At 53.1% G+C, this 113744-nt stretch carries 116 protein-coding genes and 1 pseudogene (2 of these 117 only partly in view); 59 read left to right on the forward strand and 58 right to left on the reverse strand.

Translation table 11 applies throughout. The features are described from left to right. The 8 genes from SGBXF1_RS14970 to flhD form a co-directional block, all read right to left on the reverse strand. Window positions 1-266: the 5' portion of a methyl-accepting chemotaxis protein gene (locus tag SGBXF1_RS14970; protein WP_186427080.1), read on the reverse strand. 1360 nt of this gene lie to the left of the window's left edge; only the first 266 of its 1626 coding nucleotides appear in the window; the start codon lies at window positions 264-266; its stop codon lies beyond the left edge, outside the window. Between the two features lie 85 nt (window positions 267-351). Further along, entirely contained in the window at window positions 352-2022 is a 1671-nt protein-coding gene (locus SGBXF1_RS14975; protein ID WP_037418932.1) for a methyl-accepting chemotaxis protein, read from the reverse strand. Between the two features lie 211 nt (window positions 2023-2233). Next, the gene (gene cheW / locus SGBXF1_RS14980; protein ID WP_012145706.1) at window positions 2234-2734 is read right to left on the reverse strand and encodes a chemotaxis protein CheW; all 501 of its coding nucleotides are present in this window, start codon (window positions 2732-2734) and stop codon (window positions 2234-2236) included. A gap of 32 nt (window positions 2735-2766) precedes the next feature. Continuing rightward, complete coding sequence (cheA, locus tag SGBXF1_RS14985) at window positions 2767-4752, reverse strand: chemotaxis protein CheA (RefSeq protein ID WP_130381184.1); 1986 nt, start codon at window positions 4750-4752, stop codon at window positions 2767-2769. Between the two features lie 4 nt (window positions 4753-4756). Next, window positions 4757-5722, reverse strand: a complete 966-nt coding sequence (gene motB, locus SGBXF1_RS14990; RefSeq protein ID WP_061806546.1) for a flagellar motor protein MotB — start codon at window positions 5720-5722, stop codon at window positions 4757-4759. Continuing rightward, window positions 5719-6609: a flagellar motor stator protein MotA gene (motA, locus tag SGBXF1_RS14995; RefSeq protein WP_037418923.1), complete on the reverse strand. Its 891-nt coding sequence runs from the start codon at window positions 6607-6609 to the stop codon at window positions 5719-5721. Before motA ends, motB begins: the two co-directional genes overlap by 4 nt. Window positions 6610-6827: 218 nt before the next feature. Then, entirely contained in the window at window positions 6828-7412 is a 585-nt protein-coding gene (flhC, locus tag SGBXF1_RS15000) for a flagellar transcriptional regulator FlhC (RefSeq protein ID WP_152555880.1), read from the reverse strand. Beyond that, on the reverse strand, window positions 7412-7762 hold the full coding sequence (gene flhD, locus SGBXF1_RS15005; RefSeq protein WP_037418918.1) for a flagellar transcriptional regulator FlhD: 351 nt from the start codon (window positions 7760-7762) through the stop codon (window positions 7412-7414). Before flhD ends, flhC begins: the two co-directional genes overlap by 1 nt. Window positions 7763-9224: 1462 nt before the next feature. On the opposite strand from flhD, the gene ydgT reads away from it, so the two are divergent. From ydgT to SGBXF1_RS15020, 3 genes are all read left to right on the forward strand, one after another. Further along, on the forward strand, window positions 9225-9440 hold the full coding sequence (ydgT, locus tag SGBXF1_RS15010; protein ID WP_012145712.1) for a transcription modulator YdgT: 216 nt from the start codon (window positions 9225-9227) through the stop codon (window positions 9438-9440). A 150-nt stretch (window positions 9441-9590) separates the two neighbouring features. Further along, window positions 9591-10010 carry a universal stress protein UspC gene (uspC, locus tag SGBXF1_RS15015; RefSeq protein WP_186427081.1) on the forward strand — a complete coding sequence of 140 codons (420 nt, stop codon included), beginning with the start codon at window positions 9591-9593 and terminating at the stop codon, window positions 10008-10010. A 77-nt stretch (window positions 10011-10087) separates the two neighbouring features. Next, window positions 10088-11122 (forward strand): NADP-dependent oxidoreductase, encoded by a 1035-nt coding sequence (locus SGBXF1_RS15020; protein ID WP_186427082.1) that lies wholly within the window; start codon window positions 10088-10090, stop codon window positions 11120-11122. Window positions 11123-11164: 42 nt separating this feature from the next. Here SGBXF1_RS15020 and pcp read toward each other — a convergent pair whose 3' ends face one another. Continuing rightward, complete coding sequence (gene pcp, locus SGBXF1_RS15025) at window positions 11165-11812, reverse strand: pyroglutamyl-peptidase I (protein WP_037418910.1); 648 nt, start codon at window positions 11810-11812, stop codon at window positions 11165-11167. 98 nt (window positions 11813-11910) lie between these two features. Between pcp and SGBXF1_RS15030 the strand changes: the two genes are divergently transcribed. Continuing rightward, window positions 11911-12843 carry a LysR family transcriptional regulator gene (locus SGBXF1_RS15030; RefSeq protein WP_186427083.1) on the forward strand — a complete coding sequence of 311 codons (933 nt, stop codon included), beginning with the start codon at window positions 11911-11913 and terminating at the stop codon, window positions 12841-12843. 23 nt (window positions 12844-12866) lie between these two features. On the opposite strand, the gene sbmC is transcribed toward SGBXF1_RS15030, so the two are convergent. The 10 genes from sbmC to SGBXF1_RS15080 all read right to left on the reverse strand — a co-directional run bounded on the left by sbmC (window position 12867) and on the right by SGBXF1_RS15080 (window position 21996). Beyond that, window positions 12867-13337: a DNA gyrase inhibitor SbmC gene (gene sbmC / locus SGBXF1_RS15035; RefSeq protein WP_186427084.1), complete on the reverse strand. Its 471-nt coding sequence runs from the start codon at window positions 13335-13337 to the stop codon at window positions 12867-12869. A gap of 32 nt (window positions 13338-13369) precedes the next feature. Continuing rightward, complete coding sequence (kynA, locus tag SGBXF1_RS15040) at window positions 13370-14212, reverse strand: tryptophan 2,3-dioxygenase (RefSeq protein ID WP_061806550.1); 843 nt, start codon at window positions 14210-14212, stop codon at window positions 13370-13372. A 245-nt stretch (window positions 14213-14457) separates the two neighbouring features. Further along, entirely contained in the window at window positions 14458-14973 is a 516-nt protein-coding gene (locus SGBXF1_RS15045; RefSeq protein WP_037417384.1) for a MaoC family dehydratase, read from the reverse strand. Beyond that, a complete protein-coding gene (locus SGBXF1_RS15050) occupies window positions 14967-15893 on the reverse strand; it encodes an ornithine cyclodeaminase family protein (RefSeq protein ID WP_238320971.1) in 927 nt (308 codons plus the stop codon). The genes SGBXF1_RS15045 and SGBXF1_RS15050 overlap by 7 nt, the downstream gene beginning before the upstream one ends. A 26-nt stretch (window positions 15894-15919) precedes the next feature. Further along, on the reverse strand, window positions 15920-16921 hold the full coding sequence (dmpG, locus tag SGBXF1_RS15055; protein WP_130381196.1) for a 4-hydroxy-2-oxovalerate aldolase: 1002 nt from the start codon (window positions 16919-16921) through the stop codon (window positions 15920-15922). Continuing rightward, entirely contained in the window at window positions 16905-17792 is an 888-nt protein-coding gene (locus tag SGBXF1_RS15060; protein ID WP_061806553.1) for an acetaldehyde dehydrogenase (acetylating), read from the reverse strand. Before SGBXF1_RS15060 ends, dmpG begins: the two co-directional genes overlap by 17 nt. Next, a complete protein-coding gene (locus SGBXF1_RS15065) occupies window positions 17789-18652 on the reverse strand; it encodes an HpcH/HpaI aldolase/citrate lyase family protein (RefSeq protein ID WP_186427086.1) in 864 nt (287 codons plus the stop codon). Before SGBXF1_RS15065 ends, SGBXF1_RS15060 begins: the two co-directional genes overlap by 4 nt. Then, complete coding sequence (locus SGBXF1_RS15070) at window positions 18649-19872, reverse strand: 8-amino-7-oxononanoate synthase family protein (protein WP_186427087.1); 1224 nt, start codon at window positions 19870-19872, stop codon at window positions 18649-18651. The genes SGBXF1_RS15065 and SGBXF1_RS15070 overlap by 4 nt, the downstream gene beginning before the upstream one ends. Further along, complete coding sequence (locus SGBXF1_RS15075) at window positions 19872-20726, reverse strand: cupin-like domain-containing protein (RefSeq protein WP_202819431.1); 855 nt, start codon at window positions 20724-20726, stop codon at window positions 19872-19874. The genes SGBXF1_RS15070 and SGBXF1_RS15075 overlap by 1 nt, the downstream gene beginning before the upstream one ends. A 43-nt stretch (window positions 20727-20769) precedes the next feature. Then, entirely contained in the window at window positions 20770-21996 is a 1227-nt protein-coding gene (locus SGBXF1_RS15080; protein WP_061806556.1) for an MFS transporter, read from the reverse strand. A gap of 598 nt (window positions 21997-22594) precedes the next feature. Here SGBXF1_RS15080 and SGBXF1_RS15085 point away from each other — a divergent pair. Then, window positions 22595-23821 (forward strand): M24 family metallopeptidase, encoded by a 1227-nt coding sequence (locus SGBXF1_RS15085; RefSeq protein WP_186427088.1) that lies wholly within the window; start codon window positions 22595-22597, stop codon window positions 23819-23821. 205 nt (window positions 23822-24026) lie between these two features. After that, window positions 24027-24995 carry a Dyp-type peroxidase gene (locus SGBXF1_RS15090; protein WP_186427089.1) on the forward strand — a complete coding sequence of 323 codons (969 nt, stop codon included), beginning with the start codon at window positions 24027-24029 and terminating at the stop codon, window positions 24993-24995. A gap of 22 nt (window positions 24996-25017) precedes the next feature. Here the strand turns inward: SGBXF1_RS15090 and SGBXF1_RS15095 are convergent, their stop codons facing one another. Beyond that, the gene (locus SGBXF1_RS15095) at window positions 25018-25851 is read right to left on the reverse strand and encodes an IclR family transcriptional regulator domain-containing protein (RefSeq protein WP_037417363.1); all 834 of its coding nucleotides are present in this window, start codon (window positions 25849-25851) and stop codon (window positions 25018-25020) included. 286 nt (window positions 25852-26137) lie between these two features. Between SGBXF1_RS15095 and SGBXF1_RS15100 the strand changes: the two genes are divergently transcribed. From SGBXF1_RS15100 to benD, 11 genes are all read left to right on the forward strand, one after another. Further along, window positions 26138-26824 carry a 3-oxoacid CoA-transferase subunit A gene (locus tag SGBXF1_RS15100; RefSeq protein ID WP_186427090.1) on the forward strand — a complete coding sequence of 229 codons (687 nt, stop codon included), beginning with the start codon at window positions 26138-26140 and terminating at the stop codon, window positions 26822-26824. An 11-nt stretch (window positions 26825-26835) separates the two neighbouring features. Then, complete coding sequence (locus SGBXF1_RS15105) at window positions 26836-27516, forward strand: 3-oxoacid CoA-transferase subunit B (protein ID WP_037417360.1); 681 nt, start codon at window positions 26836-26838, stop codon at window positions 27514-27516. Further along, window positions 27494-28696 (forward strand): 3-oxoadipyl-CoA thiolase, encoded by a 1203-nt coding sequence (gene pcaF / locus SGBXF1_RS15110; protein ID WP_061806560.1) that lies wholly within the window; start codon window positions 27494-27496, stop codon window positions 28694-28696. The genes SGBXF1_RS15105 and pcaF (SGBXF1_RS15110) overlap by 23 nt, the downstream gene beginning before the upstream one ends. A 14-nt stretch (window positions 28697-28710) precedes the next feature. Then, window positions 28711-29472: a 3-oxoadipate enol-lactonase gene (gene pcaD, locus SGBXF1_RS15115; RefSeq protein ID WP_186427091.1), complete on the forward strand. Its 762-nt coding sequence runs from the start codon at window positions 28711-28713 to the stop codon at window positions 29470-29472. A 3-nt stretch (window positions 29473-29475) separates the two neighbouring features. Beyond that, window positions 29476-30591, forward strand: a complete 1116-nt coding sequence (locus tag SGBXF1_RS15120; protein ID WP_186427092.1) for a muconate cycloisomerase family protein — start codon at window positions 29476-29478, stop codon at window positions 30589-30591. 15 nt (window positions 30592-30606) lie between these two features. Next, complete coding sequence (gene catC / locus SGBXF1_RS15125) at window positions 30607-30897, forward strand: muconolactone Delta-isomerase (RefSeq protein ID WP_061806563.1); 291 nt, start codon at window positions 30607-30609, stop codon at window positions 30895-30897. An 82-nt stretch (window positions 30898-30979) separates the two neighbouring features. Then, window positions 30980-31909, forward strand: coding sequence for a catechol 1,2-dioxygenase (gene catA, locus SGBXF1_RS15130; RefSeq protein WP_037417347.1), 930 nt, complete (start codon window positions 30980-30982; stop codon window positions 31907-31909). 98 nt (window positions 31910-32007) lie between these two features. Further along, window positions 32008-33378 carry a Rieske 2Fe-2S domain-containing protein gene (locus SGBXF1_RS15135; protein ID WP_037417345.1) on the forward strand — a complete coding sequence of 457 codons (1371 nt, stop codon included), beginning with the start codon at window positions 32008-32010 and terminating at the stop codon, window positions 33376-33378. Continuing rightward, a complete protein-coding gene (gene benB / locus SGBXF1_RS15140; RefSeq protein WP_186427093.1) occupies window positions 33375-33863 on the forward strand; it encodes a benzoate 1,2-dioxygenase small subunit in 489 nt (162 codons plus the stop codon). Before SGBXF1_RS15135 ends, benB begins: the two co-directional genes overlap by 4 nt. A gap of 18 nt (window positions 33864-33881) precedes the next feature. Continuing rightward, window positions 33882-34898 carry a benzoate 1,2-dioxygenase electron transfer component BenC gene (gene benC, locus SGBXF1_RS15145; RefSeq protein WP_186427094.1) on the forward strand — a complete coding sequence of 339 codons (1017 nt, stop codon included), beginning with the start codon at window positions 33882-33884 and terminating at the stop codon, window positions 34896-34898. Between the two features lie 11 nt (window positions 34899-34909). After that, window positions 34910-35692 (forward strand): benzoate diol dehydrogenase BenD, encoded by a 783-nt coding sequence (gene benD / locus SGBXF1_RS15150; protein WP_186427095.1) that lies wholly within the window; start codon window positions 34910-34912, stop codon window positions 35690-35692. 54 nt (window positions 35693-35746) lie between these two features. Here benD and arsC read toward each other — a convergent pair whose 3' ends face one another. The 3 genes from arsC to SGBXF1_RS15165 all read right to left on the reverse strand — a co-directional run bounded on the left by arsC (window position 35747) and on the right by SGBXF1_RS15165 (window position 37889). Then, the gene (gene arsC / locus SGBXF1_RS15155; RefSeq protein ID WP_186427096.1) at window positions 35747-36178 is read right to left on the reverse strand and encodes a glutaredoxin-dependent arsenate reductase; all 432 of its coding nucleotides are present in this window, start codon (window positions 36176-36178) and stop codon (window positions 35747-35749) included. A 16-nt stretch (window positions 36179-36194) separates the two neighbouring features. After that, a complete protein-coding gene (locus SGBXF1_RS15160; RefSeq protein ID WP_061806569.1) occupies window positions 36195-37484 on the reverse strand; it encodes an arsenic transporter in 1290 nt (429 codons plus the stop codon). A 69-nt stretch (window positions 37485-37553) separates the two neighbouring features. Continuing rightward, window positions 37554-37889: a metalloregulator ArsR/SmtB family transcription factor gene (locus SGBXF1_RS15165; RefSeq protein ID WP_037417332.1), complete on the reverse strand. Its 336-nt coding sequence runs from the start codon at window positions 37887-37889 to the stop codon at window positions 37554-37556. Between the two features lie 229 nt (window positions 37890-38118). Here SGBXF1_RS15165 and SGBXF1_RS15170 point away from each other — a divergent pair, with 229 nt between their 5' ends. Next, the gene (locus SGBXF1_RS15170; protein ID WP_037417329.1) at window positions 38119-38298 is read left to right on the forward strand and encodes a hypothetical protein; all 180 of its coding nucleotides are present in this window, start codon (window positions 38119-38121) and stop codon (window positions 38296-38298) included. Between the two features lie 84 nt (window positions 38299-38382). Here SGBXF1_RS15170 and SGBXF1_RS15175 read toward each other — a convergent pair whose 3' ends face one another. Continuing rightward, window positions 38383-39303, reverse strand: a complete 921-nt coding sequence (locus tag SGBXF1_RS15175; protein WP_130381224.1) for a LysR family transcriptional regulator — start codon at window positions 39301-39303, stop codon at window positions 38383-38385. A 103-nt stretch (window positions 39304-39406) separates the two neighbouring features. Between SGBXF1_RS15175 and SGBXF1_RS15180 the strand changes: the two genes are divergently transcribed. From SGBXF1_RS15180 to SGBXF1_RS15195, 4 genes are all read left to right on the forward strand, one after another. Then, the gene (locus SGBXF1_RS15180; RefSeq protein WP_082797597.1) at window positions 39407-39871 is read left to right on the forward strand and encodes a DMT family transporter; all 465 of its coding nucleotides are present in this window, start codon (window positions 39407-39409) and stop codon (window positions 39869-39871) included. Between the two features lie 5 nt (window positions 39872-39876). Continuing rightward, the gene (locus SGBXF1_RS15185; protein WP_037417323.1) at window positions 39877-40353 is read left to right on the forward strand and encodes a DMT family transporter; all 477 of its coding nucleotides are present in this window, start codon (window positions 39877-39879) and stop codon (window positions 40351-40353) included. 100 nt (window positions 40354-40453) lie between these two features. Beyond that, window positions 40454-41050 carry a hypothetical protein gene (locus tag SGBXF1_RS15190; protein WP_037417320.1) on the forward strand — a complete coding sequence of 199 codons (597 nt, stop codon included), beginning with the start codon at window positions 40454-40456 and terminating at the stop codon, window positions 41048-41050. A 2-nt stretch (window positions 41051-41052) separates the two neighbouring features. Beyond that, window positions 41053-41826, forward strand: coding sequence for a DUF3307 domain-containing protein (locus SGBXF1_RS15195; RefSeq protein ID WP_186427097.1), 774 nt, complete (start codon window positions 41053-41055; stop codon window positions 41824-41826). Window positions 41827-41895: 69 nt separating this feature from the next. On the opposite strand, the gene mgtA is transcribed toward SGBXF1_RS15195, so the two are convergent. Next, window positions 41896-44604, reverse strand: a complete 2709-nt coding sequence (gene mgtA / locus SGBXF1_RS15200) for a magnesium-translocating P-type ATPase (protein WP_186427098.1) — start codon at window positions 44602-44604, stop codon at window positions 41896-41898. A gap of 198 nt (window positions 44605-44802) precedes the next feature. Continuing rightward, entirely contained in the window at window positions 44803-45501 is a 699-nt protein-coding gene (locus SGBXF1_RS15205; protein ID WP_037417310.1) for an MgtC family protein, read from the reverse strand. A 515-nt stretch (window positions 45502-46016) separates the two neighbouring features. On the opposite strand from SGBXF1_RS15205, the gene SGBXF1_RS15210 reads away from it, so the two are divergent. Beyond that, window positions 46017-48200 carry a glycoside hydrolase gene (locus tag SGBXF1_RS15210; protein ID WP_186427099.1) on the forward strand — a complete coding sequence of 728 codons (2184 nt, stop codon included), beginning with the start codon at window positions 46017-46019 and terminating at the stop codon, window positions 48198-48200. A gap of 117 nt (window positions 48201-48317) precedes the next feature. After that, on the forward strand, window positions 48318-49703 hold the full coding sequence (locus tag SGBXF1_RS15215; RefSeq protein ID WP_186428518.1) for a CoA transferase: 1386 nt from the start codon (window positions 48318-48320) through the stop codon (window positions 49701-49703). On the opposite strand, the gene SGBXF1_RS15220 is transcribed toward SGBXF1_RS15215, so the two are convergent. Continuing rightward, on the reverse strand, window positions 49700-50578 hold the full coding sequence (locus SGBXF1_RS15220) for a LysR substrate-binding domain-containing protein (RefSeq protein WP_186427100.1): 879 nt from the start codon (window positions 50576-50578) through the stop codon (window positions 49700-49702). The genes SGBXF1_RS15215 and SGBXF1_RS15220 overlap by 4 nt on opposite strands. A gap of 100 nt (window positions 50579-50678) precedes the next feature. Here SGBXF1_RS15220 and SGBXF1_RS15225 point away from each other — a divergent pair, with 100 nt between their 5' ends. Further along, window positions 50679-52094, forward strand: coding sequence for a pyridoxal phosphate-dependent decarboxylase family protein (locus tag SGBXF1_RS15225; protein ID WP_186427101.1), 1416 nt, complete (start codon window positions 50679-50681; stop codon window positions 52092-52094). Between the two features lie 735 nt (window positions 52095-52829). After that, on the forward strand, window positions 52830-53459 hold the full coding sequence (rcsA, locus tag SGBXF1_RS15230) for a transcriptional regulator RcsA (RefSeq protein WP_061806575.1): 630 nt from the start codon (window positions 52830-52832) through the stop codon (window positions 53457-53459). 234 nt (window positions 53460-53693) lie between these two features. On the opposite strand, the gene dsrB is transcribed toward rcsA, so the two are convergent. The 3 genes from dsrB to SGBXF1_RS15245 all read right to left on the reverse strand — a co-directional run bounded on the left by dsrB (window position 53694) and on the right by SGBXF1_RS15245 (window position 55601). Continuing rightward, window positions 53694-53894: a protein DsrB gene (gene dsrB / locus SGBXF1_RS15235; RefSeq protein ID WP_037417297.1), complete on the reverse strand. Its 201-nt coding sequence runs from the start codon at window positions 53892-53894 to the stop codon at window positions 53694-53696. 343 nt (window positions 53895-54237) lie between these two features. Further along, window positions 54238-54450: a transcription antiterminator/RNA stability regulator CspE gene (cspE, locus tag SGBXF1_RS15240; RefSeq protein WP_004946278.1), complete on the reverse strand. Its 213-nt coding sequence runs from the start codon at window positions 54448-54450 to the stop codon at window positions 54238-54240. Window positions 54451-54734: 284 nt separating this feature from the next. Continuing rightward, window positions 54735-55601, reverse strand: a complete 867-nt coding sequence (locus tag SGBXF1_RS15245) for an ion transporter (RefSeq protein ID WP_186427102.1) — start codon at window positions 55599-55601, stop codon at window positions 54735-54737. Window positions 55602-55752: 151 nt separating this feature from the next. On the opposite strand from SGBXF1_RS15245, the gene SGBXF1_RS15250 reads away from it, so the two are divergent. From SGBXF1_RS15250 to SGBXF1_RS15265, 4 genes are all read left to right on the forward strand, one after another. Continuing rightward, a complete protein-coding gene (locus tag SGBXF1_RS15250; protein WP_037417294.1) occupies window positions 55753-56121 on the forward strand; it encodes a hypothetical protein in 369 nt (122 codons plus the stop codon). Window positions 56122-56370: 249 nt separating this feature from the next. Continuing rightward, complete coding sequence (locus SGBXF1_RS15255) at window positions 56371-56487, forward strand: FeoB-associated Cys-rich membrane protein (RefSeq protein WP_172479785.1); 117 nt, start codon at window positions 56371-56373, stop codon at window positions 56485-56487. A 144-nt stretch (window positions 56488-56631) separates the two neighbouring features. Beyond that, window positions 56632-56841 (forward strand): hypothetical protein, encoded by a 210-nt coding sequence (locus tag SGBXF1_RS15260; RefSeq protein ID WP_061806577.1) that lies wholly within the window; start codon window positions 56632-56634, stop codon window positions 56839-56841. Between the two features lie 157 nt (window positions 56842-56998). Further along, window positions 56999-58006, forward strand: a complete 1008-nt coding sequence (locus SGBXF1_RS15265; protein ID WP_061806578.1) for an NAD(P)H-quinone oxidoreductase — start codon at window positions 56999-57001, stop codon at window positions 58004-58006. 41 nt (window positions 58007-58047) lie between these two features. Here the strand turns inward: SGBXF1_RS15265 and SGBXF1_RS15270 are convergent, their stop codons facing one another. Both SGBXF1_RS15270 and SGBXF1_RS15275 read right to left on the reverse strand, forming a co-directional pair. After that, window positions 58048-59127 (reverse strand): endonuclease/exonuclease/phosphatase family protein, encoded by a 1080-nt coding sequence (locus SGBXF1_RS15270; protein WP_186427103.1) that lies wholly within the window; start codon window positions 59125-59127, stop codon window positions 58048-58050. Window positions 59128-59235: 108 nt separating this feature from the next. Further along, a pseudogene (locus tag SGBXF1_RS15275) lies at window positions 59236-60021 on the reverse strand (SDR family oxidoreductase); the annotation flags it as partial. 149 nt (window positions 60022-60170) lie between these two features. Between SGBXF1_RS15275 and SGBXF1_RS15280 the strand changes: the two are divergent. Then, a complete protein-coding gene (locus SGBXF1_RS15280; protein ID WP_186427104.1) occupies window positions 60171-61103 on the forward strand; it encodes a LysR family transcriptional regulator in 933 nt (310 codons plus the stop codon). A gap of 3 nt (window positions 61104-61106) precedes the next feature. Here the strand turns inward: SGBXF1_RS15280 and SGBXF1_RS15285 are convergent, their stop codons facing one another. The 4 genes from SGBXF1_RS15285 to SGBXF1_RS15300 all read right to left on the reverse strand — a co-directional run bounded on the left by SGBXF1_RS15285 (window position 61107) and on the right by SGBXF1_RS15300 (window position 64081). Then, on the reverse strand, window positions 61107-61493 hold the full coding sequence (locus tag SGBXF1_RS15285; protein WP_037417280.1) for a YidB family protein: 387 nt from the start codon (window positions 61491-61493) through the stop codon (window positions 61107-61109). A gap of 92 nt (window positions 61494-61585) precedes the next feature. Continuing rightward, entirely contained in the window at window positions 61586-61834 is a 249-nt protein-coding gene (locus SGBXF1_RS15290) for a GlsB/YeaQ/YmgE family stress response membrane protein (RefSeq protein WP_037417275.1), read from the reverse strand. 517 nt (window positions 61835-62351) lie between these two features. Further along, complete coding sequence (locus SGBXF1_RS15295; RefSeq protein ID WP_037417273.1) at window positions 62352-63254, reverse strand: LysR family transcriptional regulator; 903 nt, start codon at window positions 63252-63254, stop codon at window positions 62352-62354. A gap of 53 nt (window positions 63255-63307) precedes the next feature. Beyond that, complete coding sequence (locus SGBXF1_RS15300; RefSeq protein ID WP_037417271.1) at window positions 63308-64081, reverse strand: SDR family oxidoreductase; 774 nt, start codon at window positions 64079-64081, stop codon at window positions 63308-63310. 269 nt (window positions 64082-64350) lie between these two features. Between SGBXF1_RS15300 and SGBXF1_RS15305 the strand changes: the two genes are divergently transcribed. Next, a complete protein-coding gene (locus SGBXF1_RS15305) occupies window positions 64351-64767 on the forward strand; it encodes a VOC family protein (protein ID WP_186427105.1) in 417 nt (138 codons plus the stop codon). A gap of 55 nt (window positions 64768-64822) precedes the next feature. Here SGBXF1_RS15305 and SGBXF1_RS15310 read toward each other — a convergent pair whose 3' ends face one another. Beyond that, complete coding sequence (locus SGBXF1_RS15310; RefSeq protein WP_061806582.1) at window positions 64823-65017, reverse strand: hypothetical protein; 195 nt, start codon at window positions 65015-65017, stop codon at window positions 64823-64825. Window positions 65018-65273: 256 nt separating this feature from the next. Here SGBXF1_RS15310 and SGBXF1_RS15315 point away from each other — a divergent pair, with 256 nt between their 5' ends. Continuing rightward, a complete protein-coding gene (locus SGBXF1_RS15315; RefSeq protein WP_037417263.1) occupies window positions 65274-66824 on the forward strand; it encodes a sensor domain-containing diguanylate cyclase in 1551 nt (516 codons plus the stop codon). A gap of 464 nt (window positions 66825-67288) precedes the next feature. Then, complete coding sequence (locus SGBXF1_RS15320) at window positions 67289-68191, forward strand: Kdo hydroxylase KdoO (RefSeq protein WP_037417260.1); 903 nt, start codon at window positions 67289-67291, stop codon at window positions 68189-68191. On the opposite strand, the gene SGBXF1_RS15325 is transcribed toward SGBXF1_RS15320, so the two are convergent. Together SGBXF1_RS15325 and paaZ are read right to left on the reverse strand one after the other, a co-directional pair. Further along, on the reverse strand, window positions 68188-69285 hold the full coding sequence (locus SGBXF1_RS15325; protein ID WP_037417257.1) for an AAA family ATPase: 1098 nt from the start codon (window positions 69283-69285) through the stop codon (window positions 68188-68190). The two genes, SGBXF1_RS15320 and SGBXF1_RS15325, sit on opposite strands and share 4 nt — an antisense overlap. 62 nt (window positions 69286-69347) lie before the next feature. Then, complete coding sequence (paaZ, locus tag SGBXF1_RS15330) at window positions 69348-71420, reverse strand: phenylacetic acid degradation bifunctional protein PaaZ (RefSeq protein WP_186427106.1); 2073 nt, start codon at window positions 71418-71420, stop codon at window positions 69348-69350. A gap of 318 nt (window positions 71421-71738) precedes the next feature. Here paaZ and paaA point away from each other — a divergent pair, with 318 nt between their 5' ends. From paaA to pdxR, 14 genes are all read left to right on the forward strand, one after another. Beyond that, a complete protein-coding gene (gene paaA, locus SGBXF1_RS15335) occupies window positions 71739-72677 on the forward strand; it encodes a 1,2-phenylacetyl-CoA epoxidase subunit PaaA (protein WP_037417250.1) in 939 nt (312 codons plus the stop codon). A gap of 12 nt (window positions 72678-72689) precedes the next feature. Further along, window positions 72690-72977, forward strand: a complete 288-nt coding sequence (gene paaB / locus SGBXF1_RS15340; RefSeq protein ID WP_017893307.1) for a 1,2-phenylacetyl-CoA epoxidase subunit PaaB — start codon at window positions 72690-72692, stop codon at window positions 72975-72977. A gap of 8 nt (window positions 72978-72985) precedes the next feature. Beyond that, complete coding sequence (gene paaC, locus SGBXF1_RS15345; RefSeq protein WP_061806586.1) at window positions 72986-73744, forward strand: 1,2-phenylacetyl-CoA epoxidase subunit PaaC; 759 nt, start codon at window positions 72986-72988, stop codon at window positions 73742-73744. A 9-nt stretch (window positions 73745-73753) separates the two neighbouring features. Next, window positions 73754-74251: a 1,2-phenylacetyl-CoA epoxidase subunit PaaD gene (gene paaD, locus SGBXF1_RS15350; RefSeq protein ID WP_037417244.1), complete on the forward strand. Its 498-nt coding sequence runs from the start codon at window positions 73754-73756 to the stop codon at window positions 74249-74251. 8 nt (window positions 74252-74259) lie between these two features. Further along, window positions 74260-75318 carry a 1,2-phenylacetyl-CoA epoxidase subunit PaaE gene (gene paaE / locus SGBXF1_RS15355; RefSeq protein WP_037417241.1) on the forward strand — a complete coding sequence of 353 codons (1059 nt, stop codon included), beginning with the start codon at window positions 74260-74262 and terminating at the stop codon, window positions 75316-75318. Window positions 75319-75327: 9 nt separating this feature from the next. Continuing rightward, window positions 75328-76101 carry a 2,3-dehydroadipyl-CoA hydratase PaaF gene (gene paaF, locus SGBXF1_RS15360; RefSeq protein ID WP_186427107.1) on the forward strand — a complete coding sequence of 258 codons (774 nt, stop codon included), beginning with the start codon at window positions 75328-75330 and terminating at the stop codon, window positions 76099-76101. A 3-nt stretch (window positions 76102-76104) separates the two neighbouring features. Continuing rightward, entirely contained in the window at window positions 76105-76896 is a 792-nt protein-coding gene (gene paaG / locus SGBXF1_RS15365) for a 2-(1,2-epoxy-1,2-dihydrophenyl)acetyl-CoA isomerase PaaG (RefSeq protein ID WP_037417237.1), read from the forward strand. A gap of 2 nt (window positions 76897-76898) precedes the next feature. Further along, window positions 76899-78416: a 3-hydroxyacyl-CoA dehydrogenase gene (locus SGBXF1_RS15370; RefSeq protein ID WP_186427108.1), complete on the forward strand. Its 1518-nt coding sequence runs from the start codon at window positions 76899-76901 to the stop codon at window positions 78414-78416. After that, entirely contained in the window at window positions 78416-78856 is a 441-nt protein-coding gene (gene paaI, locus SGBXF1_RS15375) for a hydroxyphenylacetyl-CoA thioesterase PaaI (protein WP_037417231.1), read from the forward strand. Before SGBXF1_RS15370 ends, paaI begins: the two co-directional genes overlap by 1 nt. Beyond that, the gene (gene pcaF, locus SGBXF1_RS15380; protein ID WP_061806590.1) at window positions 78853-80058 is read left to right on the forward strand and encodes a 3-oxoadipyl-CoA thiolase; all 1206 of its coding nucleotides are present in this window, start codon (window positions 78853-78855) and stop codon (window positions 80056-80058) included. The genes paaI and pcaF (SGBXF1_RS15380) overlap by 4 nt, the downstream gene beginning before the upstream one ends. Before the next feature lie 15 nt (window positions 80059-80073). Then, window positions 80074-81381: a phenylacetate--CoA ligase PaaK gene (paaK, locus tag SGBXF1_RS15385; RefSeq protein ID WP_186427109.1), complete on the forward strand. Its 1308-nt coding sequence runs from the start codon at window positions 80074-80076 to the stop codon at window positions 81379-81381. Window positions 81382-81459: 78 nt separating this feature from the next. Next, on the forward strand, window positions 81460-82398 hold the full coding sequence (paaX, locus tag SGBXF1_RS15390; RefSeq protein ID WP_186427110.1) for a phenylacetic acid degradation operon negative regulatory protein PaaX: 939 nt from the start codon (window positions 81460-81462) through the stop codon (window positions 82396-82398). Between the two features lie 12 nt (window positions 82399-82410). Next, window positions 82411-83007 (forward strand): phenylacetic acid degradation protein PaaY, encoded by a 597-nt coding sequence (gene paaY, locus SGBXF1_RS15395; protein WP_037417218.1) that lies wholly within the window; start codon window positions 82411-82413, stop codon window positions 83005-83007. Window positions 83008-83088: 81 nt separating this feature from the next. Then, entirely contained in the window at window positions 83089-84573 is a 1485-nt protein-coding gene (pdxR, locus tag SGBXF1_RS15400; protein ID WP_186427111.1) for a MocR-like pyridoxine biosynthesis transcription factor PdxR, read from the forward strand. Between the two features lie 21 nt (window positions 84574-84594). Here pdxR and SGBXF1_RS15405 read toward each other — a convergent pair whose 3' ends face one another. From SGBXF1_RS15405 to SGBXF1_RS15430, 6 genes are all read right to left on the reverse strand, one after another. Then, window positions 84595-85512, reverse strand: coding sequence for a DMT family transporter (locus tag SGBXF1_RS15405; RefSeq protein ID WP_186427112.1), 918 nt, complete (start codon window positions 85510-85512; stop codon window positions 84595-84597). Between the two features lie 95 nt (window positions 85513-85607). Next, on the reverse strand, window positions 85608-87008 hold the full coding sequence (locus tag SGBXF1_RS15410) for an amino acid permease (RefSeq protein WP_061806594.1): 1401 nt from the start codon (window positions 87006-87008) through the stop codon (window positions 85608-85610). Window positions 87009-87026: 18 nt separating this feature from the next. Then, window positions 87027-88214, reverse strand: a complete 1188-nt coding sequence (locus tag SGBXF1_RS15415) for an amino acid aminotransferase (protein WP_186427113.1) — start codon at window positions 88212-88214, stop codon at window positions 87027-87029. Between the two features lie 114 nt (window positions 88215-88328). Next, complete coding sequence (locus SGBXF1_RS15420; protein WP_037417207.1) at window positions 88329-88703, reverse strand: RidA family protein; 375 nt, start codon at window positions 88701-88703, stop codon at window positions 88329-88331. Window positions 88704-88706: 3 nt separating this feature from the next. Further along, complete coding sequence (locus SGBXF1_RS15425; protein ID WP_186427114.1) at window positions 88707-89501, reverse strand: alpha/beta hydrolase; 795 nt, start codon at window positions 89499-89501, stop codon at window positions 88707-88709. Window positions 89502-89659: 158 nt separating this feature from the next. Further along, window positions 89660-90562, reverse strand: coding sequence for a LysR family transcriptional regulator (locus tag SGBXF1_RS15430; RefSeq protein WP_186427115.1), 903 nt, complete (start codon window positions 90560-90562; stop codon window positions 89660-89662). Between the two features lie 98 nt (window positions 90563-90660). Between SGBXF1_RS15430 and SGBXF1_RS15435 the strand changes: the two genes are divergently transcribed. Next, window positions 90661-91278, forward strand: coding sequence for a glutathione S-transferase family protein (locus SGBXF1_RS15435; protein ID WP_061806599.1), 618 nt, complete (start codon window positions 90661-90663; stop codon window positions 91276-91278). A gap of 3 nt (window positions 91279-91281) precedes the next feature. Beyond that, complete coding sequence (locus SGBXF1_RS15440; RefSeq protein WP_186427116.1) at window positions 91282-92196, forward strand: PNPOx family protein; 915 nt, start codon at window positions 91282-91284, stop codon at window positions 92194-92196. Between the two features lie 34 nt (window positions 92197-92230). On the opposite strand, the gene SGBXF1_RS15445 is transcribed toward SGBXF1_RS15440, so the two are convergent. Next, window positions 92231-92443, reverse strand: a complete 213-nt coding sequence (locus SGBXF1_RS15445) for a glycogen synthase (protein WP_037417192.1) — start codon at window positions 92441-92443, stop codon at window positions 92231-92233. Window positions 92444-92660: 217 nt separating this feature from the next. Between SGBXF1_RS15445 and gabD the strand changes: the two genes are divergently transcribed. Next, a complete protein-coding gene (gene gabD, locus SGBXF1_RS15450) occupies window positions 92661-94136 on the forward strand; it encodes an NADP-dependent succinate-semialdehyde dehydrogenase (protein ID WP_061806601.1) in 1476 nt (491 codons plus the stop codon). A gap of 125 nt (window positions 94137-94261) precedes the next feature. Beyond that, window positions 94262-94630 (forward strand): glyoxalase superfamily protein, encoded by a 369-nt coding sequence (locus SGBXF1_RS15455; protein ID WP_061806602.1) that lies wholly within the window; start codon window positions 94262-94264, stop codon window positions 94628-94630. A gap of 21 nt (window positions 94631-94651) precedes the next feature. Here the strand turns inward: SGBXF1_RS15455 and SGBXF1_RS15460 are convergent, their stop codons facing one another. Beyond that, on the reverse strand, window positions 94652-95047 hold the full coding sequence (locus SGBXF1_RS15460; protein WP_037417183.1) for a (R)-mandelonitrile lyase: 396 nt from the start codon (window positions 95045-95047) through the stop codon (window positions 94652-94654). A gap of 248 nt (window positions 95048-95295) precedes the next feature. On the opposite strand from SGBXF1_RS15460, the gene SGBXF1_RS15465 reads away from it, so the two are divergent. Continuing rightward, window positions 95296-96195 carry a LysR family transcriptional regulator gene (locus tag SGBXF1_RS15465; RefSeq protein ID WP_186428519.1) on the forward strand — a complete coding sequence of 300 codons (900 nt, stop codon included), beginning with the start codon at window positions 95296-95298 and terminating at the stop codon, window positions 96193-96195. A 35-nt stretch (window positions 96196-96230) separates the two neighbouring features. Here the strand turns inward: SGBXF1_RS15465 and SGBXF1_RS15470 are convergent, their stop codons facing one another. Next, the gene (locus SGBXF1_RS15470; RefSeq protein WP_186427117.1) at window positions 96231-97220 is read right to left on the reverse strand and encodes an aldo/keto reductase; all 990 of its coding nucleotides are present in this window, start codon (window positions 97218-97220) and stop codon (window positions 96231-96233) included. 477 nt (window positions 97221-97697) lie between these two features. On the opposite strand from SGBXF1_RS15470, the gene SGBXF1_RS15475 reads away from it, so the two are divergent. Next, on the forward strand, window positions 97698-100073 hold the full coding sequence (locus SGBXF1_RS15475) for a glucose/quinate/shikimate family membrane-bound PQQ-dependent dehydrogenase (RefSeq protein WP_061806603.1): 2376 nt from the start codon (window positions 97698-97700) through the stop codon (window positions 100071-100073). Window positions 100074-100156: 83 nt separating this feature from the next. Here the strand turns inward: SGBXF1_RS15475 and SGBXF1_RS15480 are convergent, their stop codons facing one another. The 8 genes from SGBXF1_RS15480 to SGBXF1_RS15515 form a co-directional block, all read right to left on the reverse strand. Continuing rightward, window positions 100157-100960 carry a hypothetical protein gene (locus SGBXF1_RS15480; protein WP_130381274.1) on the reverse strand — a complete coding sequence of 268 codons (804 nt, stop codon included), beginning with the start codon at window positions 100958-100960 and terminating at the stop codon, window positions 100157-100159. A gap of 57 nt (window positions 100961-101017) precedes the next feature. After that, complete coding sequence (locus SGBXF1_RS15485) at window positions 101018-101521, reverse strand: fimbrial protein (protein ID WP_186428520.1); 504 nt, start codon at window positions 101519-101521, stop codon at window positions 101018-101020. A gap of 35 nt (window positions 101522-101556) precedes the next feature. Then, entirely contained in the window at window positions 101557-102042 is a 486-nt protein-coding gene (locus SGBXF1_RS15490; RefSeq protein ID WP_238320973.1) for a fimbrial protein, read from the reverse strand. Between the two features lie 10 nt (window positions 102043-102052). Then, window positions 102053-102724 (reverse strand): fimbrial protein, encoded by a 672-nt coding sequence (locus tag SGBXF1_RS15495; RefSeq protein WP_186427118.1) that lies wholly within the window; start codon window positions 102722-102724, stop codon window positions 102053-102055. Between the two features lie 28 nt (window positions 102725-102752). Beyond that, on the reverse strand, window positions 102753-103502 hold the full coding sequence (locus tag SGBXF1_RS15500; protein WP_186427119.1) for a fimbria/pilus periplasmic chaperone: 750 nt from the start codon (window positions 103500-103502) through the stop codon (window positions 102753-102755). Between the two features lie 54 nt (window positions 103503-103556). Next, the gene (locus SGBXF1_RS15505; protein WP_186427120.1) at window positions 103557-106058 is read right to left on the reverse strand and encodes an outer membrane usher protein; all 2502 of its coding nucleotides are present in this window, start codon (window positions 106056-106058) and stop codon (window positions 103557-103559) included. Window positions 106059-106186: 128 nt separating this feature from the next. Beyond that, window positions 106187-106726 (reverse strand): fimbrial protein, encoded by a 540-nt coding sequence (locus SGBXF1_RS15510; RefSeq protein ID WP_186427121.1) that lies wholly within the window; start codon window positions 106724-106726, stop codon window positions 106187-106189. Between the two features lie 70 nt (window positions 106727-106796). After that, window positions 106797-107321, reverse strand: a complete 525-nt coding sequence (locus tag SGBXF1_RS15515) for a fimbrial protein (RefSeq protein ID WP_037417161.1) — start codon at window positions 107319-107321, stop codon at window positions 106797-106799. Window positions 107322-107721: 400 nt separating this feature from the next. On the opposite strand from SGBXF1_RS15515, the gene SGBXF1_RS15520 reads away from it, so the two are divergent. The 4 genes from SGBXF1_RS15520 (at window position 107722) to SGBXF1_RS15535 (ending at window position 110559) form a co-directional block, all read left to right on the forward strand. Beyond that, window positions 107722-108603 carry a transcriptional regulator gene (locus SGBXF1_RS15520; RefSeq protein WP_186427122.1) on the forward strand — a complete coding sequence of 294 codons (882 nt, stop codon included), beginning with the start codon at window positions 107722-107724 and terminating at the stop codon, window positions 108601-108603. Further along, window positions 108600-109103 (forward strand): FidL-like protein, encoded by a 504-nt coding sequence (locus SGBXF1_RS15525; RefSeq protein ID WP_186427123.1) that lies wholly within the window; start codon window positions 108600-108602, stop codon window positions 109101-109103. Before SGBXF1_RS15520 ends, SGBXF1_RS15525 begins: the two co-directional genes overlap by 4 nt. 348 nt (window positions 109104-109451) lie before the next feature. After that, a complete protein-coding gene (locus SGBXF1_RS15530) occupies window positions 109452-110060 on the forward strand; it encodes a helix-turn-helix transcriptional regulator (RefSeq protein WP_037417157.1) in 609 nt (202 codons plus the stop codon). Window positions 110061-110364: 304 nt separating this feature from the next. Continuing rightward, window positions 110365-110559, forward strand: a complete 195-nt coding sequence (locus SGBXF1_RS15535; RefSeq protein ID WP_037417155.1) for a hypothetical protein — start codon at window positions 110365-110367, stop codon at window positions 110557-110559. 6 nt (window positions 110560-110565) lie between these two features. On the opposite strand, the gene SGBXF1_RS15540 is transcribed toward SGBXF1_RS15535, so the two are convergent. Together SGBXF1_RS15540 and melA are read right to left on the reverse strand one after the other, a co-directional pair. Then, window positions 110566-111822, reverse strand: a complete 1257-nt coding sequence (locus tag SGBXF1_RS15540; RefSeq protein ID WP_037417153.1) for an MFS transporter — start codon at window positions 111820-111822, stop codon at window positions 110566-110568. Window positions 111823-111902: 80 nt separating this feature from the next. After that, window positions 111903-113210, reverse strand: a complete 1308-nt coding sequence (gene melA, locus SGBXF1_RS15545; protein WP_037417150.1) for an alpha-glucosidase/alpha-galactosidase — start codon at window positions 113208-113210, stop codon at window positions 111903-111905. Window positions 113211-113410: 200 nt separating this feature from the next. Between melA and SGBXF1_RS15550 the strand changes: the two genes are divergently transcribed. Next, window positions 113411-113744, forward strand: the 5' end (the start) of a protein-coding gene (locus SGBXF1_RS15550) for an AraC family transcriptional regulator (protein ID WP_037417147.1). 506 nt of this gene lie beyond the right edge of the window; only the first 334 of its 840 coding nucleotides appear in the window; it begins with the start codon at window positions 113411-113413; its stop codon lies beyond the right edge, outside the window.

Consider the following 113744-nt stretch of genomic DNA (forward strand, 5'->3'; position numbering starts at 1 on the left):
TTGCCCATCAGTGAGTTCACCTGATCTTGCGGCAACTTGAGTGCTGAACGGGTACCGGCGCGGTTCAGTGTGTTGCGTGCCTGCAGCAACGACACCCAACTTAAGCTAAGAGCGTCACGCTGTTGGCTGCCGAGAGTGATCAGGTTCAGATTATGGTTATCGGAACGGAAAGCGGTATACGACAAGCCGCTGGTGGCCAACTGCATAACACAAAAAGTCATCAACAACAGAAACAGACTGGTAGAGACGCGGATTCGGTTAAACACTGTGAACCTCCTTGCAGCCGGCCGATGGCCAGCTTACGACGGGGAATCGGCCTCCCCCAGAGAAGGAAGGAGGCCCAAATACCGGTTAGAACGTTTCCCAGTTATCCTGCGGATCGCTGGCGTTCATTTTTTTATGATTGAGTACCGGTGCTACTGCTGCCTTGCTACTAACAGGCATTTTGAACTCGTCCTGGCCTGCCGCTTTAAGGCGGAATACCGCCACTGACTGCGTCAGCATGCTGGCCTGTTCTTCCAATGCCGCTGCCGCCGAGGCGGACTCTTCCACCAACGAGGCGTTCTGTTGCGTGACGCGATCCATTTCTGCCACGGCCTGGCCGACCTGATCGATACCACGGCTTTGTTCATCGGATGCCGATGCGATCTCACCCATGATGTCGGTAACACGGGTGACCGCATTGACGATGTCGCCCATGGTTTCACCGGCGCTTTCCACCAGTACCGAGCCCATATCAACCCGATTGACAGAGTCTTCGATCAGACCTTTGATTTCCTTCGCCGCCTGTGCGCTGCGTTGCGCCAGATTACGCACTTCACCAGCCACTACTGCAAAGCCACGCCCCTGTTCACCGGCACGTGCCGCTTCTACCGCTGCGTTCAATGCCAGGATGTTGGTTTGGAAGGCAATACCGTCGATCACGCCCGTAATATCAGCGATTTTCTGCGAACTGCCGGCGATGTCATGCATGGTCTGCACCACATTGGCCACCACTTTGCCGCCTTTCTGCGCGGTTTCAGAGGCGCTCAATGCCAGTTGGCTAGCCTGACGGGCGTTTTCGGCGTTCTGTTTCACTGTGGCGGTCAACTGCTCCATGCTGGCAGCGGTTTCTTCCAGTGAGGCAGCCTGCTGTTCGGTGCGTGAAGAGAGATCATTGTTGCCGGCGGCAATTTCGGATGCGCCACTATAAATAGCGTCTGCGCCCTGACGTACACCGCTGACGGTCTCGATCAGTTCGCTTTGCATATGTTTGAGGCTGGCGGCCAACACGCCCATTTCATTACGGCTGGTCACTGCGATCGGCTGAGTCAGATCGCCGGCGGCGATCATCTTGATGTGTTCGATCATACGGTTAAGCGGACGCACCAGAATGTGGTGAATACCGCTCCACACCAGCACAATTACCGCCAACACTGCCGCCAGCACTACCACTAACGTCCAGATAGCGAAGCTGAAGGAATTATTGCTGTCTTCCACCGCGCTCTGATAAAGCTTGTCGTTCTGAGCCAGGTAGGTGTTGTAGATATCCTCAAAGGCGTCCTGATAGCTTTGCGTCGGCTGGTCAAAGAAGGCGTTGATCTTGCCCTCACCCAGCAATACGGTCAGTTCGGTCAGCGCACCGTGCAGAATGCCGTATTGCTGCTTGAGTTTTTCGGCCGCTTGCGCGTCCTGACGAGCATTGAGAGGAATTTTGTCATAGGCGGCGTAGTGTTGCTCCGCTACCACCAGGTTGCTCTTGGCTCGCGCCAGCAACTCGGCAACGGTGGCGCCGCTGCCAATGTTATTGGTATCCATCATGTGGCGGATACCGGCACGGTTCAGTGTGTTACGGGCCTGCAGCAGGTTGACCCAACTTTCGTTCAGCTCTGACTGTTGCTGACGAATGGTCTGCAATACCGTGAAGTTTTCTTTGTCATTCTTCAGTGAGGAGAAAAAGAGCCCGCCTGAAACCAACTGCAAGGCGCCAAATAACACCAGCACCAGTAACAGGCTGGTGACCACCTTCATACGATTAAACATGTTTTCCCTTGTTGAACGCCCGCGCGGACAGGCCCTGATTACGTTGATTGACAGAGTTATCGGCGCGGCAAGGAAGAACTTTATGCAGGGTGGTAACTATTTTTATGTAGGGGGGTGTACACATAGGTTCCCAGTTCAGGGCGCGGCATGCGGCGCCCCGATGGGTGACATTGAGGTTCAGGGCGCAGCGTGCCACGCCCCTTTTGCGAGATCAGGCGCTTTTTGCCACGCTGTCGACCAATGACATCTCTTCGCTGCTCAGCAGCTTTTCGATATCCACCAGAATCAGCATGCGATCACCCAGTGAACCCAGGCCAGTCAGGTATTCGGTAGCCAGTGTGACGGCAAACTCAGGGGCCGGACGGATCTGTTCGGTAGTTAACGACAGTACATCAGACACGCCGTCAACCACGATACCCACCACACGCTGACCAAAGTTCAGGACGATCACTACGGTATTTTCATCATAGGACACGTCCTGCTGAGCAAACTTCACTCGCAGATCGATAATCGGCACAATCACGCCACGCAAATTGGTCACGCCTTTGATAAAAGCTGGTGTATTGGCAATACGCGTAACCTGATCGTAACCGCGGATTTCCTGCACCTTGAGGATATCAATGCCATATTCCTCATTACCCAAGGTAAAAATCAGGAACTCTTGCCCTACCGTTTCGCCAGCCAGTTTGCTGACGGTTGCCAGTCCTGCCATGTCATTCACCCTTTAAATCAATAGATTAATTATTATGCAGCCGCGTCCGTCTGACGCTGTTCACGGTTCAGCGTTTGCAACGCCGAGACATCGACGATCAACGCCACGCTGCCGTCACCGAGAATAGTGGCGGCGGAGATCCCCGGCACTTTGCGATAGTTGCTTTCCAGATTCTTGACCACCACCTGGTGCTGACCGATTAGTTGATCCACCAACAGCGCATAGCGACGGCCGGCACTTTGCAGGATAACGACAATGCCTTGGGTCGCGTCAGTTTTTGCACCTTCAACGTCAAACACCCGGAACAGTTCTACCAACGGCAGGTATTCGCCGCGTACTTGCAGTACCCGTTCCCCCCCGGCCAGCGGATGCAGATCTTCGGCCTGTGGCTGTAGTGACTCCATCACGGCATTGAGGGGCAGAATAAACACTTCATTGTTAACTTTGACCGACATCCCATCGAGGATCGCCAGCGTCAGCGGCAGCAAAATACGGATAGCGGTACCCTTGCCTGCCTGAGAGTGAATTTCTACATGGCCACCCATTTCCTGAATATTTCGCTTAACCACGTCCATGCCGACACCACGACCAGATACGTCCGTCACTTGTTCGGCGGTCGAGAATCCCGGAGCGAAAATCAGCATACCGACGTCTTCATCACTCATGCTGTCGCTGACCGCAATACCTTGCGATGCTGCTTTGGCGAGAATTTTCTCACGGTTCAGACCGGCGCCATCATCGGTGACCTCAATACAAATATTGCCACCCTGATGTTCTGCCGACAGGATCAGGTTACCCACTGCCGACTTGCCCGCCGCTACACGCGTTTCCGGATCTTCGATACCGTGATCCAAACTGTTGCGCACCAGGTGTGTTAACGGGTCGATAATGCGTTCGATCAGACTTTTGTCCAGTTCGGTAGAGCTGCCCTGCAATTGCAGTTCGACCTGTTTGTTCAGCTTACTGGCCAGATCACGAACCAACCGTGGGAAACGGCTAAACACGTACTCCATCGGCATCATGCGGATCGACATTACCGACTCTTGCAGATCGCGCGCATTGCGCTCTAACTGGCTCATGCTGTTCAGCAGATCGCCGTGATTCACCGGATCCAGGCTGCCAGAACGCTGCGCCAACATCGACTGGGTGATTACCAGTTCACCCACCAGATTGATCAACTGATCCACTTTTTCTACCGCTACGCGGATACTGGTAGATTCGCTGGCCTTGGCGCGCGGTTTGGGCGGCGCATCAGCAACCACAGGGGCCGGTTTGGCGGCAGCTACCGGCAGGGCCTCAGCGACGACAGGCTCAGGTTGCGGTACAACAACAGGCGATGGCTCGGCCTGCGGCGGCGTGGAGAAGCTGATTTGCTCCGGTTCCAGCACAAAACACAGCACCGCACTGATGTCGTCTTCACTGGCGGAAGTCAGTAGCGTCACTTCAAGGCTGCTGTCTGTTTGATGCGGGTTCTTCACCTCGCCCAAATTCCCCAGCTCTTCGAGCATCAGCGGGACTTCGTTCGGCTTCAGGCCGCACAAGCAAACGCGCATCCCGCCTTCGATCGCCTCAGGCGCAGCAACGGCATGTTCAGTCACGGGTTGTGCAGCGGGAGCATCCTGCTGCTGTGCGTCTAATGCAAGCTGCCGCAGCGCCTGACAGATATATTCAAAGCTGTCGGCATCCGGTTTTTGCGACGTTTTGTAGGCGTCCAGTTGCTCCTGCATAATGTCTTTGGTTTCCAGAAACAGGTTGATAATTTCGGTACTCAGGCTCATTTCCTGACGCCGCGCACCGTCCAGCAAGTTCTCCAGCAGGTGGGTCGTTTCCTGCAGCACCGAGAAACCAAAGGTAGCCGCACCGCCCTTGATCGAGTGTGCTGCGCGAAAAATGGCATTCAGTGGCTCAATGTCCGGAGCCAACGGATCCAGCTCCAGCAGATGTTGCTCCATGTCGGCCAGCAACTCGTCTGCTTCATCAAAAAAAGTCTGATAAAACGCACTAATATCCATGCTCACGGGATCACCTCTGCTGTGAGTCGCTGTTAGTCGGTACTGGGACAGCCACCGGCTGCTCCGGTGCAATGAGGGTGGCCGGCGCCGTCGCCGATGGTGCCAGCGACTTTAGCTCGACCGGCTGAGCGACATCCATTGCGTTGCTTTCGCCATTTTCGTGTTCAATGCCCTGCTGAGTTTGCTTGTTCAGCACCAGCACGGTGATGCGACGGTTGATGGCGTCATCGGCACCGTGCTGTTTCAGACTCATGGTGGCAGCCATGCCCACCACCCGCAGTACCTTCCCTTCCGACAGCCCACCGGCGATCAGCTCACGCCGTGACGCATTGGCGCGATCGGCTGACAGTTCCCAGTTGCTGTAACCCCGTTCACCCGTGGCGTACGGAATGTCATCGGTATGGCCAGACAGGCTGATTTTGTTCGGCAAGTCGTTCAGAATGGGGGCAATGGCCCGCAGAATATCGCGCATGTAGCTTTCAACTTGCGCACTGCCGGTTTTGAACATCGGGCGGTTCTGGCTATCGATGATCTGAATGCGTAGCCCCTCATCCATCATGTTGATCAGCAGATGCGGACGCAGCGCTTTCAAGCGCGGATCCGACTCAATCAGCTCATCGAGCTTTTCACGCAGTTTGTTCAGACGCAGTTCTTCGTCACGCTTTTCCAACGTGTCAATTTGCTTTCTCACCAACCCGTCCTGTTGGGTCGGATCATCCCCGCCACCTGGGATCGGGCTGCTTTCCGAACTGCTCTTATCGCCCGTGGTCAGCGCTACTTTTAGCGGTGTGCGGAAGTATTCGGCGATTTGTGTCAGCTCTTGCGGGCTGGCGATTGCCAGCAGCCACATCACCAGGAAAAATGCCATCATCGCCGTCATAAAGTCGGCATAGGCAATCTTCCACGAACCACCGTGATGGCTGGCATGATGCGACTTGCGTTTTCTGACCAGAACAACCGGGTGATTCTGCTTCATGCCTGTTCTTCTTCCGTCGCCTGCTGTGCCGGCGCTTTCACCCGACGCACATGCTCTTCCAGTTCAACGAAGGACGGGCGTTCAGTGGTGTACAACGTTTTACGACCGAATTCGACCGCAATCTGCGGGGCGTAACCGTTCAGGCTAGACAGCAAAGTGACCTTGATGCATTGCATCATCTTCACGTTTTCGGCACTTTTCTGTCGCAACAAAGTCGCCAATGGAGAGATAAAGCCGTAAGCCAGCAAAATACCGAGGAAGGTGCCGACCATCGCGTTGGCGATCAACGCGCCCAGTTCCGCTGCCGGACGATCGGCAGAAGCCAGTGCGTGCACGACACCCATTACCGCCGCGACAATACCAAAGGCCGGCAACGAGTCACCGACCATCGCCAGGCTGCCTGCCGGCACCTCGCTTTCCTGTTCAAAGGTTTCGATCTCTTCGTCCATCAACGCTTCGATCTCAAACGCATTCATGTTGCCGCTCACCATCAGCCGTAAGTAATCGGTAATAAACTCTACGAGGGTGTTATCGGCAAGAATGCGCGGATAATTAGAGAAAATTTCACTTTCCTGCGGATTATCAATATCAAACTCGAGGGACAACATGCCCTGTTGGCGGGATTTGGCCAATAGCCGGTACAGCAGCGCCATCAGATCCATGTACAAATCTTTGCTGTATTTCGAACGACGCATCAGCTTGGGAATGGCGCGCAGGGTGGACTTTATCGCCTTACCGTTGTTGCCCACGATAAAAGCGCCGATACCCGCACCGCCGATGATCAAAAACTCTGCCGGCTGATAAAGCGCGCCCAGATGCCCCCCCACAATCAGGTAGCCCCCAAAGACCGCACCCAATACCACGAGATAACCCAAAATAACTAACACACGCATTCCTTAAATTAACAATGTGGATGGAAGGTGGGATAAGCGCACTATTTGAGCCGTATCGGCGCAACGGGCTAGGCTGCGCCGATGGGTCCGTTCTGCCGAACCCTGTGTTTAACAACTCTGTTTATGCCCGTCTTACTTCAAGTTGCAGTGGTGTTGACTGCAACCTGAATCATTTAGGGTATAGGTCTGGATAAGCCGGCGCTGTCGCCGGCTCAAATAGCGCGTTTAACCTGCTCGTCCAGCAGTTGAGGAATAATATCGGCCAGTTGCGGCGAAAGTTTACGTCTTTTTACTGCGCGGGATGGGGGTTGGCATAAACTGCAAACAAAACTGTTCAACGGCTGGTGTGCGTGAGTAATAAAAGTACCGCCACAGCAGTTGCAAGCGGAAAGCTGTAGCATGCCACTGTCGACGAAACGCACCAGCGTCCAGGCACGGGTCAGTGCCAACAATGGCGCCTCACCCGGTTGATGAGGACACTGTTCCAGATAGAGACGGTAGGCTTTAATCACGGCCTCAACACCGGTACAGTGCCCACTCTTCATCAAGAAGCTATAGGCGTTATAAAACATCGATGAATGGATGTTCTGTTCCCAGGTCATAAACCAGTCAGTCGAGAACGGCAACATGCCTTTTGGCGGCGGACTGCCGCGCAATTCCTTATAGAGCTTGATCAAACGCCCGCGGCTGAGCTGTGTTTCACTTTCCAGCATCTGTAAGCGGGCGCCCAACGTAATCAGCTCCATTGCGAGCTGAATATCCTTGGCTTCCTGAACAATACTTTTTTCTGCCATCATCAAGCTCTTTTCTTCGTCGCGCTACCGTCTTTACTCGATAGTTCTTGCAGTAAATGGCTTGATAGCAAAATGCCCGTATGGATTTGCTGAAGATCGTCCACGCGTGACTCTTTCGTCAGGCGTTCAATAGTATTGTGATCGTTAAAACGGAAGTGACAGACCAACTGGTTGGTCTCAGCCAGTTTGACCATTTGCGGTAACGTGAGTTGAGCAAGTGCGTCAGCCATGGTTTCATCAATACCCAGACGGAACATCGCCGATGCTTTTTCATCATTAATCAGACGCTGTGCTAAAAGTAAATATGACAGATTAATGTCATAAATATGCTTAAGTAATTCAGACGTACCCATATTCCCCATCCCGACAGACTATGTTTAAAAACATACGCTGGGTGATAATTTTTATCGCCCGTGACCTGGGTTTATTCCCGAAGTTGGCAAATGAATCTCTGATAACAGTCGTTATAAATTTTTCAACATCACTAAATTCGGACCATCATTCAGTATTTGATACGTGCGTAAACCAACGTGTATGGATGTACAGCATTTTGCTTCAGCAGTGTTTAGCCACCGTGAAACTATTTTTACAAAATTAATAAGATTATTCCTAATGCAGCGCAACTCTACCCCCGATCCATTAGCACACACAATGTAAGTAAGCGGCAATTTTAAATACAATGTGATCTAGATCACAAAAATAAAAAATATTTAAGCCAAATATCCTTTAACCAGTACGTTTTTTAGCCTTGTTTTTGCTCACAAAATAGCCATAAGTAAAAAAACGTCTTAAAAACAATGTATATAAGCCAAAAAAATATCTTTTTTAGATCAATTCGAACAAAAGCATTACCAAACTAAAATAACAGAACAAAAATCTGCTCGTAGGCGATAAACACAGTATAAATAACCGTTTAATAAACAATAAACTATCCGCACTGAAAAGTAACGCATGTAAACTATAAGGTTATTGGGTTTCGGATTTGACTTAAATTTTGCAGTATTAGCTGTTTTATTTTTCTACGAATGCTTACGTTCGGTTAACAAGGTCTCACCTACGTTGTGAACAAGAAAACAGACGTAACGATATGTTTCTGGACAAACAGAGCAAAAACGACAGGTTTTTGCTGTTTTTTGACTAAAGCATCCCAAGACGATTTATCGGCAGCATTAATTAAAACTTTAATAATTTTTCATTGCCGCTTAAAAATAGTTAAATCCCATCGAATGCCGATGAATCAATTAAAACCGCCCTACTTCATCCACCTCTTGTATAAAATAAAACACAGTTTCGTTTTATTTTATGAACTGGTTTCATTATAGCTTGTGGGTTTCACGTTACGGTCAGCAGATCATTCGCCCAGGCTCAGCTATGCCAAGGGCGTCATATTGGTTGGGAAAATATATTCACTCCCTACCATCGCTGAAAGTGACGGATCTACCGACAGGTATAATGTACCCACCTGAATGGGGCAGGCTCCGTTGTCAGCCTAACTCGCGCCACCGTCATCCTTAAGACCTTGGCAGGCGCCCTGCCTGTGGGTACTGGCAGCACCTTCCAGCCTCACGGCCGGATTTCTGCACCTGAGACTTTCCTTATTTAGCAGTTTGATCAGCAGGATGGCATTGCCGAGAGTGCACGGGCATATTATTATTCTCTGGCAGGAACACCTGCGCACAGCCGATTATTACCGTATTGCAATTTATTTATTTGAAATTAATTTTTCAGGTCGCACATCACGTTTTTGCTGCTGTCATGATGACAGGGTGATGTTTCTTCGTCCGGCTACAACTATTAACAGGCTATATTTTAATCATGACTGATACCCTGGATTACCTGATGACATTCCGTAAATGCACCAGTTTGGACAGCGTAGAAAAAGTGTACGATAAACTTAACTATTCTATTGATAATGATATTGAAATCAGCAACATGTACCGTGCAGCGGATCACCGTCGCGCCGAACTGGTTGCGGGTAAATTGTTCGATTTGGGTAAGGTACCAAAAACGCTGTGGGCACAAGTGCTATAATTGCCCTTAATTACTCACGCGTGTTCTTTATCTTTTATTGCTAAATAACGGCAATAACCCGGGATTTATTGACACGCGTGATACAAAACACATTTATTAACCTCACCAGGCTCTACCCTTTACCCTAAGAACAGGAAACAGGAGTGGAAGATGGGATATCAAAACGTTTTGGTTACCGTCGCTGTGGCGGCAGACAGCCACCGCCTGGTTGAAAAAGCCGTCTCTATCGTGCGTCCCTACAATGGCAAAATCACCCTGCTTAGCATGATCGCCAATCCAGAAATGTACAATAACTTCGCGGGGCCGATGCTGGGGGATTTGCGTGCGTTAATGGAGGAAGAAACGCTGCTGTTTATGGAGGAGTTGCGCCTGCGAGCCGATTACCCGATTGCCGATACGCTAATCGTACACGGCGAGTTGGGTGACAGCCTGAGCTACGCCAGTCGGCAACAAACGTTTGATCTGGTGGTTTGCGGCAACCACAGTGACAGCATGATGAACAAAGTCTCTTGTTCCGCGGCGCGCTTTATCAATACCAGCCACATAGACGTGCTGATCATCTCTCTTTAATACTGAGCACGTAAGGCCATTTCCCCTTTCCAATGATTGACTAGACTTAGGGGCTCAGTCCGCATAAGGAGCTCCTGATGTCTCAGTCTATGCACCAAAACCGCCGTTTTCTGTTAGCCTCACGACCACACGGTGAACCTACCGCTGACAATTTCCGCCTGGAAACAGTCCCGACACCGCAACCCGCCGCGGGCCAGGTACTGCTGCGCACCGTTTATCTGTCACTTGATCCCTATATGCGCGGTCGTATGAGCGATGCCCCCTCGTATGCACCACCTGTGCAGATCGGCGAAGTGATGGTTGGCGGCACGGTATCACGCGTTGTCACATCACAGCATCCCGACTTCAAACCCGGCGACTGGGTATTAGGCTACGACGGCTGGCAGGATTATGCGTTGTCTGACGGTAGCGGTTTACGCAACCTCGGCCCTCACCACGCTCACCCAACACGCCTGCTTGGCGTATTGGGTATGCCAGGCTTCACGGCTTATATGGGCTTGGCGGAGATTGGCCAGCCGAAACCCGGTGAAACCCTGGTAGTTGCAGCAGCCAGTGGCGCCGTCGGATCGGTGGTCGGGCAAGTCGCTAAACTGAAAGGCTGTCGTGTTGTCGGCGTCGCCGGTGGTAAAGATAAGTGCCGCTACGTGGTGGAAGAGCTAGGCTTCGATGCCTGTATCGATCACCGTGCACCTGATTTTGCTGCACAGTTGGCCGCAGCTTGCCCACAGGGCATCGATATTTATTATGAAAACGTCGGTGGTGCCGTGTTCGATGCCGTGATTCCACTGCTGAATACCCAGGCACGCATTCCTGTCTGCGGCATTATCGCTCACTATAACGCAACCAACTTACCTGCCGGACCGGATCGTCTGCCGATGCTACAAGGGCTGATTTTACGTAAACGCATCCGCATGCAAGGTTTTATTATTTTCGATGACTTTGCAGAAGGTTTTGACGAATTTCTGCAGCAAATGAGTGAATGGGTTGAGCAAGGGAAAATCAAATTCCGCGAAGACCTGGTCGACGGACTTGAGAATGCACCACAGGCATTTATCGGTCTGTTGCAAGGCAAGAACTTCGGCAAGTTAGTGATCCGCGTCGGCGAAGACTAACCTCTGAAAGGGCGCAGTCATCGGCTGCGCCCCCACAGTGATTCAGTGTAAAGCACCGCCAGTCATCGATAAATCCTCTCCGACTGTCAACGTAGTATGCACAATACTGCGTACCGCCTCGATCATCGTCGCTAATGCCATACTCGGTTTACCGGGATGATTAACCGCCAGCTCATGGCTATAAGGGATATGGACAAACCCACCTTTCATTGCCGGATTTTGCTGAGCGATGTGATGACTCAAACCATAAAAAAGCTGGTTACAGTTATAGGTGCCCGCTGTTTGCGACACCCCTGCCGGAATCCCCAACTGGCGCAGATGGTGCACAATCGCTTTTACCGGCAGCGTGGAGAAATACCCTACCGGCCCGCCATCCACTACGGGTATATCTATTGGCTGGTTACCGGCGTTATCAGGAATACGGGCATCGATCAGGTTAACGGCTACCCGCTCAACGGAAATCTCAGCACGCCCGCCGGCCAGCCCAAGACAGATCACCGCCTTTGGACGCAACGTGTCGATAGCCGTAATCAGCTGCTGGTTAGACAATCCCAGCACGCAGGCCAATTGGCAGACAACCACCTCAGCACCGGCGATCATTTCCCCCGCTAACGCCTGTGCAACCTGCCATGACGGATTAATCAGATCTCCATCAAATGGCTCAATGCCCGTCACCAATACCCTTTCCATCATCACACCTTATGTTGTTATTGAATCAGCGTGCTCTCAGCCTAAACAACGCGGTATGATTCTGGAAATGGATTATCTATATATAGAGTATTCATAAAATGAATTTATCCAGCGTCGATCTCAATCTTCTGGTGGTGTTTGAAGCCTTGTACCAAACACGCAATGTCACCGCAGCCGGCCGCAGTCTGAACCGCGCCCAGCCTTCGGTCAGTAATGCACTGACCCGACTGCGCACCCTGTTTGGCGACCCATTGTTTGTTCGCAGCGGCGGCAGCATGATGCCAACCGCACGCGCCCACCAGCTAATGCCGCAGATACAATCCGTGCTGGAACAAATTCGACAGGCATTAACGCCGCCGACCCGTTTCGATCCGGCTACTGCAAACCAACGCCGCTTTAGGTTAGCAGCCGGCGACTATGCCGATATCACGCTGTTGCCTACCATCATGAACCGGCTGCGCCAGGACGCACCCGGTATCGATATTCGCGTTTCGCGGCTGGACCGCCGCACGATAGTGCAACAACTTGAGCGAGGGGAGATCGACATTGCCCTGGGCGGCCATCTGGATGCAGCGGAAGGCATGCGGGTGCAACCGTTATTTAACGAGAGTTTCATCTGTATCGCCAACCAACATCACCCGCAGTTGGCCGCCGGGAACTGGAGCTTGCAAGAATATATCAGCCTGCCCCACGCACTTTACGCACCGTCAGATGACGGATCTGCACGCGGGATCATCGATCGGCGTTTGGCTGAAATGGGGTTGGAACGACGGGTTGCCGCGACGTTCTCCCATATTATCGCCCTGCCAGCTGTAGTCGCTGGTAGTGATCTGATCGCCACTCTTGCCTACAGCGTCGCCAAACAGTTTTCCGATCCGAAAAAGGTCTGTTTCCTGCCACTGCCCACGGAGCTGGCAGTGGCTACGTTTTCGATAGATTTGATCGCCGGTCGACAGGCCAAGCGAGATCCAGCGCTGGCCTGGCTGTGTGACACCATTGCCCAGTTAAACTTTGGCGAAATCGAGGTTTAATCCCAGCAAATCGGGATTAGGCCTTATATTTTCTGCACCGTCTGATAAATATCGAGGTCAAAATAACCGTCGGCTTCACAGTCGTTAAGGTAATGCTCGTAACTGACGCCTGCCGTTGGTTTATAGCCACTGGCTGGCAGTTCTCTCTGATAGAAATCCGTCCAGGCTTTGCCAAAATCGCCATCGGTAATCCGCACGTTATAGACGCCGTATAACCCGGCAGGCAGCATTTGCACAGCAAAACCCTCACTGGCCGTCGTCGGCAGTACAAAGTCATCCGGCACGGTAAATACCACATCGGCCCGCAACTGTTCAGGTGCCACCTCCGACGGATCGTCCCAATATAGCACCAGCCATTTGCCTATCGGAACGCCTTGTTGTTGCTGCCAGGCCATCAACCGTTGGCAGCCCTGAGGAATGGTTTGCGGGTAAGACCCGACCACCCGCACACCCACCACTTTTTCCGCCGGCTTATCTTCTATTCTGATCGTCATCACTCTCTCCTCACCGCATTACGGGATGTCGCCTAAGCGCCAATTTCGGTGCGCACATCCAGTAGCTCAGGGAAGAAGGTCAACTCCAGCGCCTTTTTCAGGAAACTGACCCCACTTGAGCCGCCGGTACCCGTTTTAAAACCGATGATGCGTTCCACTGTCTTCATATGGCGGAAACGCCACAGGTGGAAGCTTTCTTCTATATCCACCAGCTTTTCAGCCATTTCATAGGCTTCCCAATACTTTTGCGGGTGGTCATAAATCTCTTTGAACGCGGGCAACAAGTTCGGATTACGCTGATAAGGCTGCGTCCAATCACGTTCGATACACTCTTGAGGGATAGGCAAGCCATGGCGGGACAGATAGAGCAAGTATTCATCGTACAAGCTTGGCGCTTCGAGGATCGCTTTCAGCGCAGCGTGTTTTTCCGCATCGTTACTGAACACGGCCAGCATTGCCGCATTCTTGTTACCCAGTAAAAACTCGATGGAGCGGTATTGGTGAGACTGGAAACCTGAGGAGTTGCCCAGCACGTCACGGAACTCAACATATTCCGACGGCGTCAGGGTTTCCAACACCGCCCATTGTTCAAATAACAGACGTTGAATCTGTTTAACCCGCGCCAGGATCTTGAAGCAGTGGCTGAGTTTGTCTTGCTGTACCAAAGCCCGTGCCGCTTGCAGCTCATGCAGCATCAATTTCATCCACAGCTCAGACGTCTGGTGCTGCACCACAAAGAGCATCTCATCATGATGCTGCGGGTTAGACAGCGGGTGCTGACAGTCCAGCAGTTGGTCCAGGCACAGGTAATCACCGTAGCTCATGCGTTTGGAAAAATCGGTGACAATCGCGCTTTCTAATTCCCGTTTGTTCATCTGTTCTCTCCGCTGCGCCCACGACCGGAAGCGGTGTGTAGCGTGCTGCAAACAGAAAACAATAGTACATAACCCCCCATTCCGAATGACTATAAACGAGAGTTACCTCGCAGATTTTAGCCTTGAGGAGACGGCGCTCATGTCGGCGAGCGCTTTCTGTTCATCTCCTGCACAGGTTATCCCCGTAGCGCTCATCCACGGGGACTTCCTCAGCCATTCCCACAAGTAAGCATCACCCTCTTTACTCACTCCTGTGCGGGTGAAGATTGAGGTTGAATATAATCCCGGCGCAGCACCATGAAAGATCTTTCAAAGGTGATCACCGTTTCTCCCGTGGATTTGATCCCCAAGGTTTCCACCGTGATAATGCCTTTATTAGGTTGGGATTTTGAATGGCGTTTCGCCAGGATTTTGCTCGTTGCGTAGAGCGTATCTCCGACAAAAAGCGGATCTTTTAGTCGCACTTTTTCCCACCCCAGGTTAGCGACTGCCCGGGCCGACAATGCCTGCACCGTCATACCGCTGACCAGAGCCAACGTAATGCTACTGTTCACCAGAACACGACCATACTCGACCTGGGCACCGTATGCCTGATCGAAATGTAAGGGGTGTTGATTCATCGTCAATAAGGTCAACCATGTGTTATCAGCCTCACTGAGCGTACGACCAGGCCAATGTTTAATCGTCATGCCAGGCTCGAAATCCTCGTAATCGCCACCGTGCTCTTCAACATATTCGTTGTCGCCAATCCGCCTTAACATGCCGTTTTCTCCCTGAATTCGTAAAGTGCGAGCGCAGCCGCCGTATCTTCAATAGCCAAACCTACGCTGCGAAATAGCGTGGTCTGCCCTTCATTAGCAGCAACCTCACCAAGAATAAGAGCGCCGAGTTCATGAAGATGTACAGGCTGGATATACCCTTTATTGAGGGCAGTGCGAACCTCCCCGGCATCTTCCTGAGCAGAAGGCCCGGTTTCCACCACGACAAACGCCGTTTTCAATAAAACGGGGTCCACTTCAATCGCGTCTTCGTGGGTACCACCGATGATATTCAGATGTGCTCCCGGTGCGACCCAATCGGCTGCAATCAAAGGCTCGCAAGAAGACGTGGACGTGGTGGTGCAGATAATCTCTGCGCCTTGCACTGCGTCGAACAGGCTCTGACAGATGACAACCTGAGCCGCCGTCACCGTCCGCGCCCACTGCACGAACGCTTCGGTTCTGGCTATTGTGCGGGAATAAATCCGCACTCGGGCAATCTGACGTACGGCAAGCATCGCCAACAAGGTTGCCCGAGCCTGTACACCCGCCCCCAGAATGGCAAGGTCAGCGGCCCCCGCAGGAGCACACAAATGGGTTGCCAAGCCTGCAACCGCGCTGGTTCTCACGGCGGTTAACGCAGCACCATCGAGTAACGCCATTATCTGACCCGTATTGATGTCCGTTAGCACCACCACGCCGTGAATTAGCGGAAGCCCCTGCGTGGAATTACCGGGCGTCAGCGTGGTTATCTTGACACTGGCAACACCGCGTTTCATCCACCCCGCCGGGCTGATTAACATTTCGGAAGGACCATGGTTCAATAACATTCGTGACGGTGACTGTTCTTTCCCACCACGTAAATCCTGGAACACGTCACTCAGGCTGGCCATGACATGCCGCAGTGGGGTATTTCCCGACATTTCGGCTTCACTTATGATTCGCATCGTCACAAGGCGACCCTCTTCAATTCAGCCACCACCTCAACGATAAGGTCTTCTTGCCCGGCAACGACTTGTCGTTTTCCCAGTTCGAAAAATACATCGCGTGGATCGACCCCTGCGGTACCTGCATGGTTGATGACCGGATTTTTGAAACCCGAAAATACGCCTGCCAGGCCACTAACAATGCCCAGAGAGTCGATCATCGGTGGGGTAACCATTAACTCGCGGGCCGCAAGCTCTGCGGCATCAAGGAAGCGATAAAGATCTATACCCGTTTTAAACGCCAGACGCTCTAACACTGGCACCAAAACTTCCAGTTGGGTATTCCCCGCTCCAGCGCCGAATCCTCGCGCGCAGCCATCAATAATGGTGGCCCCAGCTTGCGCAGCAGCCACCGAGTTAGCCACCGCCATCCCCAAATTGTTATGCCCGTGAAAAATCAGCGGCACATCAACCTGCATTCGCATCGCCGTGATGCGCGCAGTAACGTCCTGAGGCAGGAGACTGCCAGCAGAATCCATGATGCCGACAGCCTGTGCGCCGTACCCCACTAGCTGTTCGGCCTGCGTAGCCAATTCCATAGGCGTTGCCATGTGGCTCATCATCAGCACCGCGTGCGCTTGCGCCCCCCGCTCACGCAACCATCCCACGTGGCGTTCGGCGAGGGTAGCCTCCGTACAATGCGTACCAATGCGAACCACATCCGTGCCGTGGGCAAGCGCTTTTGACAAGTCAGCGATGGTTCCCCAACCGGGCAACATAAACACGCCCATCCTGGTGTTTACCAATGCCTCACGCACGATAGCCAGCATCTCATCATCGCTTAATGCGGCTCGCCCTACCTGGTAAGAGGACGCGCCAAGCCCGTTCCCGTGACCAACTTCAACAATTGATACGCCCGTTTGATCGACAGCGGTCGCGTAGTCTCGCAACTGAACCGCGGTGAGTTGGTGTTTGACCGCATGCTGGCCATCACGCAGGGTTGAATCGTTAATTAGGATAGCCATTAGCGCCCTCCATTTTGTTTCGAAAAGCGGCATACTGTTCAGCAACCAGAATGGCGGCGGAATTGATCAGATCCAGGTTCCCCGCGTATTCAGGCATCACACTGCTACTGGCGACAACCTCCAGAGAAATCGACACTCGCCCTTCCGTGACCTTGCACGCTGTCAACGTATAACCCGCTGAGAATTCACGCACCGCGGCAGCCGCAGCTGCAACGACAGGCGTTATCTGTTCCATTGTCGCGCCAGGGATATCGGCAAAAATCGTGACTCTGAACATGGCAGGCGGTGCTGCTGGACTGATGTTGAGGATTGCCTTGGTATTTGCCACACCGGTGAACGCGCTGAGTGCAATCTGCGTTGTTTCCACATATTCATCGATGTTGATTCGGGTCGCTCGCCCGAGAATGTCACTGGCGACCGTCGCTACCACTTCGATATCGTTAATGACAAAGTGCTGACTAAGCGCATGCAGGATAGGTATCGATGCCTGCCCGCCACAGCTGATTAGACTGACATTGCGATCGGCCAACGCGTCTGTTCCCGTCACTGTTGGTACTATCATTTTCCCAACATGACTGGGTGTTAAGTCGATCAGTAACGTGCCTAGCGGGCGTAATAGTTCCCAATGTTTGACATGTGACATCGCGTTAGTGGCGTCGAACACCACATCGAAGGGTTTTGGCGCGGCCAAAATAGCGTCAATGCCGCTAGCGCTGGTCGGGCAGCCCAACTGGGCTGCGATTTCAAGACCGGCGGAATCCTTGTTACGCCCTGCGAGCAATTGGCAATTAAGTAAGGGTGAACGGTGTATTTTATTGACCAGATCCATGCCAATGGCACCAGTCCCGATAACGGCAACGGAAAGCGTCATGGGTTGCTCCTGTCGAATCGCGCAGCCCACGCCTTGCCTAACCCCAGAGTCGTCCGGGCCATACGGGCAAAAGGTGGCCCCACCATGTGCCCATCCAGCAAGGCAATTCCCCCTTCGGCTGCCTGGACGGCATCGGTAATGCGACGTGCGATCAATAACGCTTCTTCATTCGGCCGAAGCGCTGTATTGATCAACTCAAGTTCGCTGGGATGCACGGTGGCTTTACCGTGGAAACCCAGATCTTTGGCGTTTTGAATTTCGTTTGCCAATACCTCGGGTTCGGAAAGACGGTAATTGGCGGTATCAATGCAACCAATGCCGTGTCTGGCACTCGCCAAAACCATGGCCTGACGAGCCGCCAACATCCCAGACCAGGTAATCTGTACGCCAAGGGTGGCGGCCAAATCTGCGGAGCCAAAAATCAATCCGTCAGCCACTGACGCCACATTATCAAGATCGGTAATGGCTTCTACAGTCTCTATGGTCAGATAAATTTCTGGGTACTTGCCTGCGGAAGCGAAGGTTTCACGCAGAAAAATAACCTCGGCAGGCGACCTGACCATGGACATGACGATGAAACCCGGTGTGGCGCTGCCGCTGCAAAGCATGACTACATCATGTAACGCATCAATCGTACCCAGTGCATTGATACGCACGGCAATATTTGCAGACGCTGGGGCATTATCAAGAGCAGTACGGCAGATCATCCTTCCTTCGGCTTTGGCTGGACCTGGAACGGAATCCTCCAAATCAATCAAATGGACATCGGCATCATAAGACAGCGCCTTAACAACGCGGTTAAGTGATAAAGCCGGCGTGTACAGAATGCTACGGGGAATAGCGCGTGTGATATCCGTCATTGAGGCGCCCTCACTTCAGCCAGAATCTTGCACAAACTTCGAATTTGCTCTTCTTTTTGCCCGGCACGCATCATGACCCGCAAGCCAGCGGTGCCTTTAGCGACAATAGGGAAAAATACCGGGGAGACATAAAAACCGGCCTCAATTACCCGACGCCCTTCTTTGATCACCGTCTCATCGCTCATCGGCACCAAACGGATCGGGTAAGTATTGCCGCTTTGCTCTGTTGGTATCAGTGAGTCGAAGAGTGAAATGTTGTCGTACAGTTTCTTCTGCAACAGCGGCAATTCAGCCGTTCGGTGAATGTCTGCGGAGGCCAAGCTCGCACCAATCGCAGCCGTGTTTAGATTTTGTGAATAGTTGAGCCCACCGCCAAAACGCTCGACCAGACGTAGCATCTTCTGCGAATAGCCGTTAAGCAATATTGCCGCACCGCTGGTACCGAAAGCTTTGTTGAGCGTGACCACCATTATGGTGTTCTCATTCAACGCCGGGCTGTGCGAGCGAACATAGCCGATCCCGCGCTCGCCATACGCGGAGATAGAGTGGGAATCATCGTAAAACACCATTAGGCCGTATTTGTCTTGTAGCTCGGCCAACTCTTTAACCGGCGCATATCCCCCCAGGCTATCGCTGCCATCAACCACGTAGCAGACCCGTTCGTATTTCTTGCAGCAGTCCTTGATGAAGTCGAGGTCATGGTAATTGCAGGTAACAACCTCGGTTTCATCGGCACAGGCAGGTTTAGCCGCAGCCAGCGACACATGAGCGTGCTTGTCGAAGATCATTAAAGGCCGCACACCGTTACCCAAATGCCCGGAGGCGATCAAAGGGAGCAGTCCCCCACTGATGCTGCTGGCCGACACGCCGCTGAGAACATCGGCCTGGAACAGTTCGCCGAGCGACTCCTCCAGCGCTTTCAGCACCGGGAGCTGAACCCGGCTACGGGCGATGCAGTGATCCAGCACGCCATAACGACGAATGGCATCGATGGCCCCCTCGATGACCTTCGGATGGGAATCCAGATTCAGGTAAGAACAACAGCTAAAGTTGATAAACTGATGGCCACTTTGGGTCGACAAAAGATCATTATCGAGCCCGGCAATAATCCCTGCGAGCCCATTCTGCTCTGACATATCCCAGAAAGGGTTACCAATACCGATAGCTTTGTCATTGTTGCGAAACTGGTTAGTTGGGACAATCCTCTTACGGCTGGTCATCAAGTTCCTTCCTTCTTGGTAGGTTCTGGTTGATAGTTGTAGATGCCTTTGAACTTGCGGTAGGCGGCAGTGTAGAGTGCGGAATACAAGACATAGGGACGGCGCAGGATTTTTAGATCCCACAACCAAAAATTCACGTTGATGTTTAGATCGTCTAAAGATTCAGCCTGATGCCACCATCCCAGCGGCAAATAGAGCATCTCACCGGGCTCTAAAATAAAATCACGCTTTTGTGATATTTTCGCTGCCAGACGGGGAAATCGTTGGGGGTCAATATTATTAAAATCGAAGACCTGTGACTTATCGCCAAACCCCTTGAGAATAGAACGCGGGTAGTAATCCCGGCGGCCGGGTGGAAAAAGAACGAATCGCTTTCTTCCCTGCAGAGAAATATTAAAATTCTCCAATTCGTCAAAGTGGCTCTGTGTGAAAACTCCGTGGTAACTGATCCACAAATTAGCCGCATTCAACCCACGCCGAGAGGCTAACAACGAAAACGCGTCGAATCCGAGAATGGCATTAATATCTTCCGGACGGTGCATAATATTGGAAACCACGCGATACCACGTATTATGGTCTTTCTGATATTCTTCATTCCCCAAAAAACCACGCAGCTGTATTTTCATGGTTTTCCAACGCTCAGTATTTTCCTTATTACTGGCTTCCCGGAATAAGGTGACGTTATCATCACCCAAGCGCTGTGCGATAAGATCATTCGCGCTATGACTGATATCCAGGGGTAAATCTGTGATAATCACCGGGACATCGGCTCGAAATATGGCCTCAACGCCCATGGCAACAAATTCATTAAAGGTAATACGGGGAACGGGAATACCCGTTGTTAACTGGTTCACGATTGCCGTTTTCCTGTCTCGGTAATAATATTGAGATAGCCCATTAAATTGGGCTTGGCGTTGACTTCTCACTGAGTAATGACTGGCTGAACAGACTGGCTAACAAGGCGAGTACGCCGGCAGCAACGGCGATCCAGGCGACGTGAGCGGCTCCTGCCTGATCAGACAGTTGCCCACCTACCGATACCCCTAAGGAAAACCCCAGCCATCCGGCACTGGACAACCAGGAGAACCCTTCAGACAGGCACCCTTTCGGGGTTAAGGATTCCAATAGGTTACTGCAAGTGATTAATAACGGCGCCACCGATATACCGGCTATAAACGCAGAGATGCCCATAATGATGGGGGCATTGGTGAACACGAGAGGAAGCGTCCCTGCACACAACGTAGCGGAAGTGATAAGCAGTAACCGTGGTTGCGGTATAGACCAGTTCATCGCACCATAACAGATGCCACCCACCAGACTACCCGCTGCACAAAGCGACAATAGCACGCCGGCCAGAGTGGGATTGCCCGCCTCTTTTGCAAAAGCAATCATCATGACGTCGATAGCCCCGAGGAAGATGCCGACTGCGGCATAGGAAATCATCAGCCGACGAACCCATGCCATGCTAATGGCCTTGCGGGTATTTTTATCGGTTTTCTGCACAATAACGGGCTCTGAACGCCGATGCAGCACTAGTGCCATAGAACCACTGAACGTAAGTATGGCGCACAAGATCAAACCTGCGGCAGGGTGTAACACGGTTGCTAAAACAATGGCTATTAGCGGCCCCAATAAGAAAATAATTTCATCGAGAACCGTCTCTAATGCATACGCCGTTCGTAATGCCTCATCGGTAACCATCGACGCCCAACGCGTCCGAATAAATCCATCAACCGGTACGGATGAACAACCGATACAAATAGCCGCAGCCATGATCGCCCATAAATGTGCGTTGAATAGCACTAAGACGATAAGTAGCGCTATTGCAATGACATGACAGCAGCTGGTGGTAATAAGAACCTTTCGCTGACTTATTTGGTCAGCAAATCGACCCAACACGGGGCTGGCTAACGCTTGTGTAATCATTAGCGTCCCAGCGACAGTGCCTGCGATCCACAGCGAATTAGTGGTTGCAGAAATTAACATGATGCAGCTAATAGATCGCATCGCCACAGGAAATCGAACGAGCAGACCAAATAATGAAAGCGTAGCATGTCCAGGTCCGGACAGTAATCTAGTATAGGAAGCAAAACTGAATGTAGACTCAAGGTCTTTTGTTTCCATAAAGGACTCTCGTTAATAAAATTAGGTATGCGCCAGCGACCAGAAATATCAATTAAAATATATCCAATCACTTATCATAATATGCGTACAACGCGGAAAATCATTAATTTACAAGATTCACATTACCGCTGGCGTGTAATTAGCACTCAGAAATAACCCCACTTTACCTACAGCGTAGGCAGCTTAGTATTTTTAATATTCACAGCATCGTGATTGATAATGATTCATGCCCCTCTTGGAAAATTAGAAAATCAAATAAGAACATTTAATAAGATGGGCATTAAGAATTAGCAACGCTAATCAATATTTACAAGAGCATTTTTGCATCACAATACTGCATTTATGCATTACCACTATAATACAATAGGTTATCTTATGATTCATGTGAAAATATAATTCCTGGTAAGCCTATAACACCATTTACTCCAAAATCTGTTGGGTGGCCTCGATTGCATCACGGCACCGGAGAAAACTGTGCCGTAATCGACAGTTTTATTATCTATTGGAGCCAAGTATTGGTACTGCGCTTTACTTATGATGAAGGTTTAGCATGCTGGGACATTGCCCCAGATATTTCACATTTCACAAGGAGAAAAGCATGGCTACAGGCATTGGCGGTTGCACGCCGCAAGACGCCCTGGAACAGTTGCAACCGTTAACGGACAATCCGCCTGACATTGCCGCCAGTGAGTACCGACAGCGCATTCAACAAGCACAACACCTGATGCGCCAAAACGGCATTGACGCCTGCTACATCAATGCGGGTAGCAATTTGCTCTATTTTACCGGGACCCATTGGTCGCCCAGCGAGCGCATGGTGGGTGCAGTGATCCCAGCTGAAGGGGAAGTCGCCTATATTGTGCCCTGGTTTGAAATCGGTACGTTTAAAGACGCGCAAGTTGTTGAGGCCGAGATATTCAGTTGGCACGAAGAGGAAGACCCCTATCAGCTGTTCTTCACTGTTCTGGCTTCTCGTGGGCTGGCTGGCCACGGTCGTCAGTACAAAATAGCTATTTGCGAAACCGCGTCAGTGACACTGTTCCTTGGTTTGCAGCAGCATGCAGGCAACATGAGCTTGATCAGCTCACAGCCTATCACCGGGCACTGCCGTAGCCGTAAATCGGCAACGGAAATCGCACTGATGCAGACGGCCAATAACATTACGTTGCGTGTACAGCAGGCCGCAGCAAGTATATTGCGTCCAGGTCTCACCGCCAGAGAGCTGGTCGATTTCGTCGATAAAGCCCATCGTAAAATGGGCACATCAGGGTCTTACTTTTGTATTGCGCTATTTGGATCGGATAGTGCGTTCCCGCACGGTGTGAAAGAGCCTAAACCGTTGCAGCACAACGATGTCGTATTGCTCGATACCGGTTGCCGCTACAAAGATTATTTGTCTGATATTACCCGCACCTATGTGTACGGTGACGCCAGCGAACAGCAACGTTTCGCGTGGCAAGCCGAACATGAAGCGCAGGCCGCGGCGTTTGCGGTTATCGCACCGGGCGTGCCCTGCCATAAAGTGGATGATGCTGCGCGCGAAGTGCTGGTCTCTCATGGCTTCGGGCCAGATTATCAGTTGCCGGGCTTGCCACATCGTACCGGACACGGTATTGGGCTGGACATTCATGAGGCCCCCTATCTGATCCGTAAACAGGCGCAGCCGCTCGATGTCGGCATGTGTGCCAGCATCGAACCCATGTTATGCCTGCCGGGTAAGTTCGGTATTCGCCTTGAGGACCATTTTTACGTCACTGAGAACGGAGCTCGCTGGTTTACCCCACCAGCAAAATCCATTGACGATCCTTTCGATATAGCCCCCTGAAAGCACATCCGGGCGGTGCTACCGCTCGGATTTATACATCGAGGAAAACAACCGATAAACACCGAACGTGGATAAGAGGTCACACATCCCCCTGGGGCCTCATTGCATCACCACAGATGCCCACGATCAAACTGCGGTTAATCGGTTGGCGTAAACGTGAAAATAGATTAGTTTTAAGCTCTGACTTTCTAATGCACCGGATGCTATGACTACCCAAACGCAACAACCTCAGGCTGTTTTCAGCCCTGTTACTCGCCATGCGATCTTCCTGGTCGCAACATTATCGACCCAGCCAGCACACCTCGCGACAGTACGTGGTTGGTGCGCCGATATCAGTGGCGTGATCCGTTCCGTCGGTAAAAGATCCCCGGCAGGTAACTTAACCTGTGTCTGCGGATTTGGTTCTACAGCCTGGGATCGGCTATTTGGTCAGCCACGTCCGTCACAACTTCATCCTTTTCGCGAAATAGGCTCCGGTGACCGCATTGCCGTTTCCACACCCGGCGATATTCTGTTGCATATCCGTGCCGATGAGATGGATCTGTGCTTTGAACTCGCAACCCAGTTAATGAACAAACTCGGCGATGCCGTAACGGTCATTGAGGAAGTTCACGGTTTCCGATATTTCGATCAACGGGCAATGATTGGCTTTGTCGACGGCACAGAAAACCCTGAGGGACATGAAGCCTTCGACTACACGGTGATTGGCAACGAAGACGCCGCGTTTTCTGGCGGTAGCTACGTGTTGGTACAAAAATACCTGCATGATATGAAGGGCTGGAATTCACTGACCGTTGAAACGCAAGAGAACATTATTGGTCGTCACAAACAATCCAATATTGAGCTGGATGAAGACGTCAAACCTTCGTCATCTCACAGTTCGTTGACCACACTGGTGGATGAGAATGGCGATGAAGTCAAAATATTGCGTGACAATATGCCCTTTGGTAAACCCGGCATGGGCGAGTTTGGCACTTACTTTATTGGCTACGCGCGTTCCCCTCAGCCTATCGAACAAATGCTAGAAAACATGTTTGTTGGCCGCCCGGCAGGCAACTATGATCGCCTGCTTGATTTCAGCCACGCGGTCACCGGCAGCCTGTTCTTTGTACCCTCGGCGACCTTGCTTGAAGACTTGGCTGAACGCAATGCCCCAGAGGGAATGCCTCAGTAACCGCCCCATGGCCTTATTTTGTCTACAGCAGCAGCGCCAGTTCCATTGCCGTGCGCTGCAACTGTGGCAATACCCGCTCACGCAATTCAGCCGACGATATTTGCGAGGCGTTGACGCCCACGTTCATCGCCGCCACGACCCCACCTTTACGTGAATGCATGGGCACCGCGATCGAACGCAAGCCTATCTCCAATTGTTGATCATTGATGGCATAACCCTGTCGGCGCACTTTCGCCAACTGTTCACGCAGTTGCTGTGCATTGGTTACGGTGAACTCGGTCAGCGGTTCGAAGTTAACTCGCGACAGATAATCTTCCAATTGCTCTTCATTCAGTGCGCTAAGAAGCACCAACCCCATGGACGTCGCGTAGGCGGGCAAACGGCTGCCCCGGCCCAGATCGATTGTCATGATGCGCTTAACCGATGCACGGGCGATATAGAGGATATTGTCACCGTCCAGCGTCGCTACCGAGCAAGATTCGTTTAGCAGTTTACTGAGGTAATCCAACGAATTTTGCGCGGCTTTCGCCAATTCGGACGAGGAAAGATAGGCATGACCAATGGTCAGCACCCTTGGCAGCAGCCGGTAATGGCGGCCGTCGGGGCAATGCACAAAACCCAAAGCACGCAGGGTGTACAGACATCGACGCACCGCTGCACGCGGAATACCGGTGATTTGACTGATTTGAGAAACAGACATTTGTGAATACTGTGGCTGAAAAGCCTGCAGTACCTCCAACCCTCTGGCCAATGAGGCCATAAAATTAGGGTCCCCTTTGTATTGATCGTTGCTTAAATCACTGATTTCCTGCAAACGACGCAATTCTCCAGCGCCAAATTCCGACACGTCACTCATCCTGATCTCCCATTCAATCAACCTGCCTATTATATACCCGTCGCCTTTCACGTTGCAGCGCTGTTACCGGCGTTCGTTCACTCCATCCACTGACGAAAACCCCGAGCCCGGTGTCAGTGAGTGATTTAGCTACCTACATCACAAAATTCATCGCCAACTTATCAATGTTTCGATAATCGCACAATGAACTGATATTCGCACTTGCTGCTTAATTTTTCATCCCATAAATTGATTTCAGACCCCTTAATACGGCGCTGACAGATTCTCAGCATACCGAGGAGAGCAAATGATCGATAAAAGTGTGGCATCCGCAGACGCCGCTGTCGCTGATATCCCTGACGGCACAACCATTATGGTCGGTGGTTTTGGCCCTGCCGGTCAGCCTTATGCGCTGTTGGATGCGTTGATTCGTCATCGTCCGCGCGATCTGACGTTGATCAGCAATAACGCCGGCAACGGGGATTTTGGCCTGGCAGCACTGCTGAAGGCCGGCTGCGTCCGTAAGGTGATCTGCTCATTCCCACGTCAGTCCGACTCTTGGGTATTTGACGATTTATACCGCCGTGGCGAATTGGAACTGGAGTTGATCCCTCAGGGTAATCTGGCGGCACGCATTCAGGCTGCCGGCGCTGGGCTCGGTGGTTTTTATACCCCAACAGGCTATGGCACCGAACTGGCACAGGGTAAGGAAACCCGCGAAATTGACGGTCGGCAGTATGTATTTGAACTGCCGCTGAAGGCCGACTTTGCGCTGATCAAGGCTGACAGGGCCGATCGTTGGGGCAACCTGCTGTACTACAAAACCGGGCGAAATTTCGGGCCGATTATGGCGATGGCCGCCGCCTGCACCATTGCCGAGGTCAATCGGATGGTGCCACTGGGTGAATTGGATCCCGAAAACATTATTACGCCAGGGATTTTCGTCCAGCGCCTGGTGACCGCATCTGACCACTCTGCGCAATTGTCGGCTTAAGGAACACCCCCATGAATAAACTCACTCATCAGCAATTGGCCGAACGCATTGCCCGTGACATTCCTGAAGGTGCTTATGTGAACCTTGGCATCGGTATTCCGACGCAAATCGCCAACTACCTACCCGCAGACAAGGAGATCTTCCTGCACAGCGAAAACGGCATTCTCGGTATGGGTCCGGCCCCAGCGGAGGGCCAGGAGGATCCCGAGTTGATCAACGCCGGTAAACAACCCGTCACCCTTTTGAAAGGTGGCTGTTTTTTCCATCACGGTGATTCTTTCGCCATGATGCGTGGCGGTCATCTGGACATCTGCGTGCTAGGTGCTTATCAGGTTTCTGAACGTGGCGATTTGGCTAACTGGAGCACCGGCGCTCCGGGCGCTATCCCAGCGGTCGGCGGTGCGATGGATTTGGCAATTGGCGCGCGTCAGGTGTTTGTGATGACCGAACACCTGACTAAAAAAGGCGAATGCAAAATTGTCCGTCATTGTACCTATCCCCTCACCGGTGTCGGTTGCATCGATCGCATCTACAGCGATCTGGCGGTGATTGACGTCACACCTCAGGGTCTGGTGGTGCGCGAAATTTTCGGCGGGTTAAGCCCGCGTCAGTTACAGGACGTCACCCCGGTCGAATTGACCTTTGATTTGCAGCACGGAGAACAACCACATGCATCCAGCCTATCTGTGTGACGCGGTTCGCACGCCTTTTGGCCGATTGAATGGCAGCCTGGCCACCGTCCGCGCTGACGATCTGGCCGCCTTGCCGTTGAAAGCACTGCTGGCGCGTCACCCCCAGCTTGACTGGACCGCCGTGGACGACGTTCTGCTCGGTTGCGCCAATCAGGCAGGAGAAGACAACCGCAACGTAGCGCGCATGGCGTTGTTGCTGGCAGGCCTGCCAGTACAAATACCTGGCTGTACTCTGAACCGTTTATGCGGTTCCAGTCTGGATGCGGTCGCGATGGCGGCTCGCGCGATCAAAACCGGTGAAAGCGAACTGATGATCGCCGGTGGTGTAGAGAGTATGTCCCGTGCCCCCTACGTGATGGGCAAGGCAGAAAGCGCCTTCAGCCGGGCGATGAAAATAGAAGACACCACTATGGGGTGGCGATTTATCAACCCGCAGATGCAAGCGCTGTACGGCGTGGATTCCATGCCGCAAACCGCCGAAAACGTCGCCCGGCAGTTCAGTGTCAACCGCGCAGACCAAGATGCCTTTGCACTGCGCAGTCAGCAGCGTACCGCTGCCGCGCAGGAGAGTGGTTTTTACGCCGACCAACTCATCGAGGTCAGCATCGCACAGAAGAAAGGCGAGCCACTGCTGTTTTGCCAAGACGAACATCCACGTGCCACGACGCCAGAGGCGTTAGCAAAACTGAAACCCGTGGTAAATCCACAAGGCACGGTCACTGCCGGTAATGCCTCTGGGTTGAACGACGGCGCATGCGCCCTGCTGTTGGCTAGCGAAAACGCACTGGTTCGCCACAGTCTGCAACCGATGGCACGTATTGTCGCCAGCGCAGTGACCGGCATTGAGCCGTCGATCATGGGCTTTGCGCCAGCCGAGGCTGTACGCAAAGTGCTGAAAATTTCCGGACTCCGTCTTGATCATATGGACGTGATTGAACTTAACGAAGCCTTTGCGGCGCAAGCGCTGGCGGTGACCCGCGAACTGGGGTTGAGCGATGACGCCGCTCAGGTGAATCCCAACGGCGGCGCGATCGCCCTCGGACACCCGCTGGGTGCCTCCGGCGGCAGATTGGTGATGAACGCGGCCTGGCAATTACAAAAAACACGCGGTCGCTACGGGTTATGCACCATGTGCATCGGCGTCGGCCAGGGTATCGCCCTCATCATCGAACGGGTGTGAAACGGGGAAAGAACATGGATATCGATTATCGCCTCGATGGCCGCGCCGATGCGCCGTTGTTAGTACTGTCCAACTCGCTCGGCACGACCTTTGACATGTGGCAGGCACAGTTGCCCGTGCTGAGCGAACATTTTCAGGTATTGCGCTATAACCAGCGCGGACACGGCGCCACACCGCTGCCGGCAACGTCGCTGCAACTTACAACGCTGGGCCAGGATGTGATCGCTCTTCTCGACCATTTAGGGATCAAAAAAGCCCACTTTTGTGGCATTTCGATGGGTGGCCTGACCGGGTTATGGCTCAACCGTTATCACCCGCAACGCATCAACCGATTAGTGGTTGCCAATACTGCCGCGCGTATTGGCAGCCCCGAAGGCTGGCAGCAGCGAGCACAGCAAGTGCGTAACGCAGGGCTCGCGCCGATCGCGGCGGCATCGCCGGCTCGCTGGTTCAGCGAGGCCTTTTTACAGCAACAGCCCGAACAGGTTGCCCCGCTGGTCGCCGGGCTAGCAGCCGGTAATGCCGAGGGTTACGCCGCCTGCTGTGATGCATTGGCGCTAGCGGATCTACGTAGTGAAGTCGCCTTGATGACACGGCCAATGCGGGTGATTGCCGGCGAACAAGATCCGGTCACTACGGTTGCGGACGCCGAATTTTTAGTGGTTAACGCCCCACGGGCTGAACTGCACTGTCTGCCAGCGTCACACATTTCCAATATTGCCTGCCCGGATCTCTTCAACCGCAGCGTTGTCGAGTTCTTGACTGAGAAGGAATAGCGTATGGAACTTCATATTGAACGCATCGACAGTTGGCTAGTCGATATCCCGACCATCCGTCCACACAAGCTGTCCATGGCGACCATGGGTTGTCAGACGCTGACGTTACTGCGCCTCACCTGCGCCGATGGCCTGACCGGCTGGGGCGAAGCCACCACCATCGGCGGACTGAGCTATGGCCCAGAAAGCCCAGAAGGGATCAAGTCGGCGATCGACAGCTATCTGGCACCGTTGTTGCGCGGAAAAAGCTTCAATGGGCTGGCGCCGCTGGTCGCACTGATGAATGCCCACGTCAAGGGCAACACCTTTGCCAAATCAGCGCTGGAAACCGCCTTTCTCGATGCACAGGGTAAACGCCTTGGCTTGCCCATCAGCACCCTGCTCGGTGGTGCGCTGAGCGACACTTTGCCGGTGTTGTGGACGCTGGCGAGTGGCGATACACAAAAGGACATCGCCGAAGGGCAAAAGCTATTGGTGGAAGGACGACATAACGCCTTCAAGTTGAAGATCGGTGCCCGATCACTGGCGGATGATCTGCGGCACACCCAAGCGATTAAACAAGCCCTGGGGCCTGAGGTCAGCATTCGCGTGGACGTTAATCAAGCCTGGGACGCGGGTACTGCAGTACGTGGGATGGCAGCACTGCAAGACATAGGGATCGATCTGGTTGAACAACCTGTGGCGCTGTGGGACCGAACCGCACTCACTCAACTTAGCCAGCGCTTTACTCTGCCGATTTTGGCCGATGAGGCAGTCGCCGACGCTCACGACGGCTATGCTTTGGCGGCCGGTGGTTTTACCGGTGCCTATGCGCTGAAAATCGCGAAAGCAGGCGGGCCGGCACAGGCATTGAAGCTGGCGCAAGTGGCGCAGGCTGCCGGCATTGCACTTTACGGCGGTACCATGCTGGAAGGCACGTTGGGCACCGTAGCGTCACTGCATGCCTGGTCAACGCTGAACCTGGACTGGGGCAGTGAGATGTTCGGCCCACTGCTGCTGAAAGACGACGTCGTTTCTACACCGCTCACCTTCGCTAACGGCCAGGTCCGCTTGCCGTCCGGCCCTGGATTGGGGATAGACGTTGATGAAGACAAGCTGCAATTTTACCTGCGTAAATAAACGGGGAACATCGCTATGCTATTTAAAGTAGAAATGATCGTGAAACTGCCCATCGACATGCCAAAAAGTGTTGCCGATGACATTAAGTCGCGTGAAAAAATATATTCTCAGGAATTACAGTTATCCGGTAAATGGCGGCATATTTGGCGCATAGCCGGCAGTTACGCCAACATCAGTATTTTCGATGTGGAAAGTAACGCTGAGCTGCACGATATATTATCCGCCCTACCACTCTACCCTTATATGGATATTCGTGTTGATGCCTTGTGCAGGCATCCTTCATCTATTCGCGACAACGACAAATAAAAAACGGGATAACACCCAAATAAATTATCCGTTAACGGTGGTTATTCTCATACCCTACATAATAAGCAATGAGGAATTCGCAATGTCTATTTCCTTCGATCAGCATCAAGACGTCATTAAATTACTGGAAATCAGCAGCGGCTTTACCAGCGAAGGCGGCGATCCGCGCTTCAAAAAAATCATCCATCAATTGCTGGGCGACATCTGCCGGTTGATTGAGCAGTACGACATCACGCCAGAGGAGTTCTGGCAGGCGGTAAATTATCTGCATACGCTGGGTGGCCGTCAGGAAGCGGCGCTGCTGGCGGCAGGCTTGGGACTGGAACACTATCTTGACCTGCGTGATGATCAACGTGAACAGGCACAAGGGTTAACGGGTGGCACACCGCGCACCATTGAAGGGCCTTTGTACGTCGCCAATGCACCACTGAGCGAAGGCTTTGCACGTATGGATGACGGGGCCGATGCTGGTGAAGTAATGTGGTTGCATGGCCAAGTCAATGACGCCAACGGCAAGCCGCTGGCTGATGCGGTAGTGGATATCTGGCACGCCAATACGCTGGGGAATTATTCATTCTTCGACAAGTCACAAAGCACTTTTAACCTGCGCCGCCGGGTAAAAACCGACGCCAAAGGGCGTTATGCCGTGCGCAGTATTTTACCTTCCGGTTACGGCTGCCCACCTGATGGCCCAACGCAGGCGTTACTTAACAGGCTAGGACGCCACGGTAACCGCCCGGCGCATATTCACTTCTTCGTTTCTGCGCCAGGTCACAAACACCTGACCACCCAAATCAACCTCAACGGCGACCGCTATCTGTGGGATGACTTTGCTTTCGCCACCCGTGATGAGTTGATTGCCGACCCTGTGAAGATCACCGATCCGGCAGTTGCGGCGCAACGTGATCTTCCCGGTGCACATACGGAAGTCAGTTTTAATTTTAGCCTGTACCCTAGCGCCGACGATGATAATCAACAGAAAATAAAGCGAGCCCGTGCTCTGCAAGATTAATTCATTCAGATAATAACAATAATAAAAATATCAATAGCGGGTAATGGAACCACATTACCCTCTCATTAACTCTGCCCATCCTATACGAGGTCATTATTATGAACTCACAAAGCAACACGTTTTCTTCAGACCTGAAAGCAAAAATAAATAATGCATTGGTTATAGACAAAGAAAAAGGTATCTACCAATGCAATCGCGCGATTTTTACCGATGAGTCTCTGTTTGAGCTGGAAATCAAAGCGATATTCGAAGGCAACTGGGTCTATTTGGCCCATGAAAGTCAAATAGCTGAGCCAGGCGACTATTACACGCTAACTGTGGGCCGCCAGCCGATTATCATTACCCGCGATAAAGATAACCAGTTACACGCTATGATCAACAGTTGCTCCCACCGCGGCGCGATGCTGGCTAGCCGCAAGTCGGGCAACAAAACCTCCTTTACCTGTCCATTCCACGGCTGGACCTTCAATAACGCCGGCAATTTGCTGAAAGCCAAGGATGAAAAAACCGGCGCTTACCCGCCCTGCTTCAAGCAGGCGGGTTCGCACGATCTGAAGCAGATGCCACGCTTTGAATCTTACCGCGGCTTTCTGTTCGGTAGTCTGAGTGATGAGGTCTTGCCGCTGGCGAATTATCTGGGTGACACCCGACAGGTCATTGACCTTATCGTTGATCAGGCAGAGAACGGCCTGGAAGTGCTGAAAGGAGCATCCTCCTATACCTATGACGGTAACTGGAAACTGCAGATGGAAAACGGCGCTGATGGTTATCATGTCAGCGTCGTACACTGGAACTACGCCTCAACTATGTCACGTCGCAACTATGAGGCTAACTGCACCCAAACCGTCGATGCCAACGGTTGGTCAAAAAGCACGGGTGGCGTGTACGGTTTCGACAATGGACACATGCTGTTGTGGACCCGGGCACTCAACCCCGAAGTCAGACCAGTGTTCAAGCATTTCAGCCGTCTGAATGATCGTTTTGGTGCAACCCGCGCCGACCTGATGGTGAATGAAACCCGTAACCTGTGTCTGTATCCCAATGTCTATTTGATGGATCAATTCTCTACACAAATCCGTGTGGTTCGCCCCCTTGCTGTCGACAAGACCGAAGTGACCATCTTCTGCTTCGCGCCCAAAGGTGAAAGTGCAGAGGATCGAACGCTGCGTATCCGTCAGTACGAGGATTTCTTCAACGTCAGCGGTATGGGGACACCAGACGATCTGGAGGAGTTCCGCGCCTGCCAGCAGGGTTATAACGCCGGTAACCTTCCCTGGAGCGATATGAGTCGTGGTGCCACCCGTTGGCTGGAGGGAGCCGACGAAAATGCCCGAGCCATGTCGATAAACCCGTTATTGAGCGGCCCGCGTTCCGAAGACGAAGCGCTCTACATCAGCCACCACCATCATTGGCAACAAGCACTGCTGCGCACACTGCAAAACAGCGAACAGGCCGAGGTACTGCCATGAACAGCCTGCAACAGCGTATTGAACAGTTTTTATATCGCGAAGCGCGTCTGCTGGATGACCGGCAGTGGGAAGACTGGCTACATTGCTACAGCCCAACGGTGGAATACTGGATGCCTGCCTGGGGAGATGACGACCAACTGACGCAGGACCCACAAACGGAGATCTCGCTGATTTACTACCCCAACCGTGAAGGGTTGGAAGACCGGGTCTATCGCATAAAAACCGAGCGCTCAGCCGCCAGTACACCAGAGCCACGTACCACACATCAGATCAGCAACGTTGAACTGCTGGACGAAACACCGCAACGCGTTGCGGTACGTTACAACTGGGCGACATTTAGCCACCGTTATCAGAAAACCGATGTGTTCTTTGGCACCAGCCGCTGCCTGATCGCCTTAGACGGTGAACAGCCGCAGATCTTGCGTAAAACCATACGGCTCAACAACGACTATATCAGTCAGGTTATTGATATTTACCATATTTAGCTGTCCTGTGAGGTGAGTATGTCTTTTACCCTAGCCCTTAACTTTGAAGATGGTGTCAGCCGTTTCATTCAATGTAACCCTAATGAAAAGGTGCTCGACGCCGCCTACCGGCAAAAAATCAACCTGCCGATGGACTGCTCCGACGGTGTGTGCGGTACATGCAAATGCCGCTGTGAACAGGGGGATTACAGCCTGGGCGATGACTATCTGGACGAAGCGCTGTCCGAACAAGAGGCGGCCCAGCGTCTGGTGCTGACCTGCCAAATGGTGCCAACTTCGGACTGTGTCATTGATGTCCCAATGGCATCAACACTGTGCAAAACCGGCAGTGAGGAATTCAATGCGACTGTCACCTCAGCCATTGCTTTATCAGACAGCGCCATCGAATTTTGCCTGACACTGAACGACGAGAACGGTATCGCTTTCCTACCTGGGCAGTACGTCAACATCGAGGTACCTGGCAGTGGCGCCAGCCGTGCCTACTCGTTCAGTTCACGCCCTGGCAGCCAGCAAATTTCCTTCCTCCTGCGTAACGTACCCGGCGGCATGATGAGTCGCTATCTAGCTGATAAAGCACAACCGGGTGATTCGATCCGCCTCCGCGGCCCACAGGGCAGTTTTTACCTGCGCACACCGGTCCGACCGATGCTGTTTTTGGCTGGCGGTACCGGATTAGCCCCCTTCCTATCAATGCTGGAACAGTTGGCAGCCAACGGCAACTCGCAACCTGTGCATCTGATCTACGGCGTCACCCATGATCATGATTTGGTGAAACTGGAACAGTTGGAAAGCTATCGTCAACGTTTACCGAACTTCAGCTATTTGAGCTGCGTCGCCAGCACAACCTCGCAGTGGCCGCATAAAGGGTATGTCACCCAGCATCTCGACCAAAGCCAGCTCAACAATGGCGATCTGGATGTTTACCTGTGCGGTCCACCGCCCATGGTGGAAGCAGTACTCAGCGACTTCCAACGTCGCGCCTTCACACCTGTCAGCTTTCACTATGAGAAGTTCGCCCCCAGCCAGGCCAGCTAAAGGAACTCAATATGCATAAATCACGTTTCAGCGGGAAGGTGATGGTCATCACCGGTGCCGCTCAGGGCATCGGCAAGGCTGTCGCGGAACGGGCCGCTCAGGAAGGTGCCAAGCTGGCGCTGATCGATCGTGCTCCTTACCTTATCGAGGTCGCCGCTACCCTGAGTGAACGCGGCACCGACGTCATCGCCTTACAGGCGGATCTGGAATGCTGGGAAGAAACCCGCGATGCACTGGAGCAGGTTAAACAGCATTTTGGTCAACTGGATATTCTGGTGAATAACGTTGGCGGTACCATTTGGGCACGCCCCTTTGCCGAGTATGAGCCACAGCAGATTACAGCGGAGATCCAGCGCTCACTATTCCCGACGCTATGGGGATGCCGTGCGGCCTTGCCCCATATGTTGGCACAAGGGCATGGAGTCATTGTCAATGTCTCCTCGGTTGCAACCCGAGGCGTTAATCGCGTGCCTTACTCAGCAGCCAAAGGCGGTGTCAACGCCTTGACTCAATCGCTGGCGTTTGAATATGCCGGTGCCGGCATCCGTATCAACGCCACCGCACCAGGCGGCACCGAAGCCCCGCCACGTTTAACGCCGCGCAACCATGAACCGCCGACGCCACAGGAAGAAACCTGGTATCAACAGGTGGTTGATCAGACGCTAAGCAGTAGCCTGATGCATCGCTATGGCAATGTGAGCGAACAAGCCGACGCTATCTTGTTCCTCGCCAGTGAGGAAGCCAGCTATATCAACGGCACCGTGCTACCTGTGGCCGGCGGGGATTTAGGCTAGGTATTGACTGCCCACCGGAACTGACCACATGGCTCGTCGTTGCGAGCCATGTGGTTATTTTGCTGCGATTCGTTGTCCCTGCGCATCAATGACCGGTTCGCCATCTTCTTTACTGAATGGGCCTTGCTGCGCATTCGGCAGGATATCCAGGACCACTTCCGACGGGCGACACAGCCGGGTGCCGAGAGGCGTTACCACGATCGGCCGGTTAATCAACACCGGCTGCTGTAACATAAAGTCGATCAACTGATCATCGTTCCACCCCACATCTTCCAGCTTCAATGTGTCGTAGGGCTCGACATTTTTTCGCAACAAGGCGCGTACAGAAATGCCCATATCAGCAATCAGTTCAACCAGCTGTTCACGGCTGGGCGGTGTTTCCAGATATAAAATGACAACCGGTTCCACCCCACTGTTGCGGATCAGCGCTAGTGTATTGCGCGACGTGCCACAAGCCGGGTTGTGGTAAATCTTGATGTTGCTCATAACGTTCTCTCTTGGATTAAGACGAAAGCGACAGGCGCAGCGCCAAAGCGACCAACGCGACAAACAGCACCGGGAGCGTCATCACGATGCCCACGCGGAAGTAATACCCCCAGGTGATAACGATGTTTTTCTGCGACAGCACGTGCAACCACAGTAACGTAGCCAGGCTGCCAATCGGGGTGATTTTTGGCCCCAGATCGCTGCCTATCACGTTGGCATAAATCATCGCCTGTTTAATCACTCCCTCAGCGCTGCTGCCATCAATCGACAGTGCCCCCACCAACACCGTCGGCATGTTATTCATAATAGAAGACAGAAATGCGCTCAGGACCCCCGTCCCCAACGTCGCTGCCCATATCCCTCGCTCTGCCAGCGCGTCAAGCACACTCGACAGCAAGTGGGTTAATCCTGCGTTGCGCAGACCGTAGACCACCAGATACATGCCCAGAGAAAAAACTACGATCTGCCAAGGAGCACCGCGCAAAACTTTTCCGGTGTCGATGACCTTCCCCCTTTTGGCTACAACCAACAGGATCAATGCGCCAATGGCGGCTACCGCGCTGACCGGCACGCCGAGCGGTTCCAGACCAAAGAAGCCAACCAACAACAATACCAATACACCCCAGCCGGCTTTAAAAGTTGGCAAATCGCGAATGGCCTCCCGCGGCCGCCTCAGCAGCGCCAGGTCATAGTTCACGGGAATATCATGACGGAAGAACAGATGCAGCATCACCAACGTGGCCACGATAGCGGCAATGTTCACCGGCACCATTACAGCGGCATACTCAGTGAAACCCAGTTGGAAATAATCCGCAGAGACAATATTCACCAAATTGGATACCACCAGCGGCAAGCTTGCGGTATCGGCAATAAAGCCTGCGGCCATCACGAAGGCCAATGTGGCTCCCGGGCTGAACCCCAGCGCCAGCAGCATGGCAATCACAATCGGCGTCATAATCAGCGCCGCGCCGTCATTGGCGAACAACGCCGCCACCGCAGCCCCCAACAACACAATATAGGTGAATAACCACCGCCCTTTACCCTTACCCCAGCGTGCAACGTGCAGCGCCGCCCACTCGAAAAAACCGGATGCATCCAGCAGCAAACTGATCAGAATCACGGCGATAAAGGTAGCGGTCGCATTCCAGACAATCTGCCAGACCAGTGGAATATCACCGAGATGCACCACGCCAGTCAGCAATGCCAACACCGCCCCGAGTGAGGCGCTCCAGCCAATGCCTAACCCTTTGGGTTGCCAGATCACCAAAATGAGAGTCAGGATGAATATTGCCCCGGCCAGCACCATTACAACTCCTTAGTGGCTTACGCCAAACATATATGAAATTTCGTATATATAAAGTTAAAAAATTTTACGCTATCGACAAACAGCCCCATTCCCCGCCGCGCGTTGCACCCGTTCAGTCACCTGTTGCTGTTGGCTAAGATAAGCCTGTTCGATGATTGCTGCCGCCCATGCGGGCATATGCGGCGACAGTCGGTAATAAATCCATTTGCCTTCACGGCGATCAAGTAGCAAGCCACTTTCGCGCAACATAGCAAGGTGACGGGAAATTTTGGGTTGTGACTCAGCCAACGCACCAGACAACTCACACACGCACAGTTCACCTGCCTGGCGCAGCAAAAGCACCACAGTGAGGCGGGTTTCTTCCGACAGGTTTTTGAACAATTTCAGCGGCGTCAGTGATGTCATAAATGGGCTCCCAGAATAAGGATAATCATCATAATCCACAGAGAAAGAATGTCAACAACACATATGAATTTTCATATATAACTATATAGATTATTCCCTCCTCCGTATCCAGCGACAATGCCAGGTTAAGTTTTAGCTATCGATTCTATACGCCAAAGCGACTGTTCATTATGTGCTATTCCCCTACAATCAGCCTGTAACCAAAACACGTATTCTCAACGGAGGCACGATGTACAACTTCTCACGTTATCAGGCAAAAGAACTGGCGTTGGCTTATATGAGCGGCAAGAAACACGATTTATCTCCGCAGGAATTTCTGCAGCAGCTGAAAAGCAGTGAAAAATCGTTCGATTATCTGTTGAAGCACGGCAGCGAGCAGCCGCGTGAAGTGCTGGTAAAAAGTTTCTGAAAGCCAAGCCATAACCGTAATAACACGCTCCACGCCGGTGGCGAGCCATCAGGCCCGCGTATTCCCGGCTGAGCAGCAACTGGGTTATCGCTGAAGCGGGATATCCCAATAAGGTTGCTCTCCACCCAATTGCGCCAGTAGGAAGTCGACAAACGCCAATACTTTGGCTGGCAGGTATTTGCGCTGTGGGTACACGGCATAAATGGCATGCTCTGGTAGCCGGTAAGCAGGCATTAGCTCAATCAGTCGACCCTGTGCGATATCATCCCCAACAATAAAGGTCGGCATCTGGCAAATCCCCAAACCGGCGATCAACGCTTCGCGTAATGCCTCACTGTTATTCACCTGATAATTACCGCGCGGTTGAAAACGCACTGCTCCCGCAGGCCCCTCAAACTGCCATTCACTCCCACCACGGAAATAGCTGTAAAACAAGCAGTTATGCTGAGCCAACTGCTCCAGATCGGTCGGTGTGCCGCTGCGTGCCAGATAGGCGGGGGCGGCGCATAATACACTGTGGCAGGGCGCAATACGCCGGGCAATCAAGCTCGAATCAGCAAGTTGACCAATGCGAATAGCCAGATCAAATCCCCCATCGACCAGATCAACCACCTGATCATCCATCATCATATTGATCTCCACGTCCGGGCAAGTTGCCAGGAAATGGGGAATCAACGGCGCAACGTGCAAGCGGCCAAACACCATAGGCACACTGATTCGCAAACACCCTTGTGGCTGTCCTTGTAGACGGGTGACCACATCCTCTCCCTCCTGTGCCACAGCACAGGCATTACGGGCGTAGCCAAAATACTGCTCTCCCGCTTCGGTAAGGCTCAGGCTACGCGTGGTGCGCTGCAGCAATTGTACGCCCAACGAACTCTCCAACTGGGCGATGCGTTTGCTGACCGCTGATTTTGTGATGCCTAACCGCCGGGCCGCCGCTGAAAAGCTTTCGCATTCGACAACCGCCACAAATATGGGGATCGCCGCAAAGTTATCATGCATTTATCGTCAACTTTTACTCAACAATGAGTTTCCATTTTAATAGATTATGCCAAAAACGAAAACAATATAGCCTATGTGTCAACCCAAGACAGGATTTGACACGATGATACGCGAACGTTTTTCCCACCCTCTGCTGGCACTGGCCGCTGGCGCATTATTGGCCCTAATGATTGGCATAAATAGCCTGTTAGCCAGCTATAACTCCCCACTGTTTGCTTCATGGGTGGCACACGGCATTGGCGCGATCACCGCCTGGCTGCTATTGCTCCTGCTACGCCGTCGCACCCCGACATCTGCACCTTCAATGCTGCCCGCGAGTATTCCCCGTTGGGCTTATTTGGGGGGAATTCCCGGTGCCCTGACAGTGGTATTAGCCGCCATTACCGTCAATAGCCCTTTGGCACTCTCCGGCAGCCTTGCGCTTATGCTCACCGGCCAGGTTTTATTTGGCATGGTGTCCGACAGCTGTGGCTGGTTTGGCGTGATTAAACGCCGACTCAGCATTAACGATATTATTGCCACGCTGCTGATCCTCTCCGGCTGCGCCCTCCTCATCTTCCTGAGATAAATTTCATGTTAACCCTGGTCCTACTCGCACTGTTTAACGGCATTTGCATCAGCATCAGCCGTGCAATCAATGGTCGTCTGTCGTTAAGTCGCGGTGCTTTCCACGCTTCGCTCTGCAATCACATTGTCGGTTTTCTGTTCCTCAGCCTGCTGCTGGCAGTCATCGGCGGGTTCACTGCCAGTCCCTTTGGTCACGCACCTTGGGGCGCTTATCTTGGTGGGGTCATTGGGGCGTTGTTTGTGGCATTGAATAGCTACGTGCTACCTCGTCTCGGCACCCTACGTGCCGCATTACTGATCATTAGCGGCCAAATGCTAACGGGAGTGGTAATAGATCGTCTGCGCGACAACAGCGGCTCCGCCAGTGTGCAACTCCTTGCCATTAGCCTGATCATACTGGGCATCTATCTGGCACGAATGAAAAAACCTCTGACGACGTGGCTCTATGAATGTATGAGACCAGGCGATAAATTTCGCACCTAGGTACGAATAATTGCAATATTCGCATCTTGATACGAATTGTTGACATATTCGTCTTTAGGTGCGAACTTTACTGACATCCTACCGCTTCCGAGCAAACTACATGCCCGCACAAATCAGCGTGATCACCGGCGATCTGGTCAACTCCCGGCAATTAGATACCACTAACTACATTACCGGCTTAAATGCCCTGCTTAGCCAACTGCAACAGGCTAAGCTTATTCAAGCGTTTGAAGTTTTCCGCGGTGATGCCTTTCAAGCCGTGGCTGAACCTCAGTCCGGTTTACTGCTGGCGGTCTATATCCGCATCGCACTCAAAGCAATGGATACCCGGCATTGGGACGCCCGTATCGCCGTAGGCTTGGGCGCGGGGCAGGCAAAAAATGCCGGCTATGGTAGCGCCTTTGTGAATTCGGGACAGGCGCTGGATGGCCTGATGAAAAATTGCCGGTTAGCTCTGAAAAATGACAATGACCAAACAAATGCCATTGTCAGCGATCTATTGCCAATGTTAGATCATGTTGTTAGCCGCCTTTCCCAGACCGAAGCGCGGATAGTCCAAGCACGTATATTTGCTACCACCAATCAGGAAGTGGCAGAAAAGCTGCAAAAAGCCGCCTCTACGGTCTCAGCAACGCTCAAACGCGCGGCCTACGAGGAAATCATGCGGTTTATTCACGCGATTAACAGGATCACCTGAATATGGATTTGAGTTACGTACCCTTGCTGACCTGGTTGCTGATCGCCCACGTGCTTGCAGACTTTCCGCTGCAGCCACACAGTTGGGTTGAAGATAAAATCGTTCACCGTGGGCGTTCCCGTTTCCTGTTGCTACACGCCTTACTGCACGGCGTGCTCGCCGCTTGGGTGGTTGCCGGGTTTGCGCTGCTGCATGGTGGTTTGTCTTCCCTCCAGGTCCTCACTGCATTGTTGGTTGTCGCCATCAGTCACTGGCTCATTGACCTACTGAAAGTCACCTTATTGGCACGCCTCAGTCAGGCGAGTGGGCTCCTCCTCGACCAATGTCTGCACCTGACGGTAATTGTTCTGCTGTGGCTATTCTTGGCACCCAACACGTACGGCCTGTTTACCGCACTCGGCTCTGCCCTTATCAGTTGGCAGTCTGGCCTGGTTGTATTGGCTTACCTCTTGATTTATATGCCGCTGGGTATTTTGATTGGCCAATTGCTGGCGCACTGGACACCGCAAATGCCGCCTTCTGCCAAAGCCGATAATGACTCCCTTTTACGTGCAGGCAAACAAATCGGTTATCTGGAAAGAACGCTGATCCTGACCTTTGTATTGATTGGGCAGATTCCGGCAATCGGCTTTTTGTTGGCGGCCAAATCAATTTTTCGCTTTGGCGATCTGCGGCAAAGTGATGACAAAATGCGTACTGAGTATGTACTGCTCGGTACGCTGTTTTCCTTTACGCTGACCATTATGCTCGGCCTGCTGGTGAAAAAATTGTTGTAGGGGCGCAGTGGCTGCGCCCGCGTGAATCGCGGCGAATAACTTCGCCGCGACAGAAACATCCGAGAAAAATTACAACCACTCACCGAAGCGGCGAATATAGAAACGCTTCATCATCTGCGCCACCACACAGTAGCTGATCAAGGTCCCCGCCAACCACGGGAAGTATTCCCACGGCAGTGGCTGCAATCCAACCAACGCGCCAAGTGGTGAGAATGGCAGATAGATACCCAACCCCATCACCAAAATCGTGGTCAACAAAACAGGCAATGCTGCGGTGCTTTGAATAAACGGAATCTTCTGGGTACGCAGCATATGCACGACCAGCGTTTGCGACAACAGCCCCTCGATAAACCAACCGGACTGGAACAAGGCCTGATGCTCTACGCTGTTGGCGGCGAAGACAAACCACATCAATGCGTAAGTGGTGATGTCGAATATTGACGACGTTGGCCCTATCCACAGCATAAAACGACCAATGTTTTTCGCATCCCACTTCCGTGGTTTACGCAGAAACTCTTTGTCCATCTTGTCCCACGGCAGAGACAATTGAGAAATATCGTACATCAAGTTCTGGATTAACAAATGGATCGCCAGCATCGGCAGGAACGGGATAAATGCGCTGGCCACCAACACGGAAAATACGTTACCGAAGTTGGAACTGGCGGTCATGTTCAAGTACTTGATGATATTCCCGAAGGTTTCACGTCCCTTGATCACGCCCTCTTCCAACACCATCAGGTTTTTTTCCAGCAAAATGATATCCGCCGACTCTTTGGCGATATCAGTACCGGTATCCACCGAGATGCCCACGTCTGCATCGCGCAACGCTGGCGCATCATTGATGCCGTCACCGAGAAAACCGACAGTATGACCATTCGCCTGCAACATCTTCAGCACCCGTGACTTCTGTAGTGGCGTCAGTTTGGTAAAGACGGTGCGCTGCTCCACTTCACGCGCTAACGTTGCATCATCCATTTCGGCAATTTGCGGACCGGAAAGCGGCTCACCCGGCTCCAACCCAACATCACGACAGATTTTGCAGGTGATCACCGGGTTATCACCGGTCAGTACTTTCACTGCCACGCCGTTTTCCTGCAGTGCGGCTATTGCTTCCTGCGCACTTTCTTTCGGTGGATCGAGGAAGGTCAAAAGTCCCTGGATCACCATATCGCGTTCATCGGCCACGCTCAGCGGCAAGGCGTTTTTCTGCTCACCCAGTTCCCGCGTGGCCAAGACCAGCACGCGGAACCCATCCTCGTTATATTGGGCCGCAAGCGCCTGCAATGCTTCACGTCGAGCCTGATCCAACGGTAAAATCTGCTGCCCTTCACGCACGTGGGTAGCGATTTCCAGCATTTCCTCCACTGCTCCTTTGCAAATCAGGCGCTGTTGGTGGTTTTCATCCGCGACCACGATCGACAGGCGGCGACGCACAAAATCAAACGGCAGCTCGTCAACCTTGCTGAAACGCCCCAGAGCTTCAATACCCGGCTTACCGCGGCCAAAGCGGATCACCGCTTGATCCATCAAGTTTTTCATTCCACTCTGGTGGAAGCTGTTCAGCCACGCCAGATGCAACACCTCATTATCTCTGGCCCCGCTAACGTCCAGATGATGTTCGAGGATGATGCGATCCTGGGTCAACGTGCCGGTTTTGTCGGTGCAGAGCACGTCCATCGCGCCAAAGTTCTGGATGGCGTTCAGGCGTTTGACCACCACTTTGCGGCGTGACATCGCTATGGCACCCTTCGCCAGGTTAGAACTGACGATCATCGGCAGCATTTCTGGCGTCAGCCCAACGGCCACCGCCAAGGCAAACAGCGCCGCTTCGCTCCAGTCGCCTTTGGTGAAACCATTGATCAACAACACGATCGGTACCATCACCAGCATAAAGCGGATCAGCAACCAACTGACGCTGTTCACACCGCGGTCAAACGCCGTTTGCGAACGGGAGCCGACAATCGATTTGGCCAATGAACCAAAGTAGGTACGTCCCCCTGTCGCCACCACAACCGCCGTGGCCGTGCCGCTGGCGACGTTGGTACCCATCAGGCAAATATTCGACAGTTCCAACAACGCATGTTCACTGGAAACCTCATCCTCGCTATCCTCGCTCGATTTTTGGCTGACGTTACCCATCGCATCGTATTTCTCGATCGGGATTGCCTCTCCGGTCAGGATCGCCTGACTGATAAACAGATCGCGTGAGGCCAACAGGCGCACATCAGCCGGAATCATATCCCCGGCGGACAGCTTAATAATATCGCCCGGTACCAGTTCACGGATGGGGACTTCCAGCGTCAATGGCTGCGCACTGTAACTGCTGCGACGCAGTACCGTTGCGGTAGTACGCACCATCGACTTCAACGTTTCCGCCGCCTTGTTGGTACGGTATTCCTGCCAGAAACGCAGCAATCCACTGAGTGAAACCATTACCAATATGATGATCACGCCAGTGAGATCGGTTTCTTCACCGCGCCGGGCAGGCAACCAGTAGTCGGTAAAGAAACTGATCGCAGCCAGCACCATCAGCACAAAGATAAACGGGTTATTGAACGCGGCAATTAACTGTATCAGCGCGTGCGGCGCCTTCTCATGGGCAACCTGGTTAACGCCGAACTGCTCGAGACGTTCAACCGCATCATCCTGAGTTAAGCCATTGCGGTTACATTTTAAATTAGCCAGCGTCTGCTCAACGCTGTTTTTCGCCTCTTGTGCGATGGCGTAAGGCGCCTTTATTTTATCGCGACGGCGAGCTGTTTCATTAATATAGGTCATAACACTATTCTCTTATTTTACTCTGCGCACAGGGATACCCCGCCCGATTAACAGGTGAATAAACACAGAGTGGAATTTATTTAGTTAGCGTAATTAACGTGATTCATCACCACGCCATACACGCTGAGCAATTAACGTTTCGGGGTCACCGTCCATGACGCCTCCTTATCACTGAGCACAGTGAATATTTATCAATAATTAAACAGGTAATTCAGATGCGATACGCCAGCGTACGGCGCTAACACTTTTCTCGAGACTGACTCGGCAGACAATACCTTCAATTTCTTTTTGCACCGAAGGGTTCGCCGTTATTTCTGCACATACCTCAAGTTGACCAGGAATGGAAATATCGGCACTACGTAATGATTGCAGCCTTAATGCCACGCCATTGAGCGCCTGTAATATCAAGGTACGTACCAATATTTCATCTTGCTCGCCGCAGGTAACCTGAATGCGGTAGCACACCTCGAGATCGGTTGCCTGCTGCTGAGGTTGCAGATTGATGCGCTGAGCGGCTTCACGCAACAAGATGTTGGCACACAGGATCACCAGTGTTGCCAGCACGGCATTCCAATATTGCCCCAGGCCGCACAACACACCAATCGCCGCTGAACACCACAGCGTAGCGGCAGTATTCAAACCGCGGATATTCAGCCCTTCACGCATGATCACGCCCGCCCCCAGGAAACCAATCCCTGAGACAATCTGTGCGGCAACCCGCCCGGCACTGGATGGATCGGTCGACATCGAGCTGAGAATAAATACGGCTGCACCGGTCGCAACTAATGCATTGGTGCGCAAGCCAGCCATACGTTGGCGCCATTGCCGTTCGGCGCCAATAATAGCGCCCAGGCTCATCGCCAGTAATAAATTTAAAACAAAAGGAGTCATAGCCATGACTTTCCCCTTAAATAACTGCAGGAGATAAAATCATGTGCTTTTTAGCACACGCAAAATTGCGCCGATAATAAGTCAGCGATTGAGCGTATTAGTGCCTGGAGGGAAAAGGCTGTGGCTGAAAGTGGCCATAATAACGTCCAAATCAATTCACCCGATGCCAATAGGCAGCAGGAACAACTATAAGATTCGGGTTTGCACAGCTCGGAATAACGTGAGAGGGGTGCTGCCCGCCGTTTTCGGCAAGCAACAAATCAAAAGAGGATTGGTCAGCTTGCCTTGTTTATATCACTGCAACTAAAACTGTCCAATTGTGTTTCCTCATTGAAATTTTGGCTGAGTATAGTGACGCTGAGTGATGATGTAAAGGCGAATTTATTAAACGAAAATTAAACTCAATAATTACTCCTATTTGATGCGTCACACAATTATAACGGATTAACATTGGGCAAGTGAGTGATTACCGATAAACTTCCCCCCTAACAGGACAATCATCCCTAAGGACATCCCGCTTGATGAGCATGCTTCGACTTTCCATTAGCCTCGCCCTGCTTGCCGCTTTTCCTACTAAGGCTCTCATTTTGGAGCAGGGTGCACTCCGTTTCGATATCGATCCGGCCACGTTGCAGATCACGGTAAACAAAACTCAAGTCAACCAGGCTCAGGCCATACAAACCGTGACTGCGCTGCAAAGCACCACCACACAGGCAAGCTGGCAATGGCCAAACAGTGCGATAAACGTTAGCGCCCGGCTGGACGGTAGCGATCTGCGGCTGAGCTTCAGCAGCAACCGGGCACAGACAATGACGTGGTTCACCCTGCCACCGCAGGCAACCACCCTGCTGCTGCCCATTGGCGAAGGCAGCCGCATACCGCTGGATAATCCCGTTTGGCAACATTATCTGGTCAAGGAAATGACGCCGCTGGATACCAACTGGGATCTGAAGCTGCCACTGTGGAGCCAGCAGCAACAGGGTAAGGTTTATAGTTGGCTATTGTTGACCCCCTTCAGCAATCAGGTCAGCTTCGCCAGTGGGAAAGACGCCCTCACTATGCGAGGCAGCCATCAGTTCAACCGTTTTAATCAACAGCAAGCTTTCGACGTCTTACTGCACGTGGGGGACACCCTGTTGTCCGGTGCACATCGCTACCGTGAGTATTTGCAACAAAACGGTCAGTTCAGCACCTTACACGATAAAATCCGCACCGCGCCGGAAGGCGAAAAGTTGATTGGCGCTACGCATATTTATTTATGGGGTGACAAACTGTTGGCGCCGGCTGACGTGAAAAATTGGTCGGGCATGTTGTCCTGGCTGGTCTCTCCCGCAGGGGAAGCGTTGTGGAAAAAAATGGATGCCGATAGCCAGAAAACCGTACGAAAACTGGCAGGAAAAAGCCCGGAAGGCTGGCAGCAGCAAGCCTTGGTTGATGCTCTAAACCAAGCACTGCTGGCGCAGGTGCCGCTTAACGCGACGCCAGATGAAACGGGGTTCCTGCAAGCACAACATCAGCAAGCTGCTCACGTCAGGGCGTTGGCGCAACGCCAGCTTGGGGCCTATCTCGCACCGGCGGACAGCTGGGGCCAGGGGCTGGCGAAACCGCTGATCGACACACTGCACCAAGCCGGAATCCGTCGTCTGTGGCTGGGGACAGATAACTGGACCGCCGAATTCCTGCATCCGCAGGCGGTAGAAAGCGCCAAAAAATCGGGATACCTGATTGCCAGTTACGACTCTTACGACACCGCCATTCCCCGCGGGGTCAACGACAGTTGGCTGACAGCTCAACTGCCGGCATCACTGCGTGAAGAGTGCGCCATCGTACGCGCTGACGGAAGTAAAAAACCCGGCTTCGGCAAACAGGGTTATTACCTGAATCCAGGCTGTGTGCTGCCCTATTCACAGCAGCGCATGCGTGACCTGGTACAACTGGCCGGTCTGAACAGCCTGTTCCTCGACGTTGACGGTACCGGGATGGTGTCCGATGACTATCAGCCCAATCATCCAACTGGCGCAGAACAAATGGCACAGGCCCGCAATGCGCGACTGGCCTGGTTCAGCAATACCCTCCGATTGCCTCTCGGCTCCGAGGATGGCAATGCGGTAACCGCCCGCCACATTATGTTTGCCCACGGCATGGAAACCTGGGGTTTTGGCTGGGGCGATAAGCAAATGAACCAGGATAAATCCTCTCCTTATTATCTCGGCGCATGGTGGCCCAATGCCCAACCGGCCTTCTTCTTCAGCCCGGCCAAGGTGAAGGAACCCTACCGCACCTTAGAGTTCGATCCACGTTATCGCCTGCCAATGTACCAGGCCGTGTTTCATGACGCAGTGATCAGCAGCCATCACTGGAATTACGACAATCTGAAATTTAGCGATGTTAAAACCACGCGTAGCCTGCTTAGCCAGTTATATAACACGGCCCCCATGTTCCACCTCAGCCGTGCGACGTTGCAGGCACGCTTGCCACAAATCAAACAAGCCGATGCTGCTTTTCGTCCACTGCACCAAGCGTTGTGGGATAAGGCATTAATCGATTTCGGCTGGCTGGATAACGCAGGTTGGGTGCAGCAAACCACGTTCAGCGATGGCTCAACGCTGACTGCCAACTTTGGTGAGCAGCCATTCAATGGCATCGCCGCCCACAGCCTGCGTGCCAAACTGGCGGACGGCCGTATCCTGGACTATACCCCGTAATTGAGCGCCAATGGCACTCACAAGCAATGATGAAAGATGGCTCAACTGCTCCGCCGTCATGTCGGTCGGAGTGCACAACACGTGACACAGGCCCCGACCAGCAACCTGGAGTTGATGATGGATACCCTTACGCAAACGCTGCTCTCAGAGATCAGGCAACATCTGGGAGGGCATACTGCCCCAGCGGGGCCGTTGACAGTCAGTGGTGAAGGCGCACTGAGCAGCGCATTCCCCGTCACCGAACTGGCAACTGCCTGCTGGAGTGCTGCGGGGTTAGCCTGCGCTCAACTGCTGAAACACAATCAGGCTGATGCACCACGCGTCTTTGTCGATCGCCGGTTGGCGTCGTTGTGGTTCGGGTGGACATTGCGGCCGTTGGGGTGGACATTACCCTCGGCCTGGGACGCACTGGCAGGTGACTACGCGACCTGCGACGGTTGGATCCGTCTGCATACCAATGCACCGCATCACCGCCGCGCGGTAGAGCACGTGCTCGGTCCACATCAGGATAAAAATGCGCTGGCGCAAAAGGTGCTTACGTGGAAAAAAGGCGATCTGGAACAGGCGGTAATTGAAGCCGGCGGCTGCGCGGCAGAGATGCGTTCGACAGAGGCATGGCGGCAACACGTGCAGGGCAAGAGCGTTGCACTGGAGCCACTGATTCATCAAGCGCAACAAGCAGAAGCCCCGTTGCCAAACTGGGGCCTCCCTACTGCCAGACCACTGTACGGCGTACGGATACTGGACCTGACACGGATTATCGCCGGGCCCGTTGCCACCCGCTTTCTCGCCGGGTTGGGGGCGGACGTATTGCGTATCGATCCTTACGGATGGGATGAGCCCGGCGTTGAACATGACGTGATTCTCGGCAAGCGCTGTGCACGACTGAACCTGACAAATGCTCACGATCGTCACACCTTCGAACATCTATTGAAAAACGCCGACGTCATCGTCCACGGCTACCGCGCCGGGGCGCTGGAAAAACTGGGGTATGGCGCTGAACAGCGTCGAGCTCTGTCGCCTGGGTTGATCGACGTGTGCCTGAACGCCTATGGCTGGACAGGTCCATGGCGTGGAAGACGTGGTTTCGACAGTTTGGTGCAAATGAGTTGTGGCCTGGCAGAATCAGGTATGGCCTGGAAGGCTGCCGCGGTGCCTGTGCCGCTGCCGGTACAGGCGCTGGATCATGCAACGGGTTACCTGATGGCGGCAGCGGTACTGCACGGCATGCGTCAACGACGACAACAGGGCACTGGCTATAGCGCGCGTTTGTCTCTGGCACGGACAGCACAACTGCTGCTTGACCATCCTTACCCACAGCAACATTCGGTGACACCGCTGGCCCCTGTCGAGACCTCGGATGAAAACCCTGAAACTGAACTTACGCATTGGGGCGCTGCACAACGCCTTATCGCTCCGCTACGGCTGAACGGTACCGCACTGCTCTGGGCACTGCCCGCAACTACCTTGGGCAGTTCACAGCCGGAATGGCTACGACGCTAACTTCCGGTTAGCTGGTGCTGCAACCAGTGCAATAAGGCTTCGACTGCCGGTGTCAACCCGGCGGTCTGTGGCCAAACCAAATAGAAGTCCACCTGATCCAGACGTTGCGCGGGTGCCAGTGCCACCAGTCGCCCTTCTGCCAGCACATCACTCACCAGCCGTTTTTTGACCAGCGCGATACCGAACCCTTGTTCGGCTGCACGGATCAATAACCCCGCATCATTGAACAAGGCCAATGGTCGGTCACATGCCATGTGCTGATGTGCGACAAACCAACTACGCCACGGTGTGACGTCATGCTCTAACAGTGGCATGCCTGGCGCTCCATTATCGAATGCGGTCTGCCACTGTTGCGCCAGAGCGGGAGTGGCAACTGGTACCACTTCGCCAGAGGCAATGCGCTGCGCTTGCATATCGGCCCATTGCCCATTGCCAAGCCGTATAGCCGCATCGAACCCTTTGCGCGATAGATCCTGCACGGCCAACGATGCATCAATATCCAGTGCAATGTCGGCATAAGTCGCGTGGAAAGATGGCAGGCGCGGCATTAACCAATAATGTGCAAAAGAAGGCAGCACGCTGATACGAAGCGCCTGGCTTTGCGCAAGGCGTCTGACCCGGCCTATTCCCTGTTGCAATGCCAACAGTGCCGGCTCGGCAACCGCCAACAACTCACGGCCGGCAGCATTTAGACGCAGACCCCGCCCTTGTCGTTCAAACAATGGACAACCGATCGCTTGCTCGAGCTGTTGAATCTGCTGGCTGATTGCGCCGTGGGTAAGATGCACCTGCTGGGCAGTTGCGCGCAGATTTTCTAACCGCGCGGCAACCACAAAGGTTGGCAGAAGATGCAGTGGAATACGCTCACTTGACATTGGTTAGCTCTGCTATCCAAAAAGGCTATTTTTCATCGATTTTCGCCACAAAGCAAATGGTCTAGGGTAGACATCTAGCCTCTTCACATCCGGATCCCCCATGCACCCACGTTTACAGCAAGATCTTAACCAGTTTCCACAGATACTCGAGCACACCCGTCAATTAGCTGACAGCTTCCTGGCGGGCGTGAAACAACGCCCGGTTTGCCCGCCGTTGGCTGCACAACAATTGCAGCAAGGGGATGATCGGCTGGCAGAAAATGGCGACGGCGCGTTGGCGGCGTTGGACGGCTTCTGGCAGCGTTATGCTGATGGCCTTTCTGGCAGTGCCGGACCACGTTACTTTGGCTTTGTCACGGGTGGCGCGACCCCAGCCGCGTTGGCCGCGGATTGGCTGGTTAGCACCATCGACCAAAATAGCCAACTGAGCCACGACACTGTTGCTGCAGCGATTGAATTGGCAACCATTATGCAGCTAAAAACCTTGCTTGGCCTGCCCGAGGCATTCAACGGCAGTTTTGTCAGCGGCGCGACCATGGCGAACTTTGTCGGTATTGCCATCGGCCGTCAGTGGTTAGGACAACAACGTGGGATTGATGTTGCCGAACAAGGGCTGGCGGCGTTAGGGACCATTCAGGTGCTATCGGCAAATGCACACTCAAGCAGTGTGAAAGCACTCAGTATGCTCGGTATCGGTCGTGACGCGCTTAATATTATCGACAGCCAGCCCAATTCTGAGGCTATCGACCCAGAAGCGCTGGAGCGCCATCTGGTTGCCAACAGCGGTGTGCCAACCATCGTGTTAGCCAGCGCCGGAACTGTCAATACCGTGGCCTTCGACGATCTGCCACGCCTGCTGGCACTGCGTGAACGCTATCCATTCTGGCTGCATGTTGATGCTGCCTTTGGCGGTGTCGCGGCCAGCTCACCCCAATATGCCCCTCGGCTTGCGGGCTGGGAGCAAGCGGACTCCATCACCGTCGATGCACATAAATGGTTAAATGTGCCCTACGACAGCGCGATTCAATTCAGCCGTCATTTAGCGTTACAGATGCAAGTCTTCCAAAACCACTCTGCCTATCTGGAAGCACCAACGCTGCGGCCGGACAACTACCTGCATCTGACACCAGAAAACTCACGGCGTTTCCGTGCGCTGCCGCTGTGGATGGCGCTAAAAGCCTATGGCCGCAGTGGCATGCAAGATATGGTTGAACGTAATGTGCAACTGGCGCAGCTGTTGGGCACAGAGCTGGATGCCAGCGAGGGCTTCCAACTGCTGGCACCGGTTAATCTTAACGTCGTGTGCTTTGCACTTAACAACGTCGAGGGAGATGCCACTGCCGCACGCGATCGCTTTATCGCCCAACTCGATCGCCAGGGTATCGTACGCTGTACCCCCACCCGCTATAACGGGCAACCGGGGATCCGCGCGGCGCTGGTCAATTGGATGACTCAAGAGGCCGACATTCATCTTGCGTTGGAATCCATGCAACACTGCCGGCAAGCATTGGTCTGAAAACTCAAATTAGCGGTGCGCAGATGCGCTCCGCTCTATTATTACTGCCAGAACCTGCCCTTTCCTGCACTGGATAAGCGACTCACCCTCGATGAAACGAAAAATAGTTCAGCAAAACAAATTAATCACTCGCTGACATTTTTCACATTTGCCTAAATAGCACGAATGGTCACATCAACTCTTTGTTATATCGCCAGTTTTCGTAACAAAAAAATGGGCTAATGTTAACTCAATGTGATTATTGAATATCATAAGTGATAAAGAATGAAAGAATTATCATTATCAAAAACAAAAGAATTAATCATAACATTATGATAATATTATTAAAAATAAAAACACGCATAGTCGACGGAATGTGATTTGCCCAGGAAGTAAGCTAGAAAATGTTAAAAAAACAACACATGAATTTTTTTTAAGAATTTTCCTAGCAATCTAAAATTTCGTTTCGTGACATGATGGGCAGATTCAATGATAAAGATACCAGCAGGCAAGCGGCTCAAGCACAAATTGAGGTCGCAGCCTCACAGCGCTTCCACCAGCAGATTATTCTGACTTAAGCTAAACTTATAGGTTCACAGTGTTAATTAGTTTAGAAAGAAAATATCGTTGAGAACCGTCGAGTTTATTGATAGAACACTGCTTATACGTGATTTTTTTGTTCCTTTTTTTTGCCTTTTAGGCTTCAGGCTTTTTCTTTTGTTACCGCGGTAAAACGGATTTAAGTGGGGGTGCGATATGCCAACGATCATTATGGATTCATGCAGCTATACCAGATTAGGTTTAACAGACTACCTGACAACACACGGAGTAAAAAAACGCCAGATTAATGCGATTGGCAATATTGACGACCTGCATGAAAAATGCAGCAAGTTGAAACCCAGTCTGGTCTTTATTAACGAAGACTGCTTCATACACGAAGCCAATGCTACCGAACGTATAAAAGGGGTGATTTCACTGCACCCTGATACTTTATTTTTCATTTTTATGGCTATCACCAACGTACATTTTGACGATTATTTATATGTTCGTAAAAATGTCATCATCTCGTCAAAATCCATCAAACCAGAGACTATGAATCAACTACTTAGTCACTATCTGGAGAGAAAAGCCCCCCGCGCGGAAAAAAGCTCATTTGACCAAACACCTGTGACACTGAGCCAGACTGAGTCAAATATGTTACGCATGTGGATGTCAGGTCAGGGAACTATCCAGATATCCGACCAGATGCAAATTAAAGCCAAGACCGTCTCTTCCCACAAGGGAAATATCAAAAGAAAAATTAAAACGCACAACAAGCAGATTATCTACCATGTTGTTCGTTTGACCGACACACTGACCAGTGGAATATTTGTCAATAGCCGCTAGTTAAAATGGTTGTCGTATACTGTGACAAACGTTGGTTTTAAATGTTGTTCAGACCGTCGTACTGAAAATTTCGCATTTAAATAACCTAAATACCTGCTCGCGACGACACGCTCGGCCGCGACGGGTATTCCCGCAGTAAAAACCCGCTTATTAATACCACCCCGGAATAATTACCACGCATAACCCTTGCGAATTAAATTAATGCACTGAGAAGTATCGCATTTTGCGAAACAATTACTTGGGTACAGCCTGACGTAATTCAACGAAGGTACCATCGCGGCTGTCAATCTCGTTAAAGAACCACACGCCCGCAGGATAGTCCTCCAAAGAAACCAGATACATTACCCCTTCATTAAACTCCTCTACCGCCAGGATCACGCCTTCACGCCGCTGCTTGCCATCCGTTTTTACCGTGACCAGATCGTTAACTTTCATGCCTTACCTCATCATTTATCATTGATGTCAGTGTATTACAGAACGAGGTGTGAAAAATACCGTATACAGTCAGTTAATCTGCTGCTCATCTGCATAGTGCTTTCCTAAAGCGTAGCAGGCGACCGTGCTAGCGGCTTTTCACTTTCTTAACGTTTTGTCCGCAGAATCTTAAGTCCGCAACAGGTAGTCTGTTCCTCGGTGCTTCCCCCCAGAGAAGTACCAGCAAATGAAGAAGTAACAAGGAACTTTTGCCCGCAGACTTGCGGGCTTTTTTTTGCCTGCGATAAATTACAGACACAAAAAAACCCGCCTTGGCGGGTTTTTATTAATCAGCAGAAGCCGATTAGATAGCGGTAACGTTAGCCGCTGACGGACCTTTAGCACCGTTCTCGATAGAGAACTGTACGTTCTGGCCTTCAGCCAGGGTCTTGAAGCCTTGATCCTGGATAGCAGAGAAGTGTACGAACACGTCTTTGCTGCCGTCTGCTGGAGTGATGAAACCAAAACCTTTAGACTCGTTGAACCACTTCACTTGACCTTTGATCATGTTAGACATGTCTAATTCCTTCAATATTAAATTTACGCCACCATGGGCAAGATATAGCCGGTCATCAGTTACTTATGGAGGCACTAGAAAGGAAATTCGTCAGAGAAGAGCTATCTAGGATAACGCTTTAAATTTGAACTACTTTACTCAAAATGTCGTGCATAAATAGGTCTGTACCACAGGCCGAGAAGCATTAACTCATGATGGGACTTTAATAGCAACTCTTTTTGTTAGCCCCTTTGTGGAAACGGGGCTAAACGCACAGGATTCAATCCATTTTGCTCAATTTATCGTCATTTCTGGCGGTGTTTTCCGGATAACGGAGGCAATGCAAAGCCACAATACTTGCAAAATAAGGCTTCTGTTTCGTGGCCACCCCGTTGACATTGTTCACAATTTCGCCTTTCGCGATTACGTTGCAGCTCCTGTGACATATAGGCCGTCAGGATGCCGGTCGGTACCGCGATGATCGAATAGCCCAACAGGATGAGTACCGAAGTCAATAAGCGCCCCACCGGCGTATGAGGAACGATATCACCGTATCCCACCGTGGTCAGCGTCACCACAGCCCAATACACTGAGGCGGCCAGGCTGGTAAAACCGCCTGTTCCTCCCTCAACGGCATACATTAGGCCACCGAACACACACAGCACCACGGCGACAAAACCAAAAAACATCGCCAACTTATGGCGCGCCAGCTTAATGCTGCGCCAAATCATCCCCATCTCACTCATATAACGCAGAAGCTTCAGGACCCGTAGCACACGCAGTATTCGCAAAACGCGCAACAGCATCACAAACTCTACCGTCATATGTGGGAACAGCCAGATGATGTAGAGCGGCAACACCGTCAGCAAGTCAACTACGCCAAAAAAACTGAAGGCATAGTGTTGCTCGCGTGGTGTACACCACAGTCGTAACAGATACTCGAGAGTGAAAATGGCGGTAAAAACCACCTCCGCCCAGAAGAAAAGATAAATAGCTTCCTGGCCCGGAAAATACAAAGCGCTACCACCCGGCTCAAGAAACAACAGAACAACGCTGAGTAACGCCGTACTGACCCAAAACGTTTCCATTCGTCGGCCAGACCGGAAATGATTGTCGAAGAGCAGCCGATAGCTTCGTTGGCGCCAGCCGAGCACCGCGGTGTTAATGGTCATAGCCTGATGTCTTATAAAGAGAAGTTGCTCATATACTAGCCCTGAACATGAGCGCAGCCAAATCCCCAATCCCAATAGGTGTTACAAATGATAGTAATTCTCGTCTCTCTGTTTTATAGTTGCGCTGCGTAACTATAAAGGGAGATAGACCATGCTTAGATGGCATACGCTGGCAGCCTCTTGCTGCACCGCTCTGTTGATGCTGAGCACCCCAGCCCTGGCGCTGGACCTGTCTTACACCGCTCCGGAGCCTAGCATCACACCAGCACCCGCCCCGCAAAAGGCACTCGGCCCGACGAAGAAAACAGGCAAACCTCCTGTGGTCTGGTCTGAGTCAGAAGACAAAACCGGTTTTCGCGTTGATATGGAGTGTGATCACCCTGGTTGCAGCCGCCAACGCTCCAACATGTATTCAGGCATTAACGGCCCGGTAAAAAAAACCGATCGTCGTCGCCAGTCAGATCCTTACTCCACCAATCAGGATCCTGAGTACAGTGTGAACATGGGATATCAATGGTAGCCGCTCTTTAAGAGTTATCCCTATATCGGTGACGGCGTACGGTTCATACAATGAGGTTCTGTTCACCACTTCTCCTGGTGCTGAGCACAACAAGCTGTGTTGCAATTTTTTATGCGCCTCTCTATAGGCGCTTTTTTTATGCTTAAATATCAGTCACCTGCCGCCTTACAGAATGGTCTCATTGCGCCATAACGTGATTACTGTCACAAATAGCCGCTCCTTAGCCACGCTATATCGGAGGTTGGCCAGATGGCGACTGAATATGTATCTTTGCTGGTGGTGTTAGCCGGCATCGCAGGGTTTGCACTGTATAAACACTTTAAATCACAGAAGAAAAACACCCTGCTGCGTCCGCACGATCGTTGACGGATGCATTCCTGAGGCAGGATCTTCATACCCTGCCTCAGGCCACAAAATTGCACCCTGTCATTTTTTTATCACAAAATTGTCACAATACAGCCATATCATGGTCGCGACTATCCGCACTGGCTTAACACCAAGGATTTCGTTATGACCACCATAAAAGCAACAAACCACCAGGAAGCAGAAAAGCTGATCCGTTACGGCACAGCAAAAAAAATTGAACTGGCTTACGACATCGACAGTGATGACTTTTTCCAGCTCGCCAGCCTATGGTGTGATAGAGGCGCCAAAATCTCCAAAGGGAAAGAACATTTTATCGTGTCGTTGAAAGGTTTTCGCATCCCTCCGAACGATTAATACCCTGCCGCCCCTGCGGCGGCGCCCCCTTCCCCTGTATTAAACCGCTCAATGATCTACATTCCCCCTTCGGCATTTCTGTAAGATAAACATGAATTACAGCAGGCGGTTACCTACACTGGTTACTGCGCCTGAACGCCAACTGAGGAGAATCACCATGTCAGCCAGCCCACTGCTGCCCAGCACCATGAAAGCCATCGAAATCAGCCAACCAGGTGAACCCGAGGTTTTAGTTGCCGTCCAACGCCCCTTGCCGACCCTGCAACAAGGGGAGATCCTGGTGAAAGTCGCCGCCGCCGGGGTTAACCGTCCTGACGTCATGCAACGCCGCGGCCAATACGCACCACCGCCCGGCGCATCTGATATTCCTGGTTTGGAGATCGCAGGTACTGTGGTTGCCACCGGCGTAGGAGTGCAAAATTACGCCATCGGCGATAACGTTTGTGCTCTGATAGCCGGCGGTGGATATGCAGAATACTGCAAAGTACATGAAACCAACGCGCTACCGGTACCGCAGGGCTTTAGCCTGATAGAGGCTGCGGCCATCCCCGAAACCTTCTTTACCGTTTGGGTCAATGTGTTCCAACGCGGTCACCTGAAAGCCGGTGAAACCGTATTGATCCATGGCGGTACGTCAGGCATTGGCACTGTTGCGACCCTGCTGGCGAAAGCTTTCTGCGCCCATGTGATCACCACCGTCGGCTCTGAAGAGAAACGCCAGGCCAGTCTGGCATTGGGTGCTGATGTGTCGATCAACTACCGCAGCGAAGATTTTGTTGAACAAACGCGGCATGCCACCAACGGCAAGGGAGCAGACGTCATTGTCGATCTGATTGCAGGGGACTATGTGGCGAAAAACTACCAAGCGGCAGCAATGGATGGCCGCATTGTGCAAATCGGCACCCAGAATGGCGTGGTAAAAGAACTGAATCTGATGCCGCTGCTGATCAAGCGCCTGACCCACACGGGCTCAACCCTGCGCGCGCGTAGCGTAGAGGACAAAGCGCAAATTGCCGCCGATTTACAGCAAAAAGTGTGGCCACTGTTGGAGCGCGGTGCGTTGAAACCGCAGATCTTCAAAACATTCCCATTGGAACAGGCGGCAGAAGCTCATGCCCTGATGGAGTCCAGCCAGCATATTGGGAAAATCATGCTGACTCTCTAACTCGCGCAAAGCCCCCCGCAGCCAACGCTGCGGGGAAACCTCTAAGCACCAGGCGTATGTACGTCTTCAGGCGTAGAGCCGGTATTAGCTAATTTCTCTTGCGCCAGCGCTTCATCTTCGCTGTCTTTCTCCAGGCTTTCCTGCTGTGCCCCCTGTTTTGGTGAATACACCAGTTCCACCAAAATCGGGAAATGATCCGACCCTACGCTAGGTAAACGGCGCAGCGCACCCAGCACAAAATCATCACTGTGGAACACATGATCCAACGGCCAGCGCAAGAACGGATAGCCAGCATGAAAGGTACTGAACATGCCACGTCCACGGCGCGGGTCCAACAAACCACTGACTTTGAGGAACAGTCGCGTGGTGGTCGACCACGCCACATCGTTCAGATCGCCGGTCACAATGACTGGGTACTTCGATTTAGCCACACTCTTACCAACCATCACCAACTCGGCATCGCGATCTTCTGATTCTTCATTCTCCGTCGGGCTTGGTGGCATCGGATGCACACAGTGCAAGCGCACCTGCGGCCCTTGCGGTAAATGCACCATCATATGCATCGACGGGATCTGCTCATCCACCAGGTATTGAATTTGAGCATCGCTAAGTTTCAGCCTTGAATAGACATGCATACCGTACAGATTATCCAGCGGACACTTCAGCGTGTGGGGATAGTCCTGTTCCAGCACCGACAGTTGTTGCTCCCACCAGCTGTCGGTTTCTACAGCGACCAGCACGTCCGGTCGCTCGGTGGCCACCAATGCCAGCAGTTTATCCGCCTGGCGGTTAGGGGTTAACACGTTGGACACCAAAATGCGGATACGTGGTTTCTTATGGTAACCAGTAAAGTCCAGTACCTGGGGTTTGCTCAGCCGGGTATAAGGGTAAATCCACGCGGCCTGATACACAGCACAAGCCAGATTTACTGCCATCATGCCCCACACCCAAGGTGACAAGGGCACAAACAGCAGATTAAGCAACAACACCAATAGGGAAAGCACCAGTATTTGCAGGCGGGGGAAATCCCACACCCGAATCCACCAGGCTGCCTGCTTCGACAATGGCGCAATGGTCACCAGCGCCAGCAAAAGCGTCAGTATGGCGGTAATCCCTGTCACGTTTAATTCCTCATTATCGGCGTGGCCTGTCGGAATGACGGCCTCCTGACTGCCGTATCAAACGGCAGCCAAAGATTGCCATAAAAAATGCCTGCCCCGCCAGCAAGCTTAAGGAATAATCTTGCGACGGCGGAATTCATCAAACAGCGTAAACAGCATCGCCTCCGTCTCAATAAAGGTGTGGAAGCCAAAACGGCGCGCCTTACTGCCATCCGCGAACATGTCGTAATCCCACGAAAAAACAAAGTCGGCAAAGCGCCAGCTCGCCACCGCGCCATAGTTCGTTTCAGCCAAATCATGCTGTTGCACAAGGTGTTGCCACAGCGCGCTTTTATCCGCCATCACCGAGTCCAGCACCATCGGTAACGGCGGAGCTACCTCCATGTCAAAATAGGCGGCAATTTTGGGCCACATCTCGCTCCAACGGAACAGATCGCCATTATTGATGTTAAACGCCTGATTGGCCGCCGCCGGTTCTGTTGCCGCCCAGAGCGTAGCGCGCGCCAGTAGTCCGGCATCGGTCATTTCCAACAGGCTGTGGTAAGCCCCCGGTTTACCGGGAAAACGCAACGGTATCCCCAATGCCTTGCTGATAGAGGCATAAACGGCGATGGTCAGTGCCAGGTTCATCGGATTACCCAATGAGAAGCCCCCCACCACGCTCGGGCGGATTGCACTCCAGCGCCAGTTTTTTCCCTGCTGACGCCGTTCCAGATAACCTTGCTGCTCAAGATTAAACTCCGGCGGCATGTGTCCGGCATCACTCTCCCGCGCCGGTGTTTTAAAGGGGCCCAGATGGGCACCATAGACTTTATAGCCCTGCATTAAGCTGATGTGCTCCAGTCCTGATGCCACCGGCTCCAATGCTTCCACAACATGCGCTAACATCGCCAGTAGCGCCGACCACCAGTGCCAATTTGTCGTTTTGCATATATGCCCCACTCAGTATGAATTGATGTATTCACTGTGAGTGATAAGCAAAGCTTGCGGTAGAGGGCTTTTCTTACTAACACTTATAAGTAAATTCTATAGGTGGGGTATCAATGGACACACTGAGCGCCATGAAAACCTTCGTCCGCGTCGCCGAACTCGGCAATCTCTCTGCGGCGGCCCGCGATCTCGGCCTGACCCAACCGGCTGTCAGCCAACAAATCGCCGGTTTGGAGCAACAACTTGGTGCTAAGTTGTTATTTCGCAGCACGCGTGCCGTAACGCTGACCGAAGCAGGAGCCGGTTATTACCAACAGATCAAACCGATTCTTGCGGCGGTAAACGACGCTGAAGAAGCGTTACACGGATTGAACCAGAAATTGCATGGCCCATTGCGTATTCACGCGCCAACGGGATTCGGCCAACAGCACCTGACACCGCTGGTCATTGCCTTTCAGCAACAACATCCGGCGCTGAATATCGAGCTGCTACTGGATGACCGTCGCGCCGATGTGATAAGTGAAGGCGTCGACGTGGCGATTCGTTTTGGCGAACTGAATGCACCGGGCATCGTCTCGCGGCGATTAGGGGGATTGCAACGGCTCTTGGTGGCATCACCGGAATACCTGGCACGGCATGGCACACCGCAAACACTGGCAGAACTGGCAACACATTCGCATGTGCGCTACAGCGGTTTGACCGACGGTGACTCACTGACATTAATCGGCCCTCAGGGTGCCGAGATGGTCAATCTGCGCCCGGTTTTTCGCGCGAACAATACCTTTTCACTGCTGGCAGCCATCGAGGCAGGGTTGGGGATTGGTGGTGCACAGCGGCCGCTGATTGGCCGACAACTGTCGACCGGTACGCTAGTGCCTGTTTTACCGGCCTGGCACTATCCGCCAATGGCATTGCATGCGGTGTATCCGACCGCGCGGTTTATTCCCCGCAAAGTACGGGCTTGGGTGGATTACTTGCAGGAAGCGTTAGGAGACATTGAAGGGATAAGTGTGAATCATGCCCCCGACAATGCGCCGAGGGCATAAGCATTATTTGAACAGTTTACCGACCATATCGCCCAGTTCGTTACTGTCTTGCTGCACTTCGCCATTTGGCGATGCCGCGTCAGCGACCGTTGGCAGGAACTGCGCAATCGTGGCTGATGCCTGAGCCGGGTCGATCCCCAACTTTTCGGCCAACTGATTAATCGCATCGCTGCCCAGCGCCTGCTGCACGTGATCGCCGTTAATCTGCTGGTTTTCACCGTTGCCCAGCCATGAACCGACCACATCGCCGAATTGCCCCTGACGGAACTTGTCCAGAATCGCCTGCAAGCCACCCTGTTGCTCAACCCATTGCATGATAGCAACGTAATCCAGGCCTTTACCGTTACTGCCGCCCAGAATGTTGCCCAATACGCTATCAAACAGACCCATGGTAATCTCCTTCAGGCTGGCGGCATAAGCCGCCGGCCCCTGTGACTTAACGAAAAAGGGCCGCCGTAGCGACCCTATTGATCAGCACCGAATCAGCTTCTGATCTTTCTGTAGACAAAAAGTACTACCAGAGCACCAATTACCGCGACAACAAAGCTGCCCAGGTTGAAGCCGTCAACACGACCCATACCGAAGAAGGTACTGATATAGCCGCCGACAACTGCACCGATGATCCCCAGGATGACGGTCATGATAAATCCGCCACCGTCTTTGCCCGGCATGATCCATTTAGCCAGGATACCGGCGATTAAACCAAAAATGATCCAGGAAATGATGCCCATTTTTACTCTCCCTATTACCTTTTGCCTAAAAGAAACCCTATCACCAGACCCACGACGGCGCCTGCTCCAACCCTGATCGATATTTTCGCACTGGTGTTCCCTGTGCTTGCCGTGACCGGCAGCGCGATACAGGGTGAATCGCGCTAAACACGCATCTTCACACTGTTACTATAGACAAATATCAGCAGTTTACACATTTCCGTGTGTCTGAATTTGTCTGTACATAAAACAACCACATTCACCTAACTGTCATTTCTGCGCGCTATAATTAAGATGAATCTTCCCGCAGGAGACAGACCATGACCAATGCACCATTTTTGCTGATACTGACCGCGCTCTACGCCCTGGCAGCTGTCTGGAATGGCTCTGCCATTCTCCTGCTGATGTAATGTTACACATCTTTTGTCACTTTATTGTCGGCTTTAAATGTGTCTTATTTTTTCAGCACATTTAATTGGCTGAAAATGAATAACAAATCTCACTACGTTTAGATAAAAATCCCATAAGCCACCAGGCCTCAGGTTTCGCAAAACGGCTTGATTAAGTGGCTAAACCACTCGGCAAACGCGATGAAACGTGCCGAACGCTGGCGGCGATGCGGGTAAAGCAACGCAATACCCATCGCTGGCGGTCGAGCCTGCGGCAAAATCTCGCACAGGCTGCCGTTATCCAGATGATGCTGAACATCAAAACGGGGTATCTGCATCAACCCCAGCCCTGCCAAACAACACCCGATATAGTTTTCTGCATTGTTAACCGTCACCCGACTGCGCAGCGTTTTTTCACCGTACTGATCGCCCTGTTGCCACGACCAGGTATCTGCGCCCACCAGTGTGGGCTGCGCATACCCCACCACCCAATGATCGTCCAATTGCGCAGTCGTATCGGGGACACCGTAGCGTTGTAGGTAAGCCGGGCTGGCGCAGTTAATCATGCTGAGTCGCCCCAGCGGTTGGCTGACCAGACTGCTGTCGCTGAGGCTACCAACGCGAACCACGCAGTCGATCCCCTCCTGAATCAAATCGATTGAGCGGTCGCTGGCACTGAGAAACAGCTGAATGTCGGGGTACTGAGAAAAGAAGTCAGGCAACGCCGGCACAATCATCCGCCGGGCAATACGGCTGGGGACATCGACGGTCAGACGACCATCAATTGGGCCATTTTGGCGGTGAAAAAGGCTTTCCAATTCCTCCACGTCACCCAGCAGGTTACGTGCTTTCTCGAGCAATAGCTCGCCGTCACTGGTCAGTTGCACCCGGCGAGTGGTGCGATGAAACAGACGAGCGCCCATTTCATGTTCCAGTTGCTGTATTGCCGCCGACACCGTGGTTTTTGGCATCATCAAGATTTGCGAGGCACGAATGAAACTGCCCACCTCGGCAACCTGGATAAACACCCGTAATCTCCCTATTTTATCCACCGATTGTCCATCCTGATAAACAGGCTGCGGCACGCGCCGCAGCAGAACTGAGATTAACGGGTAGTATAGCCACCGTTGGCAAACAACGTCTGCCCGGTGATCCACCAGCCATCGGTGACCAAAAATTTGACGATAGGCGCAATGTCCTCAATGTCGGTCAGGCCGGTTTTCGAGAACTTGCTCAGTGCCGCAGCACTGCTGTGATATTCCACCGCTTCCTTACTTTCCTGGCCGTAGAAAAATGGCGTATCCATTGGCCCCGGGCCGATAGCATTTACACTGATCCCCCGTTCGCCAAACTCTTTGGATGCAGCGCGGGTGAAGTGTTCTACTGGCGCCTTGCTGCCTGGATACACCGCATAAAACGGCGTATAGGCAGCCAGCAATGAACTGACGATAGTCACAATGCGCCCGTTGTCGGCCAGATGTTTACCTGCCTGCTGGATAAAGAAAAACGCCGCCTTGGCGTTGATGTCAAAACTGCTGTCGTAATCTGCTTCGGTCACGTCGGCAATCGGTTTTTTGATCACCAGACCGGCCGTATTGATCGCAATATCCACTTTGCCGAACGCCTTGACCGCCTCTTCAAACAGGCGCGCCACGTTACCAGGCTGAGTCAGATCGCCCTGCACCGCTATCGCCTGCGCACCCGCTGCTTTCACTGCCTTTAGCGTGTCTTCCGCTGCCGCTCGAGTCGCATCGCTGTTGTAATGCACCACTACGGCTGCCGCACCGCTAGCCGCCAGATCGCGTGCCACCAGGCCACCCAAGTTCTTCGCACCACCAGCGATCAAGACGACTTTTCCATTCAAAGATTGCTTGCTCATTACAGTAACTCCGTTAGTGAAGGTTGCAACGAGTATAGGAACTGTGACCGCCCAGATAATCTGTCCAAATTGGGATGAACTATCCCAATTTTCTGACCAATAGGCCCCTACACTGCAAGAAATCTTTACCGCGTGATCGCTCGCCGGGCATTCAGCGCAAATCGCACTACACTTGTAAGTTGCCAACGGCAATAGTCGCAAATAGAAACTATTGCTTCCCGCCCGTGGGCAGCCAAACGTCCTGACGGGCCATAACAGAGGTCAATGTCATGTTGATTCAACCCTATCTATTTTTTAGCGGTGACTGCGAACAGGCGGTTAATTTCTACGTGGCGCAGCTGGGCGCTAAACTTGAGATGATGATGCGTTATAAAGAGATGCCGGAAGAAGCCAAACAAGGTAACCCACAGGATGTCAATCCAGAGTCCATCATGCATGCACGGTTATTGATTGGTGAAACGGCCTTGATGGCCTCCGACGGCTGTCCACAAGATGGCGCTGACGCATCACATAAAGGATTTGCACTGTCTCTCAACCCGAGCAACGTCGATCAAGGTCGCGAGCTATTTGAAAAGCTCTCACAGGGCGGTCAAGTGACTATGCCTTTCCAGCCCACCTTTTGGGCCAAGGGTTTTGGCATGTTGACCGATCAGTTTGGTGTTAATTGGATGGTTAACGTTGAATAATTTGTCATCTCGGTGCGGTGTCCGCCGCTCATAGCAGCCATCGCACCGCCAGCCATCAGTTGTAGTGATACCAGTCGTATGCCGCCATGGCGAATAACACAAACATTGCAGCCAACAGCACCAACCCTAAACGCCAGTAGGGCGATTTACGTCGCCGCCAGGCAAACACAATCATTAATGCCAGCACCCCCAACGTCACCGGATAATAAACAACCAACGTCAACAAACTAATAATGATGTAATCAGACATGCCAGGTTCCCTTATTATTCTCCTGTCCGGTTTTATGGCGAATTGTATACCGATGAATTTCGCGTTGTCTCTAGACTGACACTGCTCATCACCGTGTTTGGATGAGACACGGCATACGACCCACGCACGATTCAGGGCGGTTATATTCGTTAGGCATTTTACTCATTTTGCGCAAGGGAGTAGTGGTCTGCGGGATTAACGAATAAGATGTAGGATTGTTCTTAACACGATTTGAAGATTGTACAGCAAGGGTGACATGACACAGCAGCAACCTCAGGATGCCGAACAGCCACGCAACGGTAAAAATTCCCCGTTATTATTCCAGGCCGGCGTATTTGTCGTCATCGTTGCCGCCACGTTGATCCTGTTTAACGCCTGGCAAATTTGGAATGCGCACCAGCGTGACCTGCAAAGTGCCGACCATGAATCTGCTAATCTGGCCCGCTCCTTGGCACAGCATGCTGATGACACCTTTATGCAGACAGACAGTACGCTGTCCGATCTGACCGAACGCATTCAAAGCGATGGACTGGGCCAAAAGCAGCAGTTGCGCCTGCAAAAAGTCATGCAATCCCAGGTCGGTAACCTGCCTCAACTGCACGGCCTGTTTGTCTACGATGCGCAGGGAAATTGGATCGTCACCTCATCGGGAAGGTTCGTACAAAACGCCAACAATGCCGATCGCGAGTATTTTAAGTATCACCTCGATCATAACAGCAATACGATCTACATCGGTAAAGTGGTACGTAGCCGTTCTACCGGCGATTTAATCATTCCGGTGTCACGACGCTTCAATAACCCGGACGGCAGTTTTGCCGGAGTGGTATTGGCCACGCTGTATGTCGACTATTTCCGTCAGTTTTACGATACCTTTGCGCTGAATAGCGATGCGTCGCTCAACTTGCTATTGGCGGACGGCACCATCCTCTACCGTCGCCCTTATTCCATTGCCGCGATCGGCAAGAACATCTCTGACGGCGTGCTGTTTCGCGAGATCCTGCCGCACTCGGAATTCGGTAATGCCACCATCATCTCACGTTACGACAAAGTGGAACGGATCTATGGTTATTCGCGGGTCAACCGTTACCCATTAGTGATTGCGGCGGGCTTATCGAAAGAGGATGCTCTGGCCGACTGGCGCAACGACTCTGGCGTGTTTGCCCTGGGTGGGTTCACTCTATTGGCGATTCTGTTGGCGTTGGGCCTCGTACTGATGCGCCAAATCAACCACAGCGTACGAACCGAAGCAGAACTCATGCGCACCCGAGATCAGCTCACCAGCATCAATCGCACGCTGGAAGAACTGGCACTGCTGGATGGTCTGACTGGCCTGGCCAACCGCCGTCAGTTTGATATCGCGTTAAAAAATGAGCTGATGCGTGCTTCACGCAATTATCGCAGCGTGGCGCTGTTGATGCTGGATATCGACTATTTCAAGCAGTACAACGACATCTACGGTCATGTCGCCGGAGACCAGTGCCTACAGCAGATCGGGCAGATGCTCAAAGGGTTAGCCAGCCGCAGCAATGACATCATGGCCCGTTACGGTGGTGAAGAAATGGGCATTATTCTGCCGGATACCGACGCTCAGGGAGCCTTAATCTTCGCTGAGCGCGTCATCGAAGCGGTACGTGATCTGAAAATACCGCATAGGGGCAACCCGCACGGCATCGTCACCATCAGCATCGGTATCTATGCCAAGGTGCCGCATATGTATAACGACACACCTATTGGTTTTATCAATCAGGCAGACAGCGCGCTGTACCAAGCCAAAGAACAGGGTAAAAACTGCATTTACACTGCTTAACATTCTGGGCCACCTCCGCAGGAGGTGGCCCAGCGATAAAATAACCGCTTAGCTCGAAAAAAAATCCAACCCACTGATTAAAAACAAAAAATATAATTAACTCATTAATTTATTCTCATCGAGAATTAATTAACGTTCAACAAATCTATTTTTACCTATTCGTGCGCTTAGCACCTTCGTTTAATGTCTGTTTACTATTTACCGCATTTTAATAGTGCTACGCTTGAAAGCGAGTTCCTATTAATAATAATTAATAAAACCCAATGAAATAATCCCCCTTGGTTATAAATACCTTTCAAATTAAAAATATTACACCCTAAATAATTCGAGTTGCAGAAAGGCAGCAAGAGTGTGAGTCCCTATGCGTTTACTCGAGAAACTAACTCGGTTGAGCGCTCGCAGTTAACACACCTGCAGCTTGAAGTATGACGGGTATAAAGCATCAACCTTCGCAAGGAGATATTATGCGTGCGGATAACCTAACGCCTGAACAGGCGGTGATGAATTTGCCACAACGGCAGTGGGATGCGGTTCCTTCGTCCCTTCCTCTCTCCGCCGTCGAGGCTCTGGAGCAGGGTAAGATACTGTTTTTACCAGAGCTGGCTTTTTCATTATCGACAGAGGAACTAACGCTATTAGATCCATCACTGGTCGATGCCAAACGTAAAAACATCAGCTATTGGCCGGAAATGAATAAACTTTCTGGCGTGGCGGTCGCGGGACAACAGCCACAAGTCCAGGCACTGCTGGCACGCTATTACCAGTCCTGCCGTCAGTTGATCTCCGGGTTATTACCGCACTATCAGCAAACGCTGCATTCCCCCACCAATAGCCTGCGCCTGCATCCAGTATCGGCCTGGCGTGCAACCAGCTCATGGCGTAAAGACGACAGCCGACTGCACGTAGATGCCTTCCCTTCTCGTCCAAATCACGGGGAACGCATCCTGCGAATCTTTACCAACATCAATCCTAACGGAGAGCATCGCCAATGGCGTATTGGTGAGCCTTTCCCTGAATTAGCGCAACGTTTTATACCCCGTCTGTCGCGCTATTCCCCGTTGAGTAGTTGGTTGCAACATAAAGTCGGTATTACCAAGCGCCGCCGCAGCCATTACGACCACCTGATGCTGCAACTGCATGACGCAATGAAAGCCGATCAACACTATCAGCAGCAGGGCCCGCAACTGGCGCTGGATTTACCACCGGGTAGCAGTTGGATCTGTTTTTCCGATCAGACGCCGCACGCGGCAATGGCCGGTCAATTTATGTTGGAACAGACCTTCCTGCTGCCGGTCAACGCCATGAAAAATCCACAACAATCGCCGCTGAAAGTGTTGGAAACACTGCTGCACCAGCCATTGCTTTAGTCCGATTCCGTCAGCAGGGTTTCCCCCTGCTGCTGCATCAATTGATAATGTGTGACCTCGCTGTGGCGACCAATCAATTCAGCCAGTTGAGGGGAATGGCTGGTGATCCACAGCTGGCTGTAGCGGCTGGCTTCAGCAATCAGGAGCGCCAATGCCGGCAGCAATTGCGGATGCAGGCTATTTTCAGGTTCATTGAATGCCATGAAGGCCGGAGGTCTCGGGCTAAGCATCGCGACCGCCAGGCAGAGAAAACGCAGTGTGCCGTCGGAAAGTTCCGCGCTGTCCAAAGGCCGTAAAATACCTGCACGGTGCATCAAGAGTTGGAAACGCCCTTGTGGCGCCTGTATTTCAAACTCACTGTCAGGAAATGCTTGCGCCAATATGTCGCGCAGCAACTCTCCATTTCCAATTTCACAAATGGTTTCGAAGGCAGCAGCCAGATTGCTCCCGTCGTGTGCCAAGATAGGCGCACGGATCCCCACTTGCGGCGTACGTAGCGGCGAACCCGGCCATACGGCAAACTCATGATAGAAACGCCAGCGTCGCAAATTTTCACGCACCTGTGATACTTCCGGATACAAATGCGGATCGGCAAGCTGACCAAACACCGACTCTTCTGCATGCAGGCTGGCGGGATAAGTGGCACGCTCACCCTGTAGGTTCGTCAGGAACGCACTTTGGTTACGCCGTTCAAGCACCCGGGCTGAAGGTCGGCGGCCGTGACCACTAACCCACAGTGATTCTTCTTTGACCAGTGGATCGAGCTGGAACAAACTCTCTGTCGGATCAGGGAAACCCAGCTGTAACTGGTAGTCAAAGTCATCCAGCGTCGCTGACAGCAACATTCGTTTTGGATCACCCCGTCTGTCACCCGGGCGTAGCCCTCCTGCCCACATCGCTTTTTGAATGCCGCCCTCTTCTGCCAACGCCGCAGACAGCCGACCAGATGCGGCCTCGTGTATCAACCGCACCGCTTTATACAGGTTGGATTTTCCACAGCCGTTCGGGCCGCTGATCACATTCAGACGGCCCAATTGCAGTTGCAGGTTGCGTATAGAGCGAAAACCGCTCAGTTGAAGTTTTTGGATCGTCATCGGCGCAATCTTTGCTCAAGGGTATGGCGCATCTTAACATAGGCACCCTACCCCCGCCGCCATCAGCTTGCCGGTGCGATATCCCCTTCCTGGCGCGCCACCAACGTGAGGATGCTGTACAACGCGACTGCTTGTTGATGCTGATTGAGCACCTGGACGTCCCACACCACCACGCCATGCGGGCGATCTTCTGCAGTCTTCTGTGGCTTACGGATTTTTTTCTTGCAGGTCAGTCGTACCTGAATGGTATCGCCAATCTTCACGGGTTCGATAAAGCGCAAATTTTCCATGCCGTAGTTAGCAATCACCGGCCCCACGCCTGGGTCAACAAACAGCCCGGCGGCGGCGGAAACCACAAAGTAGCCATGGGCGACTCGCTCGCCAAACAGTGACTCGGCAGCGCCGATCTTATCCATATGCGCATAGAAATGGTCACCGCTCAGGCAGGCAAAGTTAACAATATCGGCTTCGGTAACGGTACGACGTGCAGTCAGCAGGCTTTCACCCAGTCGCAGTTGTTCAAAATATTTACGGAATGGATGAACCGGATCCTCAATCACCGTGGCCCCACGCACCCACTCACGTCCGATTGCCGCCAGCATCGCCGGACTGCCCTGGATAGCGGTGCGTTGCATATAGTGTTTCACCGCCCGCAACCCACCCAATTCCTCACCACCGCCGGCGCGTCCTGGCCCGCCGTGTACCAGCATCGGCAGCGGCGAACCGTGACCGGTGGATTCCGTCGCTGCATGTTGATCCAGAATCAGCATACGACCATGGGCGCAGGCAGTGGCGCGAATGAACCGCGTCGCCAGCGCTTCATCAGCAGTGACCAACGATCCCGCCAGGCTCCCTTGGCCCATCAAAGCCAATTCAATCGCCTGTTCGGTGTGTTGATAAGGCATCAGCGTTGCTACTGGGCCAAACGCCTCAGTACCGTGCACGGCCTGATGAGTAAAGGGATCGGCGCAATACAACAGGGTAACCGGGTAAAATGCGCCGTTTTTCGCACCGTCCCCCATCACGTCCAGTTTATCAGCCACCGCGCCGCACAGGGGTTCGCAACCGTTATGCAGCAGGAAATCAACCTTTTGCTGCACGTCATCGCGTTGCTCGTGGCTGACCAGCGCCCCCATGCGTACCTGTTCCAATTTTGGATCACCTATCGTCACGCCAGCCAACCGCTGCAACAATGCCTGCTGCACGTCCGCCACCCGCTTCACCGGTACGATAATCCGCCGAATGGCCGTACATTTCTGCCCGGCCTTGGCGGTCATCTCACGACATACCTCTTTGATAAACAGCGCAAACTCTGGCATCTGTGGCGTAACGTCTTCACCCAACACACAACAGTTGAGTGAGTCAGCTTCCATGGTGAAAGCAATAGATTTCTCCAACAGACGCGGATGTGCACGCAGCTTCTGACCGGTCTGCGCCGAACCGGTAAAGGTCACCGCGTCTTGGTAATCCAGATGTTCAAACATGTCACCTACACCGCCACACACCAACTGCAATGCACCTTCAGGCACAAGGCCACTGTCGATAATCAGCCTGACCATCGCCTGCGTTAATTGGGCCGTGGCCGTTGCCGGCTTAATGATCGCCGGCATGCCAGCCAGCCAGGTGGGCGCCAGTTTTTCCAGCATCCCCCAGCAAGGGAAGTTAAAGGCATTAATGTGTAACGCGACACCGGGCCGCGATGTCAGTACGTGGCGGGCGGCAAACTGAGACTGCTTGGACAGGGGAATCAGTTCATCCTCCGGCCACAGGGTATCGTCCGGCAGTTCGCGTCCCGCCAACCCGGCATAGGCGAATAGCGTTGCTATACCGCCCTCAATATCGACCCAACCATCACTGCGCGTCGCGCCGGTCTGGTATGAAATCTCATACAGCGACTCTTTATGCGCCAGCAGGTGTTTCGCCACCGCTTTCATCATTTGTGCACGCTGCTGGAAGGTCATTTGTGCCAGCGCCCTGCCACCCTGGTTACGTGCATACTCCAGGCTGGCAGCCAGTGGCAACCCGTCGGAACAAACCTGATACAGCGGCTCGCCGGTGACAGCATGATGGATTTCGCGGGCGGCGCCCTGACCGAACACCCAACCGCCAGAAAGGTAACTGTGTAACTGCTGCATTTGCTCCTCCGGAATTCATAAATTTACACAACAAGGATTAATTACGTATCACATATTGTCCAGCTCTCGCCAAGGTAAAATTTAACAAAGTTAAAACACAACGCATAAAAACCTCGATAAAAAGAGGTTCTGGTGTGACTTGTTGATTTTAAATATCGATATATAACAACAGTATAATAATAACCCTTGTGAGTGCCATCGCAAAACCACACAAATGTCATTTGATCTTTTTGTTATCAGTTTGTAGCCTTAAGGTTAGTTAACGTGATTCACATTTTTATATTCAATGTGAAAAATACGAATCACCAAGAGGCAAGCATGACAACTGACGCGCAACAACAGCAGCACTTCGATGACAAAATTGCGGCGGATACTTCCATTGAAGCCAAAGATTGGATGCCGGATGCCTACCGCCAAAACCTGATCCGCCAGATTGGTCAGCATGCCCATTCCGAAGTGGTCGGCATGCTGCCTGAAGCCAACTGGCTCACCCGGGCGCCCACCCTGCGTCGCAAAGCGGTATTGCTGGCGAAAGTACAAGACGAAGCCGGACACGGCCTGTACCTCTACAGCGCAGCCGAAACCCTGGGTTGCTCGCGTCAGGACATCTACCAAAAGATGCTCGACGGCAAGATGAAATACTCATCAATCTTCAATTATCCGACGCTCAACTGGGCGGATATTGGGGTGATTGGCTGGTTGGTGGACGGCGCGGCTATCGTCAATCAGGTAGCCCTGTGCCGCGCGTCTTACGGCCCTTATGCACGCGCCATGGTGAAGATTTGCAAAGAAGAAAGCTTCCACCAGCGTCAGGGGTACGAAGCAGTAATGGCAATGGCCAACGGTAACGAACACCAGAAAGCGATGCTGCAAGATGCGATTAATCGTTTCTGGTGGCCGGTGCTGATGATGTTTGGTCCAAGTGATACCGACTCTCCCCACAGCGCACAAAGCATGGCCTGGAAGATCAAACGCCACAGCAACGATGAACTGCGGCAGAAATTTGTCGACAACACCGTTCCACAATTGGAAGCCCTGGGGATGAGCGCGCCGGATGCTGACTTGGCATGGGACGAAGCCGCCGGTCACTACCGTTTCGGCGACATTGATTGGAGTGAACTGCACGAGGTGATCAAAGGGCGTGGGCAATGCAATCACGAACGCCTGCAGGCCAAACGTCGTGCCTGGGAAGACGGTGCCTGGGTGCGCGAAGGCGCCCTGACCCACGCGTCAAAAAACACCTCAACCGCTGCATAAAAGGAATCGATGATGACACACGTTGAATGGCCGCTGTATGAAGTGTTTATCCGCAGCAAACAAGGGTTGGCACACCGCCATGTCGGCAGCCTGCACGCCGCTGATGATCAGATGGCGCTGGAAAATGCCCGCGATGCCTATACACGCCGTAACGAAGGCTGCTCAATCTGGGTGGTGCAGTCCAGCCACCTGATCGCCTCACAGCCTGAGGATCGTGAAGCTTTCTTCGATCCGTCGGATGACAAAATTTACCGTCATCCGACGTTCTATACCATTCCCGACGGCATCAAGAACATGTAGAGGCGGTTATGACCCTTAACGATCCGCGAATCACTTATATCCTGCGTCAAGGCGATACGCCACTGATCCTCGCCCAACGGTTGTGCGCCTGGTGTGGGCACGCACCGGAGTTGGAAATCGACCTCGCACTGGCGAATATTGGCCTGGATCTGCTTGGTCAGGCACGCAACTTTCTCGGTTATGCCGCCGAGCTGGCGGGGCCGCAATACAGCGAAGACCGTTTGGCTTTCGGTCGTGACGAACGCGAGTTCCACAACCTGCTGCTGGCAGAGCAACCCAATGGCGGTTTCAACGACACCCTGGTACGCCAGTTCTTGATCGATGCCTATCACGTACAACTGCATCAGGCCCTGAGCAACAGCCGTGATACTCAACTTGCCGCTATCGCCGCCAAGTCGCTAAAAGAAGCGCATTACCACCTGCGTTTCAGCCGCGGCTGGATGATTCGTCTGGGTGACGGTAGCCCGCTCAGCCACCAAAAAATCCAGCAGTCGCTGGACAACCTGTGGCGCTTTACCGCCGAACTGTTCCACGCCGATGACCTGGAGCAACAATTAGCCGAACAAGGTATCGCCGCCGATCCTCGTCAGCTGGAGGCACCGTGGCTGGCACTCGTGAATGACACGTTACAACAGGCCACTCTGACGTTACCGACAGAGCAGGCGTTCCGCCATGGCGGCAAACAAGGGCAGCATAGCGAGCACCTCGGTCCACTCCTGGCGGAGATGCAATTTCTGCAACGCGCCTATCCGAACGCGAACTGGTAGGAGGCCGTTATGAACATCACCCGGCTACAGGCCGCTGAGATCCCGCAAATTTGGCACTGCCTGCAACAGATCAGCGATCCGGAACTGCCGGTGCTGTCGATTACCGATCTGGGCATGGTGCGCGACGTTGAAGCTGAGGGGACCGGCTGGCGCATTACCTTTACGCCGACCTACTCCGGTTGCCCCGCCACCGAGTTCCTGCTTGAGGCAATCGAACAACGCCTGGCAGAGGCCGGGTTCAGCCCAGTAAAAGTGACGATCCAACTCAGCCCAGCCTGGACCACCGACTGGATGAACGCCGCTGCACGCGCACGGTTGCGGGAATATGGCGTTGCGCCGCCACAGGGACACACCTGCGACAAGCCGCAATTGCACGGCCCGGTCCCTTGCCCGCGTTGCGGCAGCACCCACAGCGAGAAAATCAGCGAATTTGGTTCCACCGCTTGCAAGGCGCTGTACCGCTGCTGCGATTGCCGTGAACCCTTCGATTACTTCAAATGTATTTAGGAAACGCCATGACGGTCTTCCATCGCCTGAACGTCGCTGCCATCGAGCGCGAAACGCCGGACGCCGTAGCCATCACACTGCGGGTGCCCGAAGAACTGAAAGGTCACTATCGCTACACGCCAGGTCAACATTTGACGCTGAAGGCACAGATCGACGGTGAAGAGTTGCGCCGCTGCTATTCCATATGCAGTTCGCCACAGGAAGGGCTACTACAGATTGGTGTAAAAGCCATTCACCAGGGGCGATTCTCCTCGTTCGTTAACCGCATGCTGAAGGTCGGTGACGCGCTGGAGGTGATGGTGCCACAAGGGCGTTTCGGCTATCAGCCACAGGCAGAAAATAGCGGTAACTATCTGGCCATTGCCGCTGGATCCGGTATTACGCCGATGCTGTCGATCATCAAAGCTACGCTGCAACTCGAGCCACACAGCAGCTTCACGTTAATTTACGGTAATCGCAGCAGCCGTTCGATGATGTTCAAAGAGGCGCTGTCCGATCTGAAAAACCGCTACCCACAGCGCTTTCAGCCGCTCTACATGTTCAGCCAGGAAAACCTGGACAGCCCATTGCTCAGTGGCCGTATTGACCGCGAGCACCTGTTGGCGATCGGCAATACCCTGCTGGATTACCGCGACTATGACCACGCCTTTATCTGCGGGCCTGAAGCCATGATGGACGATGCTCAAAGCGTGCTGGAACAGGCTGGCGTACCCACTGGGCACATTCATAGCGAACGTTTCAACACCAGCGGCATTGCCGCTCGCCCGATGAATGATGGCAACCGTAACGCCACCCAAGTGGAAATCTTGCTCGATGGCCGTCGCCTGAATATCGAAGTTGGTGCACAGGATGACAGCATTCTTGATGCCGCGCTGCGTCAGGGCGCCGATCTGCCCTACGCGTGCAAAGGTGGGGTGTGCGCCACCTGTAAATGCCGATTAAAGGCCGGCCAGGTGGATATGGCCGTCAATTACAGCCTGGAACCGGATCAGTTGGCCGCAGGTTACGTATTGAGCTGCCAGTCGTGGCCTCGCGGCGACGGTGTGGTCTTGGACTTTGACGTATAGGAGCCACCAATGGAAACCCCTTTGATCCTGCGGCAGCAACACCAGCGCGTAGTGACACTGACACTGCACCGCCCAGAGGCCCGCAATGCCCTGAATACTCCGTGCCTGGAACAGCTGGTTTACTTGTTGGAACACGCCGACGCCGATGCCAGCGTTGGCGCAGTGGTGATTACCGGTGCCCCTCGTTTCTTTGCGGCTGGCGCCGATTTGCATGAACTGCAACAGCAAGACCTGCCCGCTGCGCTGACAGATCGCCGTCCGCTGTTGTGGCAACGGCTGGCGCAATTTAGCAAACCCATGCTGGCGGCGGTGAACGGCTATGCGCTCGGCGCCGGCTGCGAGTTGGCGCTGGCCTGCGACATCGTTATCTGCGGAGAAAACGCGCGCTTTGGCCTGCCTGAAATCACGCTCGGTTTGATGCCGGGTGCCGGTGGCACACAGCGATTAATCCGCTGCGTCGGGAAATCGCGTGCCAGCCAGATGGTGCTAACGGGAGAAGCCATTAACGCAGCAGGCGCGTTACAAGCCGGATTGGTCAGTGAGGTGTGCGTAGATGCTCTAACGCTGGAACGTGCACAACAGATCGCTGATCGCATCAGCCGGCAAGCACCGATGGCACTGCGTGCCGCCAAACAGGCATTGAAACAGGCTGAAGAAACCGGCCTTAGCCAGGGGTTAGCCATTGAGCGCCAGCAATTTGTCACCCTGGCTGCCACCGACGATCGCCGTGAAGGCATCGCCGCCTTCTTCGAAAAACGTACGCCAAACTATCAGGGGCGCTGATTTATGGATAATGCATTGATTCTCACCCACCTCGAAGCCGGGGTGCTGACCCTGACCCTCAACCGGCCGGATCGGCTCAATAGCTTTAACGATGAGATGCACCGCCAGTTAAGTGAAGCGCTTACTCTCGCCGAACGGGACGACAAGGTACGCTGCCTGCTGATCACCGGTGCCGGGCGTGGTTTTTGCGCCGGACAAGACCTGAATGATCGCAATGTCAGCGTGGAACAGCAGGCGCCAGACCTCGGTCTGTCAGTCGAGCGTTTCTATAATCCGCTGATCCGTCGCTTGACTGCCTTGCCAAAACCGGTGGTGTGCGCCGTCAACGGCGTAGCAGCAGGCGCAGGCGCTGCTCTGGCGCTGGCCTGCGATATCGTCATTGCTGCCGATAACGCCAACTTTATTCAGTCATTCTGTCGTTTGGGCTTGGTGCCGGATTCTGGTGGCAGTTGGTTCCTGCCACGCTTAGCAGGCCACGCCCGCGCCATGGGTATGGCAATGCTGGGTGACAAAGTCAGCGCACAACAAGCCCTGGCCTGGGGCATGATCTGGCAGGTGGTGGCTGCGGATGAACTGGCTGCCACCAGCCAAACGCTGGCACAACACCTGGCTACCCAACCCACCTATGGGCTGGGGCTGATTAAAAAAGCCCTCTACAGTTCGGCGAACAACACTCTCGATCAACAGTTGGATCTGGAGCGCGATCTTCAACGCCTCGGTGGCCGCAGCGACGACTACCGTGAAGGGGTCAGCGCCTTCTTCGCCAAACGTCCTCCTTCTTTCAGCGGGAAATGAACATGAACCTGCCGAACGTCAACGCAAGGGTCGCGGTGATTGGTGCCGGAACCATGGGTATAGGTATCGCCCAAGTGGCGGCAAGTGCCGGGCATCAGGTGCAGCTGTTTGATATCGCCGCCTCCGCAGCCCAACAGGCGCTCAACGCGCTCGGGCAACGACTGCGCCAACGGGTTACCGCAGGTAAGGCCGATGCAGCCAATACCGAAGCGTTGCTGGCACGCATTCAACCGGTGGATGCATTGAGTCAACTGGCCGACAGCGAATTGGTGATAGAAGCGGTAGCGGAAAAACTGCCGATCAAGCAGAGCCTGTTCCGCGATCTGGAAGCCCTGTGCTCCCCTGCCACACTGTTTGCCAGCAACACGTCATCACTGTCGATCACCGCCATCGCGGGCGCCTTGCAGCACCCACAACGCTTAGCGGGTCTGCACTTCTTTAACCCGGCGCCGCTGATGAAGTTGGTCGAGATCGTCAGCGGTCTGGACACCAGCGCCGAAACCGTGGCCACACTGCAAACACTGACTCAACAATGGGGTAAACAAAGCGTCCTGTGTCGCTCTACGCCAGGGTTTATCGTGAACCGTGTAGCACGGCCTTTTTATGCAGAAACCCTCCGCGCTTTGGAAGAGCACGTCGCCGATGCCACCACGCTGGATAGCGTCATGCGAGACGCGGGTGGCTTCGCCATGGGGCCACTGCAATTGACCGATATGATTGGTCAGGACATCAACTACGCCGTGACCGAATCCGTATTTCAAGCCTTCTTCCAGGATCCCCGTTTTACACCGTCGCTGGTTCAACAAGAACTGGTCGCCGCCGGGCGTCTGGGGCGGAAAAGCGGTCACGGTTTTTACCGTTATGGCGATCATCCCCAACCGACCGCCAACTACTTACCTGCCTCGACGGCAGCGTTACCGCGCAGTATTACGCTGCACGGCGATCCTACCGGCATGACTCTGCTGGACGATTTACTGACGGGAAATGCGGTCACGATCAAACAACCTGGCCAGACCAGCGCATTTGCCCGGCTCGACGAAGTTACATTTATGTTAACAAATGGTAAAACAGCTAGCCAAGTCGCCGATGAAACCGGAACCCCCGTGGTGCTGTTTGATCTGTCCGCCAATTATTCGCAAGCTTCTACCGTCGCAATAAGCTGCGCGGCGCAAAACGATGCCCGGCACAACGCCACGGTAGTGCGCTTACTGCAATCTCTTGGCAAAAAAGTGATTCAGTTACCGGACTATCCCGGCCTATTGGTCATGCGCACCCTCGCCATGCTGGCTAATGAAGCACTCGATGTCGTAAACAAGGACGTCGCCAGTGCCGTCGATACCGATCACGCCATGTGCTGTGGCGTTAACTACCCTCGCGGCCCGCTGGAATGGGGGACCGCCTTAGGCTGGCAACAGATCCTGACCACGCTGGAAAACCTGCAACACTATTACGGTGAGCCTCGCTACCGTCCGATGCCGCTGCTGCGCCACTACGCATCCCTCTCTTCAGGAGCCCAATGATGAACGCCAATACGCCCCATGCGCTGGCGCAACGCTGCGCCGAACAGATGTTTCAACAAGATACCTGCGCGCAGGCAATGGGCATGCGTGTGGATGCCGTGGATGCAGGTTTCGCCCGCGTCAGCATGATCGTCGGTCCGCAGATGCTCAATGGTCACCAGACGTGCCATGGCGGTCAACTGTTTAGTCTGGCAGACACCGCCTTCGCTTACGCCTGCAACAGCCAAGGGCTGGCCGCTGTGGCATCCGGTTGCAGCATAGATTTTATCCGCCCCGCACTGGCAGGCGATCGCCTGACTGCCAGCGCAGAAGTGCGCCATCAGGGTAAAACAACGGGGTTGTATGACGTGGAAATCGTCAATCAACTGGGCAAAACCGTCGCCTGGTTCCGCGGCCGCGCACATCGTCTGGGCCACCACATTTTAGGGGAGCAACCATGAAACAGGCGTTTATCTGCGACGGCGTCCGCACGCCAATCGGCCGTTACGGCGGCGCACTCGCCAACGTGCGTGCTGATGATTTAGCTGCGCTACCGTTGCGTACCCTGCTGGCCCGCCATCCTCAGGTGGACTGGTCGTTGGTCGATGACGTGATTCTGGGCTGTGCCAATCAGGCCGGGGAAGATAACCGCAATCTGGCGCGCATGGCGGCGCTACTGGCTGGTCTGCCGGTCAATGTGTCCGGCACCACAATCAACCGCCTGTGCGGCTCTGGATTGGACGCACTCGCCATGGCGGCACGCAGCATCAAAGCCGGTGAAGCCGAGCTGGTGTTAGCGGGCGGTGCAGAATCGATGACGCGAGCTCCACTGGTGATGGGTAAGGCTGACAGTGCCTTCAGCCGCCAGGCACAACTGTATGACACGACTCTGGGCTGGCGTTTTATCAATCCGCTGATGCAAGCACAATTCGGTACCGACTCGATGCCAGAAACGGCCGAAAACGTGGCGGCACAGTTCAACATCAGCCGTGCCGATCAAGACGCTTTCGCATTGCGTAGCCAGCAACGCACTGCCCAGGCACAAGAACGAGGATTGCTGGCACAGGAAATTGAACCGGTTAGCCTCAGGGGCAAAAAAGGCGTGAGCACGCTATTCAGCCAGGACGAACATCCACGCGCAGACACTCAGTTGGCGCAATTGCAGGCGCTAAAAACCCCTTTCCGCCAACCCGGTACGGTGACCGCCGGTAACGCATCCGGCTTGAATGACGGGGCGGCAGCGCTGATCGTCGCCTCGGAAACAATGGCTCTAAGCCAGGGATTAACGCCGCGAGCACGTATCGTTGCCACCGCCACCTGCGGTGTCGAACCTAGCCTGATGGGCATGGGGCCGCTGCCTGCGACCCGTAAAGTGCTGGAAATTGCCGGTCTTAGCCTGGCGCAAATGGACGTGATTGAACTGAATGAGGCGTTTGCCGCCCAGGCGCTGGCAGTATTGCGCCAGCTTGGCCTGCCGGACGATGCACCACAGGTAAACCCTAACGGTGGTGCGATCGCCCTGGGCCACCCGCTGGGTATGAGCGGTGCGCGTTTGGCGCTTGCCGCCCTGTTTGAACTGGAACGGCGTTCCGGTCGCTACGCACTGTGCACCATGTGCATCGGCGTCGGCCAAGGCATCGCCATGATTATTGAGCGAGTTTGATCCCCGAGGCTAACTATGACAACTAATCCACAGCCACTCGATGCCATTGAGTTCGCCTCGCGCGATGAAATTGAAGCGTTGCAATTGGAACGTCTGAAATGGACGCTTCACCACGCCTACAACAATGTGCCGATGTATAAACGCAAGTTTGATCAGGCGGGCGTCCACCCTGACGATCTCAAACAGCTGAGCGACCTGACCCGCTTCCCCTATACCACCAAACAAGATCTGCGTGACAACTACCCCTTCGACACCTTCGCCGTGCCGATGGAACAAGTGGTCCGTATTCACGCCTCGTCGGGTACTACGGGGCGGCCAACCGTCGTTGGCTATACCCAACGTGACATCGACAACTGGGCGGATATTGTTGCCCGTAGCCTGCGAGCCGCCGGTGCCACCGCCAAAGACAAGGTGCATGTGGCCTACGGCTATGGATTGTTCACCGGCGGGCTGGGGGCGCATTACGGCGCGGAGCGGCTTGGGGCAACCGTGATCCCGATGTCCGGCGGGCAGACAGAGCGGCAGGCGCAGCTGATCCTGGATTTCAAACCCGACGTGATCATGGTGACGCCATCCTACTGTTTAACGCTGATCGATGAACTGGAACGCAAAATGGGCGGCGATGCGCGTGGCTGCTCATTACGTCTTGGGGTGTTTGGCGCAGAGCCCTGGACCGAAGCGCTGCGGCATGAAATTGAAAGCCGCATGGGCATCAAGGCGCTGGATATTTACGGCCTGTCCGAAGTGATGGGGCCGGGGGTGGCGATGGAGTGCGCCGAAAGCGGCGGTGGCCCGACTATCTGGGAAGATCACTTCCTGCCGGAGATCATTTGTCCGGAAACCGGCATCGCGCTGCCAGACGGACAGCACGGCGAACTGGTGTTCACCACCCTGACCAAAGAGGCGCTGCCGGTGATTCGCTATCGCACCCGTGATCTCACCCGCTTGCTGCCAGGTGACGCGCGTCAAATGCGTCGAATGGGCAAAATTACCGGCCGCTCCGACGACATGCTTATCATCCGCGGCGTCAATGTCTTCCCGTCACAGGTGGAAGAACAAATCATGCAGTTCGAACAACTGTCGCCACACTATCAACTGCAAATCAGCCGCAGCGGACACCTGGATACGCTGGCGGTGCGTGTTGAATTGAAGGAAGCGGCGCTCAGCCTCAGCCATCAACAACGCTGTGAGATCTGCCACCAGCTTCGCCACCATATCAAGTCGATTATCGGCGTCAGCACCGACGTCAGCATCGCCAACTGTGGCGACATCCCGCGCTCGGAAGGCAAAGCACAACGCGTGGTTGACTTAAGACCGCGTTGATTGTGCGGGCGTCACGGATGACGCCTTAATGAATTGTGGTAATGTTACGCTTCATCGACGGCTAACCCATGGAAAAATATGGAACATAAACTGGATGAGTTTATCCACCATGCAATAGACGCTCAGCCGATCAGCGGCACCTCACTGATTATCTCCCTGTACGGCGATGCGCTCAGCCATCGCGGCGGAGAGGTGTGGCTCGGCAGCCTAAGTGCGCTGCTGGAAGCGTTGGGGTTCGGTGACCGCTTTGTGCGCACCTCGGTATTCCGCCTGCAAAAAGAGGGTTGGCTGGACGTCGAAAAAATCGGCCGCCGCAGCTTCTATCGGGTGACCGAACAGGGCATGCGTCAATTCCGCCACGCAGAGTCGAAAATCTACCTCAGCGAACCGCCCGCCTGGGATGGCAAGTGGGATTTGCTGTTGCTGGAAGGGGCTGAAAAGAACGACCGCGCGCGGCTAAAAAAAGAGCTGGGCTGGTTAGGCTTCGGCCAAATAGCCAATAACCTGATGGCAGCCCCGACGCACGTGCAAACCGACGTGACGGCGCTGCTTGGCGAACTTAACGCCAGCGAACAGGTGATCTATTTCCGTGCAGACTATCCCTATAATCGCTCAGAGCACACACTGCAACAGCTAGTGGCGAGCTGCTGGGCGCTGGCTGACGTTGCCGCCGATTACCATGAGTTTATCGTTTCTTTCCGCCCGCTGATGGCGCTACTGCGCGAAACCGATGACGCGCTGCTGACGCCCCAGCGCTGCTTCCAGATTAAGCTATTATTGATCCACTTCTTCCGGCGCGTGGTGCTAAAAGATCCTTTACTGCCGGATGCCTTGCTGCCTACCCAATGGGAGGGGCAAATCGCCCGTAATCTGTGTATCAATATTTATCAACGAGTGGATCGTGCCGCCACCGAGTATGTCAGCGCATTGGCGGAAACCACTATCGGCACCCTGCCCGCCCCAGCAGCAGGTTATTACCGACGCTTTGGCGGCCTGCCGCGCGATCCTTCACTTTAAGGAAATTTTACGATGCCCGTGTATCAGATTGACGGCCTAACGCCAGTCATAGACCCCAGCAGCTATGTCCACCCGACCGCGGTGTTGATTGGCGATGTGATCGTCGGTAAACACGTGTATATCGGCCCAAACGCCAGCCTTCGTGGTGACTTTGGCCGGCTGGTTATCTGCGACGGTGCCAATATTCAGGACAACTGCGTCATGCACGGCTTTCCGCAACAAGACACCGTAGTGGAACAGGATGGGCATATCGGTCACGGCGCGATCCTGCATGGCTGTCGCATCCGCCGTAACGCCATGGTTGGCATGAACGCAGTGATCATGGATGGTGCGGAGATCGGTGAAAACACCATCGTGGGCGCGATGGCATTCGTCAAAGCCGCCGCAGTGATCGACGCCAATAAGCTGGTGGTCGGCAGTCCGGCGCGCGTATTGCGTGACTTGACCGAACAGGAGTTGGCGTGGAAAGTGGCTGGCACGCACGAATACCATGATCTGGTGCTGCGCTGTAAATCTTCACTGCAAGAAGTCGCGCCACTGAGTGAAATCGAGCCGGATCGTCAGCGCTTAAGTTTTGGCGACCACCTGATCCCAAAAAGTCAGCTTTAAGTATCGCGAAATACGCTATTCCGTTAAAAAGTGGTTTACAGTGAATACCCTGTTTAACTTCTTTTATTTGGACCGGAATAGATGCCAAGAACGGCCAAAACGGTTGAAGTCCCCGCCATCGGCGAGCTTGATCGCCAAGCGGGGCAACTTAGCCTACAGCTTGCTCAGGCGTTACGGGCAGCCATCAATAAAGGCGAATTGAAAGCGGGCGATCTGTTGCCCTCCACCCGCGTGCTGGCAAGTGCATTGCAGCTTGCCAGGGGAACCGTGCTGGCTGCCTTCGAGCAACTGACGGCAGAGGGATTTCTAGAGGCGCAGCCCGGCTCGGGTACCCGCGTCGCCCTGTCACTTCACCGCCAGCCCCCGGCACCGCTAACTCCGGCGGATATGTGTGACATCCCCCTTTCCAACCAGGCGCAGGCATTGGCGCAATTCGCCAGTCAGTTACGGCCACTGCCACCGGTGCCATTCACCGTTTCAGTACCGATCAATGATACCGCGCCCGACGATGTCTGGCGCCGACTCGGTAACCGTATTCGTGCACGGGGCCCCGGTGCCCCCGCCGGTTATGGCGAACCGCTCGGTGCATTGGCGTTACGCAAGGCCGTCTGTGAATACGTCCGTAAATCCCGCTCGGTGCTCTGTACACCGGAACAGGTCATCATCACCTCCGGCACTCAACAAGGGCTGTATCTCGCCACGCAAATTTTGCTGGACGCCGGTGACACCGCCTGGGTGGAGGATCCGGCCTATCACGGTATTACCGCCATCTTTAACAGCGTATTCAGGGATCGAATCATGGCCAGAGTCCCGGTAGATGCGGAAGGCATAGACGTCACGGCGGCCAAAAAGATCGCGCCACAGGCCAGAGCCGCCTTTGTCACCCCTTCTCACCAGTACCCGCTGTGTATGCCGATGAGCATGACGCGTCGGCTCGAACTGCTGGCGTGGGCCAAGGAGAATCGCGCCTGGATTGTTGAAGATGATTACGACAGTGAAATGCGCTATTCCGGTCATCCGTTCCCTTCATTGCAGGGGCTGGATCCGGCCAGAGTTGTCTATCTGGGTACCTTCAGCAAGATCTTGTTCCCTTCGTTGCGACTGGGTTATGCCATCGTACCAAAACCGTTAGTGGACGCCTTCTGCGGTGCGCGCGTGCTGATGGATCGCCACCCACCCAGTGCCGATCAGCACGTGCTGGCCAGTTTTATGGCGCAGGGGCATCTGGATCGACATATACGCAGGATGCGTGGCGTCTATGCGGAAAAACGACGTGTGCTTACCGACGCCATCAACGCACATATCTCTCCCGATCTGGCGACCTTGCACCCCAGCGATCAAGGCATGCATATGTTGTTATGGTTAAAGGCCGGGCTGGACGATCGGCAGGTTGTGCGCCGCGCTGCCGAGGCAGGTGTGGCAGTGAGTGCACTCTCGCCGATGTATGCCAGCGACAGCGGGAAAAACGGGTTAATACTCGGATTGGGCGGCTACGATGAGGCACAAATCCACCGTGCCGCCCAAACGCTGAATCAGGTACTGGTGTCGCTAGCCAACCCAGGGTAAGCCGCAACTTACCCTCGCAGATTATCGCGAAAACCGCTTCGCGCCGTACACGCAAACCAATACCCCAGCCATTACCGCGATCATGGATGGCTGGATAGTTTCATGCAGTATCAGTCCGGCAAGCGCCAGGCCGAAAAACGGTTGCAGCAATTGCAGTTGCCCGACGGCGGCTATGCCACCCAGCGCCAAACCGCGATACCAAAAAATAAAGCCTATCCACATGCTAAACAGCGAAATGTAGCCCAGAGAAAGCCACGCCCCGAGACTAACCTGCGGCCATGCCGCAGGGGCAGATCCCATGGCAACCGCTGCGGTCAGCGGTAATGCCACCACCAGCGCCCAGGAGATCACCTGCCATCCACCGAGCTTACGCGTCAGTATCGCTCCTTCCGCATAGCCCAGCCCACAAAGTAAAACCGCAGCCACCATAAACACGTCACCGATCCATGAGCCGCCCGCTCCCTGGCTCAATGCGAAGGCGGCAACGAATACGCCACCCAACATTGAAAACAGCCAGAACGCGGCCTTCGGTCGTTCTCCTCCCCGCAGCACACCGAAACAGGCGGTGGCCAGTGGCAGCAGCCCGATATACACCAGCGCATGAGCCGACGTGGTGTGCTGTAAGGCTAAGGCTGTCAGCAAAGGAAAACCGATGACCACGCCGATCGCCACCAGCACCAACGGCATAAGATCATGGCGCTGCGGCCAGCGTTGGCGCATCACCCCAAGTGCAGTCATGGCCAGGAAGGCGGCAATTACCGCCCGCATCGCGGTCAGGAACAGCGGTTCAAACTCCAGCACCGCCAGCCGTGTCGCGGGCAAAGAACCGCTAAAAATTAACATCCCCAAAAAACCGCTGGTCCATCCTTGGGCCGAACGCTGCGCCCCCGCATCGCTGACCCGGACGATAACGCTGTTTTTTTCTGTTTCACTGCGCATTGCAAGACAACTCCACAATCCCGAAAGACCCTTTATTCTCCGGTTAAAGTGGTTTATTTACAGAGCCACATAATCACATTTTTTACTGAACCAGTTTATTCCACACTCGGTGTTTCCATTGCAGCAGGCACTGGCTGATGGCGGCTATAGAAGAAATAGATGGCCACCAACAACAGGGTGAACGGGATGCCAAACCACAGCGTCATTTTGAAAAACTCGGTGAACGCCGTCGAAATCAACAGTGCAGCCATCAGTCCTGCACCGGCCAGCGTGGTGTATGGGAATCCCCACATACGGAATTTCAGGTGTGTTTGGCGATGCTGACGGCGGAAAAACAGATGGGTGACGAAAATCATCAGCCAGGTAAAGCAGGCACCGTATACCGAAATCGACATCATGGCGGCAAACGATTTCTGCGGATATACCAGGCTCAGCACGATCGACACCACAATGCCGATACATGACATCGCCAGTGCACTTACCGGTATACCGCGTTTACTCACTCGACCGAGTGCCGCCGGTGCTTGCCCGGCGCGTGACAACGAGAACATCATGCGCGTAGTAATATACAGCTGGCTGTTCATCGCCGAGAGCGCAGCCACCAACACGATAAAGTTGAAGATACCGGCAGCGGCAGGCAAATGAATCACGTTCATCGCGACCAGGAACGGGCTTTCGCCGGTACCCGATTGCCGCCAGGGCACGATCGCCAGCATCAGCGCAATCGACAGCATATAAAAAATAAACAACCGCAAAATGGTGCCTTTGAACGCAGTTTTCACCGCAATCACCGGGTTTTTGGCTTCACCGGCAGCCACTGCGATCATCTCGATGCTCAAATAGCTGAATATGGACACGATCACCGCAAACCACATCCCCTTAATACCAAACGGGAAGAAACCGCCGTTTGCGGTAAAGTTTTGAACACCAAACGCCGGATTCGCGGAGAACACCAGAATGCCGATACCAATAGCGATAAAAGCCGCGATAGCGACCACTTTAATGGTCGACAGCGCGTACTCAACCTGGCCGAATGACTTGACGCCAATGACGTTAATGACGATAACCGCCGCTGAGAACAACAGCACCCAAGGCCAGATTGGCGTGGTCGGGAACCAGAACTGCATATACATGCCAATGGCGGTGACTTCCGTCCCCACCGCCAGCACCACACAGGACCAGTAGGAATAACGTACCAGGAAACCAAACAGTGGACTGATGTAAAACTCGGCATAGTCTCCGAATGAACCCGGTGTCGGGTGTTCGGAGGTCATTTCCGCCAAACACCCCATCAGCAGCAGCGCTACAACACCGCCAATAAAATAGCTCAACAATACGCTGGGACCCGCCATCTGGATGGCATAGGCACTGCCGAGAAACAGCCCGGTACCGATCGCGCCACCTATCGCCAGCATCGACATCTGCCCAGCGGTGAGCTGTTTCTGCAACCCGCCCTGCCGCCGTGCTATTTCGTCAAAACCTTTCATCTGTTTCATAGCAGTGTCCTACCTTATTCACGCAGTACGGGTGACATCCAGAATGGCGGCAGTAACATAGTCGACATTATTTTGATTCAGGCCAGGCAGGCACATACGACCAGGTGCGACCAGGTAAATGGCATAGTGTTGTCGTAGCCGCTCAAGTTGCGGTTGGTTAAGCCCGGTGTAGCTGAACATGCCTTTCTGATCGCGGATACGACGGTAGTCCAACTGTGAACCACCTTGTTCCAGCCCCGCAGACAGAATTTGCCGCATCTGTTTGATACGCTGCCGCATACCGGCCAGTTCGTCTTCCCACTGTTGCCGCAAGCTTTCGTCCGCCAACAGCGTTTCCACAATCTGACTGCCATGGGTCGGTGGGCAAGAGTAGCTGCGGCGGATCAGTGTTTTCAGTGCGCCTTTAACGTTCGCTGCACTCTCTGGACTGGCGCAACGCACCGAAAGCCCGCCCAGTCGCTGGCCATACAACGCAACATTTTTTGAAAACGAGTTGGCGACCAAAAACGCCAGATCGGTTTTCAGCGCTTCGCGCAAGGCAAAGCAGTCTTCTTCCAGACCGTCACCAAAGCCCTGATAGGCAATATCAAAGAACGGCAGCAAGCGGCGACGCTGTAACACTTCCAGGGTGGCACGCCACTGTGCCTGGCTAAGATCGGTGCCGGTTGGGTTATGACAACAGGGGTGTAAAAGCACCACACTGCCTTCTGGCAGGCTATCCAGCGTGTCCAACATGGCGTCGAAACGCAGACCACCGTTCACCTCATCAAAGTACGGATAGGTATGTACCTTCAGCCCGGCACCTTCAAAGATTGCCCAATGGTTGGCCCAGGTCGGGTCGGACACCCAAATATCGTGGCGGGACAGGTATTGATGAATAAAATCCGCCGCCAGCTTCAGGGCACCAGAACCGCCAACGGTCTGCACCGTGGTGATGGACGATGAGGTCTGCTCGCCAAATAACAAGGCCTGCACCTGTTGGGCAAACAGCGCCGAACCTTCGATCGGCGGATAACCGTGTGGGCGGCGTTGTTCAAGCAAACGCCGTTCGGCTGCCTCAACCGCCTGCATCAACGGGATTCTGCCGTGCTGATCGTAATAAAGGCCAATACCCAGATTTACTTTCTGCGTATTTTCATCCTGTAAATACGCTTCCATCAACGACATAATAGGATCGGCCGCAGAGCGGCCAATGTGATTAAACATAGCGATTCCTTAACTCATTATTTAATGAATTTTCAGGTGAAATTACTAAAAATATCTCTTATAAATTTAACGACCCAGCACACTAACCGCATCGTTAAATATTACAGCTATAAACTATTCAGCGGTGGCGCTGACCGTTATTTCTATTTTCATTCCAGGCACCACCAATTTATCAACAATTACCGTTGAACGATTAGGATAAGGATAATTAAAATAGTTCTTATAGATTTCATCGAGTAATTTAACGTCATTCACGTCGGTGAGATAAACAATAACCTGTAAGACATTGTCACTGTGGCTATTTGCCGCCTTCAGCGTCTGTGCAAGATTATCGAATGTCAGGGTAATCTGTTTTTCCGGCGCCCCGGTTTCAATACTGCCGTCTAATCTAACTGGGCCATGGGCGGTGAACAGCATGCCGCCGCCTTTGGTCGCCCAAGAGAAAGGTTGGCCAATCTCCGGCAGGCCCGTTTCAATGATACTGCGCATGGTTTATTTCCCCGTGGTGATTAACTGGCGGATCAGCGCCCCATCTCTGGCGAACAGCGAATCCAGCACGTTGTAATGGTTAGCTCCGGTTACCGCGACCAGGCGAGCGGGCAAGTGTTTTTCATGCAACGCGGTGTAATAGTGCTGCGACTGCCCAATCAGTTCCGGCAGCTCTGCGTCGCCATAAAACAGCGTCATGGGCTTTATGCATTCAGGAATATGACGCGCCGGACTCAGCTGGGTAATTTGCTGTGGGGTCAACTGCAATTGCCGATTAACATAGCTGTTTAACAACGGCTCCAGCTCAAAAATACCGCTGATCGCCAGCACGACATCAGCCACCTCATGATGCTGCCAAAAGCTTGCCAGATGACCGCCAGCAGAATGCCCGCACAGATAAACCGGCGCTAAATTATCCTGCCCCAGACGCTGTTGAATAGCACCCAGTGCCACTCCTGTTTGCCGGCAAATATCGTCCAGAGTGGCGTGAGGTGCCAGAGTATATTCCAACAGGATCACATCAAAGCCCAGCGACAAGGGCACGTTGGCAATAAAAGCAAAATCATCTTTATTACAAAATTGCCAATAGCCGCCGTGAATAAATATTAATGTTCCTTTATGTTCTTTATCGGAATATAACCAGTCGAACACTTCCCGTGGGGAATTACCGTAGGCAATATTACGTTCACTACGCACTTGGCGATAAACATGCTGACTACGCGTTTGAAACGACGTCAGGATCTCATCTTCATTGTCTACCGTAGCACCGTTATCGTAATCCCCTGGGACAAGTTTCATATATTAAACTTCGTTTATTATTTAAGATATGCGTTAACTATTAGCACCGGGAATAATATTGTCAAGAAGGGAACAGCAGCAATGCGGGCCTGGTAATATAAATCTTTTTAGCTGCCCAATAAGTTTAACCAGTGAAACTTATTGGGCCTGAGTCTTTATTATTCTACCGGCTGAATTTGTGCTAATTGGCTTAGCGCTTGCCAGGCATAATCCCAGAATGTCCGTACCTTTAGCGGCATTCTCTGTGCGTTCTGTGCCACCAATTGCACCGGCATTGGCAAGGGTTCGTAGGACGGTAACAGGCGTACCAACGTCCCCGCCGCCAAATCGTCCGCGACCTGGTATGACAACAGCCGGGCGATGCCCTTGCCTGCGCGCACCGCCAATAACTGTGTTTCAACCTCGTTAAGCAGCAAGCGCGGCGTCAAACGTACCCGCTCGCCATTCTCCTGTGGGCCAAAACGCCATTCACGCAGCGACGCACGCTGAGTACCGACAATGGTGTCATGATCCGCCAACTGCACCGGTTCTTGTGGTTCCCCGCGTCGTGCCAGATAGGCCGGGCTGGCGACGGTTACCCGCGACACCTGCCCCAACCGCCGAGCCACCCGTGAGGAATCTTGCAGATGCCCGATACGTATCGCCACATCCAGCCCTTCGTCGATCAAGTCCAGATTGCGATCGTTTAGCACCATTTCAATCTGCATCTGCGGATAGTGGTCGAGAAATGCCATCACCACCGGTGCCACATGCTTGCGTCCGAACTGCACCGGCGACGTTATCCGCAACAGACCGGTGAGCTGAGTATCCACCGTGTCCAACACGGCAGCCTGATATTCATGCAGCAGCACGTGAGCGCGTTCCACCAAGCGTAACCCCGCCTCAGTCGGCGCGAGCCGCCGGGTGGTACGTTCGACCAAGCGGGCACCAAAGCGCTGCTCCAGCGAGGCAATGGCTCGGGTGATCGCCGGTGCAGAACGCCTTAGCTTACGACCGGCGGCGGCCAGGCTGCCGTGCTGGATCACTGCCACAAAGATCGCCAGTTCGTCCAACCGATCCATAGATTGTTCCATAAAGTGAAATTATCAATTTCTACATTGCCGGATTTCGCTCACTGCCTGCAAGAGTATGCTAATAAAAATTGTTCAGGAGCCTCATCATGCAAAAACTAAAACTTTACGGTACCCCGCTTTCCGGCCATGTTCATCGCGTGGCGTTGCTATTACGGATGCTTGCACTGCCGTATGAATTTATCGAGGCCGGCGCAGAGGTGCGCCAGAGCGAGCACTTTCGCCGCCTGAACCCTTTCGGCCAGATCCCGGTCCTGGTGGACGACGATCAGGTGCTGGCCGACAGTAACGCCATCCTGGTATATCTGGTCAAACGTTACGCACCGGGCAGCCATTGGCTGCCGGAATCCCCCATCGCGGCAGCACAGGTGCAGGAATGGTTATCCAAAGCAGCCGGAGAAGTGCGCTACGGGCCGGCCTCAAGCCGCTTGATCGCTCAATTTTCTGCGCCAGAGGATTATCAGAGTGCGTTAGCGGTCGCCGCCCGTTTTCTGCCGCATATGGAGCAACATCTGGCCAACCGTGCTTTTCTAGCAACTGACGAGGCGACAATTGGCGATCTGGCCTGCTACAGCTATGTTGCGGTGGCCCCAGAAGGCGGGATTTCTCTGGCCCCTTATCCGGCGATCCAACGTTGGGTGGCACGCATCGCAGCGTTGCCCGGTTTCTTCGCCATGCCAACGCTGCCGGAACCCGGCAAGAGGTAACTGATGAACCAACCGATGTTTCACCCCGACGAACTGCGCGCCCAGACGTTAGCCGGTTTTGATCGGGTCAGTGGCGGCATTTACCCCAGCATGCCAGAGCAACATCGCGCGTTTTTCGCTGCACTGCCTTATCTGTTTGTCGCCACACTGGACAGTCAGGATTGGCCGGTGGCGACACTGTTCAGCGGTCCACCCGGTTTCCTGCGCTCGCCAGACAGCGATCACCTGCGTATCAGCGCCCCCCGGAGAAGCGACGATCCTGCGCAGGCTGCCTTGCAAACGGGTAAACCGGTGGGGGCATTGGGGTTGGACTTCAGCAACCGGCGACGCAACCGTGTCAACGGTATTATTGGGCGTACCGACAAGAACCGTATTGAGATCGACGTCAGGCAGAGTTTTGGTAACTGCCCGCAATATATTCAACGGCGTGAGTTGTATCCGGCAACCAGCTCAGCTGCCCCGATTGAACATCTCACTGCGCTGGACGCGTCGGCGGAGATGTTAATCCGCCAGGCTGATACCTGTTTCGTCGCCAGTTGTGCCCATGCAACGCTCGAACAAGGTGGTGTAGATATTTCACACCGTGGTGGTAAACCGGGTTTCATTCATTTGGAAAACAATAGCCTGTGGATACCCGATTTTCGTGGCAATCGCTATATGAACACGCTGGGTAATTTGCTTGCGGAACCGCGAGCGGCATTGCTGTTTGTCGACTTTGAACACGGGGATATTTTGCACCTGCAAGGGGAAACACACATTCTCTGGCAAGCGGATATCGGGCAAGGCGTGGCAGGGGCAGAACGTTACTGGCGTTTCGATATACGCAGTGCATGGCGCTTTTCGCAGGCCCTGCCGTGGCGAGGCCGTAATCTTGAGTTCTCCCCGGCAACGCTGAACACCGGGGTGTGGTCGGAATAAAAAACCCCGCTTTGGCGGGGTCAGTAGATTGATTTTATACGCTGTGTTCCACCGTTGCAGCGGCTTGATAAAGCTGGCGGAAATAGTTCAGACGTTCGAAGAACAAACGGCTTTGCGACTCCGACATATTACCTGCCACTTTGCCGGCGTCGACCTCTCGCCCCTGCCACTCCATCAACGCAATACTGGAAGCCAAAAAATCCATTTCTCCGCCGCCATAAAGATGTCTGTCCACTGATTTCATCATTTGCACACTCCTTTTAATCACATCGAAAAGGGTCATATGCCTGCTAACTTCAGTATCGTCTCGAACGCGGGCATTTTTTGTACAGAAGGTGCTCAAGGCAGTAAATTGATTTCTTGCCACTGATGGGGCAAATGAAGGCGGAAAAGTTTGCTAGGGTAAAGGGTAGCCATTTGGGATAGATCACCCCGTGTTGAATTCTGAAAAAGGAAGATAACCGATGAGCAATCACTTCTCTGCCACCCTCAAAGATGCCTCACTGTTTCGCGAAGCCAACTATATCGATGGGCAATGGCTGCCGGTCAAAGACGGCCAGTGTCTCAAGATCCACAACCCCGCAACCGGTGAGTTACTCGGCCAGGTACCGGCTTTGGGCGCCAAAGAAACAGCACAGGCGATTGCCGCCGCCAAGAAGGCCCAGCCAGCCTGGCGTGCGCTGACCGCCAAAGAACGGGCCGGTAAGCTGCGCCGCCTGTTTGAACTGATGATGGAAAACCAGGACGATCTGGCGCGCATCATGACCGCAGAACAGGGTAAGCCGCTGGCCGAAAGCCGCGGTGAGATTGCCTACGCAGCGTCCTTTATTGAGTGGTTCGCCGAAGAAGGCAAACGCGTCTATGGCGATACCATCCCGCAACCCCAGTCTGGCCGCCGTATCATCGTGCAGAAAGAACCGATTGGGGTCTTCGCCGCCATTACACCCTGGAATTTCCCGGCGGCGATGATCACCCGTAAAGCGGGTCCCGGCTGGGCCGCAGGGTGTACCGGTGTGATCCGCCCCGCCAGCCAGACGCCATTTTCGGCACTGGCCATCGCGGTACTGGCTGAGCGTGCCGGCCTACCGGCAGGGGTCTGCAACGTGATTACCGGCCCAAGCCAGGCCATCGGTGCTGAGCTGACCGCCAACCCCGACGTACGCAAACTTTCGTTTACCGGCAGCACCGAAGTAGGCGCACAATTGCTGGCACAGTGTGCGCCTACGATCAAAAAGACCAGCATGGAACTGGGCGGCAATGCGCCGTTTATCGTGTTTGACGATGCCGATCTGGACGCCGCCGTGACTGGCGCAGTGGCTTCCAAATACCGCAATGCCGGCCAAACCTGCGTGTGTACCAACCGTTTCCTGGTACAGGACGGTATTTATGACGCCTTTGCTGAAAAGCTGAAAACCGCGGTAGAAAAACTGAAAGTCGGTAACGGCATGGACGATGGCGTGACAATCGGCCCCTTGATTAACCCAGCGGCCGTGGAAAAAGTCACTGAACATATCGATGACGCGGTGCAGCACGGCGCATCGATTCTGTTGGGGGGGAAACCCCACTCGTTGGGCAATAACTTCTTTATGCCAACTATTCTGACCGACGTGCCTCGTCAGGCCAAAATCTTCCATGAGGAAACCTTTGGCCCGGTAGCACCATTGATCCGCTTTGAACACGAAGCCGAAGCCATTGAACTGGCTAACGATACGCCATTTGGCCTGGCATCGTACTTCTATAGCCGGGATATTGGTCGGGTCATGCGCGTCGCAGAAGCGCTGGAATACGGCATTGTTGGTATTAACGAAGGGCTGATTTCTACCGAAGTCGCACCGTTCGGCGGGGTGAAAAACTCCGGGCTGGGGCGTGAAGGATCGAAGTACGGTATCGAGGATTATCTTGAGATCAAATACCTGTGCCTCGGTGGGCTAGACAGCTAACCGCCTGATGCGCTGATACGGTCTGCATAATGCGGGCCGTATCAGCATTGATTGCGAATCCTGTTCGGGTTAACCGACCCGGAAAGAGAGTCCGTCTTCTGAGCGTTGTTTAAGTGAGATTAATAATGGAATTCTCCGCCGCCATCCCTATTCTTCGCATCTTCTCGGTAGAAAAAGCCAAAGAGTTTTACCTGGATTTTCTTGGCTTCACGCTGGATTGGGAGCATCGCTTCAGCGAAGACCTGCCGCTGTACGCACAAGTCTCCCGCTCCGGCCTCACCTTGCATCTCAGCGAACACCACGGCGACAGCACGCCGGGCTCTGCGGTGTTTATCCCCATGGGTGATATCGACGCGTTACATCAGGAACTGTCGGCCAAACAGTATCGCTATGCCAGACCGGGAGTTGAAACGGTCGATTGGGGGAAAGAGTTAAACATCACAGATCCCTTCGGCAACCGCCTGCGCTTTTGTCAGCAGATAAGCAACAGCTGACAACCTCCCAGCGCGCAGGCATCACTTCTGGTACTGCGCGTCACTGACCTTCTCCATCCAGTCAACTGGGCTGCCGTTAAGTGACTCAGCGATAGCAATATGGGTCATGGCAGTCTCCGGTGTCGCACCGTGCCAGTGTTTGACATCTTCCGGGATCCAAACAATATCGCCCTGGTTCATTTCCTGGATCTCGTCACCCCACACCTGGATCCAGCCTCGCCCTTGGGTAACAATCAACGTCTGACCAAGCGGATGGGTGTGCCAGGCAGTGCGAGCACCTGGCTCAAAGGTCACGGTCGCGCCGCCCACGCGGGCTGGCTCACTGCCGGCAAACGGCGCATCGATCCGTACCTTACCGGTAAAATACTCTTCTGGGCCTGGACGGGAGGGTTGTGAACCACTGCGTTGGATTTTCATTTTTTTCTCCGTTTCGACCAAAGTAGCCGACGTTAATATAGACAGAATAATTGTAGAGGCTGCCAGTCACTTCACCGGGTAACGCCTAAAGCGTGATGAAATGCACATGACAAAAGATACCCTTCACTCTGCAACGCGACTAGATAGCTAAATGCGCAAGGAGCTATGAGTTGAATTCATTAATTGTCGCCACCGCCGGCAAACGGCTAGAATATCGCCATGAATTCTGCCCATGCTGTGAGGCCGGGATGTTAAAAGAGAACTTTAACGATTTAATTTCGTTTCTGGTGGTTGCCCGGGAACGCAGCTTCACCAAGGCCGCAGCAAAGCTTGGCGTATCCCAATCGGCATTAAGCCATGCCATTCGGGGCCTTGAAGAGCGGCTTGAGCTGCGTTTATTGACGCGTACAACCCGTAGCGTTGCCCCTACCGAAGCCGGTGAGCGGTTGTTCAACAGCCTCGGTCCGCGCTTTGCCGAAATTGAAAGTGAGCTGGATGCACTGAGTGAAATGCGGGCGCGGCCAGCCGGCAATATTCGCATCACCGCCGGTGAGCATGCCGTCGATTCGGTGCTATGGCCGGTACTGAAATCGTTTCTGGCTGACTACCCGGATATTAATGTCGAAATTACGGTGGATAACGCCCTGACCGACATTGTTGCTGGTCGCTTTGATGCCGGTATTCGCTTGGGTGAACAGGTGGCCAAGGACATGGTTGCCGTGCGTATCGCACCGGAAATGCGTATGGTGCCGGTCGCCTCTCCTGCCTATTTTGAACAATACGGCATACCGAACACCCCACAAGAATTGCAGAATCATCGTTGCATCAATATGCGTTTACCGACCATGGGCGGGCTTTATGCATGGGAATTTGAAAAAGACGGTAGAGAGATCAAAGTTCGCGTTGATGGCCAGTTAACGTTTAACAGCCTGCGCCAACGTATTGAGGCGGCGTTACTGGGTTTCGGTATCACCTTTGTCCCCGAAGATACCGTCACCCATGAGCTGGCTGATGGCCGTTTAATGCGCGTGCTCGACGCCTGGTGCCCGCTTTTCCCCGGTTATTACCTCTACTACCCCAGCCGTCGGCAGCACACGACGGCCTTCGCCCTGCTGGTAGAGGCGCTACGCTACCCGCGCCAATCCTGAATCCCCCTGCCGACGGCTGCGGCAAGGGGCTGGTTTCAGCGCCCGATATTCTGTTGCAGGTGCGCAGGATAACGGGCGCCCTGCACTTCAATGGCGGCAAGCGCTCCTTCAATGCTGCGCAATTCATCCGTGCTCAGCGCTATCGCAGCCGCCCCCAGATTCTCTTGCAGGCGATGTTGCTTGGTGGTTCCCGGAATAGGCACAATCCAAGGTTGTTGCGCCAACAGCCAGGCCAACGCAATCTGTGCCGGCGTGACACCTTTTTGCTGTGCCAACTGCCCAAGCACGTCCACCAGCACCTGGTTGGCCTTACGTGACTCCGTGCTGAAGCGCGGAACGACGTTGCGAAAGTCACCCTCGTCAAAGGCGGTATTTTCATTGATCGCCCCTGTCAGGAAACCTTTCCCCAACGGGCTGAAGGGCACAAAACCGATGCCCAACTCTTGTAATGTCGGTAAGATTTCTTTCTCTGGCTCGCGCCACCACAGCGAGTATTCACTTTGCAACGCCGTCACCGGCTGCACGGCATGGGCACGGCGAATGGTTTGCGCCCCAGCCTCTGACAAACCAAAGTGCTTCACTTTCCCTTCCTGGATCAATGCCTTCACGGTACCGGCGACGTCTTCAATCGGTACATTGGGATCAACCCGGTGCTGATATAGCAGATCAATAGTTTCAATATTCAGGCGCTTCAGTGACCCTTCCACCGCCTGACGGATATGTTCCGGCCGGCTGTTAAGCACCTGTTTGCCATCCGGCTGCGGCAGTTCAAACCCAAATTTGGTCGCAATCACCACACGATCACGCACCAGAGCCAACGCTTCCCCGACCAATGTCTCATTGGTGAAGGGGCCATACACTTCAGCGGTGTCGAAAAAAGTCACGCCCTGATCGACAGCCGCACGAATCAACGCGATCCCCTGCTGTTTGTCAGTCGCCGGGCCATAGCCAAAACTCAACCCCATACAACCCAAGCCCAAAGCTGAGACTTCCAAACCCCTGTTACCCAGTTTACGTTTTTGCATTTTTGCCTCCAAAAGTGTCGCGCTGGCCACCACTCACGCAGGGCAGCCAAAGTGTGATTACTGTAGGAGGACGGTCGGCAAATGACTATGCGTTAAATGTGCTTGAGCTTATGAGCTACATTCATAAAACCAACAAATAATCGTAAAAACAGCACAAGGTATGCAACGAAAGAATAACAATTAGAGTAACCTAGGCGCGCTTCAGGCGATGCTGACGCACCCGTTTACGTTCATCTTAACGGCATCGCTGCGTACGACGCCTGACTCAGACTTGTTTTTGGTTTTACCCCCGATAGTAGAGTTTCTTCAATCATCCAAAACTGTCCTCTCCATTTTTTGCTGCCACTGCCGATTGGCATTGGTGATGAGGGAGGTTGCCAAACATACGGGACGGATTTTTAGGGAGAAACCGCGTGTTTTTTTGGATATGGCTTAATCTCTAAATCGGGGACTTTTCATTTTGGTAAGGATAATACTATGCAAAATAAAGCATCATTGTCGCCGCTCATCATCATCACGGCTCTGTTTGCCGCGTTGAGTGGGCTTTATCTGCTGGGAGGCGGCATCTGGCTAGCCAAACTCGGCGGTTCACTGTACTACATCATCGCCGGCCTGGTTTTGCTGGTTACCGCCTGGCTGCTGGTTCGCCGCCGCGCCACTGCACTGCTGCTGTATGCCGTGTTTTTACTCGGCACCACAATTTGGGCACTGTGGGAGGTCGGTCCGGACTTCTGGGCGTTGACGCCACGCCTGGACGTTACCTTCTTCTTCGGCCTGTGGCTGGTGTTGCCGTTCATCTATCACAAGCTGATTGCCAGCGGCAAGTTGGCCTACAGCGCACTGAGTATCGCGCTGGTGTTTACCGTCGCAGTCCTGGCCTATGCCGTATTTAACGATCCGCAAGAGATCAACGGCACCCTTGAACCGGCCCAGGTGAAGGTTGCACCTCAGGCATCAGACGCCGATTGGCCAGCCTATGGCCGTACTCAGGAAGGCACGCGTTATTCGCCACTGAGCCAGATCAATGACAAAAACGTTGGTCAGCTTAAAGAAGCCTGGACCTTCCAAACTGGCGACCTGAAAACCGCCAACGATCCGGGGGAAATCACCAACGAAGTAACCCCGATTAAAATCCGCGACACGCTCTACCTGTGTACGCCTCACCAGAAGCTGTTTGCACTGGATGCGGCCACCGGTAAACAGAAGTGGAAATTTGATCCTCAGTTGAATTTCAACCCGACCTTCCAGCACATCACCTGTCGTGGTGTTTCTTACCATGAAACTGCCGCAGCAGCAGGCTCGGCGACAGACGCGTCTCCGGCAATGTGCGCACGCCGCATTTTCCTGCCAGTGAATGATGGGCGGTTGTTTGCGCTGGATGCCGAAACCGGTAAGCCTTGTGCCGACTTCGCCAATAACGGCGAACTCAACCTGCAAAGCAATATGCCGTATGCGACGCCAGGCCATTATGAGCCGACGTCTCCGCCGGTGATCACCGACAATGTGATCGTGGTCAGCGGTGCGGTCACCGACAACTACTCCACCCGCGAGCCGTCCGGCGTGATCCGCGGATTTGACGTCAACAGCGGCAAACTGCTGTGGGCATTTGATCCGGGCGCCAAAGACCCTAACGCGATCCCAGCAGACGAGCATCACTTTATCCCGAACTCGCCTAACTCTTGGGCACCTGCTGCCTACGACGCCAAGCTGGATATTGTCTACCTGCCGATGGGCGTCGCCACACCCGATATCTGGGGCGGCAACCGTACACCGGAAATGGAGCGTTATGCTAGCGGCCTGCTGGCGCTGAATGCCACAACCGGCAAACTGGTCTGGTTCTATCAAACCGTACACCACGACCTGTGGGATATGGACGTACCGGCGCAGCCAACGCTGGCGGATATTACCGACAAGAGCGGCAATAAGGTGCCGGTAATCTACGTACCGACCAAGACCGGTAACATCTTCGTCCTGAACCGTACCAACGGCGAATTGGTCGTGCCAGCGCCAGAAAAACCGGTACCACAAGGCCCAGCCAAAGGCGACCGTCTGTCACCGACTCAACCTTTCTCAGAGCTGACCTTCCGCCCTGAGAAAAAACTGACTGGCGCAGACATGTGGGGGGCGACCATTTACGACCAACTGGTCTGCCGCGTGATGTTCCACAGCCTGCGTTATGAGGGCACCTTCACCCCGCCTTCTGAACAAGGTACGTTGGTATTCCCAGGTAACCTTGGCATGTTCGAATGGGGCGGTTTGTCTGTCGACACCGATCGTCAAGTGGCTATTGCCAACCCTATCGCACTGCCATTTGTGTCAAAACTGATCCCACGCGGTCCGGGCAACCCAATTGAACCGCCAGCCAACGACAAAGGCGGCAGCGGTACTGAAGCGGGTGTGCAACCACAGTATGGCGTGCCGTTCGGCGTCACACTGAATCCGTTCCTGTCGCCACTTGGCTTGCCGTGTAAACAGCCAGCCTGGGGTTACATTTCTGCTGTAGACCTGAAAACCAACGACATCGTGTGGAAAAAACGCATCGGTACCGTGCGCGACAGCTCCCCGCTGCCGTTGCCGTTCAAGATGGGTATGCCGATGTTGGGTGGACCGGTTTCTACTGCGGGTAATGTGTTCTTTATTGGCGCGACCGCAGACAACTATCTGCGCGCCTTCAGCGTGACCAACGGTGAAAAACTGTGGGAAGCGCGGTTGCCAGCCGGTGGTCAGGCAACACCAATGACCTATGAGGTTAATGGCAAGCAATATGTGGTCATTTCCGCAGGCGGTCATGGCTCATTCGGCACCAAGCTGGGTGACTATATTGTCGCTTACGCCTTGCCGGATGCGAAATAATCAGCACCGTTGAGTTAACGTAAAAAGCACGCCGCAAGGCGTGCTTTTTTACTACAGCAAAGTAATCATGCCGTACCCAGCGGTTATTCCACGGTCAATTTCACCACCGCCGACGCTTGATATTCACCCACCGGTGCGGCACCACCACTTTTTAGAGCAACGCTCAAATCAGCCTGTACTGCCGATTTCTCGACGGTGTATGTCTCCCCTTTGACGCCCTCTTTTGTACCCACCTTAAGGGCAAGGGTCAGGTCATCGGCGATCTTCTCGCTACTACTCCCCGATGCAAAGGCAAAGGTCACTTTGACGGTGGCTTTTTTATCACAGCTAATGGTGTAACGCGCTTTCTTTGATTTACCCGAAACGGCGGCAGGCTTCAGTTCGCCAAAGTCGATAACATCGGGCCCACTAAGTCCACACACCGGTGGCGGTATGCCATCCCAAGGTTGGTCGAGGGTAGACCAATCGTAATTCGAACCAGATTTAGTAACACAGTAACCATAGGTTCTGTATGACTTCTTAGAAGGTGGAATTAAATCATCGAGCAAACCCGACGACATCACTTCCCCAAGATAACTCTGCCCTTTCAATCCAGCTTCTATCCCGCTAGATGAACATCCCTCGATCTTCGCGATTCTACTATATGTGCTAGTGTGGCGAGCCCACGTCGTCTTCCCTAGCATGTCAGTCCCGGCGAAAAATTCCACTAACAGACAGCCAGCGTGGTCGCAGTTAAATCCGCCGGCCGTCTGATTAAATTTCGTCTTCACTTGCGGTGACTCAACAGTCACTGTGACCGAACTCCCTGGTTTTTCATTGGGGATATTCAAGACAGCGAACGACGTCGTGCAATAGAACCAGAGGAACAAAACAACAATACGTTTCATAAGTTTTCTTCGTCATTATTAAAGTACTGGCAGAAATCATTCATTCCGGCCGACTCATTATTCATATTCCAGATTAAAGGTCGCCACCGCACTAAAGGGCCCACGCTGAATACTCTGGCGTTTACGCGCCTCCGGCTCCGCCTGCACATAAGCTTGCAGCCTTAACACATTGTCACCGCTAACCAACCCCTGTTGTCCCCAGGGTTTATTCATCGGCAGCCGTTTACCACCCGGTGACTCCATCCCGATGGCAATGCCCGATGCCTGACTACCTGGTGACAACGCTAACAACCCCGGCAAAGCTGTATTCTCAATGCCGCTGAAGGTGACCTTCACCGTTTTTGCCAGGCTCAGATCGCACTGCGTCAGATGCAGGGTAAACCCCTGCCCATGCGTGCGGTTATTCAGATACAAAAACTTGTCGATCACCGTGCCAAAATCCAGCGTAATATGCTCCTCACCCGGTGGGATCACGCAGGGTTCTGCCACCAATGCCCCATGAAAACGCAGGTTATCTGCGGCTTGCGCCCCTGGCATGGCTAACAGGAACCCTAATGCCATTAACAAGGCAGACCGCCCGTAAAACACGCTCTGGTTCACTGGTACACCGCCTGCAACGTTGCCGTCGCCTCGAATTCCCCGGCCTTTAACTTGGCGCCGGCGCGCTTGACCGGTGCTGCCATCAGCACTGGGGGCTTGTCGACACTGATAGGAACAGGCGAGCCTAAGGTAAAAGGCAGGCCGTCACGGGTGAGACGAATGCCCAGATCTTTGACGTTGGTGCTGACCGCCGCCTTGTCAAAACCGCTCGGTATACCCGTCAGCACCAGCGCCATCACCAAGCCTTTGCCGCCCGGTTCGCAGGTGATGCTATAGTTCACCGGCTGTAGATAGTTCACTCCATCCACTTTGTTCACCCCCACCCGATCGCCGAAGTTAACATCGATACGCTGTCCCTTGTTGATCAGGCATGCCGGGCGTATAACGGCCACCTTGATTTTTACCTGCTGCTCGGCGGCATGCACCGCTCCAGCAAGGAACAATAGCCCCAACACCCACCCCTTCTGAGCCAGACAGCGCATGTCGCCCTTCCTAGTCATAGTTAAATCGCACGTTGATCATTGCCGAATACACCCCAGCCTGTAGCGGTGCCTGAGTGCGTTCTGGCGTCACGCTATAACTCAACACACTTTGGCCCGGCACCAGCAACAGCGGTGCCCCGCGCTCCCCCAACCGCACATCCCGCCCCAGTGAGTCCTTCAGCCGTAGTCCCAATCCCTGAGCGCCTTGAACCCTCACTAATTTTGGATTATTGGCGTCCATCGGCGCGGTAAAACTCACCGAGACCGCCGGCTGGTGAGGTGCCCACAGCAGGCCACCGCTGCGGTCGTCCCGGTTGTTGGCCGGGCTGCGCAAACAATCTTCCAGCCGCAGTTCTATCGCCACCGGCACACCCTGGTTCCCTACCTGTTGCAGATGGGCGCTACCCACACCACCCAAATCAATATCCTGTCTGGCAGAGGTCATCGTCAGTCTACAGGCGCTCTCAGTCAGCGCACCGCGTAAACGCAGCACCCCATGAGCACCGTCAACATTGCCTTTATCGGTGTGTCCCTGTTGCGCCGCTCTCGCTTCCGGCAATAACGCCAATAGGCTAACCAGTACCACCGGCACCATCAGTACCGCCATCAACTGCAACAACCGATAGCGCCGCTCATATCGCAGCCAATAACCCTCTTCGTCACTTTTGTTTCCTTGCCGCATACCCCGCTCCTTGTTCACCACCACGATTTCAACGCGGTTTGATTGGCGTTGCCGTGCAGTGCTCGCCATTGCAGCTAAATTGCAACTGCGGGCGGCCGCCATAGTCGTTGACATAGGTCAACACCGGACTGCCGCCCAGCGCTGCCACGCCTACGTTCAATAAGCCACTGCTCTTTGGCGCCACCATCAGTGGCTCAAAATCACTGGCTCCAGGGCCATTAACACTGCGACCACCGTCCACCAGCGTGACAAAATACGCGGAGGGGTTGTTAACCCGATAACGGTCGCCCTGTTTGGTCAGCGTCAGTTGTTCCTGCCAGGGTTTCGCATCGTGGACCACGGCCAACGCCTGCGGACGGTAGAACAGCTTGATGCGCGTTTGCAGCGCCAACTGCAGGGTATTTGGCTTGTCACTTCTCGGCGGGATCTCGCGCAAGTTGAAGAAAAACAACGTCTCACGATCCTGCGTTAACAAATGGGTGGCCGGCAGCCCCTGAATTTTTATTTGGCTTCTGGCCCCGGCCTCCAGACGCTGTACTGGCGGTAACACCGTTAGCGGGCTGGTGATTTTTTTGCCCTGTGCGTCTTCGATCCACCCCTGCGCCAGGTACGGTAGCTGTTTGTTCTCATTGCTGATGCCCAAGCTGGCCGACCTGTCACCGCCGTTAAACACCACTCGGGTGCGATCCAACGCAATCGCCGCCTGTGCCTGCTGAACGCCCAGCGCCACCAGCAGCACAGTCACATAGGTAAAAGTTAATTTGTTCATTACAGTCATTGTTGTTCACTCGTTATCGGGTTATTCACGCTTGCTGATATAAAACCGCCGGGGTTAGGGATAACGCTCACACGGCAACAACAGCGCACTCACGTCGTTGTGTGGAACCTGCACCGGCAGCGCCAGCTCACACTGAGCCTTTCCACCCCAACGCACCTGCATCCTTTCGTTCGGGTTCATTCCCGTCAGATAAACACTGCCGCCGTCGTTGACGATTCCTACTTCCTGCTGCTTGCTGTTGAGCACCGTGGCGCCGAACGGTGGGCTGGAACCATCGGCCAGCCTGATCACCGCCATCGCTTTATCACCAGTGATCACAGCAAAGCGCCGGTAACCAATGGCCCCTTCGGTCAGGGTTGACTGCACAACCGATTGGGTCGCTTCGGCGTTGTCTGGCAAGGTGTTGAGATCAATACTCACCTGATTGCGGTAATAACTGCTGACGTCCGTCACGATGGCTTTGCCAAAAGCATTGGTCTTGACGATAGATCCGTAGCCACGGATCGGAATGGCCGCTACGCCGTCGGTATCCACCAGCATTCGCGCTGCGCCGTTCATGCCGCCACGGTGCAACGCCGCACCTTGCAGGGTGGCGGTTGCGCCACCGGCTAGCGAGACGCCCAACGAGGAGTAACGGCCTGCCAGATAGCTGGCATTGGCGTCGATCAGCGCCATATCCCCTTCGTGGCTGTAATAGCCGCTGGCCGTGCCGCCACTGCGTGCCACGCCGCTGCTCAGGCGGTAACTGTCGCCATTCTCCAGCCGATCGTAGTAGCCAAGGCGCTGGCTGTTGTCATAACGGCTGTAGCTGCTGTCATAGCTCAGCGTTCCACTACCGCCCCACGGCAGCGACAACGACAAATACATACCGTCGTCATTCGCGCCGTTGTATATATTCCGGTAGCCCGTCAGTGACAGATTCAGGTTGCGCAGACGGCCAAGGTCAAGGTTCTGCGCCAACGTCAGGGTATAGCTGTCGTTGGTTGGTTGATCCCAGTAGGTCTGATGGCTGTAATTGAGGTAAGCACTCAGCCCCAACTCACGGAATTGCTGGTTAAAACTCAGCGTATAACGCTCCTTGCTGCCGCCGTTGCGTCGCCCATCCAGGCGTGCATCCAGATATTCACTCATCGACAGGTAATCTCGCTCAGAGAAGCGGTAAGCGGCGAATTGCACCTGGCTGTCAGTCTCTTCAAAACGTTTCGCATAGCTCAACCGGTAGGAGCCACCGCTCAGTCGCCCCTGTTCCGGCAACGTCGCGCGTGCCTGAGTAGCGTCGAACGACAGCGCGCCAAACATCATCAGGTCACGCCCCATTCCCAATGACAGCGAGTTATAGTCACCACTGCCCACACCGCCGCCGTATAATGACCAACCGTTATTCACCCCCCAGGAAAACTCACCGGTGGCAAACAGCGGCCCATTAGTACGGTGCTGCCAATCTGACGGTCGTCCTGATGCCAGCTTATAGCGCACCTGCCCCGGCCGGGTTAGATAAGGGATAGTGGCGGTGTTCATTCGAACCTGTTGAACACTGCCGTCCTGTTCTTCCACACGCACGTCCAGCTCTCCAGAAACCGCGTCGTTGATGTCCTGAATGCGAAACGGTCCCGCCGCTACCTGTGTTTCATACAACACGCGCCCCTGTTGGCTGATCACCACCTTGGCGTTAGTACGGGCCACACCAACCACTTCCGGCGCATAACCACGCAAGTTTGGCGGCAACATGTTGTCATCGCTGGCAAGACTGGCGCCGGTAAAGCGCACACTGTCGAAAAGATCCGAATAAAGGTAGTTTTCCCCTACGGTCAACTTGGCCCCTAGCGGCGCAAGCGCACGGTAGGCGTAATAACGGCTCCAGTCCCAGCGAGACTGAGCGCGTTGGCCGCTGTCCTGACGGTCATAACGGGCCTGCCAATCGGCACGCAACCGCCAGGTGCTCAGGTTAGCTCCCAGCGTGCCGTTACCGCTCAGGTGGTAACCACGCCCCCCTTGCTGTTGTTGGGTTTGCGCATTGAGGTAATAGTCCATCAGCACGCCAGGAATACCGTTATCCCAACGGGACGGTGGATCCCAGTTTGCGGCGCTGTACTCCAGATAGGCCTGTGGCACGTTGATGGTCAAGCTGTTGCTGCCCAGATCAGCCTGAGCCGTCATCCCCGCCAGGCTGCCCGGCACCAGACACTGTTTCTGATGCCACCAGGCTAACGTGGCCTGCACCTTGGGCTTTAAGGCAAACTGCGCCACCATTGCCGGTGTAATACAGGCTTCACTGCCCTGCGAGTCATCACCCGACGTATAAAAACTCACGGGTTGGTCAGGAATATCTTGCTTATTAATCCGCAGTGTCATCACATAATCACCGGGCATAATGTAGCCACCGCGTGAAAATTGGTTTAAGTCGATATTTTCCCGGTCATTTACATCCAGCACATCAGTATTAAATTGCACTTCACCAGCCCAGGAACAATAATTTATGCCGCCTAACAAACAGGCAAGCCACATTCCAAAAATACGTGGGCGAAATGGCAATAACAGTAACGAAGGGTTATCCATAATCCTCAAGCCTTTATGCTTAACTGAATGCCGTCGTGGGCTTATTCGATGCGTAATAATAAATTCGCTGCCCCTCCCATCGATAATGTATAGGGAGAGATTTTCACATTAATACCGATATATCCGTTTCAGTAATAATCTAATTTAAATCGAACGGTGGAATAAAAGTCCCCCGCCCGCAATACTTGTTGGTTACCCACTAGTCGCAGTGAATAATTCAGCAGCATCTCGCCCGGCATAATATTTACTGCCGGTAAAGCCTCACCTGGGGTGGCGATATATCCGCGCTCATCGGTAATTTGCAAAGCGACACCGCGCGCAGCACCAGACACACCAAACCCACCGGTATCAGGACTACCGTCAAAGGTAATCTGAAAGCGCCGCCAATCCGGGAGTGCCGGGTTGATTCGGCCCAGTACACAATTCACCAGATGTATACGGAATGCCAGTGACTGCCCCCGCCCCTCACGTACAATCTGACCAAACGGGAGTGTCGCCATATCGATGGTCTGATAACGGCTGCCAGTATCAATAGCGCAGGCGGTTTCAATAATGGCGCCTTGCATATTAATCCGTCCCCAGCCGGACGGCATGGCCCCCATTGCAGGTTCTGCAAGGAATAAACTCAGCAATGCAAGCGCCGTCATAGCGCGAAAAAAAGGGAACATAGGCACTCCGACATCGGCAGCGGTGACAGAAATACATGCGGAAATCCGCATGTATTTTTTAAGCAAGGTGTTACTGATAAGCCAAGGTAAAGTTGACTACGCTTTTGAAATCACCCGGCACAACCGCTGCATCTTTGACGCCATCGCCTTTCAGGAACGCGGAGAAACTCATGGTATTATTGCCATCTTGCAACACCTGCTTTTTGCTTGGCGTATTCAGTTTCAATGGGGAACCATCGCCGTTGGTGAGTGCGATGCTGGCGCCTTTGGCCGCACCGGTCATACCCAACAGACCGTTTGCGCCCTCAATACCGGTAAAGGTGGTGGTGACGTTTTTAGCCGTACCCAACACACAACCTTCGAGCTTAACTTCAAAGCTTGCGGGTTTAGAGCTGCCACCATTAGCCAGCGCCACGTTAGAAACCTGACCCAAATCAACCGTCTGATTAATATCACTCAACGCAATAGAGCACGGTGCATCAATAATTGAGCCACTGAACGTAACCGTTCCGTGCCCCTGATCGCCAGCCGCATGCGCTACAGAAATGGCACCCAGAGACAAGATAGCTGACAACATAATTTTGTTTAATTGCATGATTGGTTTCCTTTAAGTCGTATTAGTTAATAAGTCACCTTGTTATATATCGGCATTACCCGACACACATATTAAGAGGGCAATTTACTCATCTAACTGCCCACTCCCTGGCAACGAGAAAAATGGTAACCCTTACGTCAATAAACAGCAAAATAATCAAATAATTATCACAATAACGATATTAAAAACTTTTTAAATGAGATAATTTATATTTTTATTCTGTTTTGGATAAAAAGAATACAAGTTACCTGGTGAATATAATTAATGAAAACAAATAAAATACATCTTGAAAAAATAAACTTGACCGGATTAGGAATAATCTTGTAAATTAATTTGACGCCAGCATAAAAAAACGCTCATCTGTGCATTACCGTTCACAAAATTATTGACAGCCATAAAAATGAAATATGTACTAAACCTGACAGTAGCATTTGACTTTGATAGTAGACGGTTATCTCTTCGCAATGATGACCGGATTTTTATTGATTTAACCAAACCGGCCACACGCTTATTAATTGAACTCATCAAAAACAACCGAACCAATACCTCCAGAGAAGACTTGCTGAACAACGTCTGGATTAATTATGGATTTTCCGCCTCAAATGCCAGCTTAAATAACTACATCAGTGAGTTAAGACGATCTTTTGCTACGTTGGAAATGAACAGGGACGTGATCATTACTATCCCTAAAGTTGGTTTCAGGCTGGATGCGGACATTCAGACCATTGCCAGATTTGGCTCTCCAGAAACCTGTAAGGAACAGGTACTGGATGATTTATCGGTAGCCACAGAGCAGCCGGACGATTCCACAACACAGGTAAAACGAGAAGGCTCTCCCGCACCGCCCATAGATATCGTACCTCCGCAAATCGAGGCTGGCAGTAACACTGCCGCGGTTGCGAAAACCACAAATTTAAAGGCCACAATAAAAATAAAACTGCTGTCATTGTGCCTGGCGCTGTTGGTTCTGTTCATCTACTTTATGGCAACAAAGCCAGACAATACCGTCCCGGTAGAGCAGCTCTTCCAAGAGGGGCAGTGCACGATATACTCACTTGGCCCAGATAAAGACACGCCAAATATGCTGAGCAGGATCAAACTGCACATCGCCAAAATGAACATAGATTGCCGCAGCGTAAAGCGCGATGTTTTCTATATTGAAGAGTTGCCTGAAAAAAACGTCAACAACACAATTTTTATTTCGGTTTGTGATAAATCAGAGGACAACCAGTACAGAACCTGTCGAAATAAATTTGAAGACACACGGAAAAATATAAAGTGAAAACAGTACATTGCGCACCAGCAATCATTATTGCTGTCATTTTAACAGCATCTGTAATTTTGATAATTTGCAACAACCGTCCGCAAGACATTGAAGAGTTTAACTGCCAGGCTCAACTGAGTCAGAGTGCCTATACCAATAACAACACAGGCGAAACCATACGCACGAATGCTTTCGTTACCGTTTTTTTGACAAAGAAAGACGGCGGTTTTTTTTCAATGGCAGGTACCATTGAAAATGGTGGTGTCATTCATGACCTGAGAAGAGTGGCTAACTTCTCTATTTCACAAGAGACTTTGCTCGGGATGAGAAAAATCATAATAAAAAGTGTGGACATTAGCCCCAGCGACAACACACCCGACAAAATTTGGAACGATTATGTTGTGCCTGAAAAGGCTGGAATACCGTTGTATGTAAAACTAAAAAAAATAAACAGCAACACTATCGTCATTAATTCTCTGTCGCTCCCTTACCTAATGTGCGTTATGCAGAAGAACTGAAGACAGTAATATCCCACGCATAGGCCCACGAATTCTGGTATTACCGCTGAAACCCCATGCCGATCCACGTCTCTCTACCCTTTTGGGGCAGAGAGACGTGTTTATTTAACACATGCCGATGGGTATATCCTGTAAAATGACGATTCGCTAAAAAACCAAAGCATGCTCAAATTCATTTATAAAATAGATAAAAAATATAAACCGAATAATAAAACAGTATAAAAAACCATATACTCATGCTAACGACAATTATTTTGCCATGAAAAACTCAAGAACATATTATAAACCTATTGATTTACGCTCATGACATAAACCATCACTGCCAGAAGATGGCACAGGCGCATAACAATGAAACGAAAAATAACTATCTTGTTCATGGATCAGAATCGTTACTTCACGGAAGGGTTGCGTCAGGGGCTCTCTCATTATTTCAACGACCAAAATATTAACGCTGTTTTTACCGAGAACACGGCATATAAAAATACCGCCGACGTCATATTTTTCGCCGTCGAATCACGTAATAATATGCAGCATCATTATTCATTAAAGTTAATACATCCATCAAGGCAATGCCTGCTCTTGATTACCGAACGCGACCAGATTTTGCCGCAGAACTCCCCTTTACTTAAGGCGTGTCGCCGTATTATCAGCCGGGAAAGCAACATTGATAATGTCATACGGCAAGTAGAACGCTCACTCGCCCTACAAGAAATTCCTGGAGAGACGGATGCCGATAAACACACTGCGCTGTCGTGCAGAGAGTTCGATATTATGCTTCACCTGTCGTTTGGCAACAGTAACTCTGCCATCGGTCGTCATTTGAATATCAGCGAGAAAACTGTCAGTAACCATAAACGGTCCGCGATGCGCAAACTGAATCTACATCGAGATTTTGAGCTTAATTATTGGCTATTACATGGCGGCCTTTACAGCGTCAATAGAGGACAACAGCGTTAGACTCATAACCCCTCCCTCGTGACCACGCTACACGGGCTGCCACCTGCCCCGGCTAACTCGCGCGTAGTTTGCCCCTACAATAAAATTTCACTTCACATATTGATAATGATTATCATTCGCAATATTATAACTCCGTTGGCCCCGGCAGTGGCCGACAATCATCTCTACATTACAGGCAGTCGTACGGCAGGCCGCCTTCGGGCGGCCTTATTCGGAGGCATATGATCGAACACAGTGATCGGCAAGAATATAACGTCACCCCCGCGAGAGTGGCATTCATCCATAACAACACGGAGAACGCTGTATGAGTCAACAGCCACTGACCGCTATGCTGATGCTGGTTTATGTGCTGCTGATGGTGCCTGCACTCTTCGCAATCGACAACCGCCTGAGCACGACCCGCTGGGGCCAGGGTCGCCTCATGCGCAAGACGGTACAAACAGGGTTCGTTATCGCTCTGACGCTGCTGTTTTTCGGCCTCATGACGTTATTGTATTGATGCAGACTAACTTACTGCCACTGGCAGCGCCCCCTCTTCCTTCACCACCGTCGTTTTGCTACTCAAGGCAAAGGCTGAGATCAGGGTAAACAGCAATGCGATGCAGCCGAGGATCAGATACGAGGTTTTAAACCCGTAATTGACGTACATCAGGCCCGCCGCATAAGACATGCCAATGGCCGAAAGCTGCTTGAAGAAGCAGAACCCCCACAGATAAATCGATGCCGAGAGGTTAACGTTAAACTGTGTCGTGATGTATTTGAAAATACCCACCAGCAGGAAAGGGACCTCAAACATATGCAGGGTTTTGAGGAAAATCACCGCCGTCACTGAGTCCGCCTGGGACGAACCAATAATCCGTACAGACATTATCAGCCCGGCTATCAGCAACGCGTTCTTTCCGCCAATGCGGTTGATGATCAAGGGTGCAAAAAACATGATAAAGGCATTAAGAAACTCGCCTAGCGTCGTCACATAGCCAAACGCCTGCGTCCCCGCGTGGCGATCGCTGAAAAACGACGTGAAGAAGTTGGCGAACTGCTGATCGAACACGTCGTACACGCAGGCCACCCCGACGATATACATCACCAGGCACCAAAATTTACGCATTTTCAGCAGGCTCAGCGCCGCTTTTAATTTGATGGGTTTGTGGTTCAACGCTAAGCCATCCGCGACCGCCAGCGTGTTGTTTTGCTCAGGTTTAAACAAATAAAGCAGACCGGCCAACACCAGCGCAAAGCTCGACGCCAGCCAAAACGCAAACTGGTTGTTAATCGTGAACATATAACCGACGATCGATGCGCAAATCGCCCAGCCGATACAACCAAATAAGCGCGCGCGGCCATACTCAAATTGGCTGCGTCGGCTCACCTTCTCAATATAGGCTTCTATCGCCGGCGATCCCCCACTGCACACCAGCCCCAGGTAAATACCGCATAACAACGCACCCAGCACAAAGTTGGTTTGCAGCAGCGGCGAGAAGACATAGATAAACAAAGGCGCCAGAAACAGCAGCAGAAAGATGATCATCCACAACAGATGCTTTTTCAGGCCAAATTTGTCGGTGACAAAACCAAAGATAGGCTGGAATACCAAGGCAAACAGCGCCATACAGGCGAACACTAATCCAGTTTGCTGTTGATCGAGCTGGTTGACGTCATGCAACCAAATCGGAAAGAACGGCAGCACCGCACCCATGATAAAGAAATAGAAAAAACAGAAAGCACCGAAGATCCAAAAGTTCTTGTTCTTTAAATAAAACATGGCTCACCATCCCATTTATGACGGCGCAGGAAACCCTGCGCCTTGTGCGTTTTGAGGAGGTAATACAGTTAGTTCAACGATCAGTGGTAAGCAGGCAGCCAATTACCGTGGGCTTCAATCAACTCGTCACAAAGTTTACGAATATCATCAATCGACAATTCAGCAGACGTATGCGGATCCAATAGTGCTGCATGGTAAATCGCGTCACGTTTATGGGTTACTGCGGCTTCGATAGTCAGCAGTTGGGTGTTGATATTGGTGCGGTTGAGCGCCGCCAGTTGCTCCGGTAAATGCCCCACGTAACATGGCGAGATGCCCTGCCCATCCACCAGACAGGGCACTTCGACACAGGCCTCTGCCGGTAAATTGGTAATTAAACCCGTATTAAGCACATTGCCGCCAATCTTGTAGGGACGATCGGTTTCCATCGCTTCAATGATGTAAGACGCATACTCATGCGTACGGGTGTGTGTCAGGTTGGCGTCATTGGTCAGCGCCAGTTTACGTTGCTGCCATTGTTCAATCTGTTCAATACAGCGGCGCGGGTACTCGTCCAGCGGAATGTTAAAGCGCTCAATCAGTTCCGGATAGTTACGTTTAATCCAATAAGGCATGTACTCCGCGTTGTGCTCAGAAGATTCGGTGACGTAGTAGCCGAAGGTTTTCATGATTTCATGGCGCACCATATCATCGTGCTTGCCTTGCAAGGCATTGGCGCGGCGTTTGATCTCTGGGTACAGATCCTCGCCATGGCGACGAACATCCAGCAACCAGGCCATATGGTTAATGCCTGCGATGTGGAACTGCACATCATCGGTCGGCATATCCACGCTTTTCAGCAGCGTTTCTGCGCAGACCTGCACGCTGTGACACAACCCCACCGTTTTCACCCCCGTATGACGCAGCATTGCACCAGTTAAAGATGCCATCGGGTTGGTATAGTTCAACAGCCAAGCATCTGGGCAAACCGCTTCAATATCCCGGGCGAAATCAAACATCACCGGAATGGTGCGCAGTGCACGGAAGATGCCGCCTATCCCCAGGGTATCGGCAATGGTTTGCTGCAAGCCGTACTTTCTGGCAATGGTAAAGTCGGTGATAGTACAAGGATCATAACCCCCGACCTGGATAGCATTCACCACATAGTTGGCATTTTTCAATGCCGTACGGCGATTTTCCACCCCAAGATAAGGGGTGATCTTCGCCCTGCCGCCATTTATATTGCGGTTGATATTGTTCAACATGGCGCAAGATTCGTTAAGGCGCGCACTGTCAATGTCATATAGCGCGATATCCACTTCTTTCAATGCCGGCGTCGCCATGATGTCGCCGAGTACGTTCTTGGCAAAAATGGTGCTGCCCGCGCCCATAAAAGTCACTTTAATCATCGTATTTCTCCGCTGCACGTGTTTTCGATAGGCTGAAATTACCCTGCAACGCCTGAATGAGATATGGATGAATGTGACCGTGTTATGGCGAAAAATGACGCACCGCAAAAACTGTGAGCTAAGTCGGGATTTGATGGTAACCCAGCCGCGACACTGCCATTACACTGCTACAGTGAATGTAAAAACAGGGACAGTATCTGATGCATAAGAGCTTTACGCTGAACCAGACCGACAATATTGAGCTGAACCTGTACCAATATGGCGAGGAGAACTGTGATAAAGGACATCGCTTTGGCCCCGCCGTACGCCAGCACTATTTATTTCATTATGTGATAAGCGGTACCGGCGTCCTGCATAGCGAGTACGGTTCATTTCCCGTTGTTGCCGGAGAGGGTTTTTTGATTCACCCACACGACGTAACCACCTACTGCGCTGACAAAAAAGATCCCTGGCATTACATGTGGCTGGAAGTCGACGGGCTCATTGCCGGTAAGATTTTCGAAGAATGCCGTCTAAGCCGTCAATTCCCGATTT

This window comes from Serratia grimesii (genome assembly GCF_900186025.1).
Taxonomy (GTDB): Bacteria; Pseudomonadota; Gammaproteobacteria; order Enterobacterales; family Enterobacteriaceae; genus Serratia; species Serratia grimesii.

Bases quoted from the DNA above. Each gene is read 5' to 3' on its own strand.
- SGBXF1_RS14975 (WP_037418932.1), bottom strand. From the start codon at position 2,022: ATGTTTAATCGTATGAAGGTGGTCACCAGCCTGTTACTGGTGCTGGTG.
- cheW (WP_012145706.1), bottom strand. From the start codon at position 2,734: ATGGCAGGACTGGCAACCGTCAGCAAACTGGCTGGCGAAACGGTAGGG.
- motB (WP_061806546.1), bottom strand. From the start codon at position 5,722: ATGAAGCAGAATCACCCGGTTGTTCTGGTCAGAAAACGCAAGTCGCAT.
- flhC (WP_152555880.1), bottom strand. From the start codon at position 7,412: ATGATGGCAGAAAAAAGTATTGTTCAGGAAGCCAAGGATATTCAGCTC.
- flhD (WP_037418918.1), bottom strand. From the start codon at position 7,762: ATGGGTACGTCTGAATTACTTAAGCATATTTATGACATTAATCTGTCA.
- ydgT (WP_012145712.1), top strand. From the start codon at position 9,225: ATGACTGATACCCTGGATTACCTGATGACATTCCGTAAATGCACCAGT.
- uspC (WP_186427081.1), top strand. From the start codon at position 9,591: ATGGGATATCAAAACGTTTTGGTTACCGTCGCTGTGGCGGCAGACAGC.
- SGBXF1_RS15020 (WP_186427082.1), top strand. From the start codon at position 10,088: ATGTCTCAGTCTATGCACCAAAACCGCCGTTTTCTGTTAGCCTCACGA.
- pcp (WP_037418910.1), bottom strand. From the start codon at position 11,812: ATGGAAAGGGTATTGGTGACGGGCATTGAGCCATTTGATGGAGATCTG.
- SGBXF1_RS15030 (WP_186427083.1), top strand. From the start codon at position 11,911: ATGAATTTATCCAGCGTCGATCTCAATCTTCTGGTGGTGTTTGAAGCC.
- sbmC (WP_186427084.1), bottom strand. From the start codon at position 13,337: ATGACGATCAGAATAGAAGATAAGCCGGCGGAAAAAGTGGTGGGTGTG.
- kynA (WP_061806550.1), bottom strand. From the start codon at position 14,212: ATGAACAAACGGGAATTAGAAAGCGCGATTGTCACCGATTTTTCCAAA.
- SGBXF1_RS15045 (WP_037417384.1), bottom strand. From the start codon at position 14,973: ATGTTAAGGCGGATTGGCGACAACGAATATGTTGAAGAGCACGGTGGC.
- SGBXF1_RS15050 (WP_238320971.1), bottom strand. From the start codon at position 15,893: ATGTCGGGAAATACCCCACTGCGGCATGTCATGGCCAGCCTGAGTGAC.
- dmpG (WP_130381196.1), bottom strand. From the start codon at position 16,921: ATGGCTATCCTAATTAACGATTCAACCCTGCGTGATGGCCAGCATGCG.
- SGBXF1_RS15060 (WP_061806553.1), bottom strand. From the start codon at position 17,792: ATGACGCTTTCCGTTGCCGTTATCGGGACTGGTGCCATTGGCATGGAT.
- SGBXF1_RS15065 (WP_186427086.1), bottom strand. From the start codon at position 18,652: ATGACGGATATCACACGCGCTATTCCCCGTAGCATTCTGTACACGCCG.
- SGBXF1_RS15070 (WP_186427087.1), bottom strand. From the start codon at position 19,872: ATGACCAGCCGTAAGAGGATTGTCCCAACTAACCAGTTTCGCAACAAT.
- SGBXF1_RS15080 (WP_061806556.1), bottom strand. From the start codon at position 21,996: ATGGAAACAAAAGACCTTGAGTCTACATTCAGTTTTGCTTCCTATACT.
- SGBXF1_RS15085 (WP_186427088.1), top strand. From the start codon at position 22,595: ATGGCTACAGGCATTGGCGGTTGCACGCCGCAAGACGCCCTGGAACAG.
- SGBXF1_RS15090 (WP_186427089.1), top strand. From the start codon at position 24,027: ATGACTACCCAAACGCAACAACCTCAGGCTGTTTTCAGCCCTGTTACT.
- SGBXF1_RS15095 (WP_037417363.1), bottom strand. From the start codon at position 25,851: ATGAGTGACGTGTCGGAATTTGGCGCTGGAGAATTGCGTCGTTTGCAG.
- SGBXF1_RS15100 (WP_186427090.1), top strand. From the start codon at position 26,138: ATGATCGATAAAAGTGTGGCATCCGCAGACGCCGCTGTCGCTGATATC.
- SGBXF1_RS15105 (WP_037417360.1), top strand. From the start codon at position 26,836: ATGAATAAACTCACTCATCAGCAATTGGCCGAACGCATTGCCCGTGAC.
- pcaF (WP_061806560.1), top strand. From the start codon at position 27,494: ATGCATCCAGCCTATCTGTGTGACGCGGTTCGCACGCCTTTTGGCCGA.
- pcaD (WP_186427091.1), top strand. From the start codon at position 28,711: ATGGATATCGATTATCGCCTCGATGGCCGCGCCGATGCGCCGTTGTTA.
- SGBXF1_RS15120 (WP_186427092.1), top strand. From the start codon at position 29,476: ATGGAACTTCATATTGAACGCATCGACAGTTGGCTAGTCGATATCCCG.
- catC (WP_061806563.1), top strand. From the start codon at position 30,607: ATGCTATTTAAAGTAGAAATGATCGTGAAACTGCCCATCGACATGCCA.
- catA (WP_037417347.1), top strand. From the start codon at position 30,980: ATGTCTATTTCCTTCGATCAGCATCAAGACGTCATTAAATTACTGGAA.
- SGBXF1_RS15135 (WP_037417345.1), top strand. From the start codon at position 32,008: ATGAACTCACAAAGCAACACGTTTTCTTCAGACCTGAAAGCAAAAATA.
- benB (WP_186427093.1), top strand. From the start codon at position 33,375: ATGAACAGCCTGCAACAGCGTATTGAACAGTTTTTATATCGCGAAGCG.
- benC (WP_186427094.1), top strand. From the start codon at position 33,882: ATGTCTTTTACCCTAGCCCTTAACTTTGAAGATGGTGTCAGCCGTTTC.
- benD (WP_186427095.1), top strand. From the start codon at position 34,910: ATGCATAAATCACGTTTCAGCGGGAAGGTGATGGTCATCACCGGTGCC.
- arsC (WP_186427096.1), bottom strand. From the start codon at position 36,178: ATGAGCAACATCAAGATTTACCACAACCCGGCTTGTGGCACGTCGCGC.
- SGBXF1_RS15160 (WP_061806569.1), bottom strand. From the start codon at position 37,484: ATGGTGCTGGCCGGGGCAATATTCATCCTGACTCTCATTTTGGTGATC.
- SGBXF1_RS15165 (WP_037417332.1), bottom strand. From the start codon at position 37,889: ATGACATCACTGACGCCGCTGAAATTGTTCAAAAACCTGTCGGAAGAA.
- SGBXF1_RS15170 (WP_037417329.1), top strand. From the start codon at position 38,119: ATGTACAACTTCTCACGTTATCAGGCAAAAGAACTGGCGTTGGCTTAT.
- SGBXF1_RS15175 (WP_130381224.1), bottom strand. From the start codon at position 39,303: ATGCATGATAACTTTGCGGCGATCCCCATATTTGTGGCGGTTGTCGAA.
- SGBXF1_RS15180 (WP_082797597.1), top strand. From the start codon at position 39,407: ATGATACGCGAACGTTTTTCCCACCCTCTGCTGGCACTGGCCGCTGGC.
- SGBXF1_RS15185 (WP_037417323.1), top strand. From the start codon at position 39,877: ATGTTAACCCTGGTCCTACTCGCACTGTTTAACGGCATTTGCATCAGC.
- SGBXF1_RS15190 (WP_037417320.1), top strand. From the start codon at position 40,454: ATGCCCGCACAAATCAGCGTGATCACCGGCGATCTGGTCAACTCCCGG.
- SGBXF1_RS15195 (WP_186427097.1), top strand. From the start codon at position 41,053: ATGGATTTGAGTTACGTACCCTTGCTGACCTGGTTGCTGATCGCCCAC.
- mgtA (WP_186427098.1), bottom strand. From the start codon at position 44,604: ATGACCTATATTAATGAAACAGCTCGCCGTCGCGATAAAATAAAGGCG.
- SGBXF1_RS15205 (WP_037417310.1), bottom strand. From the start codon at position 45,501: ATGGCTATGACTCCTTTTGTTTTAAATTTATTACTGGCGATGAGCCTG.
- SGBXF1_RS15210 (WP_186427099.1), top strand. From the start codon at position 46,017: ATGAGCATGCTTCGACTTTCCATTAGCCTCGCCCTGCTTGCCGCTTTT.
- SGBXF1_RS15215 (WP_186428518.1), top strand. From the start codon at position 48,318: ATGGATACCCTTACGCAAACGCTGCTCTCAGAGATCAGGCAACATCTG.
- SGBXF1_RS15220 (WP_186427100.1), bottom strand. From the start codon at position 50,578: ATGTCAAGTGAGCGTATTCCACTGCATCTTCTGCCAACCTTTGTGGTT.
- SGBXF1_RS15225 (WP_186427101.1), top strand. From the start codon at position 50,679: ATGCACCCACGTTTACAGCAAGATCTTAACCAGTTTCCACAGATACTC.
- rcsA (WP_061806575.1), top strand. From the start codon at position 52,830: ATGCCAACGATCATTATGGATTCATGCAGCTATACCAGATTAGGTTTA.
- dsrB (WP_037417297.1), bottom strand. From the start codon at position 53,894: ATGAAAGTTAACGATCTGGTCACGGTAAAAACGGATGGCAAGCAGCGG.
- cspE (WP_004946278.1), bottom strand. From the start codon at position 54,450: ATGTCTAACATGATCAAAGGTCAAGTGAAGTGGTTCAACGAGTCTAAA.
- SGBXF1_RS15245 (WP_186427102.1), bottom strand. From the start codon at position 55,601: ATGACCATTAACACCGCGGTGCTCGGCTGGCGCCAACGAAGCTATCGG.
- SGBXF1_RS15250 (WP_037417294.1), top strand. From the start codon at position 55,753: ATGCTTAGATGGCATACGCTGGCAGCCTCTTGCTGCACCGCTCTGTTG.
- SGBXF1_RS15255 (WP_172479785.1), top strand. From the start codon at position 56,371: ATGGCGACTGAATATGTATCTTTGCTGGTGGTGTTAGCCGGCATCGCA.
- SGBXF1_RS15260 (WP_061806577.1), top strand. From the start codon at position 56,632: ATGACCACCATAAAAGCAACAAACCACCAGGAAGCAGAAAAGCTGATC.
- SGBXF1_RS15265 (WP_061806578.1), top strand. From the start codon at position 56,999: ATGTCAGCCAGCCCACTGCTGCCCAGCACCATGAAAGCCATCGAAATC.
- SGBXF1_RS15280 (WP_186427104.1), top strand. From the start codon at position 60,171: ATGGACACACTGAGCGCCATGAAAACCTTCGTCCGCGTCGCCGAACTC.
- SGBXF1_RS15285 (WP_037417280.1), bottom strand. From the start codon at position 61,493: ATGGGTCTGTTTGATAGCGTATTGGGCAACATTCTGGGCGGCAGTAAC.
- SGBXF1_RS15290 (WP_037417275.1), bottom strand. From the start codon at position 61,834: ATGGGCATCATTTCCTGGATCATTTTTGGTTTAATCGCCGGTATCCTG.
- SGBXF1_RS15300 (WP_037417271.1), bottom strand. From the start codon at position 64,081: ATGAGCAAGCAATCTTTGAATGGAAAAGTCGTCTTGATCGCTGGTGGT.
- SGBXF1_RS15305 (WP_186427105.1), top strand. From the start codon at position 64,351: ATGTTGATTCAACCCTATCTATTTTTTAGCGGTGACTGCGAACAGGCG.
- SGBXF1_RS15310 (WP_061806582.1), bottom strand. From the start codon at position 65,017: ATGTCTGATTACATCATTATTAGTTTGTTGACGTTGGTTGTTTATTAT.
- SGBXF1_RS15315 (WP_037417263.1), top strand. From the start codon at position 65,274: ATGACACAGCAGCAACCTCAGGATGCCGAACAGCCACGCAACGGTAAA.
- SGBXF1_RS15320 (WP_037417260.1), top strand. From the start codon at position 67,289: ATGCGTGCGGATAACCTAACGCCTGAACAGGCGGTGATGAATTTGCCA.
- SGBXF1_RS15325 (WP_037417257.1), bottom strand. From the start codon at position 69,285: ATGACGATCCAAAAACTTCAACTGAGCGGTTTTCGCTCTATACGCAAC.
- paaZ (WP_186427106.1), bottom strand. From the start codon at position 71,420: ATGCAGCAGTTACACAGTTACCTTTCTGGCGGTTGGGTGTTCGGTCAG.
- paaA (WP_037417250.1), top strand. From the start codon at position 71,739: ATGACAACTGACGCGCAACAACAGCAGCACTTCGATGACAAAATTGCG.
- paaB (WP_017893307.1), top strand. From the start codon at position 72,690: ATGACACACGTTGAATGGCCGCTGTATGAAGTGTTTATCCGCAGCAAA.
- paaC (WP_061806586.1), top strand. From the start codon at position 72,986: ATGACCCTTAACGATCCGCGAATCACTTATATCCTGCGTCAAGGCGAT.
- paaD (WP_037417244.1), top strand. From the start codon at position 73,754: ATGAACATCACCCGGCTACAGGCCGCTGAGATCCCGCAAATTTGGCAC.
- paaE (WP_037417241.1), top strand. From the start codon at position 74,260: ATGACGGTCTTCCATCGCCTGAACGTCGCTGCCATCGAGCGCGAAACG.
- paaF (WP_186427107.1), top strand. From the start codon at position 75,328: ATGGAAACCCCTTTGATCCTGCGGCAGCAACACCAGCGCGTAGTGACA.
- paaG (WP_037417237.1), top strand. From the start codon at position 76,105: ATGGATAATGCATTGATTCTCACCCACCTCGAAGCCGGGGTGCTGACC.
- SGBXF1_RS15370 (WP_186427108.1), top strand. From the start codon at position 76,899: ATGAACCTGCCGAACGTCAACGCAAGGGTCGCGGTGATTGGTGCCGGA.
- paaI (WP_037417231.1), top strand. From the start codon at position 78,416: ATGAACGCCAATACGCCCCATGCGCTGGCGCAACGCTGCGCCGAACAG.
- pcaF (WP_061806590.1), top strand. From the start codon at position 78,853: ATGAAACAGGCGTTTATCTGCGACGGCGTCCGCACGCCAATCGGCCGT.
- paaK (WP_186427109.1), top strand. From the start codon at position 80,074: ATGACAACTAATCCACAGCCACTCGATGCCATTGAGTTCGCCTCGCGC.
- paaX (WP_186427110.1), top strand. From the start codon at position 81,460: ATGGAACATAAACTGGATGAGTTTATCCACCATGCAATAGACGCTCAG.
- paaY (WP_037417218.1), top strand. From the start codon at position 82,411: ATGCCCGTGTATCAGATTGACGGCCTAACGCCAGTCATAGACCCCAGC.
- pdxR (WP_186427111.1), top strand. From the start codon at position 83,089: ATGCCAAGAACGGCCAAAACGGTTGAAGTCCCCGCCATCGGCGAGCTT.
- SGBXF1_RS15405 (WP_186427112.1), bottom strand. From the start codon at position 85,512: ATGCGCAGTGAAACAGAAAAAAACAGCGTTATCGTCCGGGTCAGCGAT.
- SGBXF1_RS15410 (WP_061806594.1), bottom strand. From the start codon at position 87,008: ATGAAACAGATGAAAGGTTTTGACGAAATAGCACGGCGGCAGGGCGGG.
- SGBXF1_RS15415 (WP_186427113.1), bottom strand. From the start codon at position 88,214: ATGTTTAATCACATTGGCCGCTCTGCGGCCGATCCTATTATGTCGTTG.
- SGBXF1_RS15420 (WP_037417207.1), bottom strand. From the start codon at position 88,703: ATGCGCAGTATCATTGAAACGGGCCTGCCGGAGATTGGCCAACCTTTC.
- SGBXF1_RS15425 (WP_186427114.1), bottom strand. From the start codon at position 89,501: ATGAAACTTGTCCCAGGGGATTACGATAACGGTGCTACGGTAGACAAT.
- SGBXF1_RS15430 (WP_186427115.1), bottom strand. From the start codon at position 90,562: ATGGATCGGTTGGACGAACTGGCGATCTTTGTGGCAGTGATCCAGCAC.
- SGBXF1_RS15435 (WP_061806599.1), top strand. From the start codon at position 90,661: ATGCAAAAACTAAAACTTTACGGTACCCCGCTTTCCGGCCATGTTCAT.
- SGBXF1_RS15440 (WP_186427116.1), top strand. From the start codon at position 91,282: ATGAACCAACCGATGTTTCACCCCGACGAACTGCGCGCCCAGACGTTA.
- SGBXF1_RS15445 (WP_037417192.1), bottom strand. From the start codon at position 92,443: ATGATGAAATCAGTGGACAGACATCTTTATGGCGGCGGAGAAATGGAT.
- gabD (WP_061806601.1), top strand. From the start codon at position 92,661: ATGAGCAATCACTTCTCTGCCACCCTCAAAGATGCCTCACTGTTTCGC.
- SGBXF1_RS15455 (WP_061806602.1), top strand. From the start codon at position 94,262: ATGGAATTCTCCGCCGCCATCCCTATTCTTCGCATCTTCTCGGTAGAA.
- SGBXF1_RS15460 (WP_037417183.1), bottom strand. From the start codon at position 95,047: ATGAAAATCCAACGCAGTGGTTCACAACCCTCCCGTCCAGGCCCAGAA.
- SGBXF1_RS15465 (WP_186428519.1), top strand. From the start codon at position 95,296: ATGTTAAAAGAGAACTTTAACGATTTAATTTCGTTTCTGGTGGTTGCC.
- SGBXF1_RS15470 (WP_186427117.1), bottom strand. From the start codon at position 97,220: ATGCAAAAACGTAAACTGGGTAACAGGGGTTTGGAAGTCTCAGCTTTG.
- SGBXF1_RS15475 (WP_061806603.1), top strand. From the start codon at position 97,698: ATGCAAAATAAAGCATCATTGTCGCCGCTCATCATCATCACGGCTCTG.
- SGBXF1_RS15480 (WP_130381274.1), bottom strand. From the start codon at position 100,960: ATGAAACGTATTGTTGTTTTGTTCCTCTGGTTCTATTGCACGACGTCG.
- SGBXF1_RS15485 (WP_186428520.1), bottom strand. From the start codon at position 101,521: ATGGCATTAGGGTTCCTGTTAGCCATGCCAGGGGCGCAAGCCGCAGAT.
- SGBXF1_RS15490 (WP_238320973.1), bottom strand. From the start codon at position 102,042: ATGCGCTGTCTGGCTCAGAAGGGGTGGGTGTTGGGGCTATTGTTCCTT.
- SGBXF1_RS15495 (WP_186427118.1), bottom strand. From the start codon at position 102,724: ATGCGGCAAGGAAACAAAAGTGACGAAGAGGGTTATTGGCTGCGATAT.
- SGBXF1_RS15500 (WP_186427119.1), bottom strand. From the start codon at position 103,502: ATGACTGTAATGAACAAATTAACTTTTACCTATGTGACTGTGCTGCTG.
- SGBXF1_RS15505 (WP_186427120.1), bottom strand. From the start codon at position 106,058: ATGGATAACCCTTCGTTACTGTTATTGCCATTTCGCCCACGTATTTTT.
- SGBXF1_RS15510 (WP_186427121.1), bottom strand. From the start codon at position 106,726: ATGTTCCCTTTTTTTCGCGCTATGACGGCGCTTGCATTGCTGAGTTTA.
- SGBXF1_RS15515 (WP_037417161.1), bottom strand. From the start codon at position 107,321: ATGCAATTAAACAAAATTATGTTGTCAGCTATCTTGTCTCTGGGTGCC.
- SGBXF1_RS15520 (WP_186427122.1), top strand. From the start codon at position 107,722: ATGAAATATGTACTAAACCTGACAGTAGCATTTGACTTTGATAGTAGA.
- SGBXF1_RS15530 (WP_037417157.1), top strand. From the start codon at position 109,452: ATGAAACGAAAAATAACTATCTTGTTCATGGATCAGAATCGTTACTTC.
- SGBXF1_RS15535 (WP_037417155.1), top strand. From the start codon at position 110,365: ATGAGTCAACAGCCACTGACCGCTATGCTGATGCTGGTTTATGTGCTG.
- SGBXF1_RS15540 (WP_037417153.1), bottom strand. From the start codon at position 111,822: ATGTTTTATTTAAAGAACAAGAACTTTTGGATCTTCGGTGCTTTCTGT.
- melA (WP_037417150.1), bottom strand. From the start codon at position 113,210: ATGATTAAAGTGACTTTTATGGGCGCGGGCAGCACCATTTTTGCCAAG.